Source organism: Chitinophaga sp. 9-1-y, from assembly GCF_059511905.2.
In genome coordinates this window covers 344,668-460,010 of sequence record NZ_CM197955.1, presented here as the reverse complement: position 1 = coordinate 460,010, position 115,343 = coordinate 344,668, and the positions used below count along the sequence as shown (strand labels likewise).

The following is a 115,343-nucleotide window of genomic DNA, read 5'->3' as shown; positions in this document are numbered from 1 at the left end:
CCACTCAGCACAATAAACTCGGTGGCGCTATGGGCGAATTCATGAACAAAACATTTGAACCCGGACTATACGCTCTCATGAAAACAAAAGGCTACGACCTCGTTCCCTATGTGAATCATTTCGGCGAAACACCCGACAGTGGATGGGTAGAATTTGCAGACCTACCACGTTACTCCACCGGCTATACCACCCTCTTTCATACCTTCGGATTTGTGCCCGAAACCCATATGCTGAAACCCTATCCAGCCCGTGTAAAAGCTACTTATGCACTGATGGAATGTTTTATCCAGTTTACTTCCACACATAGCGAAACCATCAAACAACTGCGGGAACAAGCCAAACAAACAGCTATTACACAAAAAACATTTCCATTGTCGTGGCAAGCGGATATGAACACCTATAACATGATCACTTTCCGTGGATTTGAATCAGGACATAAACCCAGCGCCATTTCCGGGCTACCACGCCTGTATTATGATCGTAACAAACCCTACACCAGGCAGGTGAAATTCTACAACACTTTCACGGAAGAAAATTTTGTGGAAAAGCCCCGCGCCTATATCGTACCACAGGGATGGTGGAGCGTTATCCATCTCCTGAAAAATAATAATGTGCAACTACAACCACTGCCACACGATACCACCGTGTATGTGGAAGTATATCACATCGCAGATTTTCAAACCTATCCCAAACCGTTTGAAAAGCATTACCTGCATACCAACATCAAAGTGACCAGTAGCATGGATTCTATCCACTTCCGCAAAGGCGACTACTACATTCCTATGAACCAAACGGCTAACCGCTTTTTGATGGAAACCCTGGAACCCACCGCTGGTGATTCCTATTTCGCCTGGAACTTTTTTGATGCTGTGCTCGGACAAAAAGAAGGTTATTCTCCTTATGTTTTTGAAGATACCGGCGCTGCTTATTTGCAGCAGCATCCGGAATTGCAGGAAGCATTGAATAAGAAGAAAGCTGTCGATACGGCATTTGCCAATAATGCCAGTGCACAACTGAATTTTATATTTAAAAATTCGCCTTATGCTGAACCGGAATACTTACGTTATCCGGTGTATAGAGTGAAATGATTTTGAAAGATGATATCGGCGAAGATATAAGCGGAGCTTGTATCTCCGCCTTTTATTTCTATTAAATCTGATATCAAAATAACAATGAACAGATCATTTTGTCAATGAACAAAATGAACAAGCTAAAATCGCTTATACCTTTTATTTTTGTTCCCGTTTACACGTTTGTTAACCGACTTCACACACGTGATGTAAACGACATTCTCTCTCTAAGTTTAACCAAAACAATCAACCCAACACAATGGACACAACCCTTTCATACAAGCAATTCATCACGGATATCAAGCATAATATCATCCGAAGCCGGTATCAGGCGATGAGATTAGCCAACCAAGAGCAATTAAAGCTCTATTACAAATTAGGGCAAATGCTTTCTGAGAAAATACATGCTGAAAATTGGGGAGCAAAAATAATAGAACAAATCTCACAAGATCTTCAACGGGAAATGCCCGGCCTTAGGGGCTTTTCATATACCAATTTGAAAAAGATGCGCCAATTTTATGACGTTTACAGTGCACCTGCAATTACGCCGCCAGTGGCGGCGCAATTACAGGAATCCTTTTACAGCATTAGCTTTACCCATCATATTATCATCCTGGAAAAATGCAAACAAGATACGGAACGCTTCTTCTATATATCTCAAACAGCAGAACAATTCTGGTCAAAAAGAGAATTAGCATATCACATTAGCGCTAATCTTTTCAAACATCGGGGCAACATGCCTAACAATTTCAACACAACCCTCCCCGAAAATATTAAGTCAAAAGCGCTCGAAGTATTTAAAGATGAATACCTGCTGGACTTTACTAATATTGATGATAACGATGACGAAGGCATACTTGAAAGTGAAATCGTGAACAATATTAAAAAGTTCATTATGAGTATGGGTAAAGGCTATTCTTTTATTGGCAATCAATACAAACTAACCGTAAACGACAGTGAGTTTTTTGTTGACCTACTCTTCTACAACCGTTACCTGCAATGCCTGGTAGCGATTGAACTGAAACGGAAAAATTTCAAACCAGCATATGCAGGTCAACTTAATTTCTATTTGAATGTATTAGACGATAAAGTAAAGTTAGCACACGAGAATCCGAGCATTGGCATTGTACTCTGCAAATCCAAAGATAATACAGTAGTGGATTACGCTATTAAATCTATCGATAAAGCGATGAGCGTGGGTACCTATAAGCATTTTAGTGAGGCACCTGATAACATGAAAGAATTTTTACCTGATGCAGCGACATTATCAAAAATGTTATCAGAATGAATAAGCAGATAATGCTATCAACCTTATCCTCAAGTTCGAGTTAGAAGTTTCCAATAAATTAAAAAATAATTCCATTCAAATTTGACAGACAGTGTCTAACGAATTTGAATGGAATTATTTTTTAATACAATTTAGCCCGCCAGTGGCGGGCCAATTATAAAAATTTGAAAATCAAATAAATATAATTCATCAGGCAGTAGCTGATGAATTCCTACACCTTATAATTAAATGAAATCGATCTTTGAGAAAAACCGGGAAAGTATAATATTAAACCCTCTCTAACAGCAACATCACATGCTGCTCTCCATAAAAATGATTATAGAATAAAATAGAGTTAATGGGCGCAGATAACGGTTGTTGCTGCGGAAACCATTGCTGAGGTATCTGTTGTGTTTTAATGATCTGTGCCGCCAACCACAACCCAAAAGCGCTCGCTGTATCATACTCTCCGCATAAATGCTTAAAGCATAATTGCGGAATACCAGTATAACAACTATCGAGCTCCTTATAAAAATGCTCATAATTGCTATCCCCATTACGACCGGAAACAATCAGATCCGGTTGTATACTCATTGCTTTCAGTGCTGCGCTGAGCTTATCCTGCATTGGTTTATACAACATTCGGAAACCGGAAATAGCGGCATAGCTATGCGCCGATGGTGTACCTGTCAGTGTAAAAAAAGTAGCGCCTTCTCCTGCAATGGAACCAGGTGATAAGTGCTCACATAAAGTGGCACTGTTGATGGATTCCTCTTTCCAGAAACCAATACGGCTCTTAATATAAAAATGCTCTGCGGTAATTTCTTCAAAAGCGCCGGTTAATGTATGAGAGGCCCCTTCCTGTATCAGCATGATGCTATCCAGCAACGCATTTTCAAAAGAGAAACCACGATGTACAAAAGTATTATTGTAAGCAGTGCATTTCTGTTGCAGGGCAATGAGACCGTTCACGGAATTGTAGGTAGACTGGATAAACGGCGTGGGATTCAATGCCGTTTCTTTATACTCTACTATTTCTTTAATGAACTTCTCTGTGTCCTGTAAGCTGCCTTTACCAGTACCGGTAACGATAGGGCCAGGTGTATCCAAACCGCTGTCTGCTGTACATTTGAGCGCAGCAGTAAGCCCCATTTTGAGTACGCGCGTCATGCGACGTAAACTATTGCCGGGAATAAATGGTTTATAATCGGGTTCAATACAGGCAAGCAGGTTACTATCTGTATGTATCAGTGGCGCTGAAAAAATATCCCCGTCAAAAGTTGGCTGCGGGGAGATAGCCGCCATTCCTTGTATGTAACAGTTAACCTTCATATTTGCTGATCACCAGGGATGCATTGTTGCCCCCAAAGCCGAATGAATTTGAAATAACATGATTTACGGGATAGTCTGTTATCAGTTCCGTTACCGGGCTGATAGTCAGTTCCTCCATTCTTTCCGTAAAATGGAGATTGGGGAAGATAATCCCGTGCTGTATAGCCAGCATAGCGTAGATCGCTTCAATAGCGCCCGCCGCTGCCAGTGTATGTCCTGTAAATGGCTTTGTAGAGCTGAATAAAGGCACCTTGTTGCCAAACATCCGCTCCAGTGCCTTGCCTTCTGAAACATCGTTGTTCAGTGTGGCCGTACCATGTACATTGATGTAAGATACTTCTTCCAATGATCGTCCACTCATCGCCAAGGCCGCTTTCATGGCCTCGTAGGCGCCATCTCCATCCGGTGAAGGAGAGGTGGGGTGAAACGCTTCGTTGGTATTACAATAACCGCTTAATTCTGCCAGGATCCGGCTGCCATTGGTCTTTGCAAAGGATTCTCCTTCCAATACCAGGTAAGCCGCTCCTTCACCCAGATTGAGCCCGGTGCGTTGTTGATCAAAAGGACGGCAAAACTGCTTATCCACATTTTTCAACGAGTTAAATCCATTCAGCGTAAAACGGGTCAGCGCTTCTGTACCACCGCATACCACTCTTGGTAACATGCCCTGCTTAATCATGCGTGCGCCAAACATCAGCGCATTGGCAGAAGAAGAACAAGCTGTACTGATAGTAGCAATATGTTCATTGAATCCAACGATGTCGGCTATACGTTGCGTGCAGTCCGCGCAATCCAGGGTGTCTATATATTGCAAAAACGTCCCTGTTTTTTCAGGGTCGATGATATCAAAATATAGCTTTTCTGTATCGCACATACCGCCCACAGTACTGGCGTTGATAAAACCGGTAGGGGCCGACTGTACGTCTGTTATACCGGCATCTTTCAACGCTTCCCGCATAGCCGCCAGTCCCAGTAAAGTAGTACGGGTAAACCCGTCCTTTTCCGGAATGCCGGCCAATGCAAACAATGATTCACTGGAATGCTTTACTTCTGCTACCGGCAACACGTTTTTGTAAATGGTATCTACGTACTGACTATAACCAAGCCCACTCTGTTGCGCCTTCAGGTTACGTAAATTTCCGGCTACATTATCACCAATAGCGGTGATCATTCCTACTCCTGTTATAAACACTCTTTCCGCCATGCAGCCAGTTTACTTATGCCGGTTGTTTTGATTGGATAAATTCTGCCATAGACTGAACAGACTGTAAGATCTTACGACCTTCACGCGGATCTTCTACTTTGATATGATATTGTCTTTCCAGCAACACCATCAGTTCCAGGGAATCAATACTGTCGAGACCCAGACCTTCTCCGAATAACGGTGCGTTGTCATCAATATCTTCCGGTTTAGTATCCTGAAGATTCAACGCTTCAATAATTTGCTCTTTCAGTTTCTTTTTTAATTCTTCCATAATGTTGTAGGTTTATCACCTGTTGTTCACAACAGGCGAATGCCCTTGTGGGGGGTAAAAATACAGTTTTACTATTGTTTTGAAAACATTTCTCAGTTCATTCTCCTTTTTTCTACCCACCCGGCTATGGCCAGCATAGCCAATCCTGTGAGTATTAATCTCAATACATTCTTCCACACATAATCAATATCGCCGTTGCGCAGGTAGATGTCGTTGATCGCATCCAATCCCCAGCTGAGCGGCGATAAATGCCCTAACGTCCGCATATTGGCCGGCATTACTTCCAGGGGTATCCATATACCACCGATGGCCGACAATATTACAATCGATATAGCACCGAAATTCAATGCCTGATTAGGTGTTTTAAACAAGGTCCCAATCAGGATACCGTATGCCGTGGCTGCCAGTCCGATCCCCGAAGCCACCAGCAAGGTAGCCCCGTGATGCTGTCCCATTACCAGTTTGGGTAAATCCAGGTGTGGCAGCACATAAATGCCCACCAGCATCATGGCATAAAATTGCAGCACACAAATGCCTACAAAGAACAACATCTTACCTGCCAAAATAGCCAGGTAAGAACCGGGTATTAACTTCATTCTCAACAAACTACCATCTTCCCGTTCGCGGATCATATTACCGGCAATCGGAATTACGATAAAAAACATAGCGAATATGCTCCAGGCCGGTACATTATGCTGCACAGAATTAGAGATCACATCTAACTGCTTCGCTGTGCCGGTACTCAACTCTTTTAGTCCTACCGCCTGCAGCCGGATCGGTACAGTATCTGTTTCCGCGGCGGTAGAATCTTTGCCGCGTAACTGGTGCTTGATACGGTCCAGCAACATATCTGTTTCCACCTGTGTCAGGAAATTATCCAACGCCTGGTGAATAGCCCCTTTAAAAGCCTTCTTGGCCGCCGGATCGAAATAAATAGTCACGTTCAGCGAATCTCCTCCTTTCTTCACCGGTAAAGATACTGACATCCCCATACGTTGGGAGATATCGTTCACAATACGATTTGCATTGCTTACAATTGCTGCGGTAGCACCTGCTGGTACAATGATGCTGATCTTGTACTTCCCTTCATTTACCAGCGCTTTGGCCCGCTCGGCGGTCACCGGCTGGCCATCCAGCGAATCAATGATATTAAATTGTCCGCCTGATTCCAATCCTTCTCTTACATAGCGTCCTAAACGGCCATGATCATTATCGACGGTTAATATATCAAACTTAATGTCCTGGTAATCCTTAAACGGTGCATCCTGGATCAGCGCCATGACGGTGATTAATACTACCGGCATCACAAACAGGAGTATTAATCCTGTTTTATCACGTAACAGCAGTTGCCATTCTTTCCTTATTGTTGCCAGTAATCTTAGCATAGCCTTTAGCTCTTAGCTGATCTCATTTAGTGTTCGTTCAATTTATTTCCTGTTAGTCTCTCAGGGCATGCCCCGTAAAATGAAGGAATACATCTTCCAGGTTCTTACAAGTTGGATGCGCCTGGATCAATGCCAGTGGATTTCCCTGTACTACCATCTTTCCTTCATCCATAATCACTACTTCTTCACAAAGTGATTGTGCCTCTTCCAGTAAGTGAGAAGTATACAGGATGCTGGCTCCCTGTTGGTTGTAATCTTTCAGGAATTGCAATATCAGGCTGCGGGATTGCACATCAACGCCTGCTGTAGGTTCATCGAGTACCAATAATTTGGGGTCGTGCAATATAGCAGCAATAATATTGGCGCGGCGCTTCATTCCGCCTGAATATTTATGTATCTCTTTATCCGCGCTTTTCTCTAATCCAAACAGTTCCAGGTAATGCATAATTTTTTGCCGTAGTGCCTTGCCTTTAAAACCATAGAGGTTACCGAAGTAGGTGAGGTTTTCTACGGCCGACAACTGCGGATATAATGCAATCTGCTGAGGAACAATACCAATAATATGTTTGATGGATTCGCGGTGGGCTGCATTTTGCTTCAAACCGTGAATCATTACTTCTCCACTATCACCGCCTACAATGCCACACAAAATAGAAATGGTGGTTGTTTTACCTGCTCCGTTAGGCCCCAGCAAACCAGCAATCTTTCCCTCACCAAACTGAAACGAGAGGCCTTTTAGAGTAGGCTCTGCGCTTCCGTTGTAGGTTTTATATAATTCATGCACTGATATGCCGGTCGTCATTTCACTTCCATATTTTAATTACCACTTCACGTGGGCCAGTTTCTTAAAGAACATCTCTTCTGAAGCGGCACACTGTAATAACATCTCACTTAATTCCCGGTAGGATACATTGTCTGTCGACCTGCTTTTACATACACGGCCCGCCGCAAATGCAAAATTACGCCAGAGATCACCGGTTTGGGTAAGTTCTACTGCCAGTTTACTCAACTCGTCTTTCTTCAGCAATACGGCTGCCTCCTGTAAAAATGCGGCATACAAAAAGCGGAAGCCGGCGCCGCCGGTACCTATTTCTTCCTGCATCCGGATAACATTTCCCAGGTATAAAGTCGCCTTGCGGTCGCCTGGATTTTCTGCATAATTGCGTACCCGCTTTGAAAGGAAACGGATCCCTTTCACCCCAAACATGGGCAGCGGCACTTTTAGCATAAAATGGCAGGCCTGTTCAATACCTGCTTTGATCGGCTTCTCGAAAGAAGCGGCAGGAGGTACATACACCGGATAGTACATTTTTCCTTTAGGTGCAGGAAATCCTTTGGCAAAACGAGCCTGTACCAGGCTTTCGGGGTCAATGGTGGTCACAGTATCCATCACCGGATCGCTGACCAGGTATTGCCCGTCTTCTTTGCCATACACCACCAGGTTATGTGCATTAAAATGGAAACGATAGGATGCCGGGAAATATGGAAGATAGTAAACGCTGGATTGCAGGCCCACAGGAATGCCTGCTTCTATTACCTTGTCCAGTGCTGCCATTCCTTTTTCCGGTGTAGAGAATTTTTCGGATTCCATTTTCACACCCAGGCGTTTGCATACCCGCTGAAAAATAGCGCCCGGCCATATCCGGTAAGTGGTACCAGGTACGCCATTTACCTTTACAAAGGGAAGATGGCCGAAAAATATACCTGCACCAATACCAAATGCCATGGGCTCACTGATTTGCAAACCATAATGACCCAGCAAATTTGATATCACACCACTCTCGCAATGTGCCGTTTGTGTGTGTTGGAAGAAAGAATTACTCATAATATTTTTTGAAAGAATTACGAATTACGAATTACGAATTACGGATTTGTGGGGAGATCTAAGCGTAGGTAATATGCTCATTTACCATCTACCCACAAATCCGTAATTCGTAATTTGTAATTCGTAATTATCTATTTAGCCTCCAGCAGATCTGTTAAACTCACTTTGAAGGCTGCTGCATAACGCTGTAACATTTTTTGGGGAAGCCGTTTAAAAACGCCGGGCTTCATGTGTCTTTTTACCTGCCATTGAAACTTCCCTACATAACTTGCCAGTAATGGCAGGTCCATCAGGTTCTTTTCCATATAATAGGCCACAGGGCTGATTTCACCAGCTGCCAAGCGGGCGCGGGCAGCTTTCACACGCTCATTTACTGCTTCCCAGGCCTGGTCCATTGCAATGTTCTCCGGTTCCCAGCCTGCACTCTGCACCTGTACATAATTACCGGAATTATCCACTGCATACATAATCTGCTTGAATGTACCCTCATGCAGGTTATCGCTATCCTGCGGTACTTCCTCTTTTTTCATGATGCCAGTTTTAAAGTGTGATGGCTTATACTACGGTAATGTGGGCATAAGCATACGAAAAACGTGCACTTTCCGGAACCATTAACACTATCTTCTGTCCTTTCTTAAAGCGCCCGGTATTCATCAGTTCTTCCAACATCAGGTAAGGAGATGCGGTACCTACGTTACCTACATTAGCCAGGTTGGTGAACCATTTTTCCAGCTTCACGGGAACGCCTAAACGAGTAATTTCTTCATCTATCTTTAATCTGAAAAATTCAGAAGATAAATGCGGCAGGAAGAAGTCCAGCTCTTCGAGGTTAATGTTATGACGCTCTACCAGCTCTTTCCACATTTTTGCTCCGGAAGGAACTATATTTTTACCCAGTAAGCGGGTGTCTTGTTTAAAGGAGAATACGCTATGCTGTGCCCACTCTTCCGGTGTCATATCTATCCAGCCGGTGGTGTTGCCATCCGGTTGTTTGATGGCACCTGCATACATACAGGTTTCCAGTTCATTGGCGTAAGACAGGATTTCTACCCAATCAACACGTAACGACAGGCCATCTTCGTTCGGCTTATCCTGGAACAAAGCAGCACTGGCGCCATCAGATAACATCCAGCGGAGAAAGTCTTTTTCGAAAGCGATGATCGGATTTTCATCCAGGCTTTTCAGGTTTTCTGCTTCTGGTTGAAATTTCTGTGCCAACATCCAGGCAGAAAATTTCTCAGAACCCGTACTTACCGCATTAGAAGTATTGCCACAACGAACAGACATCCACGCATATTTAAACGCCTGCATGCCGGCTGCACAAGCGCCTGTAGCTGCAATGAGCTCTACCGGCTGACATTTCAACAAGCCGTGTACCATGGCTGCATGATTGGGCAACAACTGATCAGGAGAAGTAGTACCGCAAGCAAGTAACTGTAATTTGCTGATTGGAAATTTCTCATCAAACAATTGTTCTACTGCCGTTGCCGTCATCTGTGCATTGGAATGCGTAGATTTTCCATCCTTGTCTAAAGAGTAGTAACGTGTTTTGATTTTGTTGTTACCCAGGATCTTTAAACGCGCACGGGAAGCTTTTCCATCTACCATGCCGAGAATGCTCTCCATTTCATCATTTTCAACAGGCTTGTTAGGTAAAAATTTAGACAGCCTGGTAATATAAACTTCCTTCATTTGAAAATTATTCGTCTTTTAAGGCTACATGTAAAACCTGATCAGAACTGCCTTGCCTTGCCAGTCAGCTCCCGGTGATAAACATATTTTAATTTAATATACGTTGTATGCAGACGTAAATATAGAATTCTAATTGGAATTACAACTATCACGCCATGCCGCCAACCACCTGCCGGGGGACTAACGCAGGGCAATACCCTTATAATAATCAACCTCGCGGTTCAGTTGCTGCTTCTTCAGATTTAATTGTATAAGAGAAGTAATGATGGAGATAGGCGTTAACACAAAAATCCCTACCAGTAACAATCCTCTGTACATTGACACACGTCCTTGCCGGGAAGCGGCGCCAGGACCACCTTTGGCGCTGATAAATTTCGCCCAGAAGCGGAAAGCCCTGATACCCTTGCCTTCCAGTACCACCAGATTAGGCAGTAACTCTACCGAATCCAGTGCCAATAATTGTGGGTGCAATGCTTCCCAATTACCTCCCGCCAACGCCTGCGCTATAGGATCGGCAAAACGGCTGGAAGTAATAATTTCATTCTCCTGCACACCCGCCTGGGGTAAAAACCGGGTGGCTTCTTTTTTACCTTTAAATGCCCAACGCAGAATAGTGATCACTGAAATAAGATTGGGCGACTTATCTACCAACACAATATTTCCTACTAAGTTGGCTCCTGCCTGCTGCAGGTATTGCTTTACTTTTTCCTGTGCATTCAGCCACATATTCCTGCTACCCAGTAACGTGATTACTTTTTTTCCACGCAATAACTGTTTGGCAGCTTCGCTTTGCAGGAAAGCAGCCGTAGGCTGAGAAGGAGACAAGAACCAGGGTTGGTAAGCAAGTATAACCAGGTCAAATGACGCATTCACATCTACTTTCAGCGGCTGTATAGCCCGTGGGGTAGACTGAACAGTTTCCGGCATGGTATCATAAAACTGCTGTTTTCCCCAGGGAAATGGGAAAGGCGTTACAGGCACCAACTGCTCGAACGTAATATCTGCTTTGCCTTCTAAAGGGGCCAGCACATGATCAATAATCCTTTTCAGTTGCCCGGTCTGGGTATAATATACCACCAGGATCTTCGGTCTTTCGTTCATAAAAGGAATAGGAGTTCAACAATTCAAGACGTAATTCGACAATTCAAATGGCAAAATCCACAATTCAAGCTGTAAACATACAAAAAAACAGCAATCATTCATGTGATTTAATGATAATTTGACGCGAAAGCTTGATGAGATGGGGTTCGAAATAAGGGGGTAACTGTTTGTGCCCCAGCCAGGTACAGCATCAACTCTGGATAATTAGCGAATGCTGTACCTGGACTCAAGGACTTGTTGTGCTTTATAAAAACATTCCTATAAACAGATAAACAGTATGAAATATGATTTTAGAAATGTTAAAGATTTGCAAATATTAAAAGCTACTTTTTCTGGACAGATCCGGAACCCGCTACCGAGGAAGAAACCTGTGGTTCACCCTTGTAGTGCACATCACCAGAGCCGGCAATTTTTGCATTCAGTTTTACGCTGGCGTATACATCTGCATCACCACTACCTGCAATAGACACCTCTACATTTTCAGCCAACAGCCCATCGCTACGGAAATTGCCGCTACCAGCAATGGCCACGTTTACGTCTTTGGTTTCCCCTTTCAGGTGCATATCACCGGAACCGGCAATAGAAGCCTTTACCGCCGGAGCTGTCAGTTCTCCCTTAACGTTCCCGGAACCAGACAATGCCACCTTCACTGGAGAAGTACTGGTAAACTTACTGGTTAATTCCACGTCACCGGAGCCAGACAAGGATACCTCGTCTACTTCAGGTGTCGTTAAATAAACATTGATTCCTTTATGCGTACTGATATTATAGCCTCTTTTCTCCCTTACAATCAGTCTTCCATCCTCTTCTATTAGTTCTATCAGCGGGATAATATTATCTTCTGCTTCAATCACGGCAGCTTTGGCAGGGCCCTGGGCCAGGTATACATTCATCATACCTTCCGCCTTTACCCGGTGGAAAGCAGCTAAAGGCCTTTCCTCCTTGGTAACATGCCCGTTTCCCTTCACCCGATTCTGTCCGATTACTTCGCAGGAATTTAATAGTAAGGTTGCTGAAATGGCCATGGTGGCCAGACATAGGAGCGATTTTGTTGATATCATGGGTTTAAATTATTACAGAAAGGTACGCCAGATTTCTGAATTTCGAATTTCAAAATCCGAAATTGCCGGAAGCACTTTATCTTTGCACCACCATGACAGAAAAGATACTTATCCTCGATTTCGGTTCGCAGTATACACAGCTGATTGCACGCAGCATCCGTGAACTGAATGTTTATTGCGAAATTAAGCCTTGTCTTCAGCCCATAGCCTGGGACGAAACCATCAAAGGTGTTATATTATCCGGTAGTCCGTTTTCAGTAAATGACGAAAACGCACCAATCATTGACATTGCGGCTATTGCAGCCAAAGTACCTGTACTCGGTATCTGCTATGGCGCTCAGATGATGGCCAAAGTTTTTGGCGGCGAAGTCGCTAAAAGCAATATCCGTGAATACGGCCGTGCCTTTATGGAGCACACTGATAAAGAGGAAAAATTATTATATGATATCTCTGGCAAAAGCCAGGTATGGATGAGCCACTCCGATACGATTAAACGTATTCCGGAAAGCTTTGATATCATTGCCACCACAGAAAACATCCCCGTAGCAGCTTTCAAAAGCACTACAGTAGCGGCTAACCCGGTATTCGGCTTACAATTCCACCCGGAAGTAACCCACTCCCTGGAAGGCAAACAAATCCTCCGCAACTTCCTGTTACATATTTGTAACTGTAGCCAGGACTGGACTCCAGCTGCTTTCGTACATGAAACAGTAGAAAAAATCAAAGCACAGGTTGGCGATAAACGGGTAGTAATGGCATTGAGCGGCGGAGTAGATTCTACCGTAGCTGCTGAACTGATCCACAAAGCCATCGGCAAAAACCTGTTCTGCATATTTGTTGACAACGGCCTGCTGAGAAAAGACGAATTTGAAACCGTACTGGAATCATACAAACACATGGGCTTAAACGTAAAAGGGGTCAACGCAAAAGACCTTTTCTACGGTCAACTGGCCGGTGTATCCGATCCGGAGAAAAAACGTAAAATCATTGGTGGCCTGTTCATCGATGTTTTCCAACAGGAAGCTACCAGCCTTACCGATATCTCATTCCTGGGTCAGGGTACCATTTACCCCGATGTAATTGAATCCGTTTCTGTAAACGGCCCTTCCGTTACCATCAAATCCCACCATAATGTAGGCGGATTACCTGAAAAGATGAATATGCAACTGGTAGAACCACTGCGTTTCCTCTTTAAAGACGAAGTACGCCGCGTAGGCCGCGAAATTGGCATCAGCGAAATATTCCTGGGCCGTCACCCATTCCCGGGTCCTGGCTTAGCCATCCGTATCCTCGGCGCCATCACCCCGGAAAAGGTAGCCATGCTGCAGGAAGCAGACGCCGTATATGTAGAAGGACTGAAAGAAGCCGGCTTATACGACAAAGTATGGCAGGCCGGTACCATCCTCCTGCCAGTACAAAGCGTTGGCGTAATGGGCGATGAACGTACTTACGAATTTACCGTAGCACTCCGTGCCGTTACTTCTGTAGATGGTATGACTGCAGACTGGGCACACCTGCCTTACGAATTCCTCGCTAAAATGTCTAACGACATTATTAACAAGGTGAAAGGCATTAACCGTGTAGTATACGATATCAGCTCTAAACCACCAGCAACTATTGAGTGGGAATAATCCCCTACTGTAGAAGCAGAAAGCATAAAGCAGAAAGCAAAAAGCTATTGTAGCGATTGATTAACGGGAATTTTCAATATTTATCTCCACTTTATCATCCGCTACAATAGCTTTTTGCTTTCTGCTTTATGCTTTCCGCTTCTACGGAATGATTTTTGTAAATTAGCGCCCATTATGAACCATTTGAACAACATAAAGCTCCTCCTATCCGCCCTGGTACTAGTGGTATTGATTAGCTCCTGCTCATCTACCAGGAAAAGCACCAAACGGGTAGATGGACCACCACCATCTTTAAGTAAACCTACCCCGGCCAAAAAACCGGAAGAAAAGAAAACAGAAGTAGCGAAAGCTCCTTTTAATGTGCCTGCTTTCGGGAAAGAAGTAAAGAAAGCGACCTACAATATCGCCTTCTTTGCACCACTCTACCTGGACTCCGCATTTGCCACTTCTTCAGATATTCCCGGCCGCACTATGCCTAAATATGTACTACCCGGACTGGAATTTTATGAAGGCGCTCAATTGGCACTGGACTCCCTGCAACAACAGGGATATAACCTTAAAGTAACCGTATACGACAGCAAGGCCAAACAAAGCATCCCTTCGCTGATCCGCAGCAAAGCACTCGATAATACCGACCTCATTATTGGTGCTGTCAGCAACCCGGAACTGAAAGAACTCAGCGATTTCGCAAAAGAAAAAGAGATTAACCTCGTATCCGGTACCTTCCCGAATGATGCCGGTATCAACGACAATCCCTTTTTATATATTTCCAACAGCACCCTGAAAACACATTGTGAAGCACTCCAGAATTATGTTCAGGACGCATTCGCTAATAAAAATATTGTGCTGTTCCGTCGGAACACCACCTTTGAAAGCAGGCTGGCAGCAGATTTCAAAGCTTCCTATGAGAAAATGGACAATGCCAGGAAAACAAGAATTAAAGAAGTCATCTGGAACGACGGCACCTCCAACGAAGAAATTTCCAAATACCTGCTCACCGACCGTACCAATGTAATCATTGTTACCGCACTGGATGAAGCCGGCGCCAAAAGCCTGCTGCGCAAACTCAGCATTTCTGCCACCACTTATCCGTTGCAGATCTTTGGCATGCCTACCTGGGATGTGATTAAGCTGAAAGAGCCGGAATTTAAAGGTTTACAGGTGTATTACTCCTCTCCCTACTTCAACGATAAAACAGATGCCTACAGCAAATATATCAGTGATTACTTCCGCAGAACTTACAAAGCACGTCCGTCAGACATGGCTTACAAAGGCTTCGATTTGACCTACTACTTCGTAAAACTACTGCATAACAATGGTGTGTATTTCAATGGCATGGTCAGCGAATCACCCAAAGTGATTACCAACTATAACTTCCTGCCAGTATATCTGAAAGAAGGAGAAGGAACACCGGCTTACTTCGAAAATAAAAATATCTACATCATCCAAAAAGGTGACAGCGCAGATATTAAGATGAATAAATAATGCTCCCTGCAAGGGACTGTATATCGTGCCATGGCAGTCGCCATGGCACGATTTTTTTTGCGTATATTCCTGTTATGAATGTGCTGCAATTTACCGACAACGGCATCTACTGTCCTGCAGGCGATTTCTACATAGATCCCTGGAAACCCGTTCCCCGTGCGGTCATCACACATGCGCATGCTGATCATGCCCGTAGTGGAAACCAGTATTATCTCTGCGAAAATACCAGTGTTCCTTTGCTACGGCTCAGGCTGGGTAACGATATCAATGTACAAGGCATCGCATATGGAGAATCCCTGTTTTTCAATGGGGTCAAAGTGTCCCTTCACCCCGCCGGTCATATGATTGGTTCCGCACAAATACGGGTAGAACAAAACGGGGAAGTATGGGTAGTCAGTGGAGATTATAAACTGGAAAATGATGGTTTGTCGGCCCCCTTTGAACCATTGCGCTGTCATACCTTCATTACAGAATCTACCTTTGGCCTGCCCATTTATCGTTGGGCGCCACAGCAACAAATTTTCGATCATATCACCCAATGGATATACACTAATCAACAAGCCGAAAAAGCCAGCGTAATACTGGCTTACAGCCTGGGCAAAGCGCAACGGCTGCTTTATCACCTGAAGGATAAGGTAGATCGTTTTCTCGTACATGGTGCTATTGCCATTCCGCATGAATTATTGTTACAGGAAGGATGGCCGCTGCCACCGGTAGAAAGAATTACGCCAGACACGCCTAAAGCGGCCTTTAAAAATGCAGTGATAATTGCACCGCCTTCGGCAGAAGATCATGTGTGGATGCGCCGTTTCCAGCCATATGCACTAGGCGTATGCAGCGGGTGGATGCAGGTACGTGGTCATATGCGCCGCCGCAATGCGGATGCCGGTTTTGCCCTCTCCGATCATGCCGACTGGCCCGGCCTGCTCGAAGCCGTAGCTGCCACCAACGCAGAACAGGTATTTGTAACGCATGGCTTCAGTAGCGTATTTGCCCGGTATCTGACTGAAAAAGGAATAGCCGCCAGAGAAGTGAGTACCTCTTATGGAGATGAGGAACTGATTATTACACCTGAAATATAAACTGTGCAACAATTTGCTCAACTGGTACAAGTATTAAGCAACAGCACCAAAACCAACGAAAAGCTGGAGGCGCTAAGTCATTACTTTGCCACTGCACCGGATAAAGATAAAAGCTGGGTATTGGCCCTGTTCTCGGGTCGCCGCCCTAAAAGAACGGTGAATAGCACCCAGCTGAAAACATGGTGTATACAGGCTACCGGCATTTCCGGCTGGTTGTTTGAAGAGTGCTATCATACCGTAGGAGACCTCGCAGAAACCATTGCATTATTACTACCGCCGCCTGCCACACCCAGGGTTGCGCCACTACATTACTGGTTGGAACAGCTGCAACAACTGGAGAAAGCAACAGAAATTACCAAACAAACTTTTATTCTCGATGCCTGGAATGCACTGGACAGCGGTGAACGATTCGTGTTTAATAAATTAATTACCGGCGGATTCCGGATAGGCGTATCTCAAAAAATGATGGTCAATGCACTTGCTCAAACCTACCACATAGAAGCGGCGATCCTTTCCCATATGATCAGCGGCAACTGGGATCCGCGTGAAGTGACCATAGAAACATTATTACACTTACATACCACCGGCGCAGATGCTTCGCGTCCTTACCCGTTTTACCTGGCTTATGCGCTGGAAGGATTACCGGAATCATTGGGCCCGGAAAAAGACTGGCAGGCAGAATGGAAATGGGATGGCATACGCGGACAAATTATTAAACGTGAAGACCAATTGTTTGTATGGTCAAGAGGAGAAGAATTAATCACCGAAAAATTCCCCGAATTTACCCCACTATTAACCACGCTTCCGGATGGGACGGTGTTGGATGGCGAAATCGTCACATTCGCCAATGGCATGCCTTTATCTTTTCAAACCCTGCAAACCAGGATTGGCAGGAAAAACGTTACCCGCAAACAGTTGCAGGAGGCGCCAGTTATTTTTTTATCGTATGATTTACTGGAATGGGAAGGCAGCGATATCCGGGAAAAACCGCTGGCAGAACGTCGTGCATTGCTGGAACAACTTGTACAACAAATTAACCTGCTGCCGCTACAGCTATCTCCGGAAATTATTTTCGACTCCTGGGAACAACTCACTGTATTACGTCAGCAATCACGTGGCAAAGGAAGTGAAGGGCTGATGCTCAAAAACAAACGCGCCACTTACCAGGTGGGCCGCAAACGTGGGGATTGGTGGAAATGGAAAATCGATCCGTTTACCATTGATGCGGTCATGATTTATGCACAAAAAGGTCATGGCCGTCGCTCTAACTTATATACTGATTACACCTTTGCTGTACGGGATGGCGATCAGCTGGTACCTTTTATCAAAGCCTACTCCGGCCTTACAGACAAAGAAATTACAGAAGTAGATAACTGGGTGAAACGACACTCGCTGGAAAAATTCGGGCCGGTGAGAACTGTACAACCTGAATTAGTATTTGAAATTGCATTTGAAGGTATTGCAGCTTCCAACAGGCACAAATCCGGTGTGGCTTTGCGCTTTCCCCGTATTAACCGTTGGCGGAAAGATAAACCACCTACCGAAATAAATACCCTCGATGACCTGAAAACTTTACTACAGCTAAACAGCAGTCAACCCAACCCCTGATTTACTACGCCGGTAAAACAACACCAGTTGACCGATGGCGCCTAATGCCAACAATACCAGTACGCTTAATCCGGCCCCATAAGCACTCCATCCGCTCCTATCTGCCAGTTGCATAATCAATCCCACCATTGATAATCCCAGACCTCCGCCAAAAGAACCCGCCGTACCATTGATGCCGGAAGCCAATCCCTGCTGTTGCTCAGGAACAGCCTGCACCGCCAGGATGGTAACACAGGGAAATGTAATCGCCATTCCAAAGGAATTAATACAGGCCACAGCACATAAAATGAACACCAACGGCTGACCCGTAAAATAACTCACTATAAAAAACAATACCCCACTTAACATGCACACATTTCCAATGATACCTGTTCTCACAACACCCCATTTCTCAAACAATCGCGGTAAAACAAATTTGGAGACAATACCAGACAGGATACTAAAAGGGAACAGCAATAAACCCGCCTGAGAAGAAGTAAAATGAAGATCATGTTGCAGGTACAAAGTTAACATGAAGATATAACTCAGAAACATGCTGCCCAACAGTACTGCTCCTACGTTTCCCGTGATAACCCCAGGTAAATTGAACAGGCGGAAATCAACTAACGGCGACGCATGTACGCGCTCTCGCCGGATAAAAATGAGGCCGGCAATAACAAACAATAACAGCCACAACAACCAGGAGACATAATGCTGACTAATATTTCCGAGGTCGTGTATCAGCCATGCTGCCAGCATCATGAGCATTGTTATGAGCAGGGCACTCCAGGCATTATTAGTAGCACGTACCGTACGTTTTTCATCTGCCGGAATAAATAATACGGCCAACAGGATAGCAACACTTATTACAGGTACATTGATGAAAAACACCCATTGCCACCCAAGGTAATTACTGATTAATCCGCCAATAGCCAGCCCGGTAGCGAAGCCTATTCCTGCCATGGCACCAAAGATGCCTAAAGCCCGGTTCCTGTCGGCAGCTTCCGTAAAAGTATTGGTAATAATAGCCACTGCTGCAGGAATAGCCAGTGCTACACCAATTCCCTGTAAGGCTCTGCATACCAGCAGCCATGCAAAAGAAAGTGAAAAACCGGCTGCCAGCGAAGCCAGCACAAAAGCAATAGCACCAATAATAAATATTTTCTTTCTGCCTTGTGTATCAGCCAACCGTCCGCCCAGCAATACCAGGCCGGCATAAAAAAGTACGTAGACCGTTTGTACCCACTGAATGCCATCTGCGCCGAAATTAAAAAATGATTCCATTTGCGGTATAGCCATGTTGAGCACAGATACATCCAATGCCTCAAAAAAAATAGCCATGCAGGCTACGGTTAAAATTATTCGTTGCTTTTTCACGGCACAAACCTATTAAATCATTGCAACAATCATTTATTTTATAAAATTTTAGTACAAACCACTATTTTTGACGTTTAAAATAGTGTTTTATTCCAAACATATCCTTCCATGATCCAGAAAAAAGAACATCATACGGACACGCCGCTTCATCTCGACGAAAAAGATATGGGCATCCTCAAATTATTGCAACAGGATGCTAAAATGACGATCCGTGATATTGCCAGTCAACTAAACCTGAGCACAACCCCGGTGTATGAGCGTATCCGAAAAATGGAACAGGCAGGCGTGATTAAACAATATGCGGCCATTGTAGACCCCAGGAAAATAAATAAAAGCCTGACCGTGTTGTGCTATATTACCCTGAAAGAACACAATAAGAAATATGGGAAGAAGTTTATCCAGGAAATCCTGCACTTCACAGAAGTAACAGAATGCCTCAATATATCAGGAGAATTTGACTTCATGATAAAAGTACAGGTGAAGGACATGGACGAATACCGTGAATTTTATGTAAATAAATTAGGCGAGTTGGATAATCTAAGCCATACACAAAGTATATTTGTGATATCTGTTATTAAAGCCACACACCAGGTAGTTTTTTAAAATTATTCCAAAATACGATCAATACCTATGTTCCGTCTTTACACACTCGTGTGTGCAGGTTGCCTACTTTTTCTTTCCAAACGTGCCAGCGCTCAATCCCCACTATTCTCGCATGCTATTGGGGGTGGGCTGTTTGCCGGTACCAGTTACCTGGGGGGCGGCCTGGTTTATTCTCCCCGTTTCAACTTTTTACGCTTCTCCGATCGCTCCGTTTTATCACTTGGCACCCATATAGGTGTGGGTACCACTATCAACGATAACTACAACAGCAATACCGGTGGAAATTCCACCAGTATATTTATGGCGAATATGCCGGTATTGGTTACCTGGAATTTTGGTAATGCGGCCACACGCCATGCCTATACGAAATGGGGATTCTTTGCGGGCGCCGGCTACGGATTTCATAATGCTACCCGCGGCGTAGAATTTATTGACGATGAAGAAGTTACTACCAACCAGATACATATATCCGGCGTAGTTATCTCTGCCGGTATCAACCTCCCCGTGGCAAATAGGTCCTTCGGTATCCGTGTGGCACATCTGTTCAACAGCAACCGATATAATCCGGATATTGCAGGCATAACTACTATCGGCATTGATTATAACATTGGTGCAAAAATCAGGAAGCCCTGATTACCAGGCAGATGAGATCAGGATAACTTTCCCGCTTCAAAAACGCTCCCTCAACTGGATAATTACCCCATAAAATCATCACGCCCCCGTAAGAATCAGGCCCCTGACTACCTGACGGAACCCCGGAACATAAAATTAATATATGCCTCACCGTTAGACGGGTAACTTTATAACACGACCATTCGTTTTATACACATGAAATACTTATCCCTGCACCTGTTTGTACTATTAAACATCCTAAGCCTGACAACATCCGGCCAGCAACATGCCTTTCAACTGGCTACAGGCATTGGCGGTATAGGCGGAGAACATCATGATGCGTTGTTGTTCAATTTTGAACCCCGTGTAAACCTGCACCAATTCTCGGATAAATCCAGTATTAGCATCGGTTCCAGCCTTGGTTTCGGCCTTAGCTTCCCTGACCATCGCTCAGGAGTCTATCTTTTCAAAAAGCATTACCCTACAATAGGCGGCATGCTCAATTTTCCCCTTACCCTTAACTATACCTTTGGAAATGGCGCTACGCCACGTGCCTATAGCTTATTTGGCGGCTCCGCGGGTATAGGCTACGCCCTGCATAAAGCCGACAGATATGTAGATGCCGCACCTGGCATTGACAGCAATTCCGTATTAGCACATGGATTGATATGTGACGCTAAATTCAACTTCCCTATTGGCAATTCCTGCTGGAGCTTACATGCCTCCTATATGTTCAACTTCAGCCAACACAATCCCGATCTACGTTCCATCAATAGCGTTAGCTTACAGTATACCTTTGGCTATCCTGTTTTTAGCCCGGAAACACGACGGACACGACAATCACGGCGACATTATGAACACGACCGGGCTTATTATAAAGAAATAGACCGTCAGAAAAAAACAGAGATGAAAATGAAAATCAAAAAGAAACGAACACGATCCGAAGAAAAAGAAGCCACGTGATGAACATCATCTCCCGAAAAATTATTTCACTACCGGCTCCATCAAATCAAATCCTGCATGAAAATCGAGATAGCCTGCCGCTGACTCTCCGGGATCAAATACTACTACCATTGAGCAAACTGGTTTTTTACTTCGTGGGTTAGTTGTTTCAAAAGCAATCCCCTCGCGGGTATCTTCATATACGGCAATGCGCCTGGCTTTATTGGCCGATTCATATGTTTGCGTGAGCTTTATATTGGGATAAGTTTTTTTAATAGCGGCAATCGTACTCCCTGCACCAAGTCCCCTGGCGGTTTTAAAACGCGGCGAATTTACACGGATCTGTTTTACATACTGTGTATCCTGTGTACGCATTGCTGTGAATACGGCCAGCATATGCGATGAATCAATACTATTATCTTTCTTCCGGCTATACCAGATCCGCCATGCTTTCATCATGGCGGCATCTCCCCCATCTGGCTTGCCTAATACCGCCAGGTGCTCCGCTGGCACCTCCAGCTTTATTTGTCCGATAGATTTACCGGGAACAATCAGCCACGCCTCTTTTTGCGCATAGCCAACAGTAGTGAGTAACATCATCAGTATTCCTGTTATCAGGTAACGCATATAAAAATGATTTAAGTAAACGGCGACAAAAATGCTGCCACTATAACAAGATAAATTTATTATATATAAAAGTTAAAAAGATGCGAAAAAAGCGATGTAAGGATTTCCTTAACATTTGCACCTATAATTTTACGTTCGTAAGGCCTTATAAGAATACCTATTAAACTGTAAAATCACTTTTTCTACAAAACTCAAATATGAAGAAAATTCTATTACTGCTGATACCCTTTATCGCAGCAGTGCTGGCTACTCATGCCCAAACTGTTAACTATGGTATCAAAGGTGGGCTTAATCTTTCTAATAACACCAATAATTTCAGCCATTACTTCCCTTCATTCTATACTGGCGGATTTGCCGCATTTAAATTGAACAAACACTGGGAAATTCAACCCGAAATTTTGTTTTCAAGAGCGGGGGCAACGTATGAATATAGCGATGGTAATAAGCTCAAGGACAGAAAGAACTATATCAATATCCCATTAATGGCAAAGTATTACATCATACCTAATCTGTATGTTGAAGCGGGGCCGCAATTAGATGTATTACTTAGTTCAAAAATGGAATCGCCAACAGGCAAGATAGATACAAGAGACAGTTACAGGCGACTGAGCCTGTCTGCCGGTGCGGGCATCGGCTACAAATTACCGTATGGCCTGGGCGTTTCCGCCAGATATATGTTTGGCGTAAGCAAAATGTCCCAATCAGGCAGTCTGTATACTAGTAATGCACAAATCGGATTTAATTATACCATCCCACGAAAAAAATAAGCCGGCCGGTCATCCATTGATTGTCAAGTCCCTCCGGTAGTGCCTATCGGAGGGATTTTTTATACTACCAGAATGCTTTAATTTTGGTAACATGTTACTCAAATTTCCAGCAGACCAGGACGGGCAGCAAATACTCAAAGCCAACAACATCCATTTTGCGATGCTGAAACAACGCAACTTGGCCAATAAACGCACTATTTTCCTGAATGAAAATGTGATGATATTTGTATTGTCAGGTCATAAACTGCTGCACTTCGAAGACAATACCACGGTGAAAGTAGAAGCAGGCTCTCTGCTCCTGATGAAACGCGGTTTTTATGTGATGTCTGATGTTATGGGAAGTGGTATTCATTTCGAAAGCCTCCTTATTTATTTTTCTGACGAACAACTGCGCAGGTTCCTGCACAAATTCAATTATACCACACCCGTAAAAACCACTGGCAGCTCACATCTCACCATACCTTTAAATCCTTTACTGGAAGCCTTCCGGGAACATTACCTGGCTTATTTTACACAAACACCCGGTACATTGGCAGCCATACTGTCAGTAAAACTATATGAATTATTCCTGCTCCTGCTGGCCACGCCACAGCACGCAGCCATACTGGGCTTCCTGCAGCAAATTGTATACGCTCAGCCATCCGATATTTCGTTTGTGGTAAAACAACATTTATTCCAGCCACTCACTTTACCGGAACTGGCCAGGTTATCCGGCCGTAGCCTTGCTTCCTTTAAACGCGACTTCCAACAACAATATCATACCGCACCCAAACGATGGATCAATGAACAACGACTATCGTACGCACAAACACTCCTGCAAACTACCCCCAAACAGGTAGCGGAAATAGCCACAGAATGCGGATTCGAGAGCCCCTCGCACTTTATTCGCATCTTCAAACAAACTTATGGTACTACCCCGAATGAAAATAGAGCCAAAAAGGCGATCATCTGAGCCATTCCCGTTATCAGCCATCCCGGTATGCCCTGTAATTTTGTGGCATAAAAATGAACAACATGCAAACATTACAGGAAAAGAACAAAGCAGTGGTAAGACGTTTCAATGAAGAATTTATCATCAAAGGCGACCTGCAGGCATTTAGCGAAACCGTATCCCCTGACTTCATTAACCATACCGGACCTGTTGGTAATAACGATGCCAACGCTACCCGGGATTTCATTATCCAATTACTTCGTCCTGCCTTCCGGGATATACAACTGGAAATTTTTGATATGATTGCGGAAGATGATAAAGTAGTTACCCATAAAGCCTTTACAGGCATCTTCAGCGCCCCTTTCCTAAACCATCAGCCCACAGGCAAACCTGCTACCCTCCGCATTATTGATATTGTACAGTTGAAAGACGGGAAATACATCGCCCATTGGTCTGTACGTGATCTGGTTACCCACGGATGATTCATAAAATATGCTTACTTTAAGCCTATGAATCGCAAACATTTCCTGTCTGCAATAGTAACTGCCGGCGCCGGACTACCCGCATTACAAACGCTTGCCGGAATAGGATTACCCGCTGTTTCAGATAAGAAGGAGCCATTGGTGCCTCCTTATCTGAAACCCGGTGATATCATCGGCATTACCTGCCCCGCAGGATATATTAAAAGAGATGAAATACAACCCGCTATCCGCATTATGGAAAGCTGGGGCTTCAATATTCGTATAGGTAAAACCGTAGGCGCACGCGACTATAGCTTTGGCGGCACCGACGCAGAACGACTGGCAGACCTGCAAGCTATGCTCAACGATGACAACATAAAAGCCATCATGTGCGGGCGTGGCGGCTATGGCTCTGCGCGCATCATTGACCAGCTCAACTTCTCCCGGTTTCAACAGCATCCCAAATGGGTAATTGGCTTCAGCGATGTCACCGCACTTCACTGTCATATCAACCGGCATTTTGGAATTGCCACTCTCCACTCTAAAATGTGTAACAGCTTTCCCGATGATTTTCCGAAAGCTGAGCCCATCGTACAAGATACCATCATGTCTATCTACCAGGCGCTTACCGGCAAAAAAATGCAATACAGCACCACCCCGGATAGCAACAACCGGAAAGGGAAAGCCCGCGGTGTGCTCATTGGGGGTAATTTATCTATCATTCAAAGCATGTCTGCCACGGATTCTGAGATAGATACCAATGGTAAGATTTTGTTTTTGGAAGAAGTAGGAGAATATTTGTATAGTCTTGACCGCATGCTTGGCTCCCTGCAGCGTTCTCATAAACTGGATAACCTGGCGGGACTTATCATTGGCGGTTTTAACCGCATTAAACCGGACGATCCCGGCGAAGAATTCGGCAGAACCATATATGATATGGTACAGGAAAAAGTAAAAGATTTCAAATACCCGGTTTGCTTCAACTTCCCGGTAGGACACCAGAAAAACAATTATGCCTACAAATGTGGTATGATGCACACCCTCACCGTTGGAGATGATACAGTAACCCTGAAAGAATAATTATTTCACCAAAAAAGTAATGATAAATAATACTGCCAGCACATACATCACCGGGCTAATGCTTTTATATTGCCCGGTCAATACTTTTAACAACACATACGATAACATCCCAAATACAATCCCTTCAGCGATGCTATAACTATAGGGCATCATAACAATCGCCAGGAAGGCGGGAATGGCTTCTGTGACATCATTGAAATTGATTTTAGTGACCGCGCCCATCATCAGCATCCCTACAATAATCAAAGCCGGTGCTGTAGCCGCCTGCGGGATCATCGCAAAAACAGGTGCAAAAAACAGTGACAATAAAAACATGATGGCTACCGTAAAGGAAGTCAAACCTGTTTTACCACCAGCCGCAATACCACTGGCGCTTTCTACATAAGCAGTTACTACACTGGTACCTAACAAACCCGCGGCGGTAGTACCCACCGCATCTGCCATGAGTGCCTGTTTGGCTCTGGGCAAACGACCGTTTTCATCCAGCAGCCCGGCCTTGTTACATAACCCGATCAGCGTACCTACGGTGTCAAATAAATTCACCATCAGCAACGTAAACAGGATCATCAGCATATCCAGCGAAAATATCTTATTGAATTCCAGCTTAAAAGCTACCGGCGCCAGGGAAGGTGGTAAGCTCACCAGGTGCCCATTTTCCGGGAAATGGGTAATGCCCAGCGGAATGCCCACTACGGTAGCAGCCAGGATACCTATCAGCAAAGCGGCATTGATGTTTTTATACATCAGCACGGCACTCACAATCAACCCGATTAACGCAATCAATGGTCCGATGCTGGTAACATCTCCCATTTTCAGGATCACGCCATCCAGCTTTCCATCCCCCACATGATGCATACCTGTTTCGATAATCCCTGCATTGGCCATACCAATCAAGGCGATCAACAACCCTATGCCTACCGAAATGGCATGTTTCAGATTTTCCGGAATACTGTTAATAATGGCTTCGCGGATGCGGAACATGGAAAGGATAATAAAGATAATGCCCTCCAGGAAAACGGCCGTCAACGCAAATTGCCAGGTATACCCCATAGATGCCACAATGGTATAAGCAAAGAATGCATTCAACCCCATGCCCGGCGCCACACCAATAGGTAGTTTGGCATACAGCGCCATCACAAGCGTACCAATGGCCGCCGCCAGCGCGGTAGCGGTAATCAGGGCATGAAAGTCCATTCCCGTACGGGAAAGAATACTGGGATTCACCGCCAGTATATACGCCATCGTGGAAAAGGTAGTTAACCCTGCCAGTAACTCTTTCTTAACAGTTGTGTTGTGTTCGGAGAGCCGGAAAAATTTTGCGAGCATGCTGCAAAAATAAGCGTTTCGTGATTTATCATTTTATGCTAATTTCAAGGCATGCAACAACGTTCGGGTGGATGGAAGGTGATTAATAAATGGTTAGGCGATAAAGACCTCAAACCCTTTAAGTTCCAGGAAGATGCCTGGAAGGCTTATCTACAGGGCAAGTCAGGTATTGTGAATGCTCCTACCGGCTTCGGAAAAACTTTTTCCCTGTTTCTTGGCGCCGTCATTGCCTGGATAGATGCCCATCCTAAAGACTATACCCATAAAACAAAAAATGGTTTACAACTGCTGTGGGTAACGCCACTCCGTGCCCTGGCCAAAGACCTGGGCAGGGCCATGGAAAGTGCCCTGCAGGAACTGAATATACCCTGGGAAGTAGGCATCCGCAGCGGGGATACTTCTGTGGCGCTTCGTGCGGCACAGAAAAAACAGATGCCCGAAGTTCTCATCATTACCCCGGAAAGCTTACACCTCCTGCTGGGACAAAAAGAATATCCCAAAGTATTTGCCCGCCTGCATACCGTAGTGGTAGATGAGTGGCATGAGTTGATGGGCAGCAAACGCGGTGTCATGGTGGAACTGGCACTAAGTCGCCTGAAAGGGCTGCGCCGCGAAGCACTCCGGTTATGGGGCATATCTGCTACTATCGGTAACCTGGAAGAAGCGCTGGAAGTACTGCTGGGGCCTTATCACAACGATGGTATCATCATCAGGGCTACCCTGAAAAAGAAGATTGCCCTCAAAAGTGTGATCCCGGAGGAAATGGAAAACTATCCGTGGGCAGGACATCTTGGGCTGAAGATGTTGCCACAGGCCTTGCCCATCATACACGATAGTCAAACAACCCTGATATTTACCAATACCCGTTCCCAATCGGAACGATGGTATCAAACCCTGCTGGTAGCAGATCCTATGCTGGCAGGTGCATTGGCGTTACACCATGGTTCTATCGACATGGAATTGCGTATTTGGGTAGAAGAAGCTTTGCATAATGGCATCCTTAAAGCCGTGGTATGCACGGCCAGCCTGGATTTGGGCGTGGATTTCCGGCCGGTCGACAGCGTAATCCAGGTAGGCAGCCCCAAAGGAGTAGCACGGTTCCTTCAAAGGGCCGGTCGTAGCGGGCATCAGCCGGGAGCAGTGAGCAAAATATTTTTCCTTCCCACCCATGCGCTGGAGCTGGTAGAAGCTGCCGCGCTGAAAGCAGCGATGGAAGAAGACCTGATTGAAAGCAAAATGCCGGTGGTACTGGCATACGACGTGCTGTTGCAATACCTGATGACACTGGCCGTTTCAGATGGCTTTTATGCCAGTGAAATATGGGAGGAAATACGGAAAACGTTCTGTTATCAACATATCACAGAAGAAGACTGGCAATGGCTGCTGGCCTTCGTTACCACTGGCGGCGATGCGCTGGCCAGCTACGACGAATTCAAAAAAATTGAACGCACCGGTGACTTCTATATCTGCCGCAGCCGCATGATGGCCATGCGCCACCGTTTACACATAGGCACTATTGTGAGCGATGCCATGCTGAAAGTAAAGTTCATGAGTGGTGGCTACGTAGGCGTGATTGAAGAAGGATTTATTTCCCGGTTGCAGGTAGGTGATTCTTTTACGCTGGCAGGCCGCAACCTGGAATATGTGCTGATAAAGGACATGACAGTATTGGTTCGTAAATCGAATTCCAAAAAATCAATCGTACCCAGCTACCAGGGCGGACGTATTCCGTTGTCGTCAAACCTTGGCCGCAAGTTGCGGGAGAAATTCAATGAGGCGCTTTCCCGCAACACTAAAGATCCGGAGCTGATAGCCCTGCAACCATTGTTCAACCTGCAGGAAGAATTATCACACATCCCCCAGGCCAACGAACTACTGATAGAGCAAATACAAACCGAAGATGGCTACCACCTGTTTGTATATCCCTTTGAAGGCCGGCTCGTACACGAAGTAATGGCAGCGCTGCTGGCTTACCGTATCAGCCGTATCCGGCCAATCACCTTCTCTATTGCGATGAATGATTATGGCTTTGAATTGCTTTCTGATCAACCGATTCCACTCACTGCCGACAATGCCAAACAGCTCTTTTCTACGGATAATCTGCTCACAGAGCTGCAAACCAGCGTGAATGCCACCGAAATGGCCAGGCGTAAATTCCGCGACATCGCCGTGATTGCCGGTCTCATCTTCCAGGGCTATCCGGGGAAACATAAGGCCAACCGGCACCTGCAATCATCGGCATCCTTGTTGTTCAACGTGTTCGGCGACTACGACCCTCAAAATCTTTTGCTCAGGCAAGCTTTTAACGAAGCCTTCTTTTACCAGATGGAAGAAGCCCGTTTACGGGAAACACTGGAACGTATTGCGGTGAGCAAAATCGTCATCACCTTTCCACAGAAACTAACGCCTTTCTGCTTCCCGATTAAAGTCGACAGTTTGCGCGACACCATGACCAGCGAAAAACTGGAAGACCGGATCAAAAAATTGATCACGAACGGCTAAGAATTCAATAATTTGCGGAACATTCAAAAACAGTTGATTCAGTGGTCGGGGAAATATTTCATTTTCAGCAACAGCATTGGCATTTGTTGCCCCAGCGGGCAATATTTTGGGAAGAAGAAAAAGCATTGATCCTGTCAGATCTGCATCTGGGCAAGGCGGCACATTTCCGCAAGGCGGGTATCGCCGTTCCGGCCGGCATTGTACAGGAAGATCTTTTCCGCCTGCAGCAATTGATCACCCAATATCTGCCTACCCGGATCATTATTGTGGGAGATATGTTCCATAGCCATGAAAATAATGAGGTACAGTATTTCAAGGTATGGCGGCAACAGTTTTCACACATCAGTGTAGACCTGGTCAGGGGCAACCATGATATTATGCCGGATGACCTGTACGGTCAATTGCAGATAACAGTGCACGATACCCTTACCCTCCGCAATATTCATTTTATCCATGAGCCTTGTGAAGATAGCAACGGCTACCAGTACACTTTCTCCGGCCATTTGCACCCGGCATTTGTTATGCATGGCGCCGGTAAGCAGCGGCTACGTTTACCCTGCTTCTATTTTGGCCGGCATTGCGGCATTTTACCCGCTTTCGGACACTTTACCGGCTCGGCGAACCTGGACCCCTATACAACGGATGCCGTGTTTGTAATAGCCGGAAAATCGATTATCCGGGCACAGTGACCCAAGCACGTATTTTTTATGAAGATTGCCTATCACGATATTTATACGCACCCGCTGCCGGAAGACCATCGCTTCCCCATGCTCAAATATGAACTGATACCTGCCCAGCTCCTGCGGGAAGGTGTGATCACTCCCGGGCAACTGTTTACGCCGGCGCCTGCCACTGCCGACACTATTCTGCTGACCCATACGCCAGCCTACTGGCAACAGCTCATAGAACAGACACTGTCGCCACGGGAGCAACGGAAAATTGGCTTTCCACAATCACCCGCACTTACCCAACGGGAAATTGTGATTGCCCAGGGTACTATTGATGTAGCGTTGCATGCACTGGAACACGGTATTGGCTTTAATGTGGCCGGTGGTACGCACCACGCCTTTGCGGATCATGGAGAAGGTTTTTGCCTGTTGAATGATTTTGGCATTGCCGCCAACTACCTGCTACAGCAACAACGCATCCGGCAGGCATTGATAATAGATCTCGACGTACACCAGGGCAATGGCACAGCCGCCCTCTTCGCCAATAACGCGCATGTATACACGTTCAGCATGCACGGAGCGCATAACTATCCTTTCCATAAAGAGGTATCTGACTGGGACATTCCCCTCGCCGATGGCATGGATACCGCTACCTACCTGCAGTTGCTGAAAGATGCCTTGCCGGTACTGATTAACAAGGTAAAACCGGATATTGTTTTTTACCTGTCGGGCGTAGATATCCTGGGCACCGACAAATTCGGGAAGTTGAAGGTAACACCGCAGGGCTGCCTGGAGCGGGATGAAATGGTATTCCACGCGCTGAAGCAACATGACATTCCTTGTGCAGTGGCCATGGGAGGTGGTTATTCCACGCATATCCGCGACATTGTAAATGCGCATTGCAATACTTTCCGCGCCGGGATTGGCATTTATGGCTATTAGTCCTTTATAGCCCTGCTTCTGCTAAATAATCTTACCGTCTCTCATGACCAGCTGCCGGTCGCTCATGGGCGCCAGTTCTTCGTTGTGGGTCACGATAATAAAGGTTTGCTGTAATTTATCCCGCAGTTCCAGGAAAAGATGGTGCAGTTCTTTCGCGTTACGGGAGTCAAGATTCCCGGTAGGCTCATCTGCCATCACTACGTCCGGGTCATTGATGAGTGCGCGTGCTACGGCTACCCGTTGCTGTTCTCCACCTGAAAGCTGATTGGGCTTATGTTCAAGCCTGTCTTTAAGTCCCAGGGTTTCCAGCAGGAACAGGGCTTTCTCTTTAACAGCGGCTTTGCGGGTACTGGCAATATAACCGGGTATGCAAACATTTTCCAGGGCAGTGAATTCTGGTAGCAGGTGATGGAACTGAAAAATAAAGCCAATATGACGGTTCCTGAAATCGGCCAGGGCATTCCCCTTTAAACCGGTCAGATTGACATTGTTCAGCCAAACCTCGCCGGTAGTGGGCGTATCCAGCGTTCCAAGGATATGCAGTAAGGTGCTTTTGCCAGCTCCGGAGGAACCTACGATGGTCACAATCTCTCCCTTACTGACAGTAATGTCTACCCCTTTTAAGATGGGTAAATTGGAATAATTTTTGGTAACATTGCGGGCGGTTAGCATAACCCAAAGAAAAGTAATTAACCGATAAAATAGTAAAAGTTGTTTATTTCAAATTAAATAATACTTTTGCGAAAAATTAAAAAGTAAAAATTTTAATAAGATGTACTGGACATTAGAATTAGCTTCATACCTGGAGGACGCTCCATGGCCAGCTACTAAAGACGAACTTATCGACTACGCCATTCGTTCCGGTGCACCGATCGAAGTAATCGAGAACCTTCAGGAATTGGAGGATGAGGGAGAAATTTATGAGGGGATTGAAGATATCTGGTCTGATTATCCGTCGCAAGACGATTTCTTCTTTAATGAAGATGAATACTAGCATTCGGAAGAGCTGAAGGCCGAAAGGATAAAGCAAAAGTGCTAACGCACTTGTAAACAAAGCTATTTAAGCGAATGATTAAAGCGGATTAAATCTGCTTTAATCGTTCGCTTTTGTTTTTTTGTGAGATGAATAAAAAGTTATTCTGGCGAAAGCATATGACAGGTATCCTTTGCAGCAATCTTTCGGCTTTATTCTTAAGAGCCAGGAAGCATCCCGCCATAAAAAAACGAATGATTAAAGCAGATTTCATCCACTTTAATCATTCGCCTAAATAGTTTTATGCTGTAAGCTTATTTCTCCATCTGATCAATAACAGGTTTGGATACTCCGGTGAAGGAGAAGCCACCATCATGGAACAGGTTCTGCATGGTCACCATTTTGGTGAGGTCAGAGAACATGGCCACGGCGTAGTTCGCACACTCATCGGCAGTAGCGTTGCCCAGTGGACTCATGGCATCTGCATAGGTCATGAAACCATCGAAACCTTTCACGCCGCCACCTGCAGTGGTTTTAACGGGAGACTGAGAGATGGTGTTTACACGTACTTTCTTAGCGGTACCATAGTGGTAACCGAAGCTGCGGGCAATTGATTCCAACAGGGCTTTGGCATCCGCCATTTCACCATAGTCAGGGAATACACGCTGCGCTGCGATATAAGACAATGCAATTACAGACGCCCACTCGTTCAATGCATCCAGTTTGTAAGCTGTTTGCAGTACGCGGTGCAGCGACATTGCAGAGATATCAAATGTTTTGTGGTTAAAATCGTAATCCAGATCAGTATAGCTTCTGCCTTTACGGATATTCATACCCATTGCCACTGAGTGGAGAACGAAGTCGATCTTACCACCAAAATGCTCCATGGATTTGTTGAACAGGTTGGTCAGATCATCCATATTGGTTACATCCGCCGGAATTACAGGTGCTTTACAAGTTTCCGCCAGTTTGTTGATCTCACCCATACGCAGGGCAATAGGGGCGTTGGTAAGCACAATTTCAGCGCCTTCTTCCACACAACGCAGTGCAGTTCTCCATGCAATAGACTTTTCGTCCAGTGCGCCGAAGATGATACCTTTCTTCCCTTTTAATAAGTTATGAGCCATTTGGTCAAAATTAATTTCGGCAAAAATAGCAGTTATAGTTGAAAAAAAAAGCTGTTAACTGTGAGCGATACGCTTTTAGCGGGTTTCCCACCAACAAACAGCGCATCACTAACGGCTAACAGCCAAATATATCTTGTCAATCCTCCATTAATAGACGGTTCCTGACAGTGCTACTAGTTCACGGTCAGCATCTCCCTCGCATTTTCCAGGGCAGCCGCCGTTGGCCGCTCTCCACTCAGCATCTGCGCAATCTTATTCACCCGCTCTTCCTCGGACAGCAAGCGGACGCTGGTTGTCACTTTGTCCGCTTTGGCGTCTTTATATACAAAATAATGTGCATCTGCTTTACCGGCTATCTGCGGCTGATGGGTAATACAGATGATCTGGTGGGATTTGGCGAGTCCCTTCAGGATCACGCCTACCTGCCGGGCCGCTTCCCCGGAAATACCAGTATCTATTTCATCGAAGATCAGCGTTGGCAATGCCACTGATTGCGCCACGAGCGACTTAATACAAAGCATCAACCGGCTTAACTCACCACCAGAAGCCACTTTACCTACTGGTGCAAACTGATTGCTCTTATTGGCGTCAAATAAAAACTCGATGGTATCCTGTCCATATGGATTCAGCTCCCCTGCCACGATATCTACTTTCAGGCGGGCATTAGGCATGCCTACCTGTGCCAGTAAGGTATTTACATGTTTTTCGAAGGGGGTGGATTGTTCCTGCCGCTGAGCGGTAATGTCCGCTGCCATTTGCTGCAGGCTTTCTTTCAAACGGGCCTGCTCCTGTTCCAGGTCAGCCAGTTGCTCATCCAGGTTCAGTACACTTTCCACTTTCACTGTCAGCGCGTCTTTGATCGCCAGGAGCTCGTCAGTTGTTTGTACACCATGCTTTTTGAACAGGCGATACCCGAGCGCCATCCGGTCATTTACCACCTCAATACGCTGTCCGTCGTATTGTACCTGGTCGTTGATGCTTTCTACTTCCCCGGCGATGTCCTGCAGTTCCAGGTAGGCAGAGAGCATTCTTTGCGCCACCACCGGCATTTCTTTATGAAAAGCAGCCAATCCCTGCAGGGAGGACTGTATTTGCTTAAGTTGTTGCAAAACAGGCTGCTCATCTTCTTTCAACTGAAAGTAAACCCTGTTGAGGGTATTTTTAATTTCTTCGGCGTGACTCAGCGTTTGCAGCTCTATATCCAGGTCTTCTATTTCATTGGGACCAAAAGCCGCATCGGATAATTCATCCAGCAGGAAACGGTTATAGTCCAGCTCTTTATTGGCGCTATCGCGGCTATCGAATAGTTGCTTGTATTTTTTCTGTACCTGTACATATTGCACAAATACCTGGTGGTATTGTTGCATGATGGCAGGCTTATTCACCAGGGCGTCAATTACTTCCCGCTGGAAGTCGGCGTTGCCTAGTGCCAGGGTATCAAACTGCTGATGCAGGTCTACCAGGTAACTGCTTAATTCAGTCAGCTGGGAGATATTTACCGGTGTATCATTCACAAAGGCCCTTGACTTACCGGTAGCACTCACTTCTCTCCGGATAATCAGCTGGTCTTCCAGGTCCAGTTCATGCTGCTGAAAAAAGGCGGCGACCTGGGATTTCTTTACTTTAAAAAGTCCCTCAATAATGCACTTACCTGTTTTATCGAACAATACGCCCGGATCTGCCCTTTCTCCCAGGATAAGGGAAAGTGCTCCCAGTAATATGGATTTACCTGCACCGGTTTCTCCGGTGATAACATTCAGGTTCCCTGAGAAGTCTACTTCCAGGTGATCGATAATTGCGTAATTCTTGATGGTTAATCGCTGTAACATAAGTAAGGAAATTCCTTTATGATGTTGAAAGCTTAGGTTCCATTCACCCGCTGAATGCCTGCTTTGGCACGCTGGTCAAGGGAATTCTTATAATCATGCCCCTTCATGCTCAAACAACGTTGATAACATTCCAGTGCTTTGGCTTTGTCGTTTCTCTTTTCATAAATGTAACCCATTTGGAGCGAAGCCCTGGCGGCATAATATTCCGGCCGGTTGCTACCCACTTTAATGGTTACATCATACATGGCAATGGCCTGGTCATCTTGTCCGCTTTCATCGTAAATACGTCCCAAACGATAAGCATATTCCAGTTTATCTTCCATAGCCGGGAAGTCGGCAGCGTGCTTCGTCAGCAGCATGCCCAGTGCTTTGGGGAAATATCCGCCATCACTCAGCAACCGCGCCCGTAGCAAGAAGGGATTAGGCCACTTACCGCTTTTAGCTTCTTTCAGGGCTTGTTTATCCGCATCCGTTTCCAATCCGCCTTTCGTAAAAATCATGGCCCGGTATTTATCCGCAGCGGCCTGATTTCCCTGGAGATAGTAATACCAGCTCAGTCGCTGTAAACACTCTTTTACATAAAACTTCCCCTTAAAATCATTTACAAACCGCTCCAGGTAAACATGTGCGTCGGGGTCCAGTCTTGTTAACTTCAACAGCCCCATTACATAGTTATAGTACTCAATGTCTGCGTATTCTGCGGTATCATTCCGCTCCTCCAACACTTTCAGCCCCACGGCTGCTTTTTGGTTATTCAGGGAGAGATTGGCCACCATCAGTGCAAACAGGTAATTATTTTTTGTATCCAGCTGCTTCCGTTGCAAAAACTCCCAGGTATCTTCCGGTTTATTCACAATAAAGAGTGTCAGGTAGCAATAGTAGTAGTAAGATTCCTCCCTGAACATTTTTGCTTCGGGTACATTGCTTTCAATGAACTTGTTCACATTGGCCATCCCATCTTTTATGCTCCCCTTCATTCCCAGGATGTTGGTAATCCACTTATAGCCTTCGGGAATAGTACCAAATACGGTTTGCATGGCTCCCAGCAAAAGGTTATTGGGTACAAAGCCGGGAAAACGTTGCTGGTTTTCTTTCAGCATCATATATGCTTTCCGGATTTCCCAGGTGGCATCCCACTTCTCATCAAACTTTATCTTTATCAGTGCCCACTGGAATTTGATAGCAGCTTGTGTGTACAGATAGTAGGGAGAATCCGGGGATCCTTCCTCCATTTTATTCAGCCGGAAGGAGCGCAAACTCCTTTTCTTCGAATATTCTGCCGCATCTTCATTGAAGAAGAGCGGGAAAAAATCTGCATAGTTATCCAGAAAATAAGGCGCCAGGTTATCCGGATGCTCTTTCTTTTCGGTTTCCAACAAAGCCCGGCCTGTGTTAATGCGCAGCTGCATAATGGCATCATACGCCTGTTCACATCGGGTATTAAAATCAAATACTTTCTGCCTGGCACTCACATTCAACCCTACACTCAATAAAAGCAACAAAAAAATACTACGCATACGGGGAAAAATTCCAAAAATTAAAGCCAAATCTCACATATCATCTTCCAAATCCCAAATAACAGTTCACATTTTTTAAAGTTGCAATGCCCCATCCAATTCCCTGCCATAAAATAACAGCACTACTACGCAAGGTACCTGCGCAACGGCACCGGACACAAAGCTAATATAATTAGTAAAACAAAACTAAATAAATTAGTATATTTTTTACGGACATGCCTACACGAAAAAAGGGCATCCGGAGATGCCCTTTTCCTATTGAATAACTTATGTTTGTTAGATCGTCACAGTAGCTTCCAGGTCATTGTCTACCAGGATACGGCCACAGTGCTCGCAAACAATAATCTTTTTGTGCTGACGGATTTCCGCCTGACGCTGAGGAGGGATCGCATTGAAGCAACCACCGCAGGAATCACGCTCTACAGTTACTACAGCCAAACCATTACGGTAGTTCTTACGGATTTTTTCGTAAGCCTGCAGTAAACGTGGATCTACCTTCACTTTCGCTTCTTCACTTTCTTTGCGGAAAGCTTTCTCTTCTTTATCTGTTTCAGCAATGATCTTTTCCAGTTCGCCTTTCTTGTGCTTCAGGTTCGATTCTTTATCCGCTACTGCTTTCTTAGCCACTTCGAGGACACGACTCTTCTCTTTAATCTCTTCGTTTGCATCCTTGATATGCTTTTCAGCCAGCTTGATTTCCAGCGCCTGCATCTCCATTTCTTTGGTGATGGCTTCAAACTCACGGTTGTTCTTCACATTGTCCTGCTGCTTCTCGTACTTCTTGATCAGCGCTTCCGCCTCTTTAATGGCGTTCTTCTTGCTGGCAACGAAGTCCTGTATACCTTTCATCTCATTTTCGATATGAGACTGGCGGGTGTTCAATCCTTCGATCTCGTCTTCCAGGTCTTTTACCTCCATCGGCAACTCCCCTTTCAGCACCTGGATTCCATCCAGCTTGGAATCAATCTTTTGCAATCTGAGTACAGACGCTAATTTTTCTTCAACGGAGTATTCTTTTACGGTTGCCATGTATTATAAATAATTTACCGGGTTTGTTTTAATCGTAGATTTAAGAGGCGCAAAATTACGGAATTTTTCAGTCAATATATGATAAAATAATTCTACAGTAAACTGCTCACTCTCAAAATGTCCAATATCTGCTATAATTAATTGATTATCAGCGTCAAAAAATTCATGGTATTTGAAATCTGCCGAAATATACGCATCTGCCCCGGCCGATATCGCCTGCTTTAACAGGAAACTACCCGCCCCTCCACATAAGGCCACCTTTTTAACAGGCTGACCCCTTAAAGCGGTATATCTCACACAACCAGTACCAAACTGCTGCTTCACATGTTGCAAAAATTGCATCTCTTCCATGGCTGCCGGCAAAACACCCACTAACCCGGAACCTACCTCCTGGTAAGCATTATCAAGGCTGATCACATCATAAGCCACTTCCTCATAAGGATGACTCCCCCGCAATGCCTGCAAAATTTTACCTTCCAAATATACCGGAAAAATTACTTCCAACTTTATTTCTGCTTCAAAATGTCTTTTTCCCGGCGTACCCACATAAGGATTCGTCCCTTCCGCCCCTTTGAATGTACCCTGGCCTACCCCGTTAAAACTGCATTCACTATAATTACCGATATGCCCGGCGCCCGCTTCGAACAACGCTTCCCTCACTGCCTCCACATCTGCCGCAGGCACAAATGTGTATAACTTTTTTAATAAGCCCCCCTTGGGCAACAATACCCTGCATTCCTCTAACCCTAATTTAGCCGCCATCTGCGCACATACCCCTTTCCGCACATTGTCCAGGTTGGTATGCGCCGCATATACCGCTATATCATGCTTGATGGCCTTAATGGCCACCCGCTCCACATAATTCTTCCCGTTAATCTTCTTCAGCCCCCCGAAAACAATCGGGTGATGAGCCACTACCAGGTTACAACCCCGCGCAATGGCCTCCTCTATCACCTCCTCCGTAGCATCCAGTGTCAGTAACACATTGGTGACCTCCCAATCGGCCCGCCCAAAAATAAGCCCCGCATTATCATAGCTCTCCTGGTACTGCAAAGGAGCAAACTGCTCTATTGCCTGTATGATCTCTTTTATTTTCATATCTGCAAAAATTAATGGTTCATTCCCGGCATCAACTAAATTTGCAAAAAAACAAGTTTTATGCCCGGAAGCAAATCTACAGCAGAACAATATGCGGATTACAAAATAAAAATGCAAAAAATTGCGGACGTGAGAAACGCCCTCGCCGTATTAGGCTGGGACCAGGAAACCTACCTCCCTGAAAAAGGTGCCGCCTTCCGCGGTCAACAAATTACCACCCTCAGCACCATCGCCCACGAACTATTCACCGCCCCCGAACTGGATGCCGTACTTCAGGCCCTCAAAGGCAATACCACCGTGGATACCGTGGCACAGAAAAATATATTACTCTCTACGGAAGACTTTGAAAAAAATAAAAAATATACAGCGGCTTTTGTGGCAGAAATGTCGACCGTTACCAACGAAAGCTATCATGCCTGGATAAAAGCACGCAAAGCCAACGACTATAGACTCTTTGCACCAGCCCTCTCCAAAATGATTGCCTTGAAAAAACAGGAAACCGACATCCTCGGCTACGAAGGACACCCCTACAACGCCCTCCTCAATGAATACGAAAAAGGCGCCACCACCAACATGCTGGATACCATTTTCAACGAGGTAAAAACAGCCCTGTCGCCCCTCCTCGGGCAAATAGAACAACAACCACCCGTGAATAAAGATTTCCTGCATCTCCACTATAATCGCGATGCACAATGGAAATTCGGTATTTCCCTGCTGGAAAGCATGGGCTACGACATGCAGGCAGGTCGCCAGGATATCTCAGAACACCCTTTTACCACCAGCTTCAACCCATTGGATGTAAGGGTCACTACCCGCATCGATGAAAACGATTTTGGTAACATGACCTGGAGCTGTATCCATGAAGGCGGACACGCCCTGTACGAACAAGGCCTGCCTACAGAACAATACGGACTCCCCTGCGGAGAAGCCACCAGCCTCGGTATACATGAGTCGCAATCCCGGCTTTGGGAAAATAACGTAGGCCGTAGCCTGAACTTCTGGCAACACCACTACCCCCGCCTGCAACAACTATTCCCCGAAAACCTGGCGAACGTATCATTAAACGATTTCTATAAAGCCATCAATAAAGTACAACCTTCACTCATCCGCACTGAAGCAGATGAACTCACTTACCACTTTCATATCATGATCCGTTACGAAATTGAAAAAGGACTAATCGACGGAAGTATTGATGTAAAAGACCTGAAACATACCTGGAACGAATACTACCGTCAATACCTACACGTAACCGTACCTGACGACGTACAGGGCGTATTGCAGGATATTCATTGGTCGCACGGCAGCTTCGGCTACTTCCCTACCTATTCCCTCGGCAGTTTCTATGCGGCACAATTCTTTACCGCTGCACAAAAACAGGTGCCAGGGCTGGATACACAAATCGCAGCAGGCAACTACCACTCCTTACTGGAATGGCTCCGGACTAATATCCATCCTTTCGGCCGGTATTATACTTCCAACGAATTATGTGAAAAAGTAACCGGGAAACCACTGGTGTTCGGCGATTTCCTCGCCTATGCGCAACAGAAATACAGCGGGATATACGGCTTCTAAGCAAAGTTTTTGTCTTGGGACAGGATTAGACTGATTATACTGATTTTATTTTTTTTGATTTTAAAAGATGGAGGGAAGATATTAGCGAATAACCTTCGCTAATATCTTCCCTCCATCTTCTTTATATCTTACTTAATCAAAAAATAAAATCAGTATAATCAGTCTAATCCTGTCCCAAGACAAAACTCGCTAAAATCCAACCAACTTCTCCAGCTCCGCGAGCGTCATCACACCCTCCTTACGTCCCACTTCTTTTCCATCTTTATAAAAAATAAAAGTAGGCAATCCTTTGGATTGAATCGCTTTCATCACCTGCTGGTCTTTACCTCCATCTACCAATACTTTCTTTACTTCCGGATGCTTGCTAAAGAATTGCTCCAGCACAGGCTCCATCTGTTTACAGGGCGGACACCATTTGGCGCCCACGTCTGTTAATACGATTCCCTTTTGTTGAGTAGCCTTATTGTAATCAGCTACGCTGAGTTGTGGCTGATTGTTGGCTACTCCTTCCAGTGATTTACCTGCCTGCTTCCACGCATTAATACCTCCCTGCAATTCTACCACCTGCTGGAAACCATTGTTTCTCATCCATTCAGCAGCAGCATGACTGCGTCCTCCGCTCAAACAATATACATATACCGGCTTTTGTTTATCCAGGTAGGTTACCCGATGATTGAACTCTTCCTTATTGGTAAAATCTGCCTGCAACGCATGTGGCAAATAACCCGTGCTAAACTCAGCGGCAGTACGTACATCAAATACCTGTATACCAGGCTGTTGAATGTCTTTATCAAAGGCCGCTGCATCTTCGGATAACTTTTGCTGCGCCATCAACGAACTTCCTGTCAACAATAACAGGACGGCTATCAAGTATCTGCCCATAATTTCTTCAGTTTTGGCATAAAGTTAATAAACAACTCACTTCCTAGCCTGGCCGGATGTGAATTATAGCAAGGGTACAAAGTTTTGATATCAAAATACGGCGTAAATAACTCGCGGTATTCCGCTTCGCTCCCCCCAAAAGGAGGGCCATCCTGCGGAAAAGTGCGGTTAAATAATACACCTGCCAGGTGGCCACCGGGTTTAATCAGCGAATACATATGTTTCACATAATCCGCTCTGCGTGAAGGAGGTAGGGCGCAGAAAAAAGTTTGCTCCAGTACCAGGTCGTAACTACCGGTATGTGCAAAAAAATCTTCTTCCAATACTTTCACACGGGTACGGGCAAACGATTCCTGCAATTTTTCCACCAATACCGGCGCAATATCCAGCACCGTTACATCACTAAATGCCTGACCGGCAAGATAGGCGGCTTCGTAACTATTGCCTCCACCGGGAATGAGTATACGAATATCCCGGTCATATAGCTGGTCTATGTACGCTTTCAACGGTGGCGATACTGCTCCCATATCCCATCCTGTATCTCCGTTAATATATCGGTTATTCCAGTACTGACTATCCATTTCCTGAATTCTTTTCTGCTAAGTTACGGCCATTCAGCCACATACATAAAAGCATCGGTTTTCCAAACATTATTATTATTTTTATACTTTGAATATACCTATGAAACGGCTTTAACGCCACTCTATGCCATGAAAAGCCTACACCATAAATTTCGGAATGCCATCAAGTATATTTTTTGCAGCCTGCTGCCTGTACTGGCGATCGCATTTACTGCGCATGCACAATCGGTATCAATTAAGGCAGATAAGCAGGCTGCCTGTCCTCCTTTTCTCGTTAATTTCACGGCTACTCTGGATGCCGGTTACCAGAAAATTGAATGGGATTTCGGACTGGGAGCGAATGTTACCAATGACCTGACCCCTTCCAAAACTTTCCAGAATCCGGGTATCTATCATGTAAAAATGACCGCCACCTACAGCCCTGCCAATGTCGTTGTGAAACAATTGGACATACAGGTGTATAATAAACCGGATGCAAAATTCATTACACCTAATGTTAACGGATGTGCGCCCTATATGGCGTCGTTCCAGGACCAATCCACACCCGGCGATGGCACCATTTCAGATATCACATGGGATTTTGGAGATGGTGGTGGCGCCATAGGTGCAAACGCCACACATACTTACACACAGGCAGGTAGTTACAACGTTATCAGCGCCGTTACCAACAGCATGGGATGTTCCAGCACCGGCGGCCCTGTTTCGATAAAAGTACAAAGCGCGCCTACCCCCTCTTTTACGGCAGACAGAACACAAAGCTGTACTACCCCCTTCACGGTTAACTTTTTCAACAACACAGTTAATAACTCCCCTGACCCCGTGACCTATACCTGGGATTACGGCGATGGAACCACGGGCACTAATCCACAGCATACGTACACCAAAGAAGGAAAATATACCGTAAAACTAACCGCCATCACCAGCGGCAACTGCTCCGCTCCATTGACCAAAACAGATTACATCGTTATATCGAAAGTAAAGCCTTCCTTTACTTTTTCCGCGCTTTGCGCCGGGCAAAACGTTACATTTAAAAATACCACACAACCGGCACCAGATAATGTTATCTGGGCTTTTCCCGACGGCACCCTGCAAACCAGCACCGATGCTTTAAAACAATTCCCTGCGCCCGGTGACTACCTCGTTAAAATGCAGGCTACATTGGGCAGTTGCACGGAAGAAATACAACAAACCATTCACGTGAATCCGGCGCCTGATATTGATCCGATTGCGACACCCATAAGTGCCTGTAACACACCATTTACCACGCAGTTTAATGCACAATCATCTAATGCCACCGCCTGGAACTGGACTTTCGGCGATGGCACCACTGCCACCACTCAAAATCCTCCACACACCTATACGAAAGAAGGTACTTACTCCATTAGCCTGACAGCCACCAACACACTGGGTTGTAGTAAAACCGTCAGCAAAGCGAACTATATTCAAATCATTAAACCAGACCTTTCCATTTATCGCAGTGTGGCAGAAGGCTGTGTGCCTTTATCAGTAGATTTTTACGCAGAAGTAAATATACCGGACCCAATTGTCAGCTATCAGTGGGACTTTGGCGATGGCACCACTTCTACTGCTCCAAAGCCTACGCATATTTTTACGAAAGAAGGTATCTTCTTTGTAAACCTGAAAGTAACCACGGCAGGCGGTTGTATCGCCAACGGTCAAACGATTATTACTGCTGGTATCAGGCCTGTAGTGGATTTTACTGCCACTCCCCTGAAATCCTGCGCAAAAGACCCGGTACAGTTTACCAATCTTTCTGTACCCCGCGGTACTTCCTGGATCTGGACTTTTGTACAAGACAACAGCACCAGCACACAGGAAAATCCTAATCACCAGTTCAATGAAATTGGCAGTCACGATGTTATACTGGAAGTAAACAATAACGGCTGCCGCGAGCAACTGATCAAAAGAAACTATATCCAGATTATTCCGCCCATCGCGCGTTTCAGCACTACACCAGATTGTACGGACCCTTATCATCGTAAGTTTACCGACAATTCCACCTTTGGACCTATTCCTACTGCCGTAAAAACGTGGCTGTGGGAGTTCGGGGAAAACGGCGCCACTTCTACTGATCAAAGCCCTGACTTTACTTACCAGACAACCGGTATCAAACAGGTGAAACTGACCATCGACAATGGTATTTGTACCAACACCTATTCTTTGTCAGTAAATATCATAGATGAAAAACCACTGATTACCTCCGATAAACCACGGATCTGTAAAACGGAAAAAATAAATATCAGCCTGGGGCCTTTGAATAATAATAACATCAATGAATATAAATGGGATTGGGGAGATGGAAGCCCGATACAGGCCATTCCTGCTTATAACTTTGACCCTACAAAAGGAATAGCACATCAATATAACAAAACCGGGACCTTCAATATTAAACTCACCATCACAGATAAAAATGGTTGTGTGAAAGATGCACCCGTAATATCCATTGATGTAAACGGCAGTGATCCTGATTTTGATTACATTGGTAAGAGATGTAAAGATGAAATATTCACTTTCACCGACAAATCCACTACCAATACCGGTAACCAAATCCTCAACTGGGAGTGGGATTTTGGAGATGGCAGTGCCAAAGAAGCTTATCCTACCCAACCATTGGGGATCAAACATACTTATACTAACGCCAACGATTATACGGTATCATTAACCGTAACGGATAAATTCAGTTGTATCTCTACCGTACAAAAGGTGATTCAATTCGATCGCGTAAAGGCCGATTTCATGGTGCCAACCAATATCGCGTGTCTCGATAAGTCGTTCACTTTTGTGGATCAATCGCAAGGTAACATTCAAACCTACGCCTGGGATTTTGGTGACAACACCACCGGTACCGGTAACAAGCCTACGAAAATATATACCGCGCCGGGCACTTATAACGTAATCCTGAAAGTGACCACTGCGGCGGGCTGCGTGGATGAAATCACGAAACCGAATGTGATCAAAGTACCGGATCCAAAAGCATCCTTTACAATTCCTGATAAACTGGATCTCTGCCCACCGGTAAAAGTATTGTTCACCAATACTTCCACTGATTATAAAAATGCCAACTGGGATTTTGGAGATAATGGTACCTCTACCAAAAACGATCCCGACGTACATATTTATGTCCGGGCCAGAACATATAATGTAGTATTGACCGTATACTCGGAAGGTGGATGCAGCAGCTCCAGCACTTTACCTATTACCATTAAAGGGCCTGATGGCACTATGAAAAGCACGCCTACGCAAGGCTGCGTTCCCATGGATGTTAGCATCAGCGCTACTTCTGTAAAAACAGACAGCTACATGTGGGACTTTGATGATGGTACCGTACTTACCTCCACTACGCCCGTTTCTCCACCACATAAGTACGTAAAATCAGGTATTTACTACCCAAGGGTATCATTGATAGACAATGAAGGATGTGTGGTAAAAGCGCAGGGAAATGATAAAATTATTGTGGATAAAGCGACTGCCGATTTCAGTACCAACGCCTTCCAGGTTTGTGGCGGCGGACTGGTTACGTTCACCAACAATAGTAAAACACTGACCAAAGATTCGCTGGCACTGGATTTCACCAGCGCGTGGGATTTCGGCGTTCCGGGCAATCCGGATAATACCGCCAGTACATTAGATGGTAAATTCACTTATCCACAGCCGGGCGCCATGAACGTAAAACTGGTAGTTACCAGCGCTTATGGTTGTATAGATGAAAAAACATTACCGGTAGTAATTCCGCCACAGGCAGTACCCGTCATAGCGCCTATTCAACCACTATGTGTATCAGGAAAGGTGCAACTGCAGGGCAGCGATACTAAAAATGTGCCTGGTACCAAATGGTTATGGCAGGTGGGTCCGGACAAAACGTTTAATCAACCTACTCCGCCTGAAATCAGCCTCAATAGCCCGGGTACGGTACCGGTAACCTTAACTATCACCAACGCTGATGGTTCCTGTCCGGCAACTACAAACGCCAGCATGGTGGTGAACCCCTCACCTATACTGAATCCTTCGCCAGCCACTGCATCCATTTGCCGCGGATCACGCCTGCAATTACAGGCCAATACTACCGCCAATGTGAAAGTGCAATGGAGCAATTATAATATCTCAGATCCCGCCAGTGTTTCGCCACAGGTAACGCCGGACATTGATACCGTATATCATGTGGTGGCCACTAACGAGTTCGGCTGTACGAACCAGGGAGAAATACCCGTTACCGTCACACAGCCATTTCATATTTATGCCCAGGATATGGAAATATGTGCGGGTGAAAGTGTGAAGATGAATGCCGGCGGCGCACTGCGCTACCAGTGGATTCCATCCCGTGGACTTAGTCGTTCCGATATCCCGGATCCTATTGCCACCCCGGATGGTAACATTACTTACCAGGTAGTGGGATATAACAACAGCACCTGCTTCACAGATACGGTACTTGCCAAAGTATATGTGCGTAGTGCGCCGGTGATCAATGCAGGGCCCGATATCGTTACGGCTACTGGTTCCATCATTCCGTTACCGGTAAAAGGCAGCAACGACATTGTAAAAATTGAATGGACGCCGGTAAAAGGACTCAGTTGTTACGACTGCCTTACACCTACCGCCACACCTACGGATGATATTATCTACCATGTAAAAGTGATGAATCAGTTTGGATGTACCGCTTCCGATGATATTTCCCTGAAATTGGTATGTGATGAAGGCAGCATCTTCATTCCCAATAGCTTCTCCCCTAACGGAGATGGACAGAATGATGTGTTCTATGTGCGGGGGCAGGGAATGCAAACCATCCGCGTTTTCAGGATCTTCAACCGCTGGGGACAGCTGGTATTTGAGCGGACCGGGGTCAATTCCAACGATCCTTCCAAAGGATGGGATGGCCGGTTTAAAGGTGTTCCGTTGAATCCGGACGTGTTTGTCTATTATGTAGAAGTGGTGTGCGACAAGGGGGCCGTTAATCTTCTGAAGGGCAACGTGACCCTGATCAGGTAACGATTTGATTTTCAGTCTGTCATTGGTGGTATTTTATGTAGCACAGGGTGTATAAAACACCACCAATGTCAAAAAATTTGAAAATCAAAAAAATTATATATGTAATTTTTGTTAATTTGTGGAGCTATTCAGTTAATGGAAAACCTGTGTAACCTATGAAATACCTACAGGCAAAGTGTTTATGTACATTGCTGCTCCTGATATCTCTGTTGCAGGCAAATAACTTATTGGCGCAGAAGGCGGACTTTACCTATACCGCTGCTCCGGGAAGCCTGTGTTCACCTGTTACCATTACCCTCAAGAATACCAGCACCGGAACCCCCATTGCCTATAACTGGGATTTTGGAGATGGGAGAACTTCACATGATATTGATCCCCAGGTAACTTACACCAGCGGCGGACCGGTAAAAATCACTTTGGAAGCTATTTATAAGGTGACTGGTGGCACAGTTGCCAGCACTTATTACCGCACTTTTGTGGTAGGCAGTACGCCACAGGTTTCCTTTTCCGCAGACCTCACCAAAAGCTGTAAACTATACAGCGCTAATCTCACCGATGCCACACTGGATGCTACCAGTCGCACCTGGGATTTTGGAGATGGCACTGTACTTACTACCAGCAACGCCTATATTTCCCATAGCTATACCCGGGCAGGCAAATTTGATGTAACCTTATCCGTTACTAACAGTAACGGCTGCACGTCTACCTTAAAGAAGCCGGCTTATATCGATATTTCGTTACCTGATGTGGTGCTGTCGTCCCCGCTGGCTGGCTGCGTGCCTTTTACGGCGGCATTCACTGCTACCTCCACTAATAGCATTAACGACCCTATCATGTCCTGGGACTGGAATTTCGGAGATGGGAATACACAAAGCACCAATACTGGCAATGTTAATCACCAATATCCGCAAACGGGCACGTATAATATAGGCGTTACCGTTACAACCAAAAGTCAATGCGTCGTTACCAAATCATTTGATAAATACGTACATACCGGTAACCCGCCGTCTAATGTAAGTTTCAGTGTGTCGCCTACCAGTACCTGCGTAGGTGATCCGGTAAGGCTGCTGGCCAATGCCAACTACGCAGACACCTACAGCTGGGATTTCGGTGATGGCACCACTGATCAGGGGAGTAATAATGATATCAGGCATGCATTCAATGCCAATGGTACATTGACCGTACAAATGAAAGCCGGTAGCAATGGTTGCTTTACGGCAGCGCCGCCTGCTACCGTAGTGGTAACCGGCCCGGTATCACAATTCACAGCAGTGCGCGACTGCAACGATAAAAGTAAATTCATCTTCACCAATAATTCTATTGGCACCGGTGTTAATACCACCTACGAATGGGATTTTGGAGATAATACGCCATTGGTAAATACCAGGGACGCTGCACATAATTATACCACGCCCGGCAACTACACAGTACGTTTAACCATCGGAGAAAACGGCAATAACTGCCACCATAGCAGCTTCCATACCATCTATTATTTCAGGGCCGACTTTACTGCCGGCGTTAGCTCCATCTGTCGCGGCAGCAAGGCTACGTATGAAATATTAAATGTGCCATTAGGCCTGGTGTCTGGCTACACCTGGCAATTTGGAGATGGGGAAATATATACTACCACTAACCAAACCTATGTAAAAACATGGAGCGCTACCGGTTCTTACGGCAATCAGCTCACCATCCATTATAACGATCCGGCTTATTGTGATGATATTGTCACCAAGCCTAACGATATCAACATATTGGCGCCACAGGCTAACTTCACTACGGGTCCCGCTACCTGTGCAGGTCAGCCTGTATCTTTTATCAACAACACGATTACTTCTCCCAATATTCCTATTGCCGACTGGAACTGGGATTTAGGTAACGGGCAAAAGTCCACTTCACAAACACCGCCGGCAATCAGGTATACCGCTTCCGGCGGGCAAGCCATTAAACTGGTAGTAACAGATGCACGTAACTGCATGGACTCTGTGAGTAAAATCATCAATATCCATCCCACACCATTTGTGAAAGCATCTGCCCAGCAACCAAAGATATGTGAAGGCAACGGTGTTACCCTCAACGCATTATCGGATGGAACGGTACAGTGGATGGCCTCCGGTACGCTGAGTTGTACCGCCTGCAATAACCCGGTGGCTACACCGGTAACGAATACACGCTACGTGGTAACGGCCTCTAACCAGTATGGCTGTGCGGTATCTGATTCAACAGATATCTCTGTTGTACCAAAAGTAAATCTCACGGTGAGCCCGGATACGATTGTTTGCTATGGTTCTTCTACACAACTAAAGGCCACAGGCGCGGCCATCTATAACTGGACACCGGTAACCGGGTTAAGCAATAATACCATTGCCAATCCTTTTACCACGCCGTCTGCCGATATCACCTACCAGGTTACCGGTACCAATGATCCCATTTGCCCGATGAGTGCGCCACTCTCTGTGAAAGTGGCCGTGAAGCCGGTACCTAATGTCAGCGCAGGAAAAGACCAAACCGTTACGGTAGGCGATGTGGTGAAACTGACGGCCAGCGGCAGCCCGGATATTGTAAGCTGGAAATGGAGTCCGGAAGATTACCTGGATAATCCTACTTCTCCTTATGTAACAGCAGCCATACGTAAGCCTATTTCCTACAGCATCACCGGCACCAATCAATATGGCTGCAAAAAAACGGATGTGATGAATGTAGACCTGATTTGCAATACCGACGTGGTATTTATACCGAACACCTTCAGCCCTAATGGTGATGGACAAAATGATGTTTTTTATCCACGTGGCAGAGGTATCAATTTTATTAAATCATTCCGCATTTTCAACCGTTGGGGGCAGGAAGTATTTCACCGGGAAAGAATCAATATAGATGATATCAGCGCAGGATGGAACGGCACTTTCAACGGTAAACCACAGGCGGCCGATGTATACATTTATTTCATCGAAGCCTATTGTGATACGAATGAATTTTTTCAGCTGAAAGGCAATGTAACATTACTCAGATAATTATTTAACCTGGCTAACATGAAAACCGTATACCGCATATTACTGGCGATCGTTTGCATACCCTGTGCAACACCATTGTATGCACAGGATATACATCTCTCACAGTTTTATGAAACACCTGTACTACGCAACCCGGCGCTGATAGGCATTTTCAACGGAGATGTACGTGTGCAGGCTGTTTATCGCAATCAATGGAACAGCGTTACCATTCCTTACCAAACGGGAACGGTAAGCGGGGAAATAAAATTCCCGGTAGGTCGCAGCAACGATTATGTTACTACAGGTCTGCAGTTGACCTATGACCGCGCGGGTACTTCCAAATTACAGTCTACACAAATCTTCCCTGCCATTAACTACCATAAGTCGCTCAACGCAGATAAAAGTAGTTTTCTCTCGATGGGCTTCATGGGCGGTTTTGTGCAGCGTCAGTTTGACCCTACCAACATGACTTTCAATAACCAATATACCAATGGCCGTTTTGATCCCGCGGCGTCTACCGGCGAAGAGGGTAAACTGGCCTTCAAAGGTTATAGCTACCTGGATGCAGGTGTGGGATTGAGTTATAATAGTGTAATCGGGGAAGATGTGAATTACTTTATCGGCGCCGGCTACTTTCATTTCAACCGGGCGAAAATTTCCTTCTACCGGGATCAGAATATTGAGATGCAACCCAAACTGACTTTTAATGCGGGTATTACCATCCCGGTAGACGAAAGAGTGAAAGTAATTGCCCACTACAATCAACTGCACCAGGGTACCTATTCCGAATATATTGGCGGAGCACTGATCGGTTATGGATTGATGGATCAGGGACTGGAATCCACCCGTGCAATTTATGGCGGGCTCTTCCTCAGATGGAATGATGCCATTATCCCAACTATCAAGATAGACATGGATAAATATGAGGTAGGTATGAGTTATGACGCTAATATCTCGAAATTACGGACCGCCAGTCAAACATTCGGAGGTTTCGAAATTTCATTGGTTTTCAAGGGGTTCCTTAACAGCCGGAATACTACATTGGAAAGTGTGAACTGCCCAAGATTCTAAATAATTATAAATCAATTGTTTATAAAAATAGTTGTCAAGCGTTAAAATTTACATAAAAATGGGCTAAAAGCTAACAAAATGGCAGGCCGTTTGTTATTTTTATGGGTGAAGGACGAGGCTTGGATGAGCTGATTTTATCAAACAAAAATTAGGAAATATTTGAAAAAAATTTTATTTTTATAATACTATGTGGAAAACCTCTACCCTAATTCTCATAATGGTTTTCAGCTTGCTCTCTCTCGTTAGCAAGGCTCAAAGCGAAAAATCCCAGCCTCAGGACGGGGGAGTTAAAAACGCGAGCAAAATAGTGAAGTTGTACCCTAATCCTGCTACATCAATTATCAATTTCGTCATTCAACAAAACAATAACGATCAGGTATACGATCTTATTGTATATAATTTTCTGGGAAAGAAAATTGATCAGTTAAAAAGTGTGGGCTCACGTACTACTATGAATTTAGATAACTACTACAATGGTATCTACATTTTCCAGTTACGTGACCAGCGGGGCAACCTGATTGAGTCGGGGAAATTCAATGTCGTCAAGTAGTTTACATCCGGTATCAAAACATAAAAAGGAAAAGTCACGATTCACATCGTGACTTTTCCTTTTTATGTTAGTGAGATACGGATCAGGAAACTTCTACAATCAGGAATTTCAGGTAAGTCGTATTCTCGATATTTCTTAAAATTGGATGATCTTGTGCCTGTGTCTGGAAAGTTACCTGGCGTAATCTTTTCTTTGCGTCTTTGGCAGCAGCATCAATGGTTTGCAGGAATAAGTCTGGTGATACCAGGTTGGTGCAGGAAGCTGTTACGAGGAATCCTCCTGGCTTGAGCAGCTTCATGCCACGCAAGTTGATTTCCTTGTAACCAGTAACTGCTTTCTGAATATTTTCGCGGCTTTTGGTAAATGCCGGCGGATCCAGGATCACCACATCAAACTTCTTCTCTTCTTTAGTCCACTGCTTCAGCTGATCAAATGCATTTACAGCCTGGAACTGACAGATGTCCTGCAGGTTATTCAGCTCCGCATTTCTGCGGGCGGTAGCTACAGCCGTTTCTGAAATATCAAGCCCCAGCACACTTTTAGCGCCGTAGAAGCCGGCGTGGCAGGAGAAAGTACCGGTATAGCAAAATGCCTCCATTACATCCGCACCTTTCACGATATGTTTAATTTCACGACGGTTATCCTGCTGATCCAGGAAATAGCCGGTTTTCTGGCCATTTACTATATCCACATGGAATTTAAGGCCGTTTTCATTAATCACTAGGTTGGTATCAAAAGGTGCGCTGAGAAAGCCTTTCTGTTGAGTCATGCCTTCCAGTTCTCTCACGGGCACATCATTTCTTTCGTAGATGCCTTTAGGTGAGAAAATACGGTTAATAGCGTCCACAATAGCGTCTTTCCACTTTTCCATACCCAACGCTAACGTCTGGATCACAAAGTAATCGTTGAACTTGTCTATAACCAGTGCCGGCAAATCATCTGCTTCACCATATACGAGGCGGCAGTTTTCCACATAGCCCAGTTTCTGCCGGTATTCCCAGCATTTCAACAGGCGGCGGTAAAAGAATTCAGGATTTATTTCTTCGTTCTTATCGCGGGTGAGGAGGCGTACGAGTATCTGGGATTGAGGATTGATATATCCACGCCCCAGGAAAAACCCTTTATGCGTATATACATCTACAATATCACCGGCATTTACATCTCCTTTTATTTCGGCTACTTCATTGCCAAAAATCCAGGGATGCCCTTGTAATACCCTGTTTTGTATCTGCTTCTTTAAAAAAACTTTAGTCATTTATTGTATTTCGAGGGGCAAAGGTACTGAATAGGAATTACGAATTAAGAATTACGAATTACGGATTTGTGGGGAGATTGTAGCCAAAAGACCAGTATTTGCTTATATCTCCTCGCAAATCCGTAATTCGTAATTCGTAATTCTCCTGATTCTGCCTTTTTGTCCGCTAAACCGCGGTTGGCAAAGAAATTGACTGGTAAACCCCGCAGACAATTATTACTTATTATGACAGAAAACGAAAAAGACATGCAGACAAACGGACAGGCTAACGCTGGTAGCGAAAACGAAAAAGGCATGCCAGAAGAAAATATAAACGAAAGTTCAAATACGAATAATGAGTCAGATGAAGTAACAGAACTGGAGAAGAAAGAACAGGAAATAAACGAAATACGCGATAAATATCTCAGACTCCAGGCCGAATTTGACAACTATCGTAAAAGAACTGCCAAAGAACGCATTGAACTGATGCAAACTGCCAGTAAAGAACTTATCATATCTTTGCTGGATGTACTTGATGATAGCGACCGGGCTACCAAACAACTGGAAAGTGCCACAGACCTCGCTGCAGTAAAAGACGGCACCCTGCTGGTGTTCAGTAAACTGAAGAGTATCCTGCAAGCGAAAGGACTGAAGCCAATGGAGAGTATCCACACCCCATTTGATCCGGATTTACAGGAAGCAATTACAGAAATACCCGCACCTACGCCAGAGTTGGTTGGACAGGTAGTAGATGTATTACAGCCTGGTTATTACCTGAATGACAAATTAATTCGTCATGCTAAGGTAATTGTCGGCAAATAATGACGATGTGGCATAATTTCTAATGATTGCCTATGCTAAGCTGACGTAAAACTATTTTTTTACCGAAACAAAAGCTGGTGCCCTGCACCAGCATTAAGTGATTATTATAATGTCTACCAAGAGAGATTATTACGAAATACTGGTTGTTGCCAAATCTGCCTCCCAGGATGAAATTAAAAAGGCCTACCGTAAAGTAGCCATGCAGTTTCACCCTGACCGCAACCCGAATAACAAAGAGGCAGAAGATAAATTCAAAGAAGCAGCTGAAGCTTATGAAGTATTGAGTGATCCTGATAAAAGAGCACAATACGATCGTTTTGGACATGCCGGCATGAATGGCAACCGTGGTGGTGGATATGGCGGAGGCGGAATGAATATGGATGACATCTTCTCCAACTTCGGTGACATTTTCGGTAGCGACGATATTTTCGGCAGCTTCTTCGGCGGCGGTGGTGCACGTGGTGGTGGAAACCGCCGTGGACGCGGTACCCGTGGTTCTAACCTCCGGGTAAAAATCCGTCTCACCTATGAAGAAATCGCGAAAGGTGCCAACAAAAAAATCAAAGTAAAAAAATATGTACCCTGCCAACACTGTGGCGGCCTGGGTGCTAAAGATAAAAACGCATTCCAGTCTTGTAATACCTGTGGCGGTTCCGGCCAGGTAAGGAAAGTAACGCAAACTTTCCTCGGACAAATGCAAACCGTTACGACCTGCCCTACCTGTCATGGTGAAGGCCAGATCATTACCAGCAAATGCGGCCACTGTAAAGGTGAAGGCCGTATGTACGGTGAAGAAATGGTGAGCATCGACATCCCGGCAGGTGTACAGGAAGGCATGCAATTGAGCATGAGTGGAAAAGGTAACGCAGGTGAAAGAGGCGGCGCCCCCGGCGATCTGCTGATCCTCATCGAAGAAGAACCACATCCGGAACTGCAACGTGATGGCCTCAACGTAGCCTACGATCTGCACATTTCCTTCCCGGATGCAGTATATGGTACCTCCCTGGAAGTGCCTACCATCGACGGTAAAGCCAAAATAAAAATTCCCGCCGGTACACAAAGTGGTAAAATATTCCGCCTGAAAGGCAAAGGATTCCCTTCCGTTAATTCTTATGAAAAAGGCGACCAGCTGATTCATGTGAATGTATGGACGCCACAAACAGTGAGCGCAGAAGAAAAAGCAATGCTTGATAAATTACAAGCCTCCGATAACTTTAAACCTAATCCTGAAAAATCTGAAAAAGGATTTTTCGAGAAAGTAAGAGACATTTTTAGTTGAGCGGAAAGCTGAAGGCATAAAGCAAAAAGCTATTGTAGCGAATGATCGCAGCGGATATCTAAGTTAATGATACGCTTTTATCATTCGCTACAATAGCTTTTTGCTTTACGCTTTTTGCTTTATGCTTTCATAGAATAGAAACGATGGATTCAAAACTACAGATGTTCGAAAACCGGTTAACGAAAGTATTCCGGCATATATCTAAACTGGCCAGACGGCAAAATATTACCTGCTACCGGGTATATGATGACGATATTCCTGAATTCCCCTTCAGCATCGAAATGTATGAAGATCATGTATACATTGCTGAATACAACCGTAAACACGGTATGGAAGAAGATGCCCATGAGGAATGGCTGGATACCTGCCTGGAACTGATCAGTAAAGTACTGGATGTAGCACCCAATAAAATATGGGTAAAACAACGGCAACGGAAAGAAAACCGGAAAAGTCAATACGAAAAACTCAGCCTGGAAAGTCACATCATGACCGCCCATGAAGCGGGCCTCCAATTCAAAGTGAATCTCTCCGATTACCTGGATACCGGCCTGTTTCTCGACCATCGCATTACGCGGGGTATGGTGAGAAATGAAGTGAAAGATAAAAAAGTACTCAACCTGTTCTGCTATACCGGATCATTTTCCGTGTATGCGGCCGCGGGAGGTGCAGCAGAGGTAACATCTGTAGATCTCTCTAAAACCTACCTGGCCTGGGCAGAAGAAAATATGCGCCTCAACGGCTTCGATAGTCCTAAACATACTTTCGTACACGCCGATGTATTACAATACCTGGATACATTGAAGCTGAATACCTTTGATCTCGTGATCATTGATCCGCCTACCTTCTCCAACAGTAAGCGCATGAAAGACTTCCTGGATATTCAACGGGACCATGTGGACATGCTCAATAAAGTATTGCTGGCTACAAAAAAAGATGGGGTGGTATATTTCAGTAATAACTATCGCAGGTTTGTGATGGATACCGAAAAGATCAATGCCGCCAGTATCAAGGATATTACTAATCAAACACTTCCGTTCGATTTCCAGCAGAAGCTGATCAGAAAATGCTACCGGTTAACAAAGTAAACGCCTACCGCTTTGCTTTGCGTACCATTTTCACCATCTTCAAAAACTCCTCCCTGTAATGCCCCTCGTCTTTACCAAGGGCATTACGGGCCATCTCCATCACCATATCGGTATCTCCCTTACCACAGTAAGCTGATTTACGCAGCACCATCCCCAGTAAAGCCACAGCCGTAGCGAAGCGGCAATCAGCAGAAGCCTCCTCAAAATCTTTACATATGGCCGGAATATCACCAGACAGGTACCTGGTTGTAGTGTCCTGTGGCGCACGATAACTGATTTTCACATGCGCCAGCACAGTATCACCTGTTTTCGCCAATGCTGTTGTTGGTATAATCTCGTACAAAGCTACGGAGCAATGTCCGCTGCCAATAATGCCACCACTATATTCCGTTTTAATTGTTGTATCCGGTGGCAATACTTTATTCTCATAACCAATAAGCCTATACGATTTTACCAGGGCAGGATTAAAACATACTTCCGATTGAACATCGCGGGCAATCGTAAACAGGGTGCTGCCGAATTCACGGGCAAATATTTTATTGGCTTCTTCCAGGTCATCTATATAAGCAAAGTTACCATTCCCTTTACTGGCAAGGGATTGCAGCTTGGAATCTTTATAATTCTTCATACCAAATCCCAAACAAGTGAGCAGTACACCGCTTTCCTTTTGCTGTAGGATGAGCTGCTCCATTTCCTCATCACTGCTGAGCCCCACGTTAAAATCCCCATCGGTGGCTAATATTACGCGGTTGTTGCCATCAGGAATATATTGCTCTGCTGCAATACGATATGCCATTTTGATAGCGGCTTCACCAGCAGTAGATCCGCCGGCATTGAGGTTATCGATCGCATTCAGGATTTTGGCTTTCTGATCGCCACCCGTAGCGGGAAGCAATATACCCGGCTCTCCGGCATAAGCCACAATAGCCACTTTATCAGCCGGACGAAGATTATTGACCAATATGCGGAAAGCAGCCTGCAACAGGGGTAATTTATTGGCAGTAGCCATAGAGCCAGACACGTCTATCAGGAAAACCAGGTTGCTGGCGGGAAAGCTGTCTGTTTCCAACGCACGGGCCCGGATAGCAATCTGTAACAGCCGATGGCTGGTCTCCCAGGGGCAGGTAGTATAATGATTATACAGCGCCATATCCGCACCAGGTAACGGTAACGGGTAATCGTAATGGAAGTAGTTAATCATTTCTTCAATCCGCACGGCGTCTACCGGTACCGGCTCTTTCAATCGCAGGAAGCGGCGAATATTACTATAGGCGGCCCTGTCTACATCAATAGCGAAAGTAGACAGCGGATGGCTCTCTGTGCGTACAAACTTATTTTCGTAGGTAGCCCCATAGGTTTCATTGTAAAAAGAGTGGGTACCGATACCCGTATTCCCGTAGTTGGGATTACTGCTATGCAGCATTTTAGACCTGGCTTTAGCGAGTGCAATGGGGTCTGTATCTTTTCGTAGGGGCGATAACGTTATTAACAATCTGTCATACTTACTCACCGTTATCTCTTTAGGGAGATAACCGTTTTGTACCAGCAATAGCCTGGCAGTTGCCCTGGGGATTACAATTTTAAAAAGACCGAAAGCGTTTGTGATCACATTGGTTGTGTCATCCATCACCTTCACCTGTACGCCGGAAATGGGGCGATGTGATATACTGTCTTCGACCGCTCCCGATACCCAGATTGTTTGCGCTTGCAGCCCTCCACCCCAGAAAAGTAAGAGTAAAAGGAACTTCCGCATGTATTAAGATAATATTTTTTTTCGCGCAAAGCAACAAAGGAGCAAAGCAGCAAAGATCTTATTACTCTATTGCGGCTTTACTCCTCTGAAATTTCTTGTGTAGCTCTACTGCTACTCTACCAGCTGGTAAATTGCTGGTAAATTGCGGCCCAACCCATCATAGTCGAGGCCATATCCCAACAGGAACTTATTCGGTACAGAAAAGCCCAGGTAATCGATTTTAATAGGATGCACCATTGCATCCGGTTTGGTGAGCAGGGAAGCCACTATTAGTTTCTTAGGCTGCTGGTGTTCCAGCTGGGGAAGAAACTGGCTCAGGGTTTTACCGGTATCCACAATATCTTCCAGGATCACCACGGTACGGCCAAAAAGGTCTTCATCCAGTCCGATCGCCTGTACTACATTACCGGTTGATTTGGTGCCTTTATAAGACGCCAGTTTAATAAAAGATATCTCCGCCTCAATAGTGAGGTATTTAAACATATCTGCGGCAAACATAAAAGAGCCATTCAGTATGGCAATAAACAAAGGGCGCTCTCCCTCCAGGTCTTTATTAATTTGTTCCGCCATTTCCTTAATACGCTGCTGCAATTCGGTAGCAGGGATATAGGGCTGAAACTGCTTGTCATGCACCTTAATTACTGACATAATACATCTACATTTCCTTATTTAACAATTATAAGCGCAAAAAGATCGCTGCTTATTTATTTACCAACAGGCGCTGACCGATTTTAATATCGAAGCCCTGCAAATTATTCCATTCCTGTAATTGTGTAACGGACCGGTTGTACATTTTAGCAATACCATAGAGTGTTTCCTTGGGTTGCACATCGTGATACTGTGTGCCGGCCTTTGAAGCCGGTGCGGGTACTGGTTTTGGCGTAGTGGGAGCAGGTGCTGGTTGCGGCATAGATGCCTTCGGCGTAGTAGTGCTGCCCGTGGTAGTCACTTCTCCTGCTTTTTTCAGGTCTTCGATCATGGCTACGGGAACACCACCTTTAGGCTGTTGGGCCGGCTGCGTGGGCTTGTTGTCCGGAACAGAGGCAGCGCCAGATACATTTTTGGCTACCTCTTCTTTGATGCCATCCAGTGCTTTACGCGGAGAAAAATCTTCCGGTGGTTCCTGGTCTTCTTCCTTCAATACCCGGGTATTTTTAGCTAACCGGGGGGCATTATCGGCAAAACCGTCCAGGGTTAAGCGTTGTCCGGCGGCCGGTTCTTCGCCTTCATTCATTTTGTTACGGCGGCGCAGCCATCTGAGCTGAATACCTTCGGCCTGGGCTACATCGTGCATGGTTTCACCATTTACTACCGGGTGAAAATCTTTGCTACCGCGTTTACTCTTCTTTTGCAGGAAGATAATCATGTCTTTTGAAGGCGGATTATCATTTTCGAGATCGTTGAAGCGTACCAGTTTGCGGAGACGCATATTACGTTGATCTGCTACCTGGATCAGGGAGGTACCGGCTTTTACGTAGATAGCTTTACGGCCATTGATTTCAAATATCCCTTTAGGGTAGTTGCCTGCAACAGGCTTATTATAGTTGTTGTTATGGTGATTTTTTCCGGAAGAAGCTTTCTCTTCGCGTTTAGGCGTTGCTTCTGCGTATTCGGTTTGATCAATGCTGGTAGCAGGCGCTTTCCCCATGGCAATCAGCGTGTATTGCTGGAGGTTATAGTCCTCAATCACTTTGATCAGCTGTTGTGGGTAAGTTTTATTGGTGGCGTATCCGGCTTGTTTTAAGCCAAATGCCCAGGATTTATAGTCGTCACCATCAAACTGGAAAAGAAAAGCATAACGGGGGTTATTACGCAAAAAGTCGGAGTGATCCCGATAGGAATCTTTTGCATTGTCGTATACCCGGAAGCATTCCTGGGCGGCGTCATCATCGTATTTGATGGTTTTTCCCGTCCAGGTATTTTTACATTTAATACCGAAGTGGTTATTAGACTGTAAACATAAGGTACCGTTGCCGGACTGGGTTTCAATAATACCCTGGGCCAGTTTAATGGCGGCAGGTACGCCGGAGCGGCGCATTTCCTCAATGGCTAAGTTTTTATAGGTGGCAATATACTGCGGAGTGGTCATGTTCTGCCCCTGCAGCATGGAAACGAAGCCAATAAGAAAACTGACTACCAATAAGAATTTTCTTACTTGCATGTATTTTCGGATTTAATGGGCGTGTTATTTCTTCCTGATCATCAGAACACCATCGCGGATGGTGAGTAATACCTGTTCGGCACGATCGTCCGCCAACACTTTCTCACAAAAACTGATCATTGCCTTGGCCTGGCGTCCCTGCTCATTTTCGGGTGCCAGCACCTGTCCATGATAAAGTACATTGTCTGCCAGGATAAAACCACCGGGACGTAATTTATCCCATACCTGGTCGTAATATTGCTCATAGCCGGATTTGTCTGCATCAATGAAAACCAGGTCAAATACTTCGTCCAATTGTTCAATGATGTCTGCGGCCTTGCCTATGTGCATTTTTATTTTATCTGCATCACCACTTGCTTCAAAATATTGATGGCAAAGGGTTTCCAGTTCTTCATTGATATCCACAGTATGCAGGATGCCATCTGCCGCCAATCCTTCTGCCAGGCAGATCGCGGAATACCCGGTATAAGTACCCAGTTCCAGGATACGCCGGGGCCGGATCATATGGCTCACCATACTCAGAAACCTTCCCTGCACTTGTCCACTTAACATGTGTGGTAGTTCTACCTTAAGATGCGTTTCCCGGTTCAACCGGTACATCAATTCACTTTCCGCACTGGTATATTTTTCTGAATAAGCCTCTGCTGCTGCCAGGATGAGCTCCATGTATTAAAATTTCTGCAAAGCTAAGGAAAAAGCCGCAAGCAGAAGGTGGAAAGCAGGGAAGACCAGCACGGATATACGTTTAATATATACATAAACGTTGTTTTGCTGCATTTATTGAAGCATAAAGCCGAAAGCATAAAGCAAAAAGCTATTGTAGCGAGTCTAATATCCGCATTGGTTACTCGCTACAATAGCTTTTTGCTTTATGCTTTCGGCTTTCCCCTCTACTAGAAGTTTGGCCGCAATTTGTTGGTAGTATAGAAAACGCGGAAGTATTCCACTACTTCGTCGGCGGTATCAAATAATTGAAGGAGATCGAGATCCTGTGGATTAATATTGCTTTCTTTCTCCATCATCACGGTGCGGATCCACTCCAGGAGGCCGCTCCAGTATTCGCGTCCTACCAGTACCATGGGAGTTTCCTCCATTTTCCTGGTTTGAATCAGGGTAGCTACTTCAAAGAATTCATCCATGGTACCAAAGCCTCCCGGCATCATCACAAAACCCTGGGAGTATTTGGTGAACATCACCTTACGAACAAAGAAATAATCGAAGTTCAGGCTATTTTCCGGATCGATATAAACGTTGGGATGTTGCTCATGTGGGAGGGTAATATTAGCACCTACCGATTTTCCATGGGCTGCCTGAGCGCCTTTATTAGCAGCTTCCATTACACCGGGGCCGCCGCCGGTAATAATACCGAATCCCTCGTCTGCCAGTTTGGTAGCTATTTCCTGGGCCAGATCATAATAGCGATTACCCGGTTTGGTACGGGCAGAACCAAATATAGATATACAGGGACCAATTTTTGCCAATTTTTCAAACCCTTCAACAAACTCCGCCATAATCTTGAATATCTGCCAGCTGGAATGTGCTCTTGTCTCCGTCCAGTCTCTTTCTTTCAAATTCTTTATACTACTGTTCATGCGATTACTTTTTATTTATCATAAATCACTTTCCACCTGCAAGCAGACGGAACACTGTAATTTATGTAATAATTAGCTTACGCACACCGCATTAAGCACAAAAAAAGCAGGTAACTATAAAGAAACCTGCTTTACATTTAACACGTTATGAACGTGCAGCGATGTTTAAAAAACATCGCTGCAGAAACGTTGCTAATGCTGGCAATAAATATTGTTGAAAATGATTCGAATGTTACTATCGTTTTTATTCAACAGGTGTTTTCATAACGCTTAATCTGAATTTAATTTATCAATTATTTGCCCAATAACCTAATTTAAATTCATCGAGATTACGCAAAGTAGAAATCGATTGCTATGCAGCAGGGCCTTGGAAAAGGGAGTCCAGCTTTTTGCTGCATTTTATCGGCAGCTACCGGTTATAAAACACCCGTCACTTCCTGTGCCAAACCGAATGATAAAGTCATACCGGCTCCGCCTAATCCATTTACAATCGTCACGTTCTTTTCCGGTGAAAACACGAGGTCTGTTTGACCATTGGTGAGCTTAGGATAAATGCCATGCCATTGTTCCTGTATGGTATAGGTAGGTGCCTGCAGGAAGGTATGCATATATTTCAGGATAAGGTCATTGATAAACGCTTTATCAAATGGTTCGAAATCCGGACCATATTCATGTGAATCCCCGATAGTCAGCTCTCCTGCCCCATTCTGGGAAATGAGCAGATGGATGCCCCATTTCACGTATTCCGGCATTTCTGCATCGAAGCGCTCTTTCAGTGGCACCAATGCCTGGCAGCTATCGAATGAAGCATAATGCGCCAGTGTTAATCCTGCACACAAAGCGGGTCCCAGCTGCCAGTTGCCCGGCTGTGGGATAGTACGCATCATCTGCAGCTTACACTTTTTCAAGGGGGCGGCCGCAAACTCAGCAGGGTACAGTGTTTCAAAATCAGCACCACTACATACAAATACTTCGTCTACTTTCCATTTTTCCTCCCTGGTTTCAATATACGGCATACTGATACCGTTCACCGCCGTTCCAAATCGAACGGTTACGTTCATTTTTTCTTCCAGGTACTTTGCAATGGCTGCACTGGCCTGACGCGGGTTAACGGTCATTTCAGTAGGACTCCATAAAGCACCTTTTAACCCGTCGGTTTTGATGGCCTGCGTATATTTTCCAATCTGTGAGGCGCTCACTAATGTACAGTCATAGCCGTTAGCCGGAGCTGCCTGGGCAAATTCCTCCAATACGGCCAGTTCGTCATTTTCATAGGCGAGGTGGATAGACCCGGTTTCCTGGCATTGCAGACCGGTGGCCGCTGCCAGTTGTTTCCAGGTAGCACGGCTTCGCATAGCCCGCTGGTACATTTTCCCGGCGGTTTGACCGATGGGCCATACCAGGCCAAAGTTGCGGATAGACGCACTGATGGCCTTACTATTTCTCTCAAATAAAACTACTTTTTTCCCCTGGGCTGCCAGGTGATAAGCCGTGGCCAAGCCTACAATGCCGGCTCCTATGACCGCTACATCTGCCTGTTGTTGTTGCATGCTATGATAAAATCTACGATGTTAAAAAATAGTCAACAGCTCATCCAAACTGGCTACCAGGTGTGTATGCGGACCTTTCTCCAACTCTTCACGTGTATACGCGCCAGTTGTAACGCCAATCACATAACGACAACCCGCATTGGTACCTTCTTCCAGGTCGGAAATGGTATCGCCGGTTTTAGCCACCGACTGTATGCTGCGGATTTCCAGTTCTTCCATAATACGGTATATCATATATGGATAAGGACGGCCATAGGGCACTTCATCGCTGGTAGCTACGGCATCTATTAATCCGGCCTTCTGCCAGCCCACCCTTTCCAGGATGACATTCGTAATGGCACGATCAAAACCCGTATCCAATGCCACTTTGATGCCCTTTGCCTTTAAAGCCGCAAATACGGCTGATACCCCTTCTTTTTCGCGTACCGCCGGATTAGTAGCGTAATGCGCTTTCATATCTGCTACAAAACGCTCATGTAACTGGCTGATAAAGGCCTCGTCACTGTAACGGCTATCCTGCTTCTGCTGCAACAGGTAACGGATGGCATATGGCTTGGCATATCCCATTACTTCATTTACTTCCTCCACTGTTACGGAAACGCCCGCCAGTGAAATGGTTTGCTGTAATACTTTAGCCACATTGGACTCATCATGCAGGGTAGTACCCGCGATGTCAAAAACAACTAATGCTATTCCCATCTTTCCTGAATTATTAATATCCGCAAAGATATGTACTATGTAAAATAAAGTTTAGCATTTATAAACATTTAACATGCGGATAATATTGCTCCGGGGAAACCCGCACCCAAAAAGAAAGCCGGATCATCTGTTAAACAAATGATCCGGCTGCCAGTAATATGTCTACCTGAAAATCAGTAAAAGGTCTTAGAAACCCAAACCAACACCTGCTCTATATATCAGGCCGTTATTATACGGGGACCGGCTATCCTGCAACACATCATACAGAATAGAAATCCCAATACCTACTCTTCCTCCCACGCCCTGTGTATAACCTGCACCTATCAACATGCTGGGTACTGTGTAGTTGGTTTTCACTGTTTGCTTGCGGTCATTCGTATCGTAAAAAGTAGAAGATTGTGATATATGATTATACTCCGGCTGGATATGCACAAACAGCATTGGCACCGGATATACACGTCCCCAAACGCCGCCGCCAAAAATGGTGTATTTATCACGCTGTGCTATCGTGCCGTTATACCGGGAAGTCATTTGTCCGTATTGCGCATTCACATTGATACCGGCAGCAATGTATTGTGAGAAACGGTAACCCACCATAGGTGAAACATCAACATTGGTATAGTCTCCAAACACCAATCCCACAGAGCCTCCCAATATCAGCTTTGAACGATCAAATCCTTTATGCGTTAACGTGTCTGTTTTATAATACTGGGCATGCGCCATTTGCACGGTTGCCAGGAAGAAAAAACATACCAATAAATGTTTCATGTTCTGATTTATTTAGTTAAACTAAATACCAGGAAAAAAGTTTAACAATCAAATATTTTCCCCCGGTTCAATATATTCTTTGGATCAAAGATCTGTTTTATTTGCTTCATCAGCTGCATAGATGTTTGATCAAAAATGATGTCCATATAGTTTTTCTGTACAAGGCCAATACCATGCTCACCGGAGATAGTTCCTCCCAATTGTTTCACCAACTGAAAAATTTCGCGTATTCCTTCCGTGAGGGTACCATTCCACTGTTCTTCGGGCAGCGTACCCCTGATAATGTTTACATGTAAATTACCGTCACCGGCATGACCATAGCATACAGAATGGAAGCCATATTTCCGGCCTATGTCTTTTACACCTTTCAATAACACGGGCAATTCAGCGCGGGGTACCACTGTATCTTCTTCTTTGTATACAGAATTAGCTTTTACAGCTTCTGCCACCCGGCGGCGCAGTTTCCATAATTCGTCTTTCTGTTGTGCGTCTTCCGCGAATAAAATCTCTCCGATATCAAAGCTTTCTACTACACCTGCGATCCCCTCCATTTCCTGCATTAACACTTCCGGGTAGTTGCCATCTACTTCTATCAGTAAATGCGCTTGTACATCGTCTTCTATCTTAACAGCGCCACTTTGTACATATTGGGTCACCCATTCCAATGCATCCCTTTCCATAAACTCCATGGCGGAAGGGGTATATCCTGCACGGAAAATAGCACTCACTGCGGCGCAGGCACTTTCAGCAGAACGGAAAGGTACCAGCATCAACAAATCATGCTTAGGTAATGGAATGAGTCGTAATACAATTTTGGTAACAATACCCAGGGTGCCTTCACTGCCCACTACCAACTGGGTAAGATTATAACCAGTCGCATTTTTTAATACATTGGCCCCAGTCCAGATAATCTCCCCGTTCGGCAATACCATTTCCAGGTTCAGTACATAATCCTTTACCACACCGTATTTTACGGCTTTAGGCCCTCCGGAGTTTTCCGCAATATTACCGCCTATGAAACAGGTACCGCGACTGCTGGGGTCCGGTGGATAAAATAATCCTTTTTCCTTTACTGCATTCTGCAGTTCTTCGGTAATCACACCTGGTTCTGTAGTGACCTGCAAATTTCTTTCGTCGATCTGGGTAATATGGTTAAAGCGTTCCATGGAAATCAGTACACCGCCAAATTGTGCCAGGGCGCCACCACTAAGCCCCGTACCGCCACCACGGGGTGTTACCGGCAATAATTCCTCGTTACATAAGCGCATAATACGGCTTACCTGTTCTGTGGTATCTGGTTTGACTACCACTTCCGGCAAATAATGCAGGTCTTCGGTTTCATCCTGGGCATAACGACTCATACTTTCCCCGTCCACCAATACATATTGCACTCCGGCTATTTCGCGCAATGTCGCTATGTGAGCGGCAGTTACTTTATTAAACGTTGTCATGAAACAAAAATAATCATATTGCCGGTTAGGTAGTAATTTCCGGCCGATTAAAAAGAAGGACAAATCGTAGATCTTCTGGCATTGCTGAATGTACGATTGAAGTATAAACCGGAGTATACAATACCCAGCTCATAAGCGCCCCGGCGATTGTTTGCTGCCGATAAGCCGGAAGTGGTGATATCGTAGTTAAACATCAATTTAATACCATTCAGTTGATAACCTACCAGGAAGACCGCAGCATCATTGGCCCGATAATACAATCCCCCGTACAACTGTTGTACACCGTCGCCGGAAAGATTATAGGCGGCATTGGCCCCCAGCATCAGCTCCCGGGCGCCTACCTGTGTAGCATAGTAAGCCGCCGGGTTCAGGATCACTTTATCACTCATCTTGATACTGGCATTCAGAAATCCGATGTAGCGGCGAGGGATCACATTATTTCCATCAAAGAAAGTTTCCCTGGGTGTATTGATATGCTGTACAGAAAATCCCGCATTCACATAAATATTTTCAGTAGGGAAATAAGCGTAATTCATCCCTGCCTGTAAGTCGAAATAATTTACACTGCTTTGGGTAATAGGCTCCCCGGTGGGGATTTGGGAATCGAAGAATTTTCCATTCCACTGATCACTGAAAATGAGTTTTGTTACATCCACCCGTTTGCCGGCAGAACCAGCATTAAATCCTAACGACAACAAACTGCTTTGTCCCAGTAACTGATGATAAGCAATAGAAGCATATCCTTTGGTAGATGTTAAGTTCCCGGCGCCTGCCACATCGCGGAGTAATACAGCGCCTATACCTACCCAGCCATATTCCAGTCTGTCGCGGAATAGCTGAAAGTCGCCATAAGCCGACATCGTTTTATAAGGCACCGGAACACTGGTCCACTGATCGCGGTAATTAAGCCCAATACGGTAATTTCCATCCGGAATGAAACCGGTATTGGCGGGGTTAGTTGTCAATGGCGAATTGAAGAATTGCGAAAAGTGAAGGTCTTGTGAGTACCCTCCCATTGCAATTATTAACAATAATGCCAGGCATGTTGATAATTTAACTATCTGATTCATGGCTCATCATCTTAACAAGGTTACACTTCCTGATCTACTGCCTTTTGTGCCATCCGTAAACTCCAGGTTTACGATATAGGCGTAAGCATCCATGGGCTGAATATTCCCTTTAAACCGACCGTCCCAGCCAATCCGGGGATCTGAACTTTCAAAAACCAATTGTCCCCAGCGATTAAATATTTTAAGATTGAATTTGGTCGCGCCAAAAGCTTTCACATAAAATACATTGTTCTTTCCGCTTGGTGCAAAAGCATTCGGCACATCAAACAATGGTACTACGATGGTAGATACATCTTTACAGATTGTAGAGGAGCAGCCTTCCCGGTTGTAAGTAGTCAAACACACATTATAGGTACCGGTTCTCAGGTATTGATGTGATGGAGCAAAGGCCGTAGTGGTGTCTCCATCACCGAAGTTCCATAAATAGTGTACGGCATCAGCAGAGGAAGTATTTACAAATTGCACTGGTGTATTCTCCACAGGTTTTATGGGCGAAAATTCGAAGTCTGCTACCGGCGGATTTGCCACCAATACATTTCTGGTAATACTGTCTCTTTTATTACAAGTATTGGGGTCCAGTACCAGCAAGGATACTTTCCAATTACCGGCTTTCTTGAAAGCATGTATCGGATAAGGATCTGAAGAAGTAGATCCGTCATCTTCAAAGGTCCATTTGAAAGACTCCCCGCCCAATGTATTATTCACCATTTGTAATTCAGTGCCCACACAAACAGTATCCGGCAGTGTAAACGCGGCTACCACGTTAATGGCTACACGCAAGGCCTTCGTTTGTGTTTGTGGTGCATTACAGAAAGCGGTATCTACCAGGGTTAAGGTAGCATTGTAAACGCCAGCGGCCTTGTAGTAATGGATCAATGGAAAAGTATCCAACCCGGTATAGAACGGACGTGTACCATCACCAAAGTCCATGATGAAAGAACTGTCTCCAAACTGGTTGGCGGGTGTTGTGGATATGTTGGTAAAAAGATATTTCAGGCTATCGCAGGGATCCTGTCTTTTAGCATCGAAATTAAAGTCGGCCTTATTATTTCCCAGCTTAATGGTGATGTAAGCCGTATCGGATACATTACAGCTTGACGGATCAATTTTCACCAGCCGTACTTTGTAATAACCTACTTTGGTAAAGGTATGCTTCACCGTATCCAGCTCGGGGCCACCAGTAACGGTGGTGCCGTCGCCAAAATTCCATTCATATGTTTTACCTTCTATATAGGTGGTATCAACAAATGTCACTTCTTCCGGCACGCAGTAGTTCACGCGGCGGTCCAGGGTTTTTATACCGGCTTTGATACCATCGAGATTAAAGGCAATTTTCAGTGCTCCGAAGTTACATCCTGGTGGTGGTGTACTGGAGTAGGCCCCCGGGGTAGTTGGATACCGGGGCTTGAAGGGACCGTTGCTAACATTACACCAGGCGCAGATGCCCTGGTAAATGATACCGTTCCTATCGAAGCGGCTGGTACCTCCATCTACGTGTTCATACAAACCATTGCCCCCAAAAAAGCTGCCATACAGTTGTTGCGTTCCATCCCGTTTCAATACAAAGAAATAAAAATCTTTACCATCCGTAGTACGTTGCAGGGCATCTGGTGTGGTACGCAATCCTCCGGTACCTGAGTTAGGATATCGCAGGTCAATGTTAATACCGCCACCCCATCCGGATACATACACATTTTCGCATCGGTCTACGAGAAACGCAGTGGGTGAAATATTGGGAGTATTGATCGCCGTTTTACTACGACCAAACGTGGTGGAATATACAAAAGCGGAAAGGTTGGGTTGCAGTTTGCAAATAAACTGGAAGCTGTTATCATTGTAATAACCGGGGCTGATCTTGATTGGCCAGTTGCCTTCAGTGGTACCGGTTACGTATACGAATCCATTTCTGTCCAATTGAATACCGTATACCTGGTCAGCAGAGGGGTTGTCGGAACCCAGGTAAGTACTTTCTGTGATGGCGGTACCATCATTGGTAATATGCGCAATAAAGCCATCACAAATACCCCCCCGATAGGCTGGATACAATCCGCTTCCTTTCATCGGAAAATCGTCGCTGGCGGTTCCACCGGCTACGTATAGGCTATTGAGGCCATTCAGGGCAATTACGTAAGCGGCATCCGCTTTACTTCCTCCCAGGTAGCTGGCCCATATAAGGTCGCCGCACATGGGGTTTATTTTCATCACTACACCGTCCTGTGTACCACCAAATTTTCCCTGGAAAACACCGGGGGTTACCGGAAAATCATCGGAGTTGGTACAGCTGGCTACATAGATGTATCCGGCATTGTCTATCACCACTTCACTGCGGGCATCATCACCATAATTGCGTAACAATACATAACCTCCTGTAGCACGGTTGTCGTTCATATTTACCCCATCATTGGCACTACCGGCAATGATCAGGGAGCCAATGATACCTGTACCGGTAGCATTCAGTTTGGTGACGGCAATATCCCATCCTCCCCTGTTTTTACCAATCACTTTCGTATTGGGATAATCGGGCGAAGTGGTTCTGCCGGAAATCACCAGGTTACCCTGTTGATCCACGAATAAGCTATGCGGTTGTTCCAGGCCGCTTCCGCCAATATAGGTAGCGTATATCAGCTGGGTACCGTTTGTGTTAAACTTGGAGATACCGATATCAAACTTTCCGCCACGGAAAACGTCCTGTACTACACCGGGTGTTACCGGGTAGCCATTGTCGAAAACAATACCACCGCCGTAAAAATTACCCGCATCGTCGTAGGTGGCAGTAAAGCCCCAGTTATCGGCACGGGAGCCGGATACAGTAGAAAAAACATATATCGGATCTATCACCAGCGTATAGGCAGGATTGTATTCTCCGGATACTTTAAATCCTACTTTGTTGCCGGTTAGCTTATAGGATACCTTTACGGCTACACGCTGTTCGTTGATATACTGATATGCGTAGGGTAATTGCTCTATGGCATCTCCTACGGAGGTATGCACATAGAGTTGTCCTTTTTTCAATTCTATACTGGTAGCGCCCTCGTATTCCAGCTGGATATCGTTGGGGTTGGCGCCGGGATGTACAATCAGGTCATATTTTAACTGCGACGCTTCAGAATACACATGTGCATCTATTCCGGCATAGAGGCCGTTATAATTCACGCCCTGGAACGTTTTCACATTAGACGCCCATTTACCGGGATCATTACCAATAATATAATTGGTGCGTGCTTCCTGTTCTTTTTCAGGCACAATCTGCACGTTGGCAGCAGTATTCAGAAAGTTAACATTATAAGCGTGTCCTCTTACTTCCGGCATGCGACCCGGTCTTGGAGGAGAGGGCTGACCACCTTCCTGGGGATAAGCGTGCTTGGGCGGTGCAGTGACAGTAGCGCCGGTGCGTGGGTGCTCTATCAAACTGTCGTGTGGATGATTGCCGGAATGTCCGTGTGCAGCTTCTTCCAGCGCGTACATATCCTCTTTGTTCAACAGGAGGAAAGTAAAGCTTGTTTTCCGCAGGAAAACGGAGGCGCCATCCAGTGATGTTTTATAGATTACGTCTTTATTCCACTGTCCTTTATTTTCAATAAAATTCAGTGGGGTATAATTGGCATATTGCTGCTGTGCCTGGGCGTTACGTCCTGGTAAGAAAAAGCAAATCATCCATCCAATAAGGCCAATCGGGAAGGTAAATTTCAACGGGATTAGATTTATTTTTTATACTGAATAACTAATATACCATTATAAACGCAGAAGCCTGTCAAATTGTTACGGTCGGGAAAAACACAAAACTTCTGATGCGAAGAAAAAAATAGGTTAAATGGGAAAACAAGATGAAATTCTGGCCTCAGAAGTGGTTTACTTTATCCACTCATCAATTAATAAACGTTAAAATCCTCAGGAAATTTTACTCCAGATAGATTTACTTCGCTGGGCGGCCAAAAATTCTTTTAGTGCCTGATTTTCAGGCAACAATAAATCGGTGTCTTCTTCCAGTATCTTTTCTGCACTGGCACGGGCTGCATCCAGTATGGGTTTATCTGCAATAATGTCGGCCAGTTTAAAGTCCAGCACCCCACTTTGCCGGGTACCTTCGATATCGCCGGGCCCCCTGAGTTCCATGTCTTTCTCAGAAATAATAAAGCCATCGTTGGTTTGTACCATCACGTTAATCCGTTCCTTGGAATCCTGGCTGACTTTATTGCCTGTCATGAGTATACAAAACGATTGTTCCGCCCCCCGGCCTACCCGGCCGCGTAACTGGTGCAGTTGCGACAAGCCAAAGCGCTCCGTGCTTTCTATTACCATTACGGAAGCATTGGGCACGTTTACACCTACTTCAATAACGGTAGTAGCCACCATGATGTTGGTATCGCCGGTAACGAAACGCTGCATATTGGTCTGCCGTTGTTCTGCCGGCTGCCGGCCATGTACCATACTGATATAAAACTGCGGTTCGGGGAAGAAAGCCTTGACTTCTTCATACCCTTTCATCAGGTTTTCATAGTCCAGCTTTTCCGAATCTTCTATCAACGGGTAAACGATATAGGCCTGCCGTCCTTTTTTCACTTCTTCCTTAATAAAATCCATCACCTGCGGGCGCTGGTATTCCGTACGATGTACGGTAGTAATCGGCTTACGCCCGGGCGGCATTTCATCGATAACAGATACATCCAGATCGCCGTAAATAGTCATTGCCAGCGTTCTTGGTATAGGCGTTGCCGTCATCACCAGTATATGCGGCGGTATATCATTCTTTTCCCATAGCCGTGCCCGTTGTGCCACGCCGAAACGGTGTTGCTCATCTACAATGGCCATGCCCAGGTTCTTAAACTGCACTTCTTTTTCCAATAATGCATGTGTACCTACCAGGATATCAATGGAACCGTCCAGTGCCTCTTCCAGTATTTTACGCCGGGCTTTACCTTTGATACTGCCAGTGAGCAGGGCCACTTTTACATCCATTTTTTCCACCAGTTCTGCAATCCCCTTGTAGTGCTGCTGCGAAAGGATTTCAGTAGGCGCCATCAAACAGGCCTGAAAACCATTATCCTTGGCGAGTAGCATGGATAACAAAGCCACCATGGTTTTACCGCTGCCCACATCTCCCTGCAGTAAGCGGTTCATCTGACGCCCGTGTACGGTATCTGTCCGGATTTCTTTCAGCACTCTTTTTTGTGCGCCTGTTAATGAAAATGGGAGATGGTGATTATAGAATTCGTTAAAGGATTCACCCACGGCGCCAAACACATAGCCATGCGACTGCTTATGTCTTTTCAGTTTTAACCGGCATATGCGTATTTGTGCAATAAAGAGTTCCTCAAATTTCAATCGGCGTTGCGCCAGTTTAGCATCGTCTTCATTTGCGGGCTGATGTATTTTGAAATACGCCATAGACCGGGGCATGAGCCGGTATTGCTGTAATACTTCCAATGGAATATTTTCCCTGATTTCCAGGGGAGATAATTGTTCCAGTAAGTTCTTTGTTAATTTTCCTATAGCCTTGGCCGTTAGTCCGCGGGCTTTTAGTTTTTCGGTAGTATAGTATACCGGTTCCAGGAATTGCTTACCGGTAGCAATTTCTTCTGTAAGCAAATCCAGCTCAGGATGTGCTAACTGTGTAACGCCATTAAATACAGAGATACGGCCAAAAACCAGGTAACCTACATTTTCGCGCAATGATTTTTGCATCCACTGCCAGCCCTGAAACCATACCAGGTCAATGGTACCTGTTTCATCTTTGAAAGTAGCGACCAGTCTTTTCGACCTGTTTTCTCCCATCACCACCATGTTGATGATTTTGCCACGAATCTGTACAAAGTCTTCATAACCGCTGAGAGAAGCGATTTTATCTATCCGGGTGCGATCAACATATCGGAAAGGGAAATATTGCAGCAGGTCACCGAAGGTATATATCTTGATTTCTTTGCGCAATAATTCTCCTTTCTGTGGACCAACGCCCTTCAGGTATTCTATCGGATTGGATAATATGGCAGTAAAAGTAGAAATGGCGATTTCATTTTTATGAAGGACAAAAATAAAAAAGGCAAATGGTAAAAATTCACCACTTGCCTTTTTTAATAAAAAACAATTATAACTATTCGGCTATAGCATCCACTTTACCTTCCACGAACTGTTTCATCCACTCGGTAGTAACAGATTTTGGTCTTTCCAGGGAAAGGCCCAATGCTCTGTCCCAGCAAAGGGAAGCCAGAACGCCCAGTGCGCGGGAAACGCCAAACAGCACCGTGTAGAATTCATATTCCACGAGACCGTAGTGTACCAGTAATGCACCAGAGTGTGCGTCTACGTTAGGCCATGGGTTTTTCACTTTACCCAGGTCCTGCAGGATTGGAGGAACGGTTTCATATACCATCCACACAATTTTCACCAGTTCATCGTTCGGGAGATGTTTTTTAGCAAACTCCATCTGCGCAGTAAAGCGTGGATCTGTTTTACGTAATACCGCGTGACCGTAACCGGGTACTACTTTACCTTCAGACAAGGTTTTGCGTACATAAGCTTCGATCTGTTCTTTGGTAGGCGTACCACCACCCAGTTCTTCACGCATCTGCAGGATCCACTTAATAACTTCCTGGTTAGCCAGACCGTGTAACGGACCTGCCAGACCATTCATACCAGCGGCGAAAGACAGGTAAGCATCGCTCAATGCAGAACCTACCAGGTGAGTAGTGTGTGCGCTCACGTTACCACCTTCGTGGTCAGCGTGAATCACCATATAAAGACGCATCAGTTCTTTGAATCCTTCGTCAGAGTAGCCCAGCATGTGTGCGAAGTTACCTGCCCAGTCCAGCATGCCATTAGGCTGAATATGCTGTCCACCTTTATATTTACGGCGATATACATACGCCGCAATACGTGGCAGGCGCGCAATGAGGTTCATAGTGTCCTCATAAGTATAGCTCCAGTAATCTTTCTTATTCATGCCTTCTGCATATGCATGGGCAAAAGAAGATTCAGTTTGCAATGCCATAATACCTACGTTGAACATAGTCATCGGGTGAGCGGTAATAGGCAAGGCTTCAATAGCATCAAATACGTGGTTGGGTACATGAGAACGGCGTCCCCACATGCTGGACAAATATTGTACATCTGCTTCAGTTGGCAATTCTCCAATCAGCATCAGGTAAAATAAACCTTCCGGCAGTGGTTCTGCACCACCTGGCGCTTTGGGTAAATGATCCCTTAATTCAGGAATAGAATATCCACGAAAACGAATCCCTTCATTGGCGTCCAACAGAGACGTTTCGGTTACCAGGCCGGTAATACCACGCATACCCTGATAAACTTGCGCCAATGTTACATCTTCAATTTTTTTGGTGCCGTGATTCTTTACCAGGTCTTTTACTTCAATGTTAAGTTCATCTGCTTTAACCTTGAATTTCTCTTTTATGTACCCCATTTTACTGCTATTGTATATTAAGAAAACAAAATCGATCAATAGTCAAAAGTAATGATTTGTTAACGAAGTTACCACCATTTCATGGTATTTAATGCCAAATTAACAACGATTTGCCAGCGAAAATGTACGGCCATAGGATGGCAGTGGAGCATTACAATTACCTTATTACCATCTCACTAAACAATATAAATAATTACTATTTATATAGACGTTAAAGAAATGTAAATTTTTCAGAATGAATTGAAAATTTTGAAAGAAAAATCTTCAAAAAATGAGCTCCTGGCACCTCCTCATTGTGAACTGCTGCCATAAAAAAAGCGGTATCCATAACCGGATACCGCTTTCGTAATTTCCTTGTTTCCAGATCATTTCGGCGCCCGGCGATATAGATAAAACGCCAATGCCCCAAATATGAAATTCGGTATCCACACTGCCAGTAAAGGATTCAGGTCGGCCTTCACAGAAAACACCGTGGCAAACTGCAGGAAAATAATGTAGCTGGCACTGATAACAATCCCTAATGCCAGGTGCAAACCACTTCCTCCCCTTACTTTCTTGGCCGCAATAATGCCGCCAATGAGGGTCAGCACCACCACCGCAAAAGCGGCGGCTGTTCTGCGATAATATTCTACCCAATAGGTATTCAGTCCTTCTGATCCGCGGATACTTTCCCGTTGTATATATCTTCTCAATGCAGGCGTAGTCATGGCTTCCTGCAAATTCTTCTCATCTATCAGGTCTTTCGGCAATAAGGCCAGCTTCAACATGGTATCCTGCTTACTGCTCCAGTGCTCCTTCAACCCATCCATGGTACGCATACTCACATAATCCAGCCGCCATTTCTTTTGGGTAGAATCCCAGCTGATACGGTCCGCCTTCATTTTAAACGACATACTCTGCTTATCAATGGTAGCCAAGGTAAAATTGCTCCCACTCTGATAATTAGGGTCATAGGTACCGAAAGTCACGTAGGTAAAGCTGTCTATACGGGTAGTGCGATTGTATTGCGATTTTTCGTCGTCATGACCATGAAGGTACTTGTTCTCAAAGCCGGTACGGATGCGGTTTGCATTGGGTACCACCCAATAATTGGCAAACCACAGAATACCACCAAACAGGAACGCCCCCATCCAGTAAGGACGGAGAAAACGGCGAAAACTTACGCCAGACGCCAAAATGGCGATGATCTCTGAGCGATACGCCATTTTGGAGGTAAAGAATATAACTGATAAGAAGATGAATAACGGAAAGAGTAAAGCCAGGATGTGCGGAATAAAACCGAAGTAATAATCTACAACAATTTCATGCAGCGACAGATGATTCTTCATAAAATCATCCACCTTTTCTGTGATGTCTATCACCACAGAAATCAATAGGAATATCATCAGGGAGTAAATGAAAGTACCTATGAGCTTGCGTAAAATGTACCAGTCAATTTTAGTAATCATGGCCCCAAAGATATTAGTTTATTTTATAGTCCGAACTTTTACAGGCGTGTTTTCAATTGATTTACCATACTGGTTTTCCAGGTGGCAAAAGTACCTGCCAGTATTTGTTTACGGGCTTCCTGTACTAATTCCAGGTAAAATGCCAGGTTGTGGATACTGGCCAATGTCATGCCTAAAATTTCCCCGGCTACAAACAAATGACGCAGGTAGGCCCTGGAATACTGGCTGGTAGCGAAGCAGGGACTATTCTTATCTATTGGTTCAAAATCGGTGGCCCATTTCTTATTACGGATGTTAATAACGCCGTTCCAGGTAAACAACATACCGTTACGACCATTACGGGTGGGCATTACACAGTCGAACATATCTACTCCCAGTGCAATGTTTTCCAGGATATTCCATGGTGTGCCCACTCCCATCAGGTAACGGGGCTTGTCGGCAGGCAACACTTCACACACCAGTCCGCACATCTCGTACATATCCTGTTCCGGTTCTCCTACACTTAGGCCGCCAATAGCGTTACCTGCACAATTGCGGGAGGCAATGAACTCGGCAGAAGCCTTGCGGAGATCCTTATAGGTGCTGCCCTGTACAATCGGGAACAACGTTTGTTCATGACCGTAGGCCGGCTGTGTATCAGCCAAACGCTGAATACAGCGGTCCAGCCAGCGATGGGTAAGGTCCATCGATTTGCGCGCATAGCGGTAGTCGGACGGATATGGCGGGCACTCATCAAACGCCATAATAATATCGGCGCCGATGGTACGCTGAATATCCATCACGTTTTCAGGGGTGAAAAGGTGACGGGAGCCGTCGATATGTGACTGGAAAACAACTCCTTCTTCTTTAATCTTGCGGTTGGCCGCCAGGGAAAACACCTGGTATCCGCCACTATCCGTTAAGATAGGACGATCCCAACCATTGAATTTATGTAGTCCACCAGCCGCTGATAATACCTCGAGGCCGGGTCTTAAATATAAGTGATAGGTATTGCCCAGGATAATCTGTGCCTGCACCGCCTCTTTCAATTGTTCCTGTGTAACAGCTTTTACGCTGCCTACGGTACCAACCGGCATAAAAATGGGCGTTTCAATTTCCCCGTGAGCAGTTGTAATTTTCCCTGCCCTGGCATTACTGCCATTGTCTGTAGTTATCAGTTCAAAATTCACTCATTCTGTATTTGAGGCGCGAAGATAAGCAGAAAGCAGCAAGGAGAAAGCAAAAAGCTGTTCTTGCAAAGCCCAAAACCAGGTGCCCGCCGAAGGAAAATAATCGCCGTTGCTTACCTGCTTTGAGTCTTTGCGTGAACACTTTTCCCCTTAATTATTTTCTTTTACAGATAATAAAAATATTATATTTTTGCCAGCATTATGCAGGAACATCTAGGTGAAATTGCCTTATACTTTTTTGCTACCATTGCGGGAATACAGATCATTTATTACCTGTTTATCTTCTCCAGGGTCGCTTTTTATAGACGTAAATTTGACCTGGACCATACACCGGACGGGCCCTTTTCAGTTATCATCTGTGCCAAGGATGAAGAATTAAACCTCCAAAAAAATCTTCCCGGCGTATTGCAGCAACGGTATCACCACCATCTGAAGCCTGAATATGAGGTGATTGTGGTAAACGATAATTCTGAAGACGACACTAAATACTACCTGCGCTCTATTGAGCCGGGTTATCCACATTATCGTCATATTGAAATTAAACAACCGGCCAAGTTCATTCCCGGCAAGAAATATCCTTTGTCTATTGGCCTGAAAGGCGCCCAGTATGATACTGTGTTATTAACGGATGCGGATTGCAAACCCGGTAGTACACACTGGTTGTCTTTCATGAGCCAGGGATTCGCCGACGAGAAAGAGATTGTACTCGGCTATGGCGCTTATTATAAGAAGCCCGGATTCCTGAATAAAATTATCCGCTACGAAACGTTCTTCAGCGCCCTGCAGCACTTATCGTTCGCGATGAGCGGCATGCCTTACATGGGAGTAGGCCGTAACCTGGCTTACAAAAGAGAGCTTTTCTTCAAGCATAAAGGTTTCACCAGCCATCAGCACATTGCCAGCGGCGATGATGATCTGTTTGTGAATACTGCCGCCAACCGGAAAAACGTTGGGGTAGTAATCGACAAGCAGGCATTTACCTATTCAGAGCCCAAACTAAGCTGGAAAAGCTGGTTCAGACAGAAAACCAGGCATATGTCGACCGGCAAACATTACCGTTTCGGCCATAAGTTTGTACTGGGACTGTTTTCTATGACCCATTTCCTGTTTTATCCGGCCTTTATCATCGGGCTGTTTTTTCCGCCACCTGTTCTTTGGTATGTACTGGGGATCTTTGGCCTGAAAGTGCTGATACAGTCCATCATTACGTTTGCCGCCATGCGCAGACTGGATGAAAGCGATCTGTTTAAATTCAGCTGGCTGATGGACATCTTTATGGTACTGTATTATATCATATTTACCCCTGCCCTGCTGTTCAAAGCCAAAGCAAATAAATGGTAATGACCGGCTTTTGCTGTCTTTGAGCAGGATTAAACTGATTACCCTGATTTTGTTTTTTTGATTTTATAAGAATTTGGAAGATAAGGGAAGATATAAGCGAATTATATCTTCCCTTATCTTTTTTAATTAAAGAGATAAAATCAGGATAATCAGTTTAATCCTGCTCAAAGACAAAAAATCGCAAATCCTGCCTACTTTTGCGCTATGGAAATAATTTTAAAGTATTTCAGCGACTTTACACCGGCACAATTGGCGCAGTTTGAAGCACTGAAGGGATTATATGAGGAATGGAATGAAAAGATCAATGTCATTTCCCGTAAAGACATTGAGTCCTTATATGAAAGGCATGTATTGCATTCTCTTGCCATTGCCGCCATTGCGGACTTCCAGCCAGGCACCCAAATCCTGGATCTGGGTACAGGTGGAGGATTTCCCGGGATTCCCCTGGCGATCTTCTTCCCGGAAGTGCAATTTCACCTGGTAGATTCCATCGGCAAAAAGATTAAAGTGGTACAGGGAGTGGCGGAAGCGCTGCAACTAAAGAACGTTACGGCTGCACACAGCCGCGTAGAAGATGTGAAGAACCGTAAATTCGATATTGTGGTATCCCGTGCAGTGGCGCCATTAGGCGATTTATGGCGCTGGAGCAAACCAGTACTGAAAAAATCGACTGTACCCGGCAAACAATTCGAAAAAGGGTTGATATGCCTGAAAGGTGGCGACCTGGCCCAGGAAATATCCGACAGCGGCCTGAAACCAAGACTCGTGAAAGTGCATGACATATTCCCGGAAGAAAGCTTCCTGGAAAAATTTGTAGTGCTGGCTAAAAGCTAGTGGTACAACAGCGCAAAGCAGCAGCCGTGCAAAGGAACTTTTCTTGTAATCCCCTTTGCACGGCTGCTGGTTCTCCCCCCTCCCCCTAATTTTTTTTTGTAAGCATAAAATATCCTCGTAGTTGTTTCGTCATCCTTATTAAGATGAAACAACTGGTCCTTACAAATAACATTATGGCCATAGAGCAAAACGAACGCATACAGGCAACCGTAAAGCAGGAACGCAAGCGGTTGCTCCATTTTATCCGGCAGCGGGTAAATAATGCGTCGGATGCTGAGGATATTTTACAGGATGTTTTCTATCAATTTACCGAATATCTGAGGTTGGGAAGCCAGGTAGACTCTATTACCGGATGGCTCTTTGCGGTGACCCGCAACAAAATTACCGACTGGTTCCGCAAAAAGAAAGAAACCCCGTTTGCTGACTACACGCGCGAGATAGAAGGCGAAGAAGTACTATTTCTACCTGAATTACTTTCCGACAAAAACCAGGAAGCCGACACCCCGATGATGAAAAAAATCATGTCTGAAGCCATTATGCAAGCTATTGACGAGCTGCCGGCAGATCAAAGACAGGTGTTTTTGCAACATGAACTGGAAGGTAAATCCTTTAAAGAAATGAGTGAAGAAACCGGCATCGGGGTAAATACCCTGCTGTCACGGAAACGTTATGCAGTATTATTTCTACGGGAACGCCTCGCAGAGCTGTACAACGAATTATTAAACGACTGATTTTAAATTATTAAAGATATGAGACACGAATATGGCAGAAGAAAAGGCGGTCAAATCGCCAAGTTCCTTGTACTCGGTATAGTATTTATTATCGCAGTAGGATTTGCCACCATGTACCTGTGGAACTTATTGATTCCTGAACTGTTCCATGGCCCGGTCATCACCTTCTGGCAGGGATTGGGACTGCTTTTATTAGGTAAACTGCTTTTTGGATGGCATAATCACCATAACTCCTGGAACGATAAATGGAACCGCGGCCGGGAATGGAAAGCACGACTAAAGGAGAAAATGGCACATATGACGCCGGAAGAGCAGGAGAAAATGAGAGAAGCACTCCGCAACCGCTGCAGACCAGGCTTTGGCAGAAACAGGCACGAAGCATGGGAAAAGTATTGGGAAGACGATTTCCCTAAAGAACCCGGCAAACCAACAAACGAAGCAAACGAATCACACTAAAAACATTGTGCGATGATAGGTATATTCAAAACCAATATAGACAACCCAGATGCCCGGCAACAGATGATCCAGGCTATAGCATCCAGCTTTCGGGTGGGATCCTGTCATGTAGACCTCGACGACTGCGATAAGGTATTACGTATTGCAGACTTACAGGTGGAAGAGAATATTATTATTGAATTCGTTCAAAAGCAAGGCTTTCAATGCCAGGTACTGGAATAATTTTAAGTTTTTATTTACAGTACATCAATATTCCCGGGCTAATAAGCCGATTTAGTATACATGTAATTATTTTATATGTTTTGAAATGTTGGCTGCCTCGCAAATCTGGTGTAACTTCAGGTGAATGCAGTGGCCCGGGTATATTGATTAAAAGCCAGGTGTTGTGTTTTTGAATCCTCTAAACTTCATTCCTATGTACCTGAACCAGCACGAGATTCAATCTCTCATTGATAAAAGCTTTGACAATTTCGTTGATTTTGTCAATACGCTGCCGGATATACGTTTTACCGCATCTCCCTACGGTAAATGGTCCGCTGGTCAGCAACTCGATCATCTGACCAAATCCATCCGACCTATCAGCAGCGCATTGGGATTTCCTAAAGTAACCTTACGCTACTTTGGCGTTAGCCCATTACCCTCACGCCCCTACGATAAACTGGTGGAAGATTACCAACTGGCACTCAATACCGGCCGTAAAGCAGGCCGCGCCTATCAGCCCGGCGTGATCTATCCTGCGCAGCGCCCGGCGCTGGTACAAGGTTTCCTTCTCCAGAAAAGAAAATTATCAAATAAACTCCTTCACTGGTCAGAACCTGACCTGGATAAATATCGCTTACCGCATCCTTTGCTAGGAAAAATTACAATCAGGGAAACGCTGTATTTTATTGCACATCATAACCAGCACCACCTGAACAGCTTAAAGAACCAGGAGCTGCAAGGCCATACCTGGGAGAACCAATTACAACAATTGATATTTTAGAGCAGAAAGCATAAAGCGGAAAGCAAAAAGCTATAAAAGCGGATGACCAGAGCAAAGGAATAATATCCGCTCTGGTCATCCGCTTTTATAGCTTTTTGCTTTCCGCTTTATGCTTTCTGCTCTTTAAGATATTGCCTTGTTGTTACTTCTGTCAATATCCGCCATACGCTGGCTGGGATCAATTTCCAGCTCTTTAATATTGGAGAGCGGAATATCCAGTTCCACTTCATAAGTTGGATGCGTCCAGAACCAAACGGGCTCGACTACACGCTTTATCGCCGGTGTTTCATTTGGCTTCTCACCGTACATAATAGACAACGGAATATAGTGCAGTTCTTTATTGCCATTTTTATCTGTTACCATAAAATCTACCGGCATCGGCATATATCCCACACGACGCAGGCGTACTACCGTTTTACTACCTTTCTGATATACGCTGTCGATACCATAATCGACATGCTTCACGGAGTTGATAAAGTATTGTTTATACCAATCCAGCGCTATACCACTTTGTTTCTCCATTACGCGGATGAAGTCATTCACATTCGGATGTTTAAAGCGCCATTCGTTGTAGTAGCGCAACAGACCCGCATCACGATTGGCAGCACCAATCACATAACCCAGCTGCTCCAGGAATACCGCACCTTTGGAATAAGCCGTGAGACTATATCCATAGTTAGTGTTATAGTGGTCGGCGTGTGTGGTAGCAGGCTCCTCGAATGGGCTGCTGGCCAATGCAAAATAACCTGCATAGGAGTCTTCCAGGGCATTGCGGCCTTTCAATGAATCAATCGTATTATGAATTACATTATTCTCTGCGAAAGTGGTGAAACCTTCATCCATCCATGGATACAGACTTTCATTGGTTGCCAGCATTCCCTGGTACCAACTGTGCATCCATTCGTGCATAGCAACGCCGTACAGGCCATCCATCTTTCCATTACCCATAATCAGGGTACCCATTGGATACTCCATACCGCCATCACCACCTTGAATAAAGGAGTACTGTTCATATGGATAAGCGCCGTAATGGGCTTTGATATAGGCATAAGCAGCAGGAATCATCTTTGCCAGCTGAGGCCAGGTGTCGTGCGTATGTTCATTATCGATATAGAAAAAGTGCGCCGTAAATCCATCTACTTTTTGTGTGATGTGCTTATAGTTAGGATCAGCCGCCCACATGAAATCATGCACATTTGGTGCAATGAAATGCCAGGTCAGTGTATTACCTATCGGCGGTTTTACTTTCACACCAGCAGCCTCGTAACCATGGCCTATTTCATTAGGATTTTGCAGATAACCGGTACCTCCCAGCACATACTTTTTATCGATGGTAATTTTCACATCGTAGTCGCCCCATACACCGTAAAATTCACGGGCAATATACGGAGTGGCATGCCATCCTTCGTAATCGTATTCACACATTTTAGGATACCACTGCGACATGGAAAAATTCACGCCTTCGGAGTTGTTACGGCCACTACGACGGATTTGCACCGGTACCTGTGCTTCAAACTCCATATCAAATACGGCTTTTGAACGTGGCAGGATAGGCTTATCCAGCGGCACTTCCAGGATGGTTTCCACCACTTTGAAATCCTGCGGTTTACCATCTCTCTTTAAAGAAATCACTTTCTGGTAGCCTATTTCATCAGGCTTCAACTGGGAAATACGATCACGTACACGGTTGTCCCAGTCGCGGCGTTCATTGCCTTTTCTATCTCTGCCGACTACTATTTTTCCGAGTTCCCGGCTACGCACATCCATCATGCTGTTAGGCTGAAAGGCGTTCCAGTACAGGTGATAAAAGACTTTCTTTAACGTATCAGGGGAGTTATTAAAATATTCCAGATGTTGCTGACCTTTGAATTGATTAGCTGGCGCATCTACTTTCACATCCATGGCATATTTCACGCGCTGTTGCCAGCGGTCAGATTGTGCGTTTAGTTGTACCCAGCTGCCTGCCAGCATAGCAATGGCCAGACAGCATCCTGTTGTAACCCGATACTTCATTCCGTTTCTTTTTGTTTAAACAGCTAAAATAAACATCATTTGGGGTATTTTGATGTTTTGACACGGGTTATTTCGCGGTGGTATCCGTGAAGGACGTGAGGGTATAACCCAGGAAACCCGCATATTGCAGTGCAGCAGGCTCAAAAGCTTTCAGGGCGGCCTTTTTCAGTGGTTTAAATGGTTCCACAGCAATAGCTACTGTATCCTTCTTAAAGGTACGCTTCCAGATACCCATTACCTGCCCGTTGTGGAGCATGATAGGATTAAAAATACCGTTGATCGTCATCACCTTTTTGGTGAAGGCCGGGTCTATCAGGGAACTGCGATCTTTATAACCAATAAAATATTCATCAAATGCGGGTAATAGTAGATGGCTGTCTGGTGGAGATTTTCGGCTACCTGGGGCCATCCAGTAGGTAGTATCGTTGATGGTTACGGCTTTGAGGTTTGTTTGTGCACCATCCAGTGCTGCGCGGGCATCGGCCAGTGACAGGCCGGACCAGTTGGCAAAATCGGGCAGGGTAGCGGGACCGTGGCTGGTAAAATAGCGGTGAGCCAGTGTTACCAATGCATCTTGCCGGGAGAGCTTTGTGCTGGCGGATGCCGGCAACCACTCATCCAACAGGGTATAAGTAAACAGTTTACCACTTAATGGGCCATTACAGATAAGACCATTCAATGCAGCATGATAAATAATATGATTCATGCGGTGGTCATCGGTAGCAATACCATTTTCCTGCAGATAGGTATCCAGTGCTTTGCGGGTAAGGTGATTACCGCCTTTCAGGGCTTTGGTAATCAGCTGACAGCTGCGTTCCATGGAACCATCGTCCATTCCCAGCTTTTTCCGCATACTTCCCATACGTACTTTCATGGCGGGTGCGATCAATTGCAGCATCCAGCGAACATCTGCCGGCGCTATGAGGTGCAGGGTACCGCGAAAAGCAGTGGTACGGATAATCGATTTATGATGGATGGCTTTTTCAATAGCAGCATCCGTAGCGCCCGGGAGGCGTACGCCGATACCCCATTTGCTGTGGGCATGTTCCTGGGCCTGCATGGCGCCAAAGAAGGATACTATTTCATGTGGCTGTTTAAACCCCGTACGGAGCAGTTGCTGATGATGTAATCGTTGGGCGGCAATATCGGTCAGTAACATGGCTAAATGATTTGTAACACAAAACAACAACACCCATGTGACAACAGTATGTCAATAGTTTCCAGCGGTTTTCAAATAATTATTCAACTCCCTGAACTACGAGTACAATTTCTCCTTTCACCCCTTTTTCTGCGTAGTAGTCGTGTACTTCCTGCAAAGTACCACGTTTATTTTCCTCGAATAACTTGGTGAGTTCACGGCTTACACTGCAAGGGCGATCCGGGCCGAAGTACTGGATCAGGTCTGCCAGGGTTCTTACCAGTCGCATGGGCGATTCGTAAAATACGATGGTACGCTCTTCTGTGGCCAGTTTGGTAAAAAGCGTATGACGGCCTTTTTTGAGTGGCGGAAAGCCTTCAAAAGCAAAGCGGTTCATGGGGATACCGCTGTTGACCAGTGCCGGAACGAAAGCGGTGGCGCCGGGTAAGCATTCTACCGGAACGCCGTTGCGGCTGCATTCTCTTACCAGTAAAAAGCCGGGGTCAGATACACCGGGGGTACCGGCATCGGTGAGTAATGCCATCGTTTTACCACTCTGCATTTGCTGCAGGAGGTGTTGTACTATTTTATGTTCATTGTGCTGATGGTAGGCCGTAACAGGCTTGCTGATATTATAATGCCGGAGTAACACGCTGGAGGTACGGGTATCTTCTGCGAGGATCAAATCTGCTTCCTCCAGTACTTTTACCGCCCTGTAGGTGATATCGGCGAGGTTACCGATGGGAGATGGAACAAGGTATAATTTCATTTAATTACGAATTACGAATTACGAATTACGGACCAGTGAAGGAGATCAACAGGAAAATAAATATTCAATCTTCCCACAACTCCGTAATTCGTAATTCGTAATTCGTAATTGATTATTGTATTTGTACTTCAAAAGATTCCATTACCTGGTTTGCCAACAGCTTCTGGCAGGCATTCTCAGCGATCTGCCTTGCTTCTTCCTGGCTGGCGGCTTCAATTTGCAGAGTAATATGTTTACCAATACGTACATCTTGTACCTGGCCCAGGCCGAGGTTCTTGAGACCACCCATTACCGCTTTACCTTGCGGATCTAATAATTCTTTCAGTGGCATCACATTGATATGTGCAGTAAAAGTCATTGTGCTAGAAATTTTGCCGCAAACCTACATCAAAAAATCCAGAATGTTAAACCGCTTGTATTTTAGGCGGTACAGCAACGGATAATATTACGTAACAAATAAATATAAAGGGTACAGCCGCAAACTTCAGGAAAGGTATGCTGAGTATGGTTAAAGCGATGAGCAGGAAGCGGGGCCAGTTATCAGCCAGGCTTTTATTTTTAAATTTCAGGCTGATCATGGGAATTTCTGCAATCATCAGGTAGCACAACAATGCGATGGTGATATACAGTACCCAGATATTCTGGAACCAATGGGCCAGGTTAAAAGGATTAAATAACAGGATTAATGGGAAAGATGCCACCAGCAAGGCTACTGCCGGGGTGGGCACCCCGATAAAGTTTTCGGATTGCCGGGTATCTATATTAAACTTGGCCAGGCGGTAAGCTGCAAAACAAGGCACCAGTAAGGCTGGAGCCAGGTTAAAGAGAGAAACTTCAAAAACGTCTGGTTGCTGGAAGTAGGCACTGCGGAGCAGTCTGTACAACATCATACCAGGTACTACGCCAAAAGTCACTACATCTGCCAGGGAATCCAGTTCCTTACCCATGGGGCCGGATACTTTCAGCAGGCGGGCCACCATCCCATCGAAAAAGTCGAATATACCAGCCAGTACTACTAATGCAGACGCCCAGTATACCGGCTCCGGTGTGATAATCGTATAGTCAGCACCGTTAATTTCTGCGCGATACTCCGGTGCATGCAGGATGCAAATAATAGCGAGCGCCCCGCAAAAAAGGTTACATAGGGTAAGAATATTGGGTAGTTGTTTCATCTAATAAGTTTATTCAATGCAAATTACGAATTACGAATTACGAATTACGGATTTGTGAGAAGATAGTAAACGCGAAGATTAACTTCACTATTATCTGCCCACAAATCCGTAATCCGTAATTGGTAATTCGTAATTCTCTTATTTCATCAAGGCTTCTATTTCATCGGCCGTGATCGGAATATTCTTCATCAGGTCCACATTGCCGCTGGCGGTGAGCCAGATGTTGTTTTCAATACGGATACCCATTTTTTCCTGTTCAATATAAATGCCTGGTTCAATGGTCATCACTGCTCCTTCCGGAATAGGCTGATGGAAAGATGGACCGAGATCATGTACGTCTACACCCAGGTGGTGAGAAATACCATGGTACAGGTATTTGCGGTACGCTGGTGTTTCGGGATCCTGGTTTTTCACTTCTTCTTCCGTGAGCAGGCCCAGTTTGATAAATTCTTTGGTCGCTTCTTCGCCTACCATTTCATGGTATTTGGCGATGGTGATACCTGGACGCAGAATAGATTTAGCGTAGTTATGCAGGTGCAGGCAGGCATCATATACCTGGCGCTGACGTGGCGTAAACTTACCATTGACAGGTACGGTACGGGTAAGGTCGGCATTATAACCACCGTATTCCGCGCCGAAATCCATGAGGATCAGTTCTCCGTCTTTACATTCCTGGTTATTGGATACATAGTGCAGGGTGCGGGCCCGGTCGCCGGAAGCGATGATGGAGCCATAAGCTTCTCCGGCAGAGCGGTTGCGCAGGAATTCGTGCATAATTTCTGCATGAATTTCGTGCTCCCATACGCCTGGTTTAATGAAGGTTAATAAACGACGGAATGTTTTTTCGGTAATATCCATCGCTTCCTGCATCACCTTAATTTCTTCCGGTGTTTTTACGGCGCGTAATTCTTTGAAGATAACGGCAGCACGCAGGTAGTTGTGCAGTGGATAACGCACTTTCATTTCCTCGGCGTAACGATAATCTCTTACCGGTACCAGGTTTGACTTACGGTTATTTTCGTTGGAATTCAGGTAGATGTTAGCCGCATCGTTCACCCATTGCTGCAATAATGCATCGAGGCTATCTAACCATACTACGGTAGCCATGCCGGAAACGGCGAAAGCTTCGTCTTTACGCAACCTGTGACCATCCCACTTTTCCTTTAACTCGTTAGGTCGCACCAGTACTAATACCTCGCGGTATTTGGGGTCTGGATTATCGGGAAACAGCACCACCATTGTGTCTTCCTGGTCAATACCTGTCAACCAGTACAAATCGGAGTTCTGTTTGAACTTGTACAGGGCGTCACCATTGGTGGGCAGTTCATCATTGGAGTTGATAATAGCTATAGACTGTGGCTTCATTTTAGCCACAAAACGCTGGCGGTTTTTCACAAACAGCTGCGGATCTAAGGGCAAATTCTTCATATCTCTTAATTTCAAATGAGGGTCCAAACCTAGGCAAAATTTCGGAGGTAGAAATCGGGAATCAGCAAATTGGTTAATATCTGCAGCGTAAAATGACAAAATCGTACTAATATTTCCTTGCAAATACGTAATGCTATCTTCTCCTGTTTTTTAGTTTGACAATCCTGCAATGAAACCTTCTCCTATTGAAGATATTGCAATAATCACCCTAAAAACAGTGACTAATTTCTAAATTTTAATGGTATAACACCGATAAAATTTGACAATATCAAAAAATCGCTAGTTTTGCTTTTACACCAAAACAATCTTGCTTTTATGCAAATGAGTAGCGTAAGGAATCCTATTGCTGACTTACGGGGACTTGGCATAGAGAACGTAGCTAACGTTTATTACCAACTTTCACCCGAAAAACTGGCGGAACAAACCATCGCCCGTAAACAAGGGGTTTATGCTGACAGCGGGGCATTAGCTGTTAACACCGGGCAATTCACCGGTCGTTCCCCGAAAGACAAATTCATTGTAAAAGACAACATCACAACGGACACTGTAAACTGGAACGATTTCAACCTCCCTATCTCTGAAGAAAATTTCGATCGTTTATACAGTAAAATCACGCGTTATTTCACCGGAAAAGATGTATGGGTACGTGACTGCTACGCCTGTGCTGACCAGGATTACCGGGTCAACATTAAAGTAGTCAGTGAACTCCCATGGTCAAGTTTGTTTGCGTATAACATGTTCCTTCGTCCTACGGAAGAAGAACTGGATTACATGCATAACGACTGGACCATCCTGCAGGCTCCCGGCTGTTTGGCGGATCCGGCTACTGATGGTACCCGTCAGCAGAATTTCTCTGTCGTAAACTTCACCAAAAAGATGATCATCATTGGTGGCAGTGCATATACCGGGGAAATCAAAAAAGGCATCTTCACGATTCTGAACTACGTGTTACCGCACGACAAAAATGTACTGAGTATGCACTGCTCCGCCAACATCGGCGAACAAGGCGATACGGCGGTATTTTTTGGTTTGAGCGGCACTGGTAAAACCACGCTGAGCGCTGATCCTACCCGCAAACTGATAGGTGACGATGAACACGGCTGGACCGCTGGCGGTGTATTCAATTTTGAAGGTGGTTGTTATGCAAAATGTATTGATCTTTCCGAAGAAAAGGAACCACAAATATTCCATGCTGTTCGCGAAGGCGCATTGCTGGAGAATATTACCTTCTTCCCCGGTACCAATACCGTGAACTATGCAGATAGCTCCATTACAGAAAACACCCGTGTTTCTTACCCGCTGCACTACATAGATAACGCACAGGAACCTTCTGTAGGAGGTATTCCGAAGAACATATTTTTCCTTACCTGCGACGCTTATGGCGTATTGCCGCCTATTTCCAGGCTCTCGCCCGGACAGGCTATGTACCAGTTTATTTCTGGTTACACCGCTAAAGTAGCAGGTACAGAAGCAGGTATCACCGAACCTAAATCTACTTTCAGCGCTTGTTTTGGCGCACCTTTCCTGCCGTTGCATCCGGCGCAATATGCACAGATGCTGGGCGAAAGAATGCGTAAACACAACGTCAACGTTTGGCTGATTAACACCGGCTGGACAGGTGGCGCTTATGGTACCGGCAACCGTATTAAACTCGGTTATACCCGCGCCATGATTACCGCTGCCTTAAACGGACAGCTGAACAACGTAGGCTTCCACGCGCATCCTGTATTTGGCTTCGAAATTCCTGGCAATTGCCCTGGTGTTCCGGATAACATCCTGGATCCACGCAATACCTGGGAAGACAAAGACGCGTACGATGCACAGCTGGCTAACCTGGCTGGACAATTTGTCCGCAACTTTGAGAAATACGCAGCCGCAGCCGACAAAGAAATACTGGATGCTGCACCCAAAATTTAATGAAATACCTGTGATCTATTCCTTCTGCTGAATTGAGTATATCAGCAAGAAGATGTATATGTTAGTTTTGCCTTATAATTTCCACTGAATACAACGTAAGCTCCTGACGGGTGCAATGCCTGAGCCAAACAAGTTCCCTTGCCGGAGCTTGTTTGGCTGGACTTCGGTACTCCTTTCCCCCTTTCCTTCTCAAATCAACGCCATCAAATCCCAGTTTTCCTTACCTTTGCACATGCAAATTTTAGACGGTAAACTAGTTTCTGAGGCTATCAAAGCCCAATTAGCCGCTCAGGTGGCTGAATTAAAGGCCGCTGGAAAAAAAATCCCTCATCTGGCAGCCATCTTAGTAGGCAACAACCCGGCAAGTGAAACCTACGTGGCCTCCAAAGTAAAATCCTGCGCCGAATGCGGATATAATTCTACCCTCCTTCGTTTTGATGCACAGATTTCAGAAAAACATCTGCTGGACCAAATCATCCTGTTGAATGAAAATCCGGATGTGGATGGTATTCTTGTTCAATTGCCTTTACCCAAACATATCAATGAAGAACTGGTGATCAATACCATTGATCCCAGCAAAGATGTAGATGGTTTCCATCCTATGAATGTGGGTAAAATGGTCAGTGGCCTGCCTGCGTTCATTCCTGCTACTCCTTACGGCATTATGTTGCTGCTGGAATATTACAACATTCCTACCAAGGGTAAACATGCAGTAGTTATTGGTCGTAGCCATATTGTGGGTACGCCGATGAGCATTTTACTAAGCCGCAATACCAATCCGGGAAACTGTACGGTTACACTCACACATTCACATACCCATAACCTGGCCGACATCTGCCGGCAGGCAGATATTATCATTGCTGCTATTGGTAAGCCTGATTTTGTAACAGCAGATATGGTAAAAGAAGGCGCTGTGATTGTGGATGTAGGTATTAACCGGGTGGAAGATGCCAGCAAAAAGAGCGGTTTCCGTCTGAAAGGAGACGTTAAATTTGATGAAGTAGCACCGAAATGTAGTTATATCAGCCCCGTTCCCGGTGGCGTAGGACCTATGACCATTGCCGCTTTACTCAAAAACACCTACCATGCCGCTATTGGCCTGAGAGGTAGTATGAACTAAGACGGCTCCTGGCTTTTAGCCATTAGCTATTTAAAAATATTTGTCTGGTTGTAAAAAATCGGACCTTTGTGAAGTCATGTCAGTAATAACAAATATAAAAACAACCACTCTCCCTTTGATGGAGCGCTTTTACACCATCCAGGGAGAAGGCTTTCACCAGGGCAGGGCAGCCTATTTTATCAGGCTGGGCGGCTGCGATGTAGGCTGCGTATGGTGTGATGTAAAAGACAGTTGGGATGCCGACAAGCACCCACAGGTGGAAATAAATGAAATTGTATCGGAAGCTGCCAGCCATCCTGGCCGCATTGCGGTAGTTACCGGTGGTGAACCGCTCCTGCATAACCTGGATGCACTCACCAAATCACTCCACAAACAAGGTTTTCAAACACATATAGAAACCTCCGGCTCTTCTCCCCTTAGCGGAAGTTGGGACTGGATTACTTTATCTCCCAAAAAATTCAAAGCGCCTTTACCCGAAATCTGTAAAGTAGCCCATGAATTGAAAGTGGTGATCTTTAACAAAACAGATTTTGCCTGGGCAGAAAAGTACGCCGCACTTGCCGGCAAACACTGTAAGCTGTACCTGCAGCCGGAATGGGAACGCAGCGCAGAAATGACGCCCCTGATTACGGAATATATCAAGGATCACCCACAGTGGACCATGTCTCTCCAGATCCACAAGTACATCAATGTGCCTTAAGGCGCGTTTTTGTCTTGTACAGGATTAGACTGATTATACTGATTATACTGATTTATTTTTTTGATTTTATTAGATAAAAGAGCGAAGAAAGATGTGAATATGACATCGGTCTTCGCTCTTCTTCTTATATCTTCTAAATTAAATCAGTATAATCAGTCTAATCCTGTACAAGACAAAAACTCGCTACACTATATTTCAATAGAATTTCGTTATTTACAGAGCGAATACATTCTATGAAAAAAACCTTTCTGTTCATACTGGCTTGCCTGTTGGGCATTGGACTGCAAATGCAGGCTCAGACAGTCACCTATGAAACTGCTCCTAAAAAAGCAAAAGCTGCTTTCGACCGCGCCATTGATGCCGTCCGGCTTTACCAAACACCTGCCGCTATCAGCCTCTTGCAGGAAGCTATTAAAGCTGCCCCCAACTTTACTGATGCATACGGACAAATGGGACTCTGCTATGTAGAGTTGAAGAATTATGCCGCCGCGGTGACTGCTTTTGAGAAATTGAAGGAGCTGGATAGCAATGGCTTGCGACCGGTATCAGTAGCCTATTCCAGGGCCATGGCCGGTACAGGAAATTTCGTAGGGGCGTTACAGTTAATAACCCAGTACCTGGCAAATGCAAAGTCCAAAAGCCCTACTGCAGAAAAATTAAAAACCAATTATGAATTTGCCGTGAACAATCACCGGCAAACCGTACCTTTTCACCCGGAAAACCTCGGAGACCCTGTAAATAGTAAAGATCCGGAATACTTTCCTTCCCTTACCATCGACAGTAAAACATTAATCTTCACCAGAAGGGTAAACGGCCGTAATGAAGACTTCTACATTACACACCGGGAAAACAATACCTGGTCGCCGGCCCAGAATATGGGCGAACCCGTAAACTCCTCTTTCAATGAAGGCGCACAGAACATTTCACAAGATGGTACCATGCTGGTATTCACCGGCTGCGAATTTCCGGAAGGTAAAGGCAGCTGCGATCTCTACTACTCGGAAAAAACTCCTCAGGGATGGACCGCACCAAAAAACTTTGGCGCACCTATCAACACCCGCGACTGGGAATCACAACCCTGTCTCAGCACAGACAAACAAACACTTTATTTTGCACGTGAAACATCAGATAATGGTGCAGATATATTTGTAAGCACCCGGCTGGCCAATGGGCAATGGAGCGTTCCGCAACGCCTGGGACCTAATATCAATACACCCGGCAGGGAAACCACCCCGTTCATCCACGCAGACGGACAAACACTTTACTTTGCATCCAATGGGCATCCGGGTTATGGCGGACTGGATATCTTTTATTCCCGCCGTCAACCCGATGGTAGCTGGGGACCCGCTACCAACCTCGGTTACCCCATCAATACCATTGATGAAGATGCCTCGCTGGTAGTAGAAGCCGATGGCAAAACAGCCTACTTTGCCTCCGACCGTTCTGATACCCGCGGTGCACTGGACATCTACCGGTTTGAACTGTACCCGGAAGCAAGGCCCCTGCAAACTCTATACGTGAAAGGCTTTGTATACGATACCCTCACGCACGCACGTTTAGCCACTACCATTGATGTAACCGACCTGCAGGGAGGCTATAGCATTGCCACCGTAAAAACCAACGACAACGGCGATTACCTGGCACCATTGCCTGTAGGCAGGGACTATGCATTTCACGTAAACAGAAAAGGATACCTGTTTTACTCGGATAATTTTTCTCTGAAAGATCATAACCCGGGCGTACCTTACGAAAAAAATATTCCACTGCAACCATTAGCTGCCAACGCCAGCATTGTATTGCATAATATCTTCTTCGACAGCAAACAATATACATTGAAACCTGCTTCTGTATTAGAGTTGAATAAACTGGTGAACTTATTACTGGATAACCCGGGTGTGAAGATCGCTATTGAAGGATATACCGATAACGTAGGTACTGATAAAGACAACCAGTTGTTGTCCGAAAACCGCGCCAAATCTGTAGTCCAATACTTAACAGAAAAAGGTATTGCTGCTAACCGTCTTACGGCGAAAGGCTATGGTGAAAGCAATCCTATCGCTACCAATGATACAGAAGACGGACGGGCTACCAACCGTCGCACGGTATTTAAAATCATTAGTCTATAATTCATGATGGAAGCAGCTGTATTCTTAACCGCTCCGGCACTCAACAACTACCTGTCACGGCTACACGAAAATACGTTGCCGGAATGGGGGAAAATGAATGCGATTCAAATGTTGGAACACCTGGGATTGGGGTTGGCATTTTCCTGTAACAAACATGCAGAGATAGCCATTTTAACACCACCTGAGAAAATAGAGCGATACAAACAATTTTTATATAGCGAGATGGAAATGCAACGTAGCCTTCCTTCCCCGCTACAGGGCGACGAGCCGCCAGTCCCGCGCGCTGGTACCCTGGCTATTGCCACGCAACATTTACTGGAAGAAATCGATGATTTTAATGCTTACTTCCGGCAACACCCGGATGCAAAAACAGTGCATCATATTTTCGGCAGACTGAATTATGAAGAGTGGCAGCTGTTTCACCGTAAACATTTCCTGCATCACTTTAAGCAATTCGGTATTTTGTAGCAGTCAGTATCTTCTTATATGCAAAAGGCCGTGACACTGGTATACCAATTGTTACGGCCTTTTCCTATGTATTACGGTTAGTAATTTCTCAACCTGCTTTGCATAATGGAATCCTTCTGCTGCGTAGTGAGTTTATATTGAAAATTGTATAACGCTCCTTCCCAGTCGCCATACATCGGGTTAGGCAATACAATAAAGCGGCTGCCGAAGCTGGCAGCAGATTGTAAGGCCGCGGCATTTCTTTCGTCAGTTGGTTTTTTATCGAAGATGGCAGCAAAATCACCGAGGTTATCCCCAAATAACATCACGATATCATATTGTTGTAATACCTCTTGCCTGCGGGGTTCTTTACCGGAGGTAGTTGTTTTCAGCAACAGGTGTTGATCGTCTGCATCCGGGAACTGGTATTGCTGCAGGTTTTGCAGGGTAACTGCCCTTTCGCTTTCTGCGCGGTTGGTGATATAAAATACTTTCACTCCTTTGGAAGCTGCGTATTTAAAAAATGTCGGTGCGCCAGGAACCGTATCTGCTGCCGCTTTGGCGGTCCATTCCATCCAGCTTTTATCATCGTATCCTTTACCTGCCAGCGCCTGATGTACGGAGTAAGGACTGTTATCCAGCACCGTTTCATCAATATCGGTCACTACTGCCAGTGGTTTACTGCCTTTGCCGGCAAGGTATTGATCCAGTCGTAACGCCGCCAGTTGATATGCCTGCAGGCATAAGGCTTTGTATTCACCGGATTGTTGCTGCCATAAAGCCGCCCATGCCGGACCACCCGGAATCAGCGTGGTAGCCTTTGTTTTCTCTGCTACCGGCTGCGTTGTTTTACAGGCCAACAACGCCATCATCAGTACTCCTGTCAATAACCATTTCATCTTCATAAAATTATCCGTTAGTGGCTGCAAAAATAATTCATGTGCCGCACAAAAAGTGCCACCGGAAAATTGTAAATTATGCGGAAATATTGTTTGTTATGCCCCAGGAATTAATGTACCAGATTGCATTAACCCGTATTCCCCTGATCGGAGATGTGATCATTAAAAAGCTGCTGGAATGTTTTGGCAGCGCCGGCAACATATTCAAAGCTAAAAAATATGAACTGGAAAGAATTGAAACAGTGGGCGCCGTGCGTGCAGCTGCCCTCTGTAGCTTCCGCGACTATGCGCCTATCGAAAAAGAAATAGCGTTCATAGAAAAATACAGGATACAGCCGCTGTTTTGTACTGACCCGGCTTATCCGCAACGGTTGTTACATTGTTATGACAACCCGGCTATGCTATATTTTAAAGGCAATGCTACCCTGAATCCTCCCCGGATTGTGAATATTGTGGGTACCCGGCATCCATCTGCCTATGGACGGGCTATCACAGAAATGCTGGTAAAGGAGCTGGCTACGGCCGGCATTACCATTGTAAGCGGGTTGGCCTATGGTATCGACCTGATAGCCCATAAAACCGCCTTAAAAGCGCATACCCCTACTATTGGCGTGCTGGCACATGGCCTGGATCGTATTTATCCCCCGGCCCACAAGCAACTGGCCGTAGAAATGCTGGAACAGGGCGGCCTGCTCACCGACTTTATGAGTCAAACACAACCCGACCGGCAAAACTTCCCCAAACGCAACCGGATTGTAGCTGGCATCTGTGATGCCACTATTGTGATAGAAAGCGGGATACGCGGCGGTTCCCTCATCACCGCCGACCTGGCCAACGGCTATAACCGGGACGTATTATGTGTACCCGGGCGCCTGGAAGACCCACAATCGGCCGGCTGTAATCACCTGATCCGTCAAAACAAGGCTATGCTGCTCACCAGTGCCACCGACGTGCTGGAACTAATGGGCTGGAGCGATGCCCCTGCCGCCCCATCTCCCCTTATCAAGCCACCAGCACTGTTTCCGGACCTAAGCCCCGATGAGCAGCTCATCCTGTCACTTTTCCGGGAAAAATCCCGGCGCCACCTGGAGGAATTGTACCTGCAAAGTCATTTATCGGGGAGCCAGGTAGCTACGGCCGTGTTTAACCTGGAGATGCAAAGTGTGCTCCGCAGCCTGCCTGGTCAGCTCTACGAGCTGGTTTGACAGGGGCCTGTTAATGATTTATTAACAGACCAACGCGGGAGGCTGCGGGTGATTATTTTATTTATTGGGTAATAAAGTGTACATTTGCGTGCAATTATTTTTTAACTGATTAATAGTTGCATCATGCCTGCGGGAAAATCTAAACCCAAATTTGTAGCTGACGGACTAACATTTGATGATGTGCTCCTGGTACCGGCCTACTCTGAAGTTCTGCCTAAAGAAGTAAATCTCTCTACGCAATTAACAAAAAACATACGCCTGAATATACCAATGGTATCTGCAGCGATGGATACTGTTACCGAAGCCACTTTGGCAATTGCTCTGGCGAGAGAAGGTGGAATAGGTATTCTCCACAAAAACATGAGCATCGAACGCCAGGCCGAAATGGTTAGACGTGTAAAGCGTAGTGAAAGTGGTATGATCATAGATCCTGTTACCCTGAAAGTTGACGCCACTATCGGTGAAGCGTTGAGACTCATGAAGGAAAACGGTATTGGTGGTATTCCCATTATAGACGATCAAAACAAACTGGTAGGTATCCTTACCAACAGGGACTTGCGGTTTGAAAAGAATAAAAAACGCCTTGTAAAAGAAGTGATGACCAGCGAAAACCTGATCACTGCTCCGGAAGGCACTGACCTGAAAAAGGCAGAAAAAATTCTCCAGCAATATAAGATCGAAAAATTACCAGTTGTTAATAAACAAGGTAAACTGGCAGGACTGATCACTTACCGTGATATTCTGCAGTTAACCAGTTACCCTAACGCCGTAAAAGACGAATTTGGCCGTTTACTCGTAGGTGCTGCACTGGGTATTACCGCTGATCTGCTGGACCGCGCACAGGCATTGATTAATGTTGGTGTAGATGTAGTTTGCCTGGATAGCTCTCATGGTCACTCTATCGCTGTATTAAACAACCTGAAAAAATTAAAGAAAACCTTCCCTAAACTGCAGGTAATTGCCGGTAACGTAGCTACCGCAGAAGGTGCGCTGGCACTGGCTCAGGCAGGTGCAGACGCTGTGAAAGTAGGGGTAGGACCTGGTTCTATCTGTACCACCCGTATCGTAACAGGTGCCGGTTTCCCTCAGCTCTCTGCCGTAATGGAAGCTGCCGATGCACTGAAAAAACTGGGTATCCCTGTCATAGCAGATGGTGGTATCCGTTATACCGGTGATATGGTGAAAGCCCTCGCTGCAGGTGCTTCTACCATCATGGCAGGATCTATCTTTGCAGGTGTGGAAGAAAGCCCCGGAGAGACTATCATCTACGAAGGACGTAAATTCAAATCCTACCGTGGTATGGGCTCTATTGAAGCCATGCAGGAAGGTAGTAAAGACCGTTACTTCCAGGATGAAGATGATATTAAGAAACTGGTACCAGAAGGTATTGTGGGCCGCGTTCCTTACAAAGGTATGCTCTCTGAAATTGTACAACAATTTGTAGGTGGCTTACGTGCAGGTATGGGTCTGACAGGTTCTAAAGATATCAAGGCCTTGCAAGGTGCACAATTTGTAAAAATCACCGCTGCTACTGTAAAAGAAAACCACCCGCATGATGTGGTAATCACCAAGGAAGCGCCGAACTACAGCAGATAAGGGAAAATTACGAATTACGAATTACGAATTACGAATTACGATGTAAGCAAAATTTTGCTCGTAATAAAAATATAATCATAGCGCTCCGTACTTTAGTACGGAGCGTTTTTGTTTTCACATGATACCCGCTTATCTTCGTTGTGATCCGTAATTCGTAATTCGTAATTCGTAATTTCTTAATGAAGAAGCCTTACCTGCTCTTAAGCATTTTAAGTGGATTGATTTTCTGGCTTGCCTGGCCTACCATGCCGCTTACGCCGCTTATTTTCGTTGCCTTTACTCCTTTGCTGTATATCAGCGAAAAAGTGCAACACCGCGGAAAATATTTTGGGTTGGTGTTTAGCGCGTTCCTGGTATGGAATGTAGCTTCTACCTGGTGGGTAGGCAATACCACTCTGCCTATGAGCGGTGTATTTGCCAATTGCTTCAATGCTTTACTGATGAGCATTCCCTGGCTGGCCTTTAAAAACAGCCGGAGAAAACTATCGGAACCCGTTGCTTACTTTGCCCTGATCGTATATTGGTTAACGTTTGAATACATACACCAAACCTGGGAATTCAGCTGGCCCTGGCTGGTACTCGGACATGCCTTCGCACTTCGCCCGGGCTGGATTCAATGGTACGAGTTTACCGGTACCAGCGGTGGTTCCTTCTGGGTGTTAAGCGTGAACATTTTGATATATATCGTATGGAAACGTGCCCGCATATACGATTATTCCTGGCAGCAACTATTGCGTGAAATATGGAAGCCTGCTGCAGCTATTATTGTTCCCCTGGTTATTTCCGCCTTCATTTCCCCCACGCCGGATGATCCGGCGCGCAAAACGGAAGTGGTGGTAGTACAGCCCAATATTGATCCTTACGATGAAAAATTCAGCGCTGGGTCTGCCATGGAGCAACTGGGGAAAATGATGCGTCTCACGGAAGAAAAAGCGGATAGCAATACCCGTTATATTATCTGGCCGGAAACTGCCCTCTTTCCCACAGGCGCCTGGGAGCATGACCTGAATTATCAGCAGGAGGTAATGGCCGTCCGGGAAATGCTGCGCAAATACCCTAAAGCCAAACTGATTAGCGGCGCGGTTACCATGAAGCGTTATAGCGGTACGGATGAAATTCCTGCTACTGCCAGGACTATGAACGACGGCACCCGTTGGGATGCTTACAATAGCGCCGTGCAAATAGATACCACCCGGAGCATCCAGGTGTATCATAAATATGAGCTGGTACCCGGCGCCGAGCTGGTACCCTATGTTCGCTATTTATCTTTCATGCAAAGTGTTGCCCTGGATTTTGGTGGTGTTTCCGGCAGCTATGGCCGTATGCCCGGCGTAGAATTATTTACAAATCCGGCAGACAGTATCAATGTTTTCCCGGTAATCTGTTATGAATCAGTCTTTAGTAACTATATCGCCACGCATATTAAACCGGGTGCCAATTTATTAGTCATTATCACCAATGACGGATGGTGGGGAAATACGGAAGGCCACCGGCAGCATCTCCAATATGCCCGGATCCGTGCCATTGAAACCCGTCGCTGGATAGCCCGCTGCGCCAATACCGGTATATCCGCCGTTATTGATCCTGCAGGCAATGTGTATCAACCGCAACCCTATTGGCAGCAGGCTGTTTTTAAAGCAACTGTAACACCGAGGACGGGTCTTACGTTCTATGTAAAAAATGGCGATCTGGTGTCGAAAGCCGCATTAATATTTTGTATCTTGTTCCTGGTACATGCTTTTATTTCACGATTCATTCCCGGTTTAAGACATGCGGAAATCAATCAATAACGGAAACATCACCTGGGTAGATGAAGGCCAGGGTGCAACGGTAGTGCTTATCCACGGTTTTGCAGAAAACTCAGGCATCTGGAACATACAAACCTCGCAGCTTAAAAACCAATACCGCGTCATTGTACCGGATTTACCGGGAACCGCAGTATCGCCATTAACTACTCCTTTGACTATCAACAGTATGGCGGAGTACGTATATGCGATCCTGTTAGCAGAAAATATCAAAGAAGCAGTGATTATAGGTCACTCTATGGGTGGCTATATAGCGCTGGCATTGGCAGAAAAATATCCATCCCTGTTGAAAGGACTGGGCCTTTTTCATTCTACTGCCAGGGCAGATAGTGACGAGAAAAAGGAAGGCAGGCGAAAATCCATTAAATTAATGGAACAATATGGCCCCGAAACATTTTTACGGCAAACATTGCCTAATATGTTTAGTCCCGCTACCAGGAGTGCGCTACCTGCCGAAGTAGAAGCTTATGTAAAAATGGGCTTGGAGTGCGAGTTACCTGCGTTGATCGCTTATTATGAAGCTATGGCAGCGCGGCCGGATCGCACCGGTGTATTGAAAGCCTGTCCGGTACCGGTATTATTTATGATCGGGAAAGATGATAATGCAGTGCCGCTGGATAACATATTACCACAAATAACTTTGCCGCGGGTCAGCAGCATTCATATATTCGAAAATGTGGGCCACATGGGTATGTGGGAAGTAGGAAAGGAAAGCAATGTGATGTTGGAGCAATTTATAGCATTTTGTCAACTATAATCGTAAAAAACACCTGTTGTGAAAAAACTATTTGCCATCCTGTTATGCATGGTATGTGCCCTGGTGGCGCAGGCCAGCCATATTATAGGCGGGCAGGTATACTATAAGTTCATCAGCCGTAGTGGTAATTCGCTTACTTATTCCATTTCCCTTAAATTATATCGTATCTGCGGTACCGGCCCCCGGATCGCCAAAATGCCGGATGCGGTATATCTTTCTGCTTTCGATAAAAGCAGGAATTATGCCCGGGTAAATGATTTCCTGATCAGCAGGACTGCTTTCGAAGAAAAAAACCTGGGGAAAATAGATCCCTGTATCGTAAATCCGCCGACCATCTGCTACCAGATTGGTACGTATACTACCACTATTACTGTTCCCGCTAACGAAGACGGTTACACGATTGCATTTCAGAGTTGCTGCCGGGATCCTTTTATGCTAAACATCGTAGCGGAACCTATCCCCGATGGCAGCGGCGACCTCGGTACGGGGGCCACTTATTATATCGACATCCCTGGTAGTAAACAGAATGCGCAAAACAACTCCAGCCCAACTTTCAACACCGAAGAAGCCACACTGGTATGCGCTGATAAGAAATTCACCTACGACTTCTCCGCTTCCGACCCTGTAGATCATGATTCGCTGGCCTATGAATTCTGCGACGCCTACAAAGGCGGCGGACTAACAGACGGCAGGAACAATGTGCCGCCCCCTTCAGATAATCCTCCTTATCAATTTGTGACCTATAAACCGCCTTTTAACGGCAATAATCCACTGGGACTGAACGTGCAGATAAATCCTAAAACAGGGATCATCTCCGGTATTGCACCCGCCGCCGGGAAATATGTAGTGACCGTATGTGTAAACGAATACCGCAACGGACAAAAAATAAGCACCCTGCGTAAAGATTTCCATATCAACATCACCACCTGTGTAAAACAGGTGACAGCCTCCATGCCCGATAAGTATAATGATTGTAAAGACTTTACGATCACCTTCACTAATAATAGTACGCTCGGCAAACCATATACCTGGGACTTTGGAGATGGTACTACACTTACCACCAATAGTGCAGCTCCTATCACACATACCTACACGAAAAAAGGATTATATACCGTAAAAATGTGGGTAGATAAAAGCAGCAACTGCGGTGATAGCGCTACTGCGCTCGTATATGCATTCCCGGTATTGAAAGCAGGATATACCGCCGCAGGTTTATGTGCTAACAAAGAAACAAAATTCACCTCTACCTCCTCTACCACCGGTGGTACTATTGCTTATTCTAAATGGGATTTCGGGAATGGAGATACCTCCAATGTTACCAATCCCAATTATGCCTATAAAACACCTGGCACCTATGATGTGAAATTATATGTTCGGGACAATAACGGCTGCGAACAAACCATCAATAATTCCATCACGATTTACGATAAACCACCGTTTACTGCAACGGCCGATACGTTGCTTTGTGTGAAAGACAGCCTGCATATGTGGGCTACCAGCCCGCAACCGGGCAAGTTTGCCTGGACCCCGGACAACTACTTTATACTAAATCCCAATACCCCGGACCCTATTGTATTTCCACCACGCACGAATATTTATAAAGTAACTTTTACAGATAATCAGGGATGTACGAATGATAAAAATGTAACAGTAGAAGTGAAAGATACCATCCACGTACAAACTATTGCAGATAGCACCGTATGTACCAATGATGAAATTCACCTGGAATCTGTGGCGGATGGGTTATATTCCTACCGTTGGACTGACCTGGATCAAAACAAAGTGGTATCTACCAACCCGGATGCATTTGTAACACCTGCGCCGCCGAAACAATCCTACGAAGTACAGGTAGCATTGGGCAAATGTCGTTCAGCCGATACCGTTACCCTTAAAGTAGTAGATCCTCCAAAGCCCACTGCAGCGCCGGATACCACCGTTTGCTTCGGTGTTCCGTTAACACTGCGGGCTACTGGCGGTGCATATTATCGCTGGTCGCCGGCTTATTATGTAGATAGCCCATCTTCTGCTATTACGGTAGCTCGTCCGGCAGATACCACCTTATTCACCGTAACAGTAACCGATACACTCGGATGTCCTAAACCTGTCACTGCTACGGCGTTAGTGAAAGTAGTGCCGAAGGTTCAGGCCTTCGCCGGCAACGATACCATTATTATGCTGAACACACCTTTCCAGCTGCACGCCACGGGAGGTGTACGTTATGCCTGGACGCCGCCAGACGGTTTAAATAGCCGCAGCATTTATAATCCGGTTACTACGTATAATCACGACATTACATATACCGTTACCGCCTATACGCAGGAAGGTTGTTCCGGTACTGACAATATTTTCGTCCGCTTTATGAAAGGGCCGGATATTTATATACCTAACGCATTCTCTCCCAATGGAGACGGACTAAATGATGTTTTCCGTCCACTCCCGGTAGGGATTGTACAAACAGAATTCTTCCGCGTATTTGATCGCTGGGGCAAGCTGGTTTACTCCTCCACGGCCTATTTGAAGGGATGGGATGGCACCGTCAACGGACAACCTGCCGCCATCGCTACCTATGTTTGGGTAGTACAGGGAAAAGATATTAACAATAATACCGTTCAACGTAAAGGCACCGTCACACTGATAAGATAAAGTTCTCCGAAATGAACCGGATCTGCTTTTTTTTTGTTAAATTCAGATAGCAGTATCCCCCATCATGAAGAGAGCAGTTTTATTGATATTGAGCTGCTGTTTGTTCCCTATTCTCGCAGCTGGATATCACATCATTGGTGGCGAAATTTATTATAAGACATTAGGAAGGAGCGGAGATAATATACGCTACCGTTATCTCATCACACTCAAGCTATACCGCGACGCAGATTTTACCTGTGGCGACCGACAAGGGTGTATCGACCGATTTGAGAACCCCGTTACTGCTAACGTATTCACTTCCACTGGTTCCAAAGTTTTATCTTCTGTATATCTCTATATTTCTGCAACACGCCCGCTGATTGATACCCTGAAAAATCCCTGCCTCGCACCGCAGGCGCAACACCTGGAAGTAGCCTTCTACACCGCCGTGATAGAACTGGAGCCTATCCCCGGTGGTTACTATGTGTCTTCACAACGTTGCTGCCGTGGCGAACGACTGAACAACATTTATGATTCAGAACATGAAGGATCCACTTACTATACCGTTATCCCCGGTACAGAATCAAGACCTAACAATAACAGTGCTTATTTCAATAAAGACACCTCCATTGTGATTTGCAACGCCATGCCGTTTACATTGGATTATGCAGCTTATGATGAAGATGGTGATAGTCTTACCTATAATCTTTGCAGCGCCTTAACAGACGGTTCTGCTAATAACGAGAACACTTCTACTACGCCACCTCCTTATAATGCCACGGTACGATATATACCGCCTTATTCCGGCAATAACCCGATGAACGGAGCACCTGGTATCTCTATATCTTCCAAAGGCCTTATTACCTGCACCCCTAATCAACCGGGGAAATATGTGGTAACGGTGTGTGTGAATGAATACGATCCATATACCAAACAATTCCTGGGTACCCATAGTAAGGATATATTGCTTACTGTATTCAACTGTCAAACTACCATCACCGCTACTTTTCCATCCGTGCTCACCAATTGTACAGACGATCCCGCCTTACAAGTGCCTATCAGTAATTCAAGCGTGGCCGGTTATTCATCTACCTACCACTGGACATTCGGTGATGGAACCGATACCATTACCAACACTAAAACCCTTTTTTATCACCAGTATCCGGACACCGGTGTATATAAAGTGAAAATGGTGGTAAATCCCGGGCTCACCTGCACCGATAGTACTGAAGGCACTATCTACAATTATCCGGGGTTAAAGGCAGGTTTTACTACTACTGGATTCTGCAGAGGCGATCCTATACAGTTTGATGATACCTCTTCTTACCAATATGGACATATTACTTCACATGTATGGGATTTCGGCGGCAGCGACAGTGCTATTACCCCGGGGGTACAACAATCCATGGAGCATACCTTTACTAAAGGTGACGTATATACGATTTCAATGACGTTACTCACCGATAAACATTGTGAAAAAACGGTCACTAAAAATATACGGGTCTATGAAGTCAACCCTTATGCCGGCAACGACACGATACTGGCCAGGGGACAACCACTGGCAATGCAGGGCAGTGGCGGAGACATCTACTCCTGGACGCCATCAGACGGATTATCAAATCCTAACATCGCCAACCCGGTACTAAATTATAATCGCGATATTGCTTTCAAACTACGTGTATCCAACCAGCAGGGATGTTTTGGTTATGCAACGGTAAAAATAAAATATTATACGGGCCCCGAAATGTATATTCCCAATGCGTTTACACCCAATGGAGATGGCCAGAATGATCGCTTCCGGTTTATCCCCGTTGGTATTACTACTTATAAATTTTTCCGCATCTACAACCGTTGGGGCGTAGAAATTTATTCGTCTACCGATTTCCGCAACGGCTGGGATGGTACCTTCAAAGGCGTCCCTGCGCCGGTAGACACCTACATCTGGATACTGGAGGGAACGGACTTTACGGGCAAAACCATCTCGAAAAAGGGAACCGTCACCTTGATCCGCTGATCCTTTTGTACCTTGCATAAAAAATTTCATCTCATGGGTATTGTTCTTATCACAGGTGCAACTGCCGGATTTGGCCAGGCATGCGCCACTACGTATGCCAGTAAGGGTTATGATGTGATTATCACCGGACGGCGGAAAGAAAGACTGGAAGCACTCCAGACACAGCTCACCCAGGAATTTGGTGTGAATGTACTGGCATTAAATTTTGACGTAAGAGATGAGGCAGCGGTAAAAGCCGTATTAGGTAATATTCCGGAAGAGTGGCAAAAGATTGACATCCTTGTCAACAACGCCGGTTTGGCGGCTGGTTTAAGTACCATCGACGAAGGCAGCACCGACGACTGGAATGCTATGATTGATACCAACGTAAAAGGATTGCTTTATGTGTCGCGCACCGTTATTCCGTGGATGCGTTCCCGTACTACCGGCCACATCGTCAATATCGGCTCTACAGCCGCCAAAAACGTATATGCCAAAGGTAATGTGTACTGTGCCACCAAAGCAGCAGTAGACGCTATTTCCCAGGGTATGCGCATTGACTTGCTGCCTTATCGTATTAAGGTTACCGCTGTTCATCCCGGTGCTGCAGAAACAGAGTTTTCCCTGGTAAGATTCAAAGGAGATGAACAGATGGCCAAAGATTTCTATAAGGGTTTCATTCCTTTAACTGCCCAGGATGTAGCAGACGTGGTACTTTACTGCACGTCCCTGCCGCCGCATGTTTGTATTAACGACCTGGTAATGACGCCTTTACAACAAGCGAACGCCTACTACATAGATAAAAAATAACACATAGGTGTGATTTTATGTTTTGTGATTAATTTTTATATTTGGAAACATTTATATATTTCTTGTTCATATACTTGTATGCCCGCAAGAAATCTATGCCAATGCAACTAAACTAACTGTCTATCCTAAACATGAAACCATATCCCTATGCTTACATTTATCACTATGTACTTGCTACGTCTGTACTATCCAACATGGAGAGCAGGATGGCGCCTTTATTTCGGTAACTCCCGGAGAGGCAACTACGGCCGCTGGGCATCGCGTAAAGACTGGGTCGGAGACAAAGGCTATTCATTGGGTTACAGCTGAGACTTTCTTTAAGATTTGGGATGTAGATTTTTTCAGGTAATAATATGCGCTGAAATCGTCTACATCCCAAATTATTTTCAGGTAGTACTACTGACAATATTTAAGGCAGATCTATCCTGCTCACTACTACTTCACTCCTGCTACCATTACGCCGTTTATAAGCCAGTAAGGCCTTCTCTTCTTTCAAAGGGCTGATCACGGGGAAATTAGCATAACTACTGTCTGTTGTAAAAAATCCAGCCTGTTTAGTTTGGCCTTCGGCCGATTTATACTGATAGCCTATTCTGCTGTTAAAATCTTTTTTCCATTTTACCGGTTCATCCCATACCACCAGTACCTGGTCGTTTAGCGTAGTCATTTGAGGATGCTTCGCCATCGGAGCTTTGCTGAGCGACTCTTTTTGCGTATAGGAGTTACCGTTATCAACAGAGCGGCAATAGAAAGCCCCCTGGCCACCGCCCATCGTAAACCAGGCGAAGTGTAACCCGGTACTGTTTGCGGTCAGCGTAGGTCCTGTATGGGGGCAACCATTCACCACCCAATTATCAGCACTGATGCGTACCGGTGCTGAAAATGAGTTTCCTCCATCTGTAGATACCTGGTGTACCATATCCCGAATGGAATCATTGATAATATCACGGTAGGTGAGATGAATGTTGCCGTTGTCCGCCACATACATCCGCGTGCGGCAACACTGGCAGATCGTAGTGGCTACCGGCTTCGCTGCCTGAAAACCACTTTGCCCGTTTGTGATTGCAAAATAAAGCGTAGATCCTTCGGCGTTAGTTTGCTTCCGGTTATCCAGCCAGATAGCTGCAGCCTCTCCGCCCGGCAGTAATGCCATATCGAAATAACGCTGGTCATAACCGGCAGTATCTGTAACCAGCGGCATAGCCGGCTGCCATGTTTTACCATTGTCAAACGATTGTGTGTACATCACCTTTCCTGCATACTTATTACGCGGATCGTTTGCTTCCACACCAAACATGGCAATTACATTTCCGCCTGGTTTAAACAAGAGCTTTGGCAGGTTTTCATCATGCGGAAAAACGCCCGTGGTAGTGGAAATAACTATCGGTTCAGAAAACGTATGCCCGTTATCGTTAGATACTGCATAATACATCAAGCCTGTATCCGCACTAGTATCTTTCTCCACCCAGCTTATCACCGGATGCCCCGTCGCATCCTTCGTTACATACGGACAGGAAGCATCGCGCCCGGCGTGAGATATCACCACGACCGCTTCCGGCTGTATACCCTTACGATGACAAGACCAGATCGTCAACAACAGTAATGCAGTAACCCATAATTTCATGACGTTAATTTTTTCCGGTAAATGTATAAGCCACCCCAAAGTTGAATGTTTGCCGCGGACCCACCCGGTAGGTTTTTCCATAAGCAGATTTCTCTGCGGTAGTAGCATACAGCTGATCTCCAATATTCATGCAGTTCAACCAACACTCAAACCCTTTAAATGCATAACCAGCGCGGGCATTAAACAAATCATATCCATTGTACACCGAGGTATTGGCGGCATCCATAAAGTATTTGCTGATATGCTGCCATTCCGCACCAATCCTGAAACCTTTCAGCACAGCAGGCTTCCAGGTAATTTCTGTATTGGTAATCCATTTAGGCGCACCATTCATCTGGTTGTCTGTATATACTTTATTCCCATCTGCATATGCTTTAAAAATATGCTCCGCATAAGTGCCACTGCTGCGTATCAGCAAACTATTTACGGGTGCATATTTTACATTCCACTCTACGCCGCTATGTGTGGTAGCCCCCGTATTCCTGTTTTCATACATACCATCTGCATTTCTCACACTGATAATTTCATTCGTACCATTCATACGATATACACTCAGGTCTGCATAACCTTTATGATTAGCAAAGCCAAACCAACCGCCAGCTTCATAGTTTTGATAAGTGGCCGATTTCAGTACCGGCACTTTTACGCCAGTATACAATTCTGAAATGTTAGGCGGCGCAAATCCTACGCTATAGTTGGCGTACAAGCCACGGTTATTACCCAGGTTATAGGTCAGCCCCAATTTTGGTGTGAGCGCATTAAAATTATTCCGCTCACTGGGCGCGCCGGTGTAGGCTGATGGCGTTAAATGATTTTCGAAATTATAATCCATGCGGTCATAGCGCAAGGCTGCTACCACCCTCATTTTTTGGACAGGAGAAAATTCAAATTGTGTATAGGCTGCACTATTCAGCAATCCCACCCTATAGTCAGTAAGCAGGGAATCTGTTTGCCGATAACTGGCATAATAGCCGGCAGCATCTTTCGTAATCCCTATATAATTGGCTACATAGGTGGCCGGGCTGTAATCGGCACTCACACCAGCTATCAGCGCAGCATCTTTCCAATGAAACTGTTTCTTATGCTGTACGATGATGCCATAACTGTTAAATCCATCGCTGTTGATTTGTCCATCTGCCCTTTGTGTGCCTCTTACATCTCTGATGGCATAAAAAGGATTTTGCCCGATGGTATTATTACGGAAGAAGGCGGTAAAAGTAGTATGACTACTGCTGCTCCAGTCGTGGTCCATAGTGCTGCGAACGCGTAGTGCTTTCACTTCCCGGTAGGTAAACGTCTGGAAATTGCGATAGTTTTTAGCGAAGAAATGAGTGCTGTCCAGGCCACCTGTCTGATCCGTTTTATAATTGATCAGGGTGACGGCATTGGTCCATTTTGTTTTTTCATTGACCTGGTAATCTACTTTCGCTGTCAGCGCTAATTTGTGGAAGTCGCTATGATCCATGTATCCATGGCTTTGATTAGCATAGTAACCACTTACCGCAAATCCCACCTTCTTCACTGTATTAGACACGCTGAAATCGGTGCGTTTATAGCCCCAGTTACTGCCTTCCAGCAATACTTTTGCAGTAGGCACCAGTGTAGGCGACGCAGTAATAAAATTCACGGCTCCCCCCACGGCTTCGCTGCCATATAAAGAGGAAGCGGGGCCACGAATCACTTCAATATTTCTCAGCGCTGCCATATTAATTTCTATGAGCGCGTTGTGATTGAAGTCGCCGATGGTTCTGATAGGTATCCCATCTTCCAGGTACAAAAACAAACTTTTGTAGCCAATAGGCTGGCGGATAGCCATGGTGTGTTGTTCATTACCCAGATCCACCATGTATACACCACTTACTTTATTCAATACCTGGTCCAACTGCGTGGCTTTGGTATCGCTTAATGTTTGAGCTGAAATGGTACTGATAGCAACCGGTACTTCCGTACGCTCCTGCTTATCCCTCGAGGAGGAAACAACAATTTCATTGAGATTGGTAGACCGTTGCTGCAAATAAATCACCGGCATATGCGCAGCCGCTGTAGCAGGTATTTGCCGGGAAATATAACCGATATAAGATATTTCGATAGAGTCAGTGCCGGTAGCAGCCAATTCATACTTTCCCTGGGCATTGGTATGACAGCCCGCTGCCATATGCAACAGTCTTACACTCACGCCTGGTAAAGCTTCTTTGGTTTGCACATCCGCCACACGCCCATGTAATTGCTGTGCATTACTGCTATACGCAGCCATACACGCAATGATGAGTAAACAACATTGTTTCATGTAGTAGAATGGTTTCCTGTTCGCTGTTCGCAAACAGTGTTAGTCAGGTATATAAAGAAAATGTCAGGAAACTACTGACTGGGGTGGGTGAAAAACGGAAGATAAGGAAGAATTTGGGCAGGGGTCCTTATAAGAAGAAATGAAAGTAACCTGGTTGGGCAGGGGTGCAGCATGAAACGTTTGGAGCGCTTCTACAAACATCACCTCGTATTTATCTTTGTTACTGCCATTGTTGCGGTCTTGTTCCGCATCGCGGTTCAGCTCTTTTTTAAGGTGACAACGACCATTACAGTGCATTTGTGGCTTATTCTTATTTTCACAAAGCGCATTGGCAATATAGGACTGGTTCACTGTAAACTGCATCACAATAAGGCTTTTGCTGAAATTTTGCAGCAATAACCCCATAAATATGCATATGATCGCGAACCCTTTCACGCCGCAAACCTAGGAAATAAATACGAATTACAAATAATGAATTACGGGACTTGTATATAGATATTCGTGAATATTTGCTATTGTATTCACTATCTATAGGCAAGTCCCGTAACGGATTATTTATCATTACCGCTATTGCGATAATACGAACCTGAAGGTAATACCTCCACTGGTACTGGTAATTGGATAAGAGGTAGAGATAACTGGTATAGTTTGCCTTCTGTCGTAGAAGAATCGAAGATTTAACCGGTTATTTACTACGTAATCAATAGACGGTGATATACCTATTACCTTTTGCCCGCTGGTTGGAATAGACAAGTCGGCATCCAACCGGTTATTGGCCGTTTTATCATCCCGGAAGCTCAGATCCAGCCTGAAGTTCATGTCATTCTGCAATTTCTTGCCACCGTTTCTGTTTAAAGAGAATGGCATTTGTACGCCTCTTACGCGGTAACCAGCGCCAATAATAATTTCACTGGAACGCACTTCTGTCAGCTGATAATCAATGAGACTCAAACTGAGGGAGCGGCTTTTCCTGAACTCTATCCGCGCGTTTAAGCTATTCACAAAGGTGAGATCCACTCCCAGCAATGGCGAGAAGGACTCCGTCAGTGTGAGGTTAGGTACCAGGAAATAAGGGAAATAATTACCGGAAACCGTATCCCTGAACGCCGGGAAGCCGGTGAGGCGCGGATCTTCAAAGTACATGGAAGTATTATAAGAGTTCATACTGAGTGAACCCGTATAAGCATGACGCACGGTGAAGTTGGTCAGGAAAGATTTAAATGGTTCCAGCTTGGTCAATCCATTATAAGTAATATTCCAGTTAGGTTTGGGGATATAATTACTGAAAGGATTGCTTTTCACATTATCATTTCCTTGTTTCAACAGTGCTATCTTATCTGGCGTAGTACCGGTATAGGCCGCCAGGAATGCCGGAATCAACACATCCTGCGCATACCGGGTATAACCATATGCGTAATTAGGATCTTTAGGATCACCTGTCGGCACACCAGGATCCTTATTATACGGGTTGATAGCGCCCAGTCTTTTTGAAATCGTGTTACGGTAAGCTTCAAAGTTGCGGAAGGTTTGAGAAATACCATCCGTTGCATTGATTTTACCAAACATCGTTTTGATAGCGATATACGTAATTTCAAAACCACCGGCATCGTATGGACTCAGGTGCTGGAAGTTGGCAGGATCTGTCAGGTTTTTGAACAGTTCCGTATGTGTTTTGGTAAACGACTTCGTCATATTGATATCAATACGCAGGTCGTTTACAGGTTCCAGCTGGGCCTGTAAATCCCATCTTTGTGTAAACTGTTGTTGTGCCTGGATGTTAAACAGGGTATCCGGTGTAATCAGTCCTTTCTGTGCAAATCTGTCCAGCCATTTCCGGTCTGGTTGATAACCAAATACGAAGTTAAGGCCTGGTGCCATGGTGGCCCAGTTCATACCTATAATCTTGGTACTGTCTATATAACCAGGTAAGCGGGTACCCGCGTTTTCGTTATAGTTGAATCCAACCCGTTTCAACATCATCAGTGTTTTCAGGACTCCTTTCACCCATGGTGATATTTCTTCAGGGGCAGGTTGGTTCTGTTGACTCTGCTGATTACCGGCTGTTTTGTTGTTTTGATTATTGTTATTGTTCGGCGATTTACGGGTATTGATTTGTCGCAGGAACTTCGACTTATTATACAACTCCACAAATTTGAATTCTGCTGTCAGCGTTTTTTGCTGGGAGTTTTCTATGGCGTTACCGAGGTATAATGCCAACTGCGAAGCGCCTGTCCACCGGTATTCGGTACTGTAGCCAAACGAAACATTGGTCCAGTTTAGTGCCGGGAACTTGGAAGTGGGCAGCGTATAGGTGAAGTTAGCATTGTGCATGTAATTGGTATTACGTCCGCCTTTGAAGAAATTCCGGCGTACAGTATCTTTCTTCGCAGCGTCGTTAATACGGCCGTTAGGCTCATCTATGCGTGCATTATTCACTGCATTGAATTCAAAATTAATACTCCGCGTAAGATCCCATTTCACGGTATAATAGCGGTCGAACGTAAAGTATTTATTGTACGTTTCCGGGAGCTGGTATTTAACATCCCCGCCCACATTACGTATACGCGTGACGCCAAACTGCCGGGATATATCTGCCCGGAAGCTCAGAATAGATGGTACATAGTTAACGTTGAAATCGCGGATCAGGTCCAGCCAGTGTGTTTTGGTTTTGATCAGTTTCTTAAACGGCTCCAGGTAATGTGGTTGGCCGGCAAAGTTGTATCCGATACCACCTCTGTGTTTCGTGAGCTGGTCATTTAGAATCAACGGGTTATGCCGCAGTATCTGCGAGAAGGAATAACTGAGATCAAAGTTTTCAATATCCCATAGATGTCGCTTACCGCCGCCACCAAGATTTAGTTTTCGGACGTTGGTAAAATTCAGGCTTTTGATAGAAGTAAAATCCTGGGCATTTTTCCGGATAGAATCTCTTTCTACACGGTTTCTGGCCAGCGCCATTTTATCTTTCAGTTTGATATCCAGGTCATAAGGATCGTATTCAGGATTGCTGGCCGACTGTGAATAACCGGCATACACAGGAATGGAAATAGCCATTTTCTTAGGCAGCAGTTTTCCAAGATCCAGGTTGGCGGCTGCATCGTATTGCAGGAAATTATCCCGGAATCGTTCATTCACCCGCTGATCTATATTTCCGAAACCGGCGGTATGCATATTACCCGAGACAGAGATGGTACCTAAATCGGATAACTGAACGTCTACCCTGGCGAGTGCCGCATAACCACCTTTTTCATCAAAGTCAGCAAGACGTAACTCATCCAGCCATACTTCGGCGCAATGTGGTTGTCCGTCATCTTTCGGGTTGAGGATACCGACCATCATGGTACGGGCATCTCCCAAACTGGGGTTACCTACTACCGACATGAAATTACCATACTGGTCAGCTACCGGGTTTTGTGGATAAGGTAACAGCGGTGTACAGGAGTCGCACATATTACGCTTCTGTTTCAGGGCGCTGAGTTGCGCCATTACCAGGTCCAGGTTATTGCGTTCCGGCCAGATGTCCAGCGCTGTTTTAGGACCATTCCAATCTGTTACTTTCAGCGGAATGCGATATTCATAATAGTTGCTGACAAAGTCGCTACCAATACGGATCACAGCCTGCATTTGTCCGTCTTTCAGCGCAGTAGCAGCACCTACTGCTTCTGCGTGGATATACATTTGCAGCTTTTTATACTGGCGCAGATCCATATTCAACGTTTTATACAGGGCGCGGATTTCACCATCTTTCAGGTTACATACCTGTACAGATAATGACTGCTCATTCAACTGCAGGGTAGTATTATTGGTGCTGATAGTATTCTGTCTTACTACTCCCGGAGGCAACACATAAGGAATTGGTGTGCGGGAAGAGTTTTCTTCGATATTAACAGCAGAAGAATTGAAGGCAGTAGAGTTATCCAAAGGAATTGGATCACCCGGACGCAGCTCATACATGTAACGGCGCCATTGGTTACGTACCAGTTCCAGTTTGGCAAAACGAACAATGACAGAATCCGTAAACCCGGTGAGGAACATACGCATGAAGCGAATAGATTTAAAGTCGGGGATATTACCCACTTTAGCGTTGTACTGATTCAACGGCACTTTAAACTGGTACCAGGTTTCTGTGGTTTTCTGATTATTCGGTAAGGTAACATCTGCCTCTATCTTATCCACAATAAAGTTGGTGCCTACCTGCATGTTGGGTTTGAGGTCCACCCGGTATTGGAAATATTCTTCTGTTTCATTCATGGTGTTATCCCTGTTCAGGTCTTCTGATTCAGGAATATTGGTAGCTGCAGAAGAAAACACTGACTTAGGATCGGATACCGGCGAGTTACCCTCTGGGTTACTATAATTTTTATAGCGCTGCAGGATGTTCATACCATTATAAGATGGATCGCGATAATGCTTATAATCATCATTGGCTGGATCTTTCAGTGCCTGGTTATATACCGGGCTTCCACCGAAATTCATCCGCAGGGTATCCATATACGTTTTATAGAAGCCTGCTTCATCTTGTGATTTCAGCCCATCATACCCTACGTCCTGGTAGCTACGGATATTAGGATCGTTGTCAAATGCCTGGGTAATCTGTTGCTGGAACTTAGGTAAACGGCCCCATTTGGAAGAATCGATCTTATTTGGATCCTGGTTCGGATCAGGCATTCCATTCTCAAAAAATTTCTTGGAATCTTTGAGGATATCTTCTGATACGTTACCAAGGTTAAAGTACATGGAACCGCCGGAGCTGTTAGGCTGTTTGATGAACGGATCCTGAATCCAGAATTCGATATATTCGATATTGGCGGTTTCAAAGTCACTGTTATCAATGGCTCTCATGATACCACCCCAGCGGGTTTGAGGTCGGGCCAGCATCCCGTTTCCATTCATCATGAGCGGATTGCTGGTAAAGTTATAAGGACCTCTTTCTGTTGGATAATAGGCCAGGTCAAGGGTACTTAACTGGCTTTGTCCGAAATCAGTAGACCTGTTCTTGAATACTTCTTTCTGATACACTAACCTGGAGCGGGGATCTGACTGATCATCGATGGTAATACCTGATGGCAGGTTGGGGGATTTCGGCAGTTGCAGGGTAGGTTCAATGATATACCAGGCTAATTTTGCCCTGTTTTTTCCGTAATCCAGCACATTATTCAATTCTGCTTCAGGGAACATGACTCTGCCGGTAGCGTCTGTAGCACCTTTTGGTGTAGATGCCAGGGCCCAGCTGGTAGCCGGGAATTTCAGGTCGTATCCACTTTTTACGCCTTCAAAGTCATCGATATAAGCGGTTCCCTGTCTGCTGCCGGGTTGGTTTACCAGCTTACTATGACCGGGGAACAACCGGGCCACCTCTCCGGTAAATAATATATTGGAAGGAGATGTGGCGGTATAGTTTGGTAATTTATCCAGGAAGCGGTTCAGGCCTTTCCATTCAGATGCATAGTTCGCATCCAGTCCTACCATGGTATTTTTGATCGGATCTTCCCCATAATTCACTTTCTGGTAGTAAGGTCTTTCACTCATCCGTACCACGGTACCGCCTATACTTAATTTATCATTGACCATATAATCGAGGCGGGTACCGAAATAATTGCGGACCTGCTGCCCGAAGAGGGAATTATTTTCAAACTGTACATTAATAGGAACGCCGGAATTCAATACGCCTCCATTGATAATCTTCAACCGGCCCAGGTTGTAATCAATAATATAATCCACATTTTCCCTTAATTGCTGACCGCCAGCGGTCACCGTAACGGAGCCTGGTGGGATGGTAGTACCGGAGCCAAGGTTAATTTCCGATGAGCTGGCCGACTTATACGACCCACGTATTACATACCGGTTTAATTGCGGGAACTGTTGCGCCACTACTTTAATGGAGTCATATAGTACATTGTAGAGGTATTGTTTTTCCAACGATGCATCTCCGCCGAAGGCTTTTTTCAGTCCCCCGGAGAATGGTTCCAGGGTGGGGAACATGATTTTACCAGTGAGGGAATTAATCGTGTAGCCTTCTACGTAA

General features: G+C 45.4%; 92 protein-coding genes (2 of these 92 only partly in view). 44 read left to right on the top strand and 48 right to left on the bottom strand.

The features are described from left to right. A protein-coding gene (locus AC5ZC7_RS02050; protein ID WP_496159827.1) for a M14 family zinc carboxypeptidase crosses the window boundary here: on the top strand, nucleotides 1-1,088 show its 3' portion. It extends 637 nt beyond the left edge of the window; the window shows 1,088 of its 1,725 coding nt (coding positions 638-1,725); its start codon lies beyond the left edge, outside the window; it ends in the stop codon at nucleotides 1,086-1,088. A gap of 241 nt (nucleotides 1,089-1,329) precedes the next feature. Beyond that, nucleotides 1,330-2,358 carry a PDDEXK nuclease domain-containing protein gene (locus tag AC5ZC7_RS02045; RefSeq protein WP_496159828.1) on the top strand — a complete coding sequence of 343 codons (1,029 nt, stop codon included), beginning with the start codon at nucleotides 1,330-1,332 and terminating at the stop codon, nucleotides 2,356-2,358. A gap of 267 nt (nucleotides 2,359-2,625) precedes the next feature. On the opposite strand, the gene AC5ZC7_RS02040 is transcribed toward AC5ZC7_RS02045, so the two are convergent. From AC5ZC7_RS02040 to AC5ZC7_RS01995, 10 genes are all read right to left on the bottom strand, one after another. Further along, nucleotides 2,626-3,669, bottom strand: coding sequence for a beta-ketoacyl synthase chain length factor (locus AC5ZC7_RS02040; RefSeq protein ID WP_496159829.1), 1,044 nt, complete (start codon nucleotides 3,667-3,669; stop codon nucleotides 2,626-2,628). Further along, nucleotides 3,659-4,873 (bottom strand): beta-ketoacyl synthase N-terminal-like domain-containing protein, encoded by a 1,215-nt coding sequence (locus tag AC5ZC7_RS02035; protein ID WP_496159830.1) that lies wholly within the window; start codon nucleotides 4,871-4,873, stop codon nucleotides 3,659-3,661. Before AC5ZC7_RS02035 ends, AC5ZC7_RS02040 begins: the two co-directional genes overlap by 11 nt. A 13-nt stretch (nucleotides 4,874-4,886) precedes the next feature. Further along, nucleotides 4,887-5,144, bottom strand: a complete 258-nt coding sequence (locus tag AC5ZC7_RS02030; RefSeq protein WP_127035163.1) for a phosphopantetheine-binding protein — start codon at nucleotides 5,142-5,144, stop codon at nucleotides 4,887-4,889. A gap of 92 nt (nucleotides 5,145-5,236) precedes the next feature. Then, entirely contained in the window at nucleotides 5,237-6,529 is a 1,293-nt protein-coding gene (locus tag AC5ZC7_RS02025; protein WP_496159831.1) for an ABC transporter permease, read from the bottom strand. 52 nt (nucleotides 6,530-6,581) lie between these two features. Continuing rightward, nucleotides 6,582-7,331 (bottom strand): ATP-binding cassette domain-containing protein, encoded by a 750-nt coding sequence (locus tag AC5ZC7_RS02020; RefSeq protein ID WP_496159832.1) that lies wholly within the window; start codon nucleotides 7,329-7,331, stop codon nucleotides 6,582-6,584. An 18-nt stretch (nucleotides 7,332-7,349) separates the two neighbouring features. After that, the gene (gene darH, locus AC5ZC7_RS02015; protein WP_496159833.1) at nucleotides 7,350-8,354 is read right to left on the bottom strand and encodes a BtrH-related acyltransferase DarH; all 1,005 of its coding nucleotides are present in this window, start codon (nucleotides 8,352-8,354) and stop codon (nucleotides 7,350-7,352) included. 131 nt (nucleotides 8,355-8,485) lie between these two features. Then, a complete protein-coding gene (gene DarG / locus AC5ZC7_RS02010) occupies nucleotides 8,486-8,884 on the bottom strand; it encodes a flexirubin biosynthesis protein DarG (protein ID WP_496159834.1) in 399 nt (132 codons plus the stop codon). A gap of 25 nt (nucleotides 8,885-8,909) precedes the next feature. Beyond that, nucleotides 8,910-10,046, bottom strand: a complete 1,137-nt coding sequence (gene darB / locus AC5ZC7_RS02005) for a dialkylresorcinol biosynthesis protein DarB (RefSeq protein WP_496159835.1) — start codon at nucleotides 10,044-10,046, stop codon at nucleotides 8,910-8,912. Nucleotides 10,047-10,226: 180 nt separating this feature from the next. Beyond that, entirely contained in the window at nucleotides 10,227-11,147 is a 921-nt protein-coding gene (locus tag AC5ZC7_RS02000) for a hypothetical protein (protein ID WP_496159836.1), read from the bottom strand. A 323-nt stretch (nucleotides 11,148-11,470) separates the two neighbouring features. Next, complete coding sequence (locus tag AC5ZC7_RS01995; RefSeq protein ID WP_496159837.1) at nucleotides 11,471-12,208, bottom strand: GIN domain-containing protein; 738 nt, start codon at nucleotides 12,206-12,208, stop codon at nucleotides 11,471-11,473. Nucleotides 12,209-12,300: 92 nt separating this feature from the next. Between AC5ZC7_RS01995 and guaA the strand changes: the two genes are divergently transcribed. The 4 genes from guaA (at nucleotide 12,301) to AC5ZC7_RS01975 (ending at nucleotide 18,014) form a co-directional block, all read left to right on the top strand. Continuing rightward, nucleotides 12,301-13,839, top strand: a complete 1,539-nt coding sequence (gene guaA, locus AC5ZC7_RS01990; protein WP_496159838.1) for a glutamine-hydrolyzing GMP synthase — start codon at nucleotides 12,301-12,303, stop codon at nucleotides 13,837-13,839. Between the two features lie 174 nt (nucleotides 13,840-14,013). Next, nucleotides 14,014-15,324 (top strand): ABC transporter substrate-binding protein, encoded by a 1,311-nt coding sequence (locus AC5ZC7_RS01985; protein WP_496159839.1) that lies wholly within the window; start codon nucleotides 14,014-14,016, stop codon nucleotides 15,322-15,324. A 74-nt stretch (nucleotides 15,325-15,398) separates the two neighbouring features. Then, on the top strand, nucleotides 15,399-16,406 hold the full coding sequence (locus AC5ZC7_RS01980; RefSeq protein ID WP_496159840.1) for a ligase-associated DNA damage response exonuclease: 1,008 nt from the start codon (nucleotides 15,399-15,401) through the stop codon (nucleotides 16,404-16,406). 3 nt (nucleotides 16,407-16,409) lie between these two features. Beyond that, nucleotides 16,410-18,014, top strand: coding sequence for an ATP-dependent DNA ligase (locus tag AC5ZC7_RS01975; RefSeq protein WP_496159841.1), 1,605 nt, complete (start codon nucleotides 16,410-16,412; stop codon nucleotides 18,012-18,014). Here AC5ZC7_RS01975 and AC5ZC7_RS01970 read toward each other — a convergent pair. Next, entirely contained in the window at nucleotides 17,988-19,334 is a 1,347-nt protein-coding gene (locus AC5ZC7_RS01970) for an MFS transporter (protein WP_496159842.1), read from the bottom strand. The genes AC5ZC7_RS01975 and AC5ZC7_RS01970 overlap by 27 nt on opposite strands. A gap of 144 nt (nucleotides 19,335-19,478) precedes the next feature. Between AC5ZC7_RS01970 and AC5ZC7_RS01965 the strand changes: the two genes are divergently transcribed. From AC5ZC7_RS01965 to AC5ZC7_RS01955, 3 genes are all read left to right on the top strand, one after another. Next, nucleotides 19,479-19,973, top strand: a complete 495-nt coding sequence (locus AC5ZC7_RS01965; protein ID WP_496159843.1) for an Lrp/AsnC ligand binding domain-containing protein — start codon at nucleotides 19,479-19,481, stop codon at nucleotides 19,971-19,973. A 27-nt stretch (nucleotides 19,974-20,000) separates the two neighbouring features. Further along, nucleotides 20,001-20,606, top strand: coding sequence for a hypothetical protein (locus AC5ZC7_RS01960; RefSeq protein ID WP_496159844.1), 606 nt, complete (start codon nucleotides 20,001-20,003; stop codon nucleotides 20,604-20,606). A 195-nt stretch (nucleotides 20,607-20,801) separates the two neighbouring features. Then, nucleotides 20,802-21,548 carry a hypothetical protein gene (locus AC5ZC7_RS01955; protein ID WP_496159845.1) on the top strand — a complete coding sequence of 249 codons (747 nt, stop codon included), beginning with the start codon at nucleotides 20,802-20,804 and terminating at the stop codon, nucleotides 21,546-21,548. Nucleotides 21,549-21,569: 21 nt separating this feature from the next. Here AC5ZC7_RS01955 and AC5ZC7_RS01950 read toward each other — a convergent pair whose 3' ends face one another. Next, nucleotides 21,570-22,154, bottom strand: a complete 585-nt coding sequence (locus tag AC5ZC7_RS01950) for a hypothetical protein (protein ID WP_496159846.1) — start codon at nucleotides 22,152-22,154, stop codon at nucleotides 21,570-21,572. A gap of 197 nt (nucleotides 22,155-22,351) precedes the next feature. Between AC5ZC7_RS01950 and AC5ZC7_RS01945 the strand changes: the two genes are divergently transcribed. The 4 genes from AC5ZC7_RS01945 (at nucleotide 22,352) to AC5ZC7_RS01930 (ending at nucleotide 25,393) form a co-directional block, all read left to right on the top strand. Then, a complete protein-coding gene (locus tag AC5ZC7_RS01945; RefSeq protein ID WP_496159847.1) occupies nucleotides 22,352-22,921 on the top strand; it encodes an outer membrane beta-barrel protein in 570 nt (189 codons plus the stop codon). Between the two features lie 91 nt (nucleotides 22,922-23,012). Next, nucleotides 23,013-23,873, top strand: a complete 861-nt coding sequence (locus tag AC5ZC7_RS01940; protein WP_496159848.1) for a helix-turn-helix domain-containing protein — start codon at nucleotides 23,013-23,015, stop codon at nucleotides 23,871-23,873. Nucleotides 23,874-23,935: 62 nt separating this feature from the next. Continuing rightward, nucleotides 23,936-24,334, top strand: coding sequence for an ester cyclase (locus AC5ZC7_RS01935; RefSeq protein ID WP_496159849.1), 399 nt, complete (start codon nucleotides 23,936-23,938; stop codon nucleotides 24,332-24,334). A 27-nt stretch (nucleotides 24,335-24,361) separates the two neighbouring features. Further along, nucleotides 24,362-25,393: an LD-carboxypeptidase gene (locus tag AC5ZC7_RS01930; protein WP_496159850.1), complete on the top strand. Its 1,032-nt coding sequence runs from the start codon at nucleotides 24,362-24,364 to the stop codon at nucleotides 25,391-25,393. Here the strand turns inward: AC5ZC7_RS01930 and AC5ZC7_RS01925 are convergent, their stop codons facing one another. Beyond that, nucleotides 25,394-26,719, bottom strand: coding sequence for a solute carrier family 23 protein (locus tag AC5ZC7_RS01925; RefSeq protein ID WP_496159851.1), 1,326 nt, complete (start codon nucleotides 26,717-26,719; stop codon nucleotides 25,394-25,396). A 51-nt stretch (nucleotides 26,720-26,770) separates the two neighbouring features. Here AC5ZC7_RS01925 and AC5ZC7_RS01920 point away from each other — a divergent pair, with 51 nt between their 5' ends. The 3 genes from AC5ZC7_RS01920 to AC5ZC7_RS01910 are packed head-to-tail and all read left to right on the top strand — an operon-like array spanning nucleotide 26,771 to nucleotide 30,831. Further along, a complete protein-coding gene (locus AC5ZC7_RS01920) occupies nucleotides 26,771-29,221 on the top strand; it encodes a ligase-associated DNA damage response DEXH box helicase (protein WP_496159852.1) in 2,451 nt (816 codons plus the stop codon). A gap of 41 nt (nucleotides 29,222-29,262) precedes the next feature. Next, complete coding sequence (pdeM, locus tag AC5ZC7_RS01915) at nucleotides 29,263-29,910, top strand: ligase-associated DNA damage response endonuclease PdeM (RefSeq protein ID WP_496159853.1); 648 nt, start codon at nucleotides 29,263-29,265, stop codon at nucleotides 29,908-29,910. An 18-nt stretch (nucleotides 29,911-29,928) separates the two neighbouring features. Continuing rightward, on the top strand, nucleotides 29,929-30,831 hold the full coding sequence (locus AC5ZC7_RS01910; RefSeq protein ID WP_496159854.1) for a histone deacetylase family protein: 903 nt from the start codon (nucleotides 29,929-29,931) through the stop codon (nucleotides 30,829-30,831). 21 nt (nucleotides 30,832-30,852) lie between these two features. Here AC5ZC7_RS01910 and AC5ZC7_RS01905 read toward each other — a convergent pair whose 3' ends face one another. Beyond that, nucleotides 30,853-31,503, bottom strand: coding sequence for an ATP-binding cassette domain-containing protein (locus AC5ZC7_RS01905; RefSeq protein WP_496159855.1), 651 nt, complete (start codon nucleotides 31,501-31,503; stop codon nucleotides 30,853-30,855). 100 nt (nucleotides 31,504-31,603) lie between these two features. Between AC5ZC7_RS01905 and AC5ZC7_RS01900 the strand changes: the two genes are divergently transcribed. Beyond that, nucleotides 31,604-31,825, top strand: a complete 222-nt coding sequence (locus AC5ZC7_RS01900; RefSeq protein WP_012794455.1) for a DUF2795 domain-containing protein — start codon at nucleotides 31,604-31,606, stop codon at nucleotides 31,823-31,825. 293 nt (nucleotides 31,826-32,118) lie between these two features. Here AC5ZC7_RS01900 and AC5ZC7_RS01895 read toward each other — a convergent pair whose 3' ends face one another. The 5 genes from AC5ZC7_RS01895 to AC5ZC7_RS01875 form a co-directional block, all read right to left on the bottom strand. Then, nucleotides 32,119-32,931, bottom strand: coding sequence for an SDR family oxidoreductase (locus AC5ZC7_RS01895; protein ID WP_496159856.1), 813 nt, complete (start codon nucleotides 32,929-32,931; stop codon nucleotides 32,119-32,121). A gap of 173 nt (nucleotides 32,932-33,104) precedes the next feature. Beyond that, nucleotides 33,105-34,760 carry a DNA repair protein RecN gene (gene recN / locus AC5ZC7_RS01890; RefSeq protein WP_496159857.1) on the bottom strand — a complete coding sequence of 552 codons (1,656 nt, stop codon included), beginning with the start codon at nucleotides 34,758-34,760 and terminating at the stop codon, nucleotides 33,105-33,107. 32 nt (nucleotides 34,761-34,792) lie between these two features. Beyond that, nucleotides 34,793-36,277 carry a tetratricopeptide repeat protein gene (locus tag AC5ZC7_RS01885; protein ID WP_496159858.1) on the bottom strand — a complete coding sequence of 495 codons (1,485 nt, stop codon included), beginning with the start codon at nucleotides 36,275-36,277 and terminating at the stop codon, nucleotides 34,793-34,795. A gap of 276 nt (nucleotides 36,278-36,553) precedes the next feature. Further along, the gene (locus AC5ZC7_RS01880) at nucleotides 36,554-37,306 is read right to left on the bottom strand and encodes a C4-type zinc ribbon domain-containing protein (RefSeq protein WP_496159859.1); all 753 of its coding nucleotides are present in this window, start codon (nucleotides 37,304-37,306) and stop codon (nucleotides 36,554-36,556) included. Nucleotides 37,307-37,309: 3 nt separating this feature from the next. Then, a complete protein-coding gene (locus AC5ZC7_RS01875; RefSeq protein WP_496159860.1) occupies nucleotides 37,310-38,404 on the bottom strand; it encodes a Nif3-like dinuclear metal center hexameric protein in 1,095 nt (364 codons plus the stop codon). 60 nt (nucleotides 38,405-38,464) lie between these two features. Between AC5ZC7_RS01875 and AC5ZC7_RS01870 the strand changes: the two genes are divergently transcribed. Next, on the top strand, nucleotides 38,465-39,976 hold the full coding sequence (locus tag AC5ZC7_RS01870; RefSeq protein WP_496159861.1) for a carboxypeptidase M32: 1,512 nt from the start codon (nucleotides 38,465-38,467) through the stop codon (nucleotides 39,974-39,976). Between the two features lie 189 nt (nucleotides 39,977-40,165). Here the strand turns inward: AC5ZC7_RS01870 and AC5ZC7_RS01865 are convergent, their stop codons facing one another. Together AC5ZC7_RS01865 and AC5ZC7_RS01860 are read right to left on the bottom strand one after the other, a co-directional pair. Beyond that, nucleotides 40,166-40,858 carry a rhodanese-like domain-containing protein gene (locus AC5ZC7_RS01865; protein WP_496159862.1) on the bottom strand — a complete coding sequence of 231 codons (693 nt, stop codon included), beginning with the start codon at nucleotides 40,856-40,858 and terminating at the stop codon, nucleotides 40,166-40,168. Then, nucleotides 40,843-41,439: a methyltransferase domain-containing protein gene (locus AC5ZC7_RS01860; RefSeq protein WP_496159863.1), complete on the bottom strand. Its 597-nt coding sequence runs from the start codon at nucleotides 41,437-41,439 to the stop codon at nucleotides 40,843-40,845. Before AC5ZC7_RS01860 ends, AC5ZC7_RS01865 begins: the two co-directional genes overlap by 16 nt. 129 nt (nucleotides 41,440-41,568) lie before the next feature. Between AC5ZC7_RS01860 and AC5ZC7_RS01855 the strand changes: the two genes are divergently transcribed. The 4 genes from AC5ZC7_RS01855 (at nucleotide 41,569) to AC5ZC7_RS01840 (ending at nucleotide 51,051) form a co-directional block, all read left to right on the top strand. Further along, nucleotides 41,569-46,443 (top strand): PKD domain-containing protein, encoded by a 4,875-nt coding sequence (locus AC5ZC7_RS01855; RefSeq protein WP_496159864.1) that lies wholly within the window; start codon nucleotides 41,569-41,571, stop codon nucleotides 46,441-46,443. Between the two features lie 155 nt (nucleotides 46,444-46,598). Beyond that, nucleotides 46,599-49,451, top strand: a complete 2,853-nt coding sequence (locus tag AC5ZC7_RS01850) for a PKD domain-containing protein (RefSeq protein WP_496159865.1) — start codon at nucleotides 46,599-46,601, stop codon at nucleotides 49,449-49,451. 18 nt (nucleotides 49,452-49,469) lie between these two features. Next, complete coding sequence (locus tag AC5ZC7_RS01845; protein WP_496159866.1) at nucleotides 49,470-50,501, top strand: PorP/SprF family type IX secretion system membrane protein; 1,032 nt, start codon at nucleotides 49,470-49,472, stop codon at nucleotides 50,499-50,501. A 307-nt stretch (nucleotides 50,502-50,808) separates the two neighbouring features. Next, on the top strand, nucleotides 50,809-51,051 hold the full coding sequence (locus tag AC5ZC7_RS01840; protein WP_496159867.1) for a T9SS type A sorting domain-containing protein: 243 nt from the start codon (nucleotides 50,809-50,811) through the stop codon (nucleotides 51,049-51,051). 82 nt (nucleotides 51,052-51,133) lie between these two features. On the opposite strand, the gene AC5ZC7_RS01835 is transcribed toward AC5ZC7_RS01840, so the two are convergent. Next, nucleotides 51,134-52,306, bottom strand: a complete 1,173-nt coding sequence (locus AC5ZC7_RS01835) for a class I SAM-dependent methyltransferase (RefSeq protein WP_496159868.1) — start codon at nucleotides 52,304-52,306, stop codon at nucleotides 51,134-51,136. A gap of 225 nt (nucleotides 52,307-52,531) precedes the next feature. On the opposite strand from AC5ZC7_RS01835, the gene AC5ZC7_RS01830 reads away from it, so the two are divergent. From AC5ZC7_RS01830 to AC5ZC7_RS01820, 3 genes are all read left to right on the top strand, one after another. Further along, a complete protein-coding gene (locus AC5ZC7_RS01830; RefSeq protein ID WP_496159869.1) occupies nucleotides 52,532-53,107 on the top strand; it encodes a nucleotide exchange factor GrpE in 576 nt (191 codons plus the stop codon). 109 nt (nucleotides 53,108-53,216) lie between these two features. Continuing rightward, complete coding sequence (gene dnaJ, locus AC5ZC7_RS01825) at nucleotides 53,217-54,386, top strand: molecular chaperone DnaJ (protein WP_496159870.1); 1,170 nt, start codon at nucleotides 53,217-53,219, stop codon at nucleotides 54,384-54,386. Between the two features lie 143 nt (nucleotides 54,387-54,529). Beyond that, nucleotides 54,530-55,471, top strand: a complete 942-nt coding sequence (locus AC5ZC7_RS01820; RefSeq protein ID WP_496159871.1) for a class I SAM-dependent methyltransferase — start codon at nucleotides 54,530-54,532, stop codon at nucleotides 55,469-55,471. A gap of 4 nt (nucleotides 55,472-55,475) precedes the next feature. Here the strand turns inward: AC5ZC7_RS01820 and AC5ZC7_RS01815 are convergent, their stop codons facing one another. The 15 genes from AC5ZC7_RS01815 to tgt form a co-directional block, all read right to left on the bottom strand. Further along, on the bottom strand, nucleotides 55,476-57,224 hold the full coding sequence (locus AC5ZC7_RS01815; protein ID WP_496159872.1) for a YfbK domain-containing protein: 1,749 nt from the start codon (nucleotides 57,222-57,224) through the stop codon (nucleotides 55,476-55,478). 111 nt (nucleotides 57,225-57,335) lie between these two features. Continuing rightward, nucleotides 57,336-57,872 (bottom strand): hypoxanthine phosphoribosyltransferase, encoded by a 537-nt coding sequence (gene hpt / locus AC5ZC7_RS01810; RefSeq protein ID WP_291922914.1) that lies wholly within the window; start codon nucleotides 57,870-57,872, stop codon nucleotides 57,336-57,338. A gap of 52 nt (nucleotides 57,873-57,924) precedes the next feature. Next, nucleotides 57,925-59,385: a glucosaminidase domain-containing protein gene (locus AC5ZC7_RS01805; protein ID WP_496159873.1), complete on the bottom strand. Its 1,461-nt coding sequence runs from the start codon at nucleotides 59,383-59,385 to the stop codon at nucleotides 57,925-57,927. 24 nt (nucleotides 59,386-59,409) lie between these two features. After that, the gene (locus AC5ZC7_RS01800) at nucleotides 59,410-60,051 is read right to left on the bottom strand and encodes a class I SAM-dependent methyltransferase (protein ID WP_496159874.1); all 642 of its coding nucleotides are present in this window, start codon (nucleotides 60,049-60,051) and stop codon (nucleotides 59,410-59,412) included. Between the two features lie 227 nt (nucleotides 60,052-60,278). Then, nucleotides 60,279-60,977, bottom strand: a complete 699-nt coding sequence (locus AC5ZC7_RS01795) for an LOG family protein (RefSeq protein ID WP_291922908.1) — start codon at nucleotides 60,975-60,977, stop codon at nucleotides 60,279-60,281. 416 nt (nucleotides 60,978-61,393) lie between these two features. Then, complete coding sequence (locus AC5ZC7_RS01790; RefSeq protein WP_496159875.1) at nucleotides 61,394-62,527, bottom strand: TIGR03364 family FAD-dependent oxidoreductase; 1,134 nt, start codon at nucleotides 62,525-62,527, stop codon at nucleotides 61,394-61,396. 21 nt (nucleotides 62,528-62,548) lie between these two features. Then, entirely contained in the window at nucleotides 62,549-63,226 is a 678-nt protein-coding gene (locus AC5ZC7_RS01785; protein ID WP_496159876.1) for a phosphonatase-like hydrolase, read from the bottom strand. 186 nt (nucleotides 63,227-63,412) lie between these two features. Continuing rightward, nucleotides 63,413-63,994: a hypothetical protein gene (locus AC5ZC7_RS01780; protein ID WP_496159877.1), complete on the bottom strand. Its 582-nt coding sequence runs from the start codon at nucleotides 63,992-63,994 to the stop codon at nucleotides 63,413-63,415. Between the two features lie 41 nt (nucleotides 63,995-64,035). Beyond that, complete coding sequence (locus tag AC5ZC7_RS01775; RefSeq protein WP_496159878.1) at nucleotides 64,036-65,445, bottom strand: FAD-linked oxidase C-terminal domain-containing protein; 1,410 nt, start codon at nucleotides 65,443-65,445, stop codon at nucleotides 64,036-64,038. A gap of 47 nt (nucleotides 65,446-65,492) precedes the next feature. Then, nucleotides 65,493-66,515 carry a PorP/SprF family type IX secretion system membrane protein gene (locus AC5ZC7_RS01770; protein WP_496159879.1) on the bottom strand — a complete coding sequence of 341 codons (1,023 nt, stop codon included), beginning with the start codon at nucleotides 66,513-66,515 and terminating at the stop codon, nucleotides 65,493-65,495. A 6-nt stretch (nucleotides 66,516-66,521) separates the two neighbouring features. Continuing rightward, complete coding sequence (locus tag AC5ZC7_RS01765; protein ID WP_496159880.1) at nucleotides 66,522-70,205, bottom strand: DUF7948 domain-containing protein; 3,684 nt, start codon at nucleotides 70,203-70,205, stop codon at nucleotides 66,522-66,524. Nucleotides 70,206-70,403: 198 nt separating this feature from the next. Continuing rightward, the gene (gene recG, locus AC5ZC7_RS01760) at nucleotides 70,404-72,440 is read right to left on the bottom strand and encodes an ATP-dependent DNA helicase RecG (protein WP_511911329.1); all 2,037 of its coding nucleotides are present in this window, start codon (nucleotides 72,438-72,440) and stop codon (nucleotides 70,404-70,406) included. 163 nt (nucleotides 72,441-72,603) lie between these two features. After that, nucleotides 72,604-73,929: a citrate (Si)-synthase, eukaryotic gene (locus AC5ZC7_RS01755; protein WP_496159881.1), complete on the bottom strand. Its 1,326-nt coding sequence runs from the start codon at nucleotides 73,927-73,929 to the stop codon at nucleotides 72,604-72,606. A 365-nt stretch (nucleotides 73,930-74,294) separates the two neighbouring features. Beyond that, nucleotides 74,295-75,377: an LptF/LptG family permease gene (locus AC5ZC7_RS01750; protein WP_496159882.1), complete on the bottom strand. Its 1,083-nt coding sequence runs from the start codon at nucleotides 75,375-75,377 to the stop codon at nucleotides 74,295-74,297. A gap of 38 nt (nucleotides 75,378-75,415) precedes the next feature. Then, entirely contained in the window at nucleotides 75,416-76,546 is a 1,131-nt protein-coding gene (gene tgt, locus AC5ZC7_RS01745; RefSeq protein ID WP_496159883.1) for a tRNA guanosine(34) transglycosylase Tgt, read from the bottom strand. Between the two features lie 201 nt (nucleotides 76,547-76,747). Here tgt and AC5ZC7_RS01740 point away from each other — a divergent pair, with 201 nt between their 5' ends. The 6 genes from AC5ZC7_RS01740 to AC5ZC7_RS01715 all read left to right on the top strand — a co-directional run bounded on the left by AC5ZC7_RS01740 (nucleotide 76,748) and on the right by AC5ZC7_RS01715 (nucleotide 80,890). Then, nucleotides 76,748-77,887 (top strand): glycosyltransferase, encoded by a 1,140-nt coding sequence (locus AC5ZC7_RS01740; RefSeq protein ID WP_496159884.1) that lies wholly within the window; start codon nucleotides 76,748-76,750, stop codon nucleotides 77,885-77,887. A 204-nt stretch (nucleotides 77,888-78,091) separates the two neighbouring features. Beyond that, on the top strand, nucleotides 78,092-78,721 hold the full coding sequence (gene rsmG, locus AC5ZC7_RS01735) for a 16S rRNA (guanine(527)-N(7))-methyltransferase RsmG (protein ID WP_496159885.1): 630 nt from the start codon (nucleotides 78,092-78,094) through the stop codon (nucleotides 78,719-78,721). Between the two features lie 143 nt (nucleotides 78,722-78,864). Then, complete coding sequence (locus tag AC5ZC7_RS01730) at nucleotides 78,865-79,452, top strand: sigma-70 family RNA polymerase sigma factor (RefSeq protein WP_496159886.1); 588 nt, start codon at nucleotides 78,865-78,867, stop codon at nucleotides 79,450-79,452. Between the two features lie 18 nt (nucleotides 79,453-79,470). Next, nucleotides 79,471-79,908, top strand: coding sequence for a hypothetical protein (locus AC5ZC7_RS01725; RefSeq protein WP_496159887.1), 438 nt, complete (start codon nucleotides 79,471-79,473; stop codon nucleotides 79,906-79,908). Between the two features lie 12 nt (nucleotides 79,909-79,920). Continuing rightward, the gene (locus AC5ZC7_RS01720; RefSeq protein WP_496159888.1) at nucleotides 79,921-80,130 is read left to right on the top strand and encodes a hypothetical protein; all 210 of its coding nucleotides are present in this window, start codon (nucleotides 79,921-79,923) and stop codon (nucleotides 80,128-80,130) included. Nucleotides 80,131-80,323: 193 nt separating this feature from the next. Continuing rightward, nucleotides 80,324-80,890: a DinB family protein gene (locus AC5ZC7_RS01715; RefSeq protein ID WP_496159889.1), complete on the top strand. Its 567-nt coding sequence runs from the start codon at nucleotides 80,324-80,326 to the stop codon at nucleotides 80,888-80,890. A gap of 123 nt (nucleotides 80,891-81,013) precedes the next feature. On the opposite strand, the gene AC5ZC7_RS01710 is transcribed toward AC5ZC7_RS01715, so the two are convergent. From AC5ZC7_RS01710 to AC5ZC7_RS01685, 6 genes are all read right to left on the bottom strand, one after another. Continuing rightward, nucleotides 81,014-82,903 carry a M1 family aminopeptidase gene (locus AC5ZC7_RS01710; protein ID WP_496159890.1) on the bottom strand — a complete coding sequence of 630 codons (1,890 nt, stop codon included), beginning with the start codon at nucleotides 82,901-82,903 and terminating at the stop codon, nucleotides 81,014-81,016. A gap of 67 nt (nucleotides 82,904-82,970) precedes the next feature. Beyond that, the gene (locus tag AC5ZC7_RS01705; RefSeq protein ID WP_496159891.1) at nucleotides 82,971-84,062 is read right to left on the bottom strand and encodes a DNA glycosylase AlkZ-like family protein; all 1,092 of its coding nucleotides are present in this window, start codon (nucleotides 84,060-84,062) and stop codon (nucleotides 82,971-82,973) included. Nucleotides 84,063-84,141: 79 nt separating this feature from the next. Further along, entirely contained in the window at nucleotides 84,142-84,810 is a 669-nt protein-coding gene (gene rsmI, locus AC5ZC7_RS01700; protein WP_496159892.1) for a 16S rRNA (cytidine(1402)-2'-O)-methyltransferase, read from the bottom strand. 112 nt (nucleotides 84,811-84,922) lie between these two features. Continuing rightward, nucleotides 84,923-85,168 carry a phosphoribosylformylglycinamidine synthase subunit PurS gene (gene purS / locus AC5ZC7_RS01695; RefSeq protein ID WP_291922868.1) on the bottom strand — a complete coding sequence of 82 codons (246 nt, stop codon included), beginning with the start codon at nucleotides 85,166-85,168 and terminating at the stop codon, nucleotides 84,923-84,925. A gap of 46 nt (nucleotides 85,169-85,214) precedes the next feature. After that, the gene (locus AC5ZC7_RS01690; RefSeq protein ID WP_496159893.1) at nucleotides 85,215-85,982 is read right to left on the bottom strand and encodes a CDP-alcohol phosphatidyltransferase family protein; all 768 of its coding nucleotides are present in this window, start codon (nucleotides 85,980-85,982) and stop codon (nucleotides 85,215-85,217) included. 138 nt (nucleotides 85,983-86,120) lie between these two features. Further along, a complete protein-coding gene (locus tag AC5ZC7_RS01685) occupies nucleotides 86,121-87,410 on the bottom strand; it encodes an aminopeptidase P N-terminal domain-containing protein (protein ID WP_496159894.1) in 1,290 nt (429 codons plus the stop codon). Nucleotides 87,411-87,725: 315 nt separating this feature from the next. On the opposite strand from AC5ZC7_RS01685, the gene pckA reads away from it, so the two are divergent. From pckA to AC5ZC7_RS01660, 5 genes are all read left to right on the top strand, one after another. Beyond that, nucleotides 87,726-89,327 (top strand): phosphoenolpyruvate carboxykinase (ATP), encoded by a 1,602-nt coding sequence (gene pckA / locus AC5ZC7_RS01680; protein WP_496159895.1) that lies wholly within the window; start codon nucleotides 87,726-87,728, stop codon nucleotides 89,325-89,327. A 232-nt stretch (nucleotides 89,328-89,559) separates the two neighbouring features. Further along, nucleotides 89,560-90,447 carry a bifunctional methylenetetrahydrofolate dehydrogenase/methenyltetrahydrofolate cyclohydrolase FolD gene (folD, locus tag AC5ZC7_RS01675; RefSeq protein WP_477075162.1) on the top strand — a complete coding sequence of 296 codons (888 nt, stop codon included), beginning with the start codon at nucleotides 89,560-89,562 and terminating at the stop codon, nucleotides 90,445-90,447. Nucleotides 90,448-90,565: 118 nt separating this feature from the next. Further along, nucleotides 90,566-91,147, top strand: coding sequence for a radical SAM protein (locus tag AC5ZC7_RS01670; RefSeq protein ID WP_496159896.1), 582 nt, complete (start codon nucleotides 90,566-90,568; stop codon nucleotides 91,145-91,147). 233 nt (nucleotides 91,148-91,380) lie between these two features. Further along, the gene (locus AC5ZC7_RS01665; RefSeq protein WP_496159897.1) at nucleotides 91,381-93,273 is read left to right on the top strand and encodes an OmpA family protein; all 1,893 of its coding nucleotides are present in this window, start codon (nucleotides 91,381-91,383) and stop codon (nucleotides 93,271-93,273) included. Between the two features lie 3 nt (nucleotides 93,274-93,276). Beyond that, a complete protein-coding gene (locus AC5ZC7_RS01660) occupies nucleotides 93,277-93,741 on the top strand; it encodes a DUF1569 domain-containing protein (protein ID WP_496159898.1) in 465 nt (154 codons plus the stop codon). A gap of 77 nt (nucleotides 93,742-93,818) precedes the next feature. On the opposite strand, the gene AC5ZC7_RS01655 is transcribed toward AC5ZC7_RS01660, so the two are convergent. Then, the gene (locus AC5ZC7_RS01655) at nucleotides 93,819-94,619 is read right to left on the bottom strand and encodes a 5'-nucleotidase, lipoprotein e(P4) family (protein WP_496159899.1); all 801 of its coding nucleotides are present in this window, start codon (nucleotides 94,617-94,619) and stop codon (nucleotides 93,819-93,821) included. A 98-nt stretch (nucleotides 94,620-94,717) separates the two neighbouring features. Between AC5ZC7_RS01655 and dprA the strand changes: the two genes are divergently transcribed. From dprA to AC5ZC7_RS01615, 8 genes are all read left to right on the top strand, one after another. Beyond that, nucleotides 94,718-95,824 (top strand): DNA-processing protein DprA, encoded by a 1,107-nt coding sequence (dprA, locus tag AC5ZC7_RS01650; protein WP_496159900.1) that lies wholly within the window; start codon nucleotides 94,718-94,720, stop codon nucleotides 95,822-95,824. 123 nt (nucleotides 95,825-95,947) lie between these two features. Next, entirely contained in the window at nucleotides 95,948-97,420 is a 1,473-nt protein-coding gene (gene guaB / locus AC5ZC7_RS01645; protein WP_496159901.1) for an IMP dehydrogenase, read from the top strand. Between the two features lie 179 nt (nucleotides 97,421-97,599). Further along, nucleotides 97,600-99,210, top strand: a complete 1,611-nt coding sequence (lnt, locus tag AC5ZC7_RS01640; protein ID WP_496159902.1) for an apolipoprotein N-acyltransferase — start codon at nucleotides 97,600-97,602, stop codon at nucleotides 99,208-99,210. After that, nucleotides 99,191-99,982, top strand: coding sequence for an alpha/beta fold hydrolase (locus tag AC5ZC7_RS01635; protein ID WP_496159903.1), 792 nt, complete (start codon nucleotides 99,191-99,193; stop codon nucleotides 99,980-99,982). The genes lnt and AC5ZC7_RS01635 overlap by 20 nt, the downstream gene beginning before the upstream one ends. Before the next feature lie 18 nt (nucleotides 99,983-100,000). Then, nucleotides 100,001-102,625, top strand: a complete 2,625-nt coding sequence (locus AC5ZC7_RS01630) for a PKD domain-containing protein (protein WP_496159904.1) — start codon at nucleotides 100,001-100,003, stop codon at nucleotides 102,623-102,625. 64 nt (nucleotides 102,626-102,689) lie between these two features. Then, nucleotides 102,690-104,618: a PKD domain-containing protein gene (locus AC5ZC7_RS01625; protein WP_496159905.1), complete on the top strand. Its 1,929-nt coding sequence runs from the start codon at nucleotides 102,690-102,692 to the stop codon at nucleotides 104,616-104,618. A gap of 33 nt (nucleotides 104,619-104,651) precedes the next feature. After that, nucleotides 104,652-105,407 (top strand): SDR family NAD(P)-dependent oxidoreductase, encoded by a 756-nt coding sequence (locus AC5ZC7_RS01620; protein WP_496159906.1) that lies wholly within the window; start codon nucleotides 104,652-104,654, stop codon nucleotides 105,405-105,407. Between the two features lie 165 nt (nucleotides 105,408-105,572). After that, complete coding sequence (locus AC5ZC7_RS01615) at nucleotides 105,573-105,716, top strand: hypothetical protein (RefSeq protein ID WP_511911323.1); 144 nt, start codon at nucleotides 105,573-105,575, stop codon at nucleotides 105,714-105,716. Between the two features lie 100 nt (nucleotides 105,717-105,816). Here the strand turns inward: AC5ZC7_RS01615 and AC5ZC7_RS01610 are convergent, their stop codons facing one another. The 4 genes from AC5ZC7_RS01610 to sov all read right to left on the bottom strand — a co-directional run. Beyond that, nucleotides 105,817-107,031, bottom strand: a complete 1,215-nt coding sequence (locus AC5ZC7_RS01610) for a sialidase family protein (protein WP_496159908.1) — start codon at nucleotides 107,029-107,031, stop codon at nucleotides 105,817-105,819. Nucleotides 107,032-107,035: 4 nt separating this feature from the next. Then, the gene (locus tag AC5ZC7_RS01605) at nucleotides 107,036-109,318 is read right to left on the bottom strand and encodes a TonB-dependent receptor domain-containing protein (RefSeq protein WP_496159909.1); all 2,283 of its coding nucleotides are present in this window, start codon (nucleotides 109,316-109,318) and stop codon (nucleotides 107,036-107,038) included. 63 nt (nucleotides 109,319-109,381) lie between these two features. Further along, a complete protein-coding gene (locus tag AC5ZC7_RS01600) occupies nucleotides 109,382-109,684 on the bottom strand; it encodes a hypothetical protein (protein WP_496159910.1) in 303 nt (100 codons plus the stop codon). Nucleotides 109,685-109,885: 201 nt separating this feature from the next. Beyond that, nucleotides 109,886-115,343, bottom strand: partial view of a T9SS outer membrane translocon Sov/SprA gene (sov, locus tag AC5ZC7_RS01595; protein ID WP_496159911.1) — the 3' portion only. The gene runs 1,802 nt beyond the window's last position; the window shows 5,458 of its 7,260 coding nt (coding positions 1,803-7,260); its start codon lies beyond the right edge, outside the window — the gene reads right to left on this strand; the stop codon is at nucleotides 109,886-109,888.

Excerpts from the sequence above, each read along its gene's own strand:
- AC5ZC7_RS01875 (WP_496159860.1), bottom strand. The coding sequence starts at position 38,404 with ATGAAAATAAAAGAGATCATACAGGCAATAGAGCAGTTTGCTCCTTTG.
- AC5ZC7_RS02035 (WP_496159830.1), bottom strand. The coding sequence starts at position 4,873 with ATGGCGGAAAGAGTGTTTATAACAGGAGTAGGAATGATCACCGCTATT.
- AC5ZC7_RS01615 (WP_511911323.1), top strand. The coding sequence starts at position 105,573 with ATGTACTTGCTACGTCTGTACTATCCAACATGGAGAGCAGGATGGCGC.
- AC5ZC7_RS01880 (WP_496159859.1), bottom strand. The coding sequence starts at position 37,306 with ATGGCAACCGTAAAAGAATACTCCGTTGAAGAAAAATTAGCGTCTGTA.
- rsmG (WP_496159885.1), top strand. The coding sequence starts at position 78,092 with ATGGAAATAATTTTAAAGTATTTCAGCGACTTTACACCGGCACAATTG.
- AC5ZC7_RS01670 (WP_496159896.1), top strand. The coding sequence starts at position 90,566 with ATGGAGCGCTTTTACACCATCCAGGGAGAAGGCTTTCACCAGGGCAGG.
- AC5ZC7_RS01775 (WP_496159878.1), bottom strand. The coding sequence starts at position 65,445 with ATGACAACGTTTAATAAAGTAACTGCCGCTCACATAGCGACATTGCGC.
- AC5ZC7_RS01845 (WP_496159866.1), top strand. The coding sequence starts at position 49,470 with ATGAAAACCGTATACCGCATATTACTGGCGATCGTTTGCATACCCTGT.
- dprA (WP_496159900.1), top strand. The coding sequence starts at position 94,718 with ATGCCCCAGGAATTAATGTACCAGATTGCATTAACCCGTATTCCCCTG.
- AC5ZC7_RS02020 (WP_496159832.1), bottom strand. The coding sequence starts at position 7,331 with ATGACGACCGGCATATCAGTGCATGAATTATATAAAACCTACAACGGA.
- AC5ZC7_RS01945 (WP_496159847.1), top strand. The coding sequence starts at position 22,352 with ATGAAGAAAATTCTATTACTGCTGATACCCTTTATCGCAGCAGTGCTG.
- AC5ZC7_RS01920 (WP_496159852.1), top strand. The coding sequence starts at position 26,771 with ATGCAACAACGTTCGGGTGGATGGAAGGTGATTAATAAATGGTTAGGC.
- AC5ZC7_RS01610 (WP_496159908.1), bottom strand. The coding sequence starts at position 107,031 with ATGAAATTATGGGTTACTGCATTACTGTTGTTGACGATCTGGTCTTGT.
- AC5ZC7_RS01925 (WP_496159851.1), bottom strand. The coding sequence starts at position 26,719 with ATGCTCGCAAAATTTTTCCGGCTCTCCGAACACAACACAACTGTTAAG.
- AC5ZC7_RS01705 (WP_496159891.1), bottom strand. The coding sequence starts at position 84,062 with ATGTTACTGACCGATATTGCCGCCCAACGATTACATCATCAGCAACTG.
- AC5ZC7_RS01835 (WP_496159868.1), bottom strand. The coding sequence starts at position 52,306 with ATGACTAAAGTTTTTTTAAAGAAGCAGATACAAAACAGGGTATTACAA.
- AC5ZC7_RS01805 (WP_496159873.1), bottom strand. The coding sequence starts at position 59,385 with ATGCAAGTAAGAAAATTCTTATTGGTAGTCAGTTTTCTTATTGGCTTC.
- purS (WP_291922868.1), bottom strand. The coding sequence starts at position 85,168 with ATGACTTTTACTGCACATATCAATGTGATGCCACTGAAAGAATTATTA.
- AC5ZC7_RS01985 (WP_496159839.1), top strand. The coding sequence starts at position 14,014 with ATGAACCATTTGAACAACATAAAGCTCCTCCTATCCGCCCTGGTACTA.
- AC5ZC7_RS01970 (WP_496159842.1), bottom strand. The coding sequence starts at position 19,334 with ATGGCTATTTTTTTTGAGGCATTGGATGTATCTGTGCTCAACATGGCT.
- AC5ZC7_RS01770 (WP_496159879.1), bottom strand. The coding sequence starts at position 66,515 with ATGAATCAGATAGTTAAATTATCAACATGCCTGGCATTATTGTTAATA.
- AC5ZC7_RS01830 (WP_496159869.1), top strand. The coding sequence starts at position 52,532 with ATGACAGAAAACGAAAAAGACATGCAGACAAACGGACAGGCTAACGCT.
- AC5ZC7_RS01780 (WP_496159877.1), bottom strand. The coding sequence starts at position 63,994 with ATGAAACATTTATTGGTATGTTTTTTCTTCCTGGCAACCGTGCAAATG.
- AC5ZC7_RS01790 (WP_496159875.1), bottom strand. The coding sequence starts at position 62,527 with ATGCAACAACAACAGGCAGATGTAGCGGTCATAGGAGCCGGCATTGTA.
- pckA (WP_496159895.1), top strand. The coding sequence starts at position 87,726 with ATGCAAATGAGTAGCGTAAGGAATCCTATTGCTGACTTACGGGGACTT.
- AC5ZC7_RS01740 (WP_496159884.1), top strand. The coding sequence starts at position 76,748 with ATGCAGGAACATCTAGGTGAAATTGCCTTATACTTTTTTGCTACCATT.
- AC5ZC7_RS01965 (WP_496159843.1), top strand. The coding sequence starts at position 19,479 with ATGATCCAGAAAAAAGAACATCATACGGACACGCCGCTTCATCTCGAC.
- AC5ZC7_RS01995 (WP_496159837.1), bottom strand. The coding sequence starts at position 12,208 with ATGATATCAACAAAATCGCTCCTATGTCTGGCCACCATGGCCATTTCA.
- AC5ZC7_RS02040 (WP_496159829.1), bottom strand. The coding sequence starts at position 3,669 with ATGAAGGTTAACTGTTACATACAAGGAATGGCGGCTATCTCCCCGCAG.
- AC5ZC7_RS01905 (WP_496159855.1), bottom strand. The coding sequence starts at position 31,503 with ATGCTAACCGCCCGCAATGTTACCAAAAATTATTCCAATTTACCCATC.
- AC5ZC7_RS01685 (WP_496159894.1), bottom strand. The coding sequence starts at position 87,410 with ATGAAGAATTTGCCCTTAGATCCGCAGCTGTTTGTGAAAAACCGCCAG.
- AC5ZC7_RS01910 (WP_496159854.1), top strand. The coding sequence starts at position 29,929 with ATGAAGATTGCCTATCACGATATTTATACGCACCCGCTGCCGGAAGAC.
- AC5ZC7_RS01895 (WP_496159856.1), bottom strand. The coding sequence starts at position 32,931 with ATGGCTCATAACTTATTAAAAGGGAAGAAAGGTATCATCTTCGGCGCA.
- AC5ZC7_RS01930 (WP_496159850.1), top strand. The coding sequence starts at position 24,362 with ATGAATCGCAAACATTTCCTGTCTGCAATAGTAACTGCCGGCGCCGGA.
- AC5ZC7_RS01820 (WP_496159871.1), top strand. The coding sequence starts at position 54,530 with ATGGATTCAAAACTACAGATGTTCGAAAACCGGTTAACGAAAGTATTC.
- AC5ZC7_RS01625 (WP_496159905.1), top strand. The coding sequence starts at position 102,690 with ATGAAGAGAGCAGTTTTATTGATATTGAGCTGCTGTTTGTTCCCTATT.
- hpt (WP_291922914.1), bottom strand. The coding sequence starts at position 57,872 with ATGTCAGTAATTAAGGTGCATGACAAGCAGTTTCAGCCCTATATCCCT.
- rsmI (WP_496159892.1), bottom strand. The coding sequence starts at position 84,810 with ATGAAATTATACCTTGTTCCATCTCCCATCGGTAACCTCGCCGATATC.
- folD (WP_477075162.1), top strand. The coding sequence starts at position 89,560 with ATGCAAATTTTAGACGGTAAACTAGTTTCTGAGGCTATCAAAGCCCAA.
- AC5ZC7_RS02025 (WP_496159831.1), bottom strand. The coding sequence starts at position 6,529 with ATGCTAAGATTACTGGCAACAATAAGGAAAGAATGGCAACTGCTGTTA.
- AC5ZC7_RS01715 (WP_496159889.1), top strand. The coding sequence starts at position 80,324 with ATGTACCTGAACCAGCACGAGATTCAATCTCTCATTGATAAAAGCTTT.
- AC5ZC7_RS01795 (WP_291922908.1), bottom strand. The coding sequence starts at position 60,977 with ATGAACAGTAGTATAAAGAATTTGAAAGAAAGAGACTGGACGGAGACA.
- AC5ZC7_RS01815 (WP_496159872.1), bottom strand. The coding sequence starts at position 57,224 with ATGCGGAAGTTCCTTTTACTCTTACTTTTCTGGGGTGGAGGGCTGCAA.
- AC5ZC7_RS01955 (WP_496159845.1), top strand. The coding sequence starts at position 20,802 with ATGAAATACTTATCCCTGCACCTGTTTGTACTATTAAACATCCTAAGC.
- AC5ZC7_RS01720 (WP_496159888.1), top strand. The coding sequence starts at position 79,921 with ATGATAGGTATATTCAAAACCAATATAGACAACCCAGATGCCCGGCAA.
- lnt (WP_496159902.1), top strand. The coding sequence starts at position 97,600 with ATGAAGAAGCCTTACCTGCTCTTAAGCATTTTAAGTGGATTGATTTTC.
- AC5ZC7_RS01980 (WP_496159840.1), top strand. The coding sequence starts at position 15,399 with ATGAATGTGCTGCAATTTACCGACAACGGCATCTACTGTCCTGCAGGC.
- AC5ZC7_RS01710 (WP_496159890.1), bottom strand. The coding sequence starts at position 82,903 with ATGAAGTATCGGGTTACAACAGGATGCTGTCTGGCCATTGCTATGCTG.
- AC5ZC7_RS01690 (WP_496159893.1), bottom strand. The coding sequence starts at position 85,982 with ATGAAACAACTACCCAATATTCTTACCCTATGTAACCTTTTTTGCGGG.
- AC5ZC7_RS01665 (WP_496159897.1), top strand. The coding sequence starts at position 91,381 with ATGAAAAAAACCTTTCTGTTCATACTGGCTTGCCTGTTGGGCATTGGA.
- AC5ZC7_RS01860 (WP_496159863.1), bottom strand. The coding sequence starts at position 41,439 with ATGGATAGTCAGTACTGGAATAACCGATATATTAACGGAGATACAGGA.
- AC5ZC7_RS02000 (WP_496159836.1), bottom strand. The coding sequence starts at position 11,147 with ATGAACGAAAGACCGAAGATCCTGGTGGTATATTATACCCAGACCGGG.
- AC5ZC7_RS01950 (WP_496159846.1), bottom strand. The coding sequence starts at position 22,154 with ATGCGTTACCTGATAACAGGAATACTGATGATGTTACTCACTACTGTT.
- AC5ZC7_RS01885 (WP_496159858.1), bottom strand. The coding sequence starts at position 36,277 with ATGCGTAGTATTTTTTTGTTGCTTTTATTGAGTGTAGGGTTGAATGTG.
- guaB (WP_496159901.1), top strand. The coding sequence starts at position 95,948 with ATGCCTGCGGGAAAATCTAAACCCAAATTTGTAGCTGACGGACTAACA.
- AC5ZC7_RS01605 (WP_496159909.1), bottom strand. The coding sequence starts at position 109,318 with ATGAAACAATGTTGTTTACTCATCATTGCGTGTATGGCTGCGTATAGC.
- darB (WP_496159835.1), bottom strand. The coding sequence starts at position 10,046 with ATGAAGGAAGTTTATATTACCAGGCTGTCTAAATTTTTACCTAACAAG.
- AC5ZC7_RS01960 (WP_496159844.1), top strand. The coding sequence starts at position 20,001 with ATGTTCCGTCTTTACACACTCGTGTGTGCAGGTTGCCTACTTTTTCTT.
- guaA (WP_496159838.1), top strand. The coding sequence starts at position 12,301 with ATGACAGAAAAGATACTTATCCTCGATTTCGGTTCGCAGTATACACAG.
- AC5ZC7_RS01620 (WP_496159906.1), top strand. The coding sequence starts at position 104,652 with ATGGGTATTGTTCTTATCACAGGTGCAACTGCCGGATTTGGCCAGGCA.
- AC5ZC7_RS01730 (WP_496159886.1), top strand. The coding sequence starts at position 78,865 with ATGAAACAACTGGTCCTTACAAATAACATTATGGCCATAGAGCAAAAC.
- AC5ZC7_RS01940 (WP_496159848.1), top strand. The coding sequence starts at position 23,013 with ATGTTACTCAAATTTCCAGCAGACCAGGACGGGCAGCAAATACTCAAA.
- AC5ZC7_RS01725 (WP_496159887.1), top strand. The coding sequence starts at position 79,471 with ATGAGACACGAATATGGCAGAAGAAAAGGCGGTCAAATCGCCAAGTTC.
- AC5ZC7_RS01755 (WP_496159881.1), bottom strand. The coding sequence starts at position 73,929 with ATGGGGTACATAAAAGAGAAATTCAAGGTTAAAGCAGATGAACTTAAC.
- AC5ZC7_RS01870 (WP_496159861.1), top strand. The coding sequence starts at position 38,465 with ATGCCCGGAAGCAAATCTACAGCAGAACAATATGCGGATTACAAAATA.
- recN (WP_496159857.1), bottom strand. The coding sequence starts at position 34,760 with ATGTTACAGCGATTAACCATCAAGAATTACGCAATTATCGATCACCTG.
- AC5ZC7_RS01900 (WP_012794455.1), top strand. The coding sequence starts at position 31,604 with ATGTACTGGACATTAGAATTAGCTTCATACCTGGAGGACGCTCCATGG.
- AC5ZC7_RS01785 (WP_496159876.1), bottom strand. The coding sequence starts at position 63,226 with ATGGGAATAGCATTAGTTGTTTTTGACATCGCGGGTACTACCCTGCAT.
- AC5ZC7_RS01850 (WP_496159865.1), top strand. The coding sequence starts at position 46,599 with ATGAAATACCTACAGGCAAAGTGTTTATGTACATTGCTGCTCCTGATA.
- darH (WP_496159833.1), bottom strand. The coding sequence starts at position 8,354 with ATGAGTAATTCTTTCTTCCAACACACACAAACGGCACATTGCGAGAGT.
- AC5ZC7_RS02045 (WP_496159828.1), top strand. The coding sequence starts at position 1,330 with ATGGACACAACCCTTTCATACAAGCAATTCATCACGGATATCAAGCAT.
- AC5ZC7_RS01855 (WP_496159864.1), top strand. The coding sequence starts at position 41,569 with ATGAAAAGCCTACACCATAAATTTCGGAATGCCATCAAGTATATTTTT.
- DarG (WP_496159834.1), bottom strand. The coding sequence starts at position 8,884 with ATGAAAAAAGAGGAAGTACCGCAGGATAGCGATAACCTGCATGAGGGT.
- AC5ZC7_RS02030 (WP_127035163.1), bottom strand. The coding sequence starts at position 5,144 with ATGGAAGAATTAAAAAAGAAACTGAAAGAGCAAATTATTGAAGCGTTG.
- dnaJ (WP_496159870.1), top strand. The coding sequence starts at position 53,217 with ATGTCTACCAAGAGAGATTATTACGAAATACTGGTTGTTGCCAAATCT.
- AC5ZC7_RS01655 (WP_496159899.1), bottom strand. The coding sequence starts at position 94,619 with ATGAAATGGTTATTGACAGGAGTACTGATGATGGCGTTGTTGGCCTGT.
- AC5ZC7_RS01800 (WP_496159874.1), bottom strand. The coding sequence starts at position 60,051 with ATGGAGCTCATCCTGGCAGCAGCAGAGGCTTATTCAGAAAAATATACC.
- AC5ZC7_RS01635 (WP_496159903.1), top strand. The coding sequence starts at position 99,191 with ATGCGGAAATCAATCAATAACGGAAACATCACCTGGGTAGATGAAGGC.
- AC5ZC7_RS01750 (WP_496159882.1), bottom strand. The coding sequence starts at position 75,377 with ATGATTACTAAAATTGACTGGTACATTTTACGCAAGCTCATAGGTACT.
- AC5ZC7_RS01865 (WP_496159862.1), bottom strand. The coding sequence starts at position 40,858 with ATGGGCAGATACTTGATAGCCGTCCTGTTATTGTTGACAGGAAGTTCG.
- AC5ZC7_RS01660 (WP_496159898.1), top strand. The coding sequence starts at position 93,277 with ATGATGGAAGCAGCTGTATTCTTAACCGCTCCGGCACTCAACAACTAC.
- AC5ZC7_RS01935 (WP_496159849.1), top strand. The coding sequence starts at position 23,936 with ATGCAAACATTACAGGAAAAGAACAAAGCAGTGGTAAGACGTTTCAAT.